Origin of the sequence: Salipaludibacillus neizhouensis (assembly GCF_002886185.1) — a bacterium.
In the GTDB taxonomy this organism is placed as follows: domain Bacteria; phylum Bacillota; class Bacilli; order Bacillales; family Salisediminibacteriaceae; genus Salipaludibacillus; species Salipaludibacillus neizhouensis.
Genome location: NZ_KZ614146.1, coordinates 7,927 through 123,269 on the forward strand (window position 1 = coordinate 7,927; position 115,343 = coordinate 123,269).

General features: G+C 35.4%; 85 protein-coding genes and 7 pseudogenes (1 of these 92 running past the window's edge). 67 read left to right on the forward strand and 25 right to left on the reverse strand.

Translation table 11 applies throughout. From position 1 onward, the window contains the following. A pseudogene (locus CEF18_RS00055) lies at positions 1-230 on the reverse strand (CGNR zinc finger domain-containing protein); the annotation flags it as partial. Positions 231-697: 467 nt separating this feature from the next. On the opposite strand from CEF18_RS00055, the gene CEF18_RS00060 reads away from it, so the two are divergent. After that, positions 698-1,135, forward strand: coding sequence for a VOC family protein (locus tag CEF18_RS00060; RefSeq protein WP_110934577.1), 438 nt, complete (start codon positions 698-700; stop codon positions 1,133-1,135). Beyond that, complete coding sequence (locus tag CEF18_RS00065) at positions 1,135-2,022, forward strand: pyridoxamine 5'-phosphate oxidase family protein (RefSeq protein ID WP_147422028.1); 888 nt, start codon at positions 1,135-1,137, stop codon at positions 2,020-2,022. The genes CEF18_RS00060 and CEF18_RS00065 overlap by 1 nt, the downstream gene beginning before the upstream one ends. A 481-nt stretch (positions 2,023-2,503) precedes the next feature. Here CEF18_RS00065 and CEF18_RS00075 read toward each other — a convergent pair. Further along, positions 2,504-2,758, reverse strand: a pseudogene (locus tag CEF18_RS00075) (recombinase family protein); the annotation flags it as partial. A 397-nt stretch (positions 2,759-3,155) separates the two neighbouring features. Here CEF18_RS00075 and CEF18_RS00080 point away from each other — a divergent pair. The 6 genes from CEF18_RS00080 to CEF18_RS00105 all read left to right on the forward strand — a co-directional run bounded on the left by CEF18_RS00080 (position 3,156) and on the right by CEF18_RS00105 (position 13,066). Beyond that, a complete protein-coding gene (locus tag CEF18_RS00080) occupies positions 3,156-5,741 on the forward strand; it encodes a hypothetical protein (RefSeq protein WP_110934580.1) in 2,586 nt (861 codons plus the stop codon). A 14-nt stretch (positions 5,742-5,755) separates the two neighbouring features. Beyond that, on the forward strand, positions 5,756-6,193 hold the full coding sequence (locus CEF18_RS00085; RefSeq protein WP_110934581.1) for a hypothetical protein: 438 nt from the start codon (positions 5,756-5,758) through the stop codon (positions 6,191-6,193). Between the two features lie 294 nt (positions 6,194-6,487). After that, positions 6,488-7,054 carry a restriction endonuclease subunit S gene (locus tag CEF18_RS00090; RefSeq protein WP_110934582.1) on the forward strand — a complete coding sequence of 189 codons (567 nt, stop codon included), beginning with the start codon at positions 6,488-6,490 and terminating at the stop codon, positions 7,052-7,054. 21 nt (positions 7,055-7,075) lie between these two features. Next, positions 7,076-8,668 (forward strand): type I restriction-modification system subunit M, encoded by a 1,593-nt coding sequence (locus CEF18_RS00095; protein WP_110934583.1) that lies wholly within the window; start codon positions 7,076-7,078, stop codon positions 8,666-8,668. Then, on the forward strand, positions 8,658-9,884 hold the full coding sequence (locus CEF18_RS00100) for a restriction endonuclease subunit S (protein ID WP_183041224.1): 1,227 nt from the start codon (positions 8,658-8,660) through the stop codon (positions 9,882-9,884). Before CEF18_RS00095 ends, CEF18_RS00100 begins: the two co-directional genes overlap by 11 nt. A 23-nt stretch (positions 9,885-9,907) precedes the next feature. Continuing rightward, positions 9,908-13,066: a type I restriction endonuclease subunit R gene (locus CEF18_RS00105; protein WP_110934585.1), complete on the forward strand. Its 3,159-nt coding sequence runs from the start codon at positions 9,908-9,910 to the stop codon at positions 13,064-13,066. Between the two features lie 289 nt (positions 13,067-13,355). Here CEF18_RS00105 and CEF18_RS00110 read toward each other — a convergent pair whose 3' ends face one another. Beyond that, positions 13,356-13,622, reverse strand: coding sequence for a hypothetical protein (locus CEF18_RS00110; RefSeq protein ID WP_110934586.1), 267 nt, complete (start codon positions 13,620-13,622; stop codon positions 13,356-13,358). 293 nt (positions 13,623-13,915) lie between these two features. After that, positions 13,916-15,445 carry a PIN domain-containing protein gene (locus tag CEF18_RS00115; protein WP_110934587.1) on the reverse strand — a complete coding sequence of 510 codons (1,530 nt, stop codon included), beginning with the start codon at positions 15,443-15,445 and terminating at the stop codon, positions 13,916-13,918. Between the two features lie 376 nt (positions 15,446-15,821). On the opposite strand from CEF18_RS00115, the gene CEF18_RS00120 reads away from it, so the two are divergent. Next, complete coding sequence (locus CEF18_RS00120) at positions 15,822-16,409, forward strand: recombinase family protein (RefSeq protein ID WP_110934588.1); 588 nt, start codon at positions 15,822-15,824, stop codon at positions 16,407-16,409. A 52-nt stretch (positions 16,410-16,461) separates the two neighbouring features. On the opposite strand, the gene CEF18_RS00125 is transcribed toward CEF18_RS00120, so the two are convergent. The 3 genes from CEF18_RS00125 to CEF18_RS00135 are packed head-to-tail and all read right to left on the reverse strand — an operon-like array spanning position 16,462 to position 18,897. Continuing rightward, a complete protein-coding gene (locus tag CEF18_RS00125; RefSeq protein WP_110934589.1) occupies positions 16,462-17,154 on the reverse strand; it encodes a metal-dependent hydrolase in 693 nt (230 codons plus the stop codon). A gap of 13 nt (positions 17,155-17,167) precedes the next feature. Continuing rightward, positions 17,168-18,442: an ABC transporter substrate-binding protein gene (locus CEF18_RS00130; protein WP_110934590.1), complete on the reverse strand. Its 1,275-nt coding sequence runs from the start codon at positions 18,440-18,442 to the stop codon at positions 17,168-17,170. A 59-nt stretch (positions 18,443-18,501) separates the two neighbouring features. Further along, positions 18,502-18,897 (reverse strand): hypothetical protein, encoded by a 396-nt coding sequence (locus CEF18_RS00135; RefSeq protein ID WP_110934591.1) that lies wholly within the window; start codon positions 18,895-18,897, stop codon positions 18,502-18,504. A 260-nt stretch (positions 18,898-19,157) separates the two neighbouring features. On the opposite strand from CEF18_RS00135, the pseudogene CEF18_RS27085 reads away from it, so the two are divergent. Continuing rightward, a pseudogene (locus CEF18_RS27085) lies at positions 19,158-19,244 on the forward strand (recombinase family protein); the annotation flags it as partial. Between the two features lie 5 nt (positions 19,245-19,249). Here CEF18_RS27085 and istA read toward each other — a convergent pair. Beyond that, positions 19,250-20,505, reverse strand: a pseudogene (istA, locus tag CEF18_RS26275) (IS21 family transposase); the annotation flags it as partial. A gap of 128 nt (positions 20,506-20,633) precedes the next feature. Between istA and CEF18_RS00150 the strand changes: the two are divergent. From CEF18_RS00150 to CEF18_RS00205, 12 genes and pseudogenes are all read left to right on the forward strand, one after another. Next, on the forward strand, positions 20,634-20,861 hold the full coding sequence (locus CEF18_RS00150) for a hypothetical protein (RefSeq protein ID WP_110934594.1): 228 nt from the start codon (positions 20,634-20,636) through the stop codon (positions 20,859-20,861). Positions 20,862-22,072: 1,211 nt separating this feature from the next. After that, a complete protein-coding gene (locus CEF18_RS00155; protein ID WP_110934595.1) occupies positions 22,073-23,383 on the forward strand; it encodes an ABC transporter substrate-binding protein in 1,311 nt (436 codons plus the stop codon). A gap of 134 nt (positions 23,384-23,517) precedes the next feature. Then, complete coding sequence (locus CEF18_RS00160) at positions 23,518-24,474, forward strand: carbohydrate ABC transporter permease (RefSeq protein ID WP_110934596.1); 957 nt, start codon at positions 23,518-23,520, stop codon at positions 24,472-24,474. A gap of 2 nt (positions 24,475-24,476) precedes the next feature. Then, positions 24,477-25,316 (forward strand): carbohydrate ABC transporter permease, encoded by an 840-nt coding sequence (locus CEF18_RS00165; protein WP_110934597.1) that lies wholly within the window; start codon positions 24,477-24,479, stop codon positions 25,314-25,316. A 64-nt stretch (positions 25,317-25,380) separates the two neighbouring features. Beyond that, positions 25,381-26,004: a YesL family protein gene (locus CEF18_RS00170; protein WP_110934598.1), complete on the forward strand. Its 624-nt coding sequence runs from the start codon at positions 25,381-25,383 to the stop codon at positions 26,002-26,004. A 129-nt stretch (positions 26,005-26,133) separates the two neighbouring features. Continuing rightward, entirely contained in the window at positions 26,134-27,906 is a 1,773-nt protein-coding gene (locus tag CEF18_RS00175; protein ID WP_223292192.1) for a cache domain-containing sensor histidine kinase, read from the forward strand. Next, complete coding sequence (locus tag CEF18_RS00180) at positions 27,881-28,684, forward strand: response regulator transcription factor (protein ID WP_110934599.1); 804 nt, start codon at positions 27,881-27,883, stop codon at positions 28,682-28,684. The genes CEF18_RS00175 and CEF18_RS00180 overlap by 26 nt, the downstream gene beginning before the upstream one ends. A gap of 139 nt (positions 28,685-28,823) precedes the next feature. Continuing rightward, the gene (locus CEF18_RS00185; protein WP_110934600.1) at positions 28,824-29,960 is read left to right on the forward strand and encodes a Gfo/Idh/MocA family protein; all 1,137 of its coding nucleotides are present in this window, start codon (positions 28,824-28,826) and stop codon (positions 29,958-29,960) included. A gap of 111 nt (positions 29,961-30,071) precedes the next feature. Then, positions 30,072-30,260, forward strand: a complete 189-nt coding sequence (locus CEF18_RS00190) for a Gfo/Idh/MocA family oxidoreductase (protein WP_110934601.1) — start codon at positions 30,072-30,074, stop codon at positions 30,258-30,260. 144 nt (positions 30,261-30,404) lie between these two features. Beyond that, on the forward strand, positions 30,405-31,502 hold the full coding sequence (locus CEF18_RS00195; protein WP_110934602.1) for a Gfo/Idh/MocA family protein: 1,098 nt from the start codon (positions 30,405-30,407) through the stop codon (positions 31,500-31,502). Positions 31,503-32,446: 944 nt separating this feature from the next. Beyond that, on the forward strand, positions 32,447-33,085 hold the full coding sequence (locus CEF18_RS00200; RefSeq protein ID WP_110934603.1) for a DUF421 domain-containing protein: 639 nt from the start codon (positions 32,447-32,449) through the stop codon (positions 33,083-33,085). Positions 33,086-33,881: 796 nt separating this feature from the next. Further along, a pseudogene (locus CEF18_RS00205) lies at positions 33,882-34,596 on the forward strand (reverse transcriptase domain-containing protein); the annotation flags it as partial. Here the strand turns inward: CEF18_RS00205 and CEF18_RS00210 are convergent. Together CEF18_RS00210 and CEF18_RS00215 are read right to left on the reverse strand one after the other, a co-directional pair. Next, on the reverse strand, positions 34,584-35,879 hold the full coding sequence (locus CEF18_RS00210) for a spore germination protein (RefSeq protein WP_110934604.1): 1,296 nt from the start codon (positions 35,877-35,879) through the stop codon (positions 34,584-34,586). The pseudogene CEF18_RS00205 and the gene CEF18_RS00210 sit on opposite strands and share 13 nt — an antisense overlap. 282 nt (positions 35,880-36,161) lie before the next feature. Beyond that, entirely contained in the window at positions 36,162-36,365 is a 204-nt protein-coding gene (locus CEF18_RS00215; RefSeq protein ID WP_223292193.1) for a hypothetical protein, read from the reverse strand. A 375-nt stretch (positions 36,366-36,740) separates the two neighbouring features. Between CEF18_RS00215 and CEF18_RS00220 the strand changes: the two genes are divergently transcribed. Further along, positions 36,741-37,217 carry a hypothetical protein gene (locus tag CEF18_RS00220; protein WP_110934606.1) on the forward strand — a complete coding sequence of 159 codons (477 nt, stop codon included), beginning with the start codon at positions 36,741-36,743 and terminating at the stop codon, positions 37,215-37,217. A 228-nt stretch (positions 37,218-37,445) separates the two neighbouring features. Here the strand turns inward: CEF18_RS00220 and CEF18_RS00225 are convergent. Next, positions 37,446-38,657: pseudogene (locus CEF18_RS00225) on the reverse strand (IS110 family RNA-guided transposase). 246 nt (positions 38,658-38,903) lie between these two features. Between CEF18_RS00225 and CEF18_RS00230 the strand changes: the two are divergent. From CEF18_RS00230 to CEF18_RS00240, 3 genes and pseudogenes are all read left to right on the forward strand, one after another. Further along, positions 38,904-39,428, forward strand: a pseudogene (locus CEF18_RS00230) (glycoside hydrolase family 30 protein); the annotation flags it as partial. Between the two features lie 1,248 nt (positions 39,429-40,676). After that, complete coding sequence (locus tag CEF18_RS00235) at positions 40,677-41,711, forward strand: metal ABC transporter solute-binding protein, Zn/Mn family (protein WP_110934608.1); 1,035 nt, start codon at positions 40,677-40,679, stop codon at positions 41,709-41,711. 73 nt (positions 41,712-41,784) lie between these two features. Further along, positions 41,785-43,002 carry a GTP-binding protein gene (locus CEF18_RS00240; protein WP_110934609.1) on the forward strand — a complete coding sequence of 406 codons (1,218 nt, stop codon included), beginning with the start codon at positions 41,785-41,787 and terminating at the stop codon, positions 43,000-43,002. 140 nt (positions 43,003-43,142) lie between these two features. On the opposite strand, the gene CEF18_RS00245 is transcribed toward CEF18_RS00240, so the two are convergent. The 4 genes from CEF18_RS00245 to CEF18_RS00260 all read right to left on the reverse strand — a co-directional run bounded on the left by CEF18_RS00245 (position 43,143) and on the right by CEF18_RS00260 (position 44,946). Further along, entirely contained in the window at positions 43,143-43,445 is a 303-nt protein-coding gene (locus CEF18_RS00245) for a cytochrome-c oxidase (protein WP_223292194.1), read from the reverse strand. 197 nt (positions 43,446-43,642) lie between these two features. Beyond that, positions 43,643-44,107, reverse strand: a complete 465-nt coding sequence (locus tag CEF18_RS00250) for a DMT family transporter (protein WP_110934611.1) — start codon at positions 44,105-44,107, stop codon at positions 43,643-43,645. 11 nt (positions 44,108-44,118) lie between these two features. Further along, positions 44,119-44,547: a DMT family transporter gene (locus CEF18_RS00255; protein ID WP_110934612.1), complete on the reverse strand. Its 429-nt coding sequence runs from the start codon at positions 44,545-44,547 to the stop codon at positions 44,119-44,121. 84 nt (positions 44,548-44,631) lie between these two features. Beyond that, positions 44,632-44,946, reverse strand: coding sequence for an ArsR/SmtB family transcription factor (locus tag CEF18_RS00260; protein ID WP_110934613.1), 315 nt, complete (start codon positions 44,944-44,946; stop codon positions 44,632-44,634). Positions 44,947-45,399: 453 nt separating this feature from the next. Here CEF18_RS00260 and CEF18_RS00265 point away from each other — a divergent pair, with 453 nt between their 5' ends. From CEF18_RS00265 to CEF18_RS00315, 11 genes are all read left to right on the forward strand, one after another. Further along, complete coding sequence (locus CEF18_RS00265) at positions 45,400-46,458, forward strand: LacI family DNA-binding transcriptional regulator (protein ID WP_110934614.1); 1,059 nt, start codon at positions 45,400-45,402, stop codon at positions 46,456-46,458. A 335-nt stretch (positions 46,459-46,793) separates the two neighbouring features. Next, on the forward strand, positions 46,794-48,092 hold the full coding sequence (locus CEF18_RS00270; protein ID WP_110934615.1) for an ABC transporter substrate-binding protein: 1,299 nt from the start codon (positions 46,794-46,796) through the stop codon (positions 48,090-48,092). A 104-nt stretch (positions 48,093-48,196) separates the two neighbouring features. Beyond that, positions 48,197-49,111 (forward strand): carbohydrate ABC transporter permease, encoded by a 915-nt coding sequence (locus CEF18_RS00275; RefSeq protein ID WP_110934616.1) that lies wholly within the window; start codon positions 48,197-48,199, stop codon positions 49,109-49,111. Positions 49,112-49,119: 8 nt separating this feature from the next. Continuing rightward, on the forward strand, positions 49,120-49,962 hold the full coding sequence (locus CEF18_RS00280; protein WP_183041103.1) for a carbohydrate ABC transporter permease: 843 nt from the start codon (positions 49,120-49,122) through the stop codon (positions 49,960-49,962). Between the two features lie 33 nt (positions 49,963-49,995). Further along, a complete protein-coding gene (locus CEF18_RS00285) occupies positions 49,996-52,461 on the forward strand; it encodes a beta-mannosidase (RefSeq protein ID WP_110934618.1) in 2,466 nt (821 codons plus the stop codon). A gap of 127 nt (positions 52,462-52,588) precedes the next feature. Further along, positions 52,589-53,221, forward strand: a complete 633-nt coding sequence (locus CEF18_RS00290; protein WP_110934619.1) for a YesL family protein — start codon at positions 52,589-52,591, stop codon at positions 53,219-53,221. A gap of 117 nt (positions 53,222-53,338) precedes the next feature. Then, complete coding sequence (locus CEF18_RS00295) at positions 53,339-54,265, forward strand: ROK family protein (RefSeq protein WP_110934620.1); 927 nt, start codon at positions 53,339-53,341, stop codon at positions 54,263-54,265. Positions 54,266-54,423: 158 nt separating this feature from the next. Then, entirely contained in the window at positions 54,424-55,503 is a 1,080-nt protein-coding gene (locus tag CEF18_RS00300) for a Gfo/Idh/MocA family protein (RefSeq protein ID WP_110934621.1), read from the forward strand. Beyond that, entirely contained in the window at positions 55,496-56,344 is an 849-nt protein-coding gene (locus tag CEF18_RS00305; protein ID WP_110934622.1) for a sugar phosphate isomerase/epimerase family protein, read from the forward strand. Before CEF18_RS00300 ends, CEF18_RS00305 begins: the two co-directional genes overlap by 8 nt. Before the next feature lie 607 nt (positions 56,345-56,951). Beyond that, complete coding sequence (locus CEF18_RS00310; protein ID WP_110934623.1) at positions 56,952-58,052, forward strand: diguanylate cyclase; 1,101 nt, start codon at positions 56,952-56,954, stop codon at positions 58,050-58,052. A gap of 490 nt (positions 58,053-58,542) precedes the next feature. Further along, a complete protein-coding gene (locus CEF18_RS00315) occupies positions 58,543-59,640 on the forward strand; it encodes a GerAB/ArcD/ProY family transporter (RefSeq protein WP_110934624.1) in 1,098 nt (365 codons plus the stop codon). A 225-nt stretch (positions 59,641-59,865) separates the two neighbouring features. On the opposite strand, the gene CEF18_RS00320 is transcribed toward CEF18_RS00315, so the two are convergent. Further along, positions 59,866-61,035, reverse strand: coding sequence for a Ger(x)C family spore germination protein (locus CEF18_RS00320; protein WP_110934625.1), 1,170 nt, complete (start codon positions 61,033-61,035; stop codon positions 59,866-59,868). An 18-nt stretch (positions 61,036-61,053) separates the two neighbouring features. Then, on the reverse strand, positions 61,054-62,640 hold the full coding sequence (locus tag CEF18_RS00325; RefSeq protein ID WP_110934626.1) for a spore germination protein: 1,587 nt from the start codon (positions 62,638-62,640) through the stop codon (positions 61,054-61,056). 375 nt (positions 62,641-63,015) lie between these two features. Here CEF18_RS00325 and CEF18_RS00330 point away from each other — a divergent pair, with 375 nt between their 5' ends. Then, positions 63,016-64,404 (forward strand): cobyrinate a,c-diamide synthase, encoded by a 1,389-nt coding sequence (locus tag CEF18_RS00330; RefSeq protein ID WP_110934627.1) that lies wholly within the window; start codon positions 63,016-63,018, stop codon positions 64,402-64,404. An 18-nt stretch (positions 64,405-64,422) separates the two neighbouring features. On the opposite strand, the gene murQ is transcribed toward CEF18_RS00330, so the two are convergent. The 3 genes from murQ to nagB are packed head-to-tail and all read right to left on the reverse strand — an operon-like array spanning position 64,423 to position 66,886. Further along, the gene (gene murQ / locus CEF18_RS00335) at positions 64,423-65,331 is read right to left on the reverse strand and encodes an N-acetylmuramic acid 6-phosphate etherase (RefSeq protein ID WP_110934628.1); all 909 of its coding nucleotides are present in this window, start codon (positions 65,329-65,331) and stop codon (positions 64,423-64,425) included. A 25-nt stretch (positions 65,332-65,356) separates the two neighbouring features. Beyond that, the gene (locus tag CEF18_RS00340; RefSeq protein WP_110934629.1) at positions 65,357-66,082 is read right to left on the reverse strand and encodes a GntR family transcriptional regulator; all 726 of its coding nucleotides are present in this window, start codon (positions 66,080-66,082) and stop codon (positions 65,357-65,359) included. A 54-nt stretch (positions 66,083-66,136) separates the two neighbouring features. Beyond that, complete coding sequence (gene nagB, locus CEF18_RS00345) at positions 66,137-66,886, reverse strand: glucosamine-6-phosphate deaminase (protein ID WP_110934630.1); 750 nt, start codon at positions 66,884-66,886, stop codon at positions 66,137-66,139. Positions 66,887-67,322: 436 nt separating this feature from the next. On the opposite strand from nagB, the gene nagE reads away from it, so the two are divergent. The 3 genes from nagE to CEF18_RS00360 all read left to right on the forward strand — a co-directional run bounded on the left by nagE (position 67,323) and on the right by CEF18_RS00360 (position 70,587). Beyond that, positions 67,323-68,723, forward strand: a complete 1,401-nt coding sequence (nagE, locus tag CEF18_RS00350; protein ID WP_110934631.1) for an N-acetylglucosamine-specific PTS transporter subunit IIBC — start codon at positions 67,323-67,325, stop codon at positions 68,721-68,723. A 631-nt stretch (positions 68,724-69,354) separates the two neighbouring features. Continuing rightward, positions 69,355-69,507, forward strand: coding sequence for a YjcZ family sporulation protein (locus tag CEF18_RS27090; RefSeq protein WP_223292195.1), 153 nt, complete (start codon positions 69,355-69,357; stop codon positions 69,505-69,507). 243 nt (positions 69,508-69,750) lie between these two features. Further along, complete coding sequence (locus CEF18_RS00360) at positions 69,751-70,587, forward strand: manganese catalase (protein ID WP_110934632.1); 837 nt, start codon at positions 69,751-69,753, stop codon at positions 70,585-70,587. 97 nt (positions 70,588-70,684) lie between these two features. Here CEF18_RS00360 and CEF18_RS00365 read toward each other — a convergent pair whose 3' ends face one another. Then, a complete protein-coding gene (locus CEF18_RS00365) occupies positions 70,685-71,215 on the reverse strand; it encodes a DUF6241 domain-containing protein (RefSeq protein WP_110934633.1) in 531 nt (176 codons plus the stop codon). Between the two features lie 146 nt (positions 71,216-71,361). After that, positions 71,362-72,024 (reverse strand): LytR/AlgR family response regulator transcription factor, encoded by a 663-nt coding sequence (locus CEF18_RS00370; RefSeq protein WP_110934634.1) that lies wholly within the window; start codon positions 72,022-72,024, stop codon positions 71,362-71,364. A 409-nt stretch (positions 72,025-72,433) separates the two neighbouring features. On the opposite strand from CEF18_RS00370, the gene acsA reads away from it, so the two are divergent. The 3 genes from acsA (at position 72,434) to CEF18_RS00385 (ending at position 76,160) form a co-directional block, all read left to right on the forward strand. Next, positions 72,434-74,149: an acetate--CoA ligase gene (gene acsA / locus CEF18_RS00375; protein ID WP_110934635.1), complete on the forward strand. Its 1,716-nt coding sequence runs from the start codon at positions 72,434-72,436 to the stop codon at positions 74,147-74,149. A 233-nt stretch (positions 74,150-74,382) separates the two neighbouring features. After that, entirely contained in the window at positions 74,383-75,645 is a 1,263-nt protein-coding gene (locus tag CEF18_RS00380; protein ID WP_110934636.1) for an L-lactate MFS transporter, read from the forward strand. A 263-nt stretch (positions 75,646-75,908) separates the two neighbouring features. Then, the gene (locus CEF18_RS00385) at positions 75,909-76,160 is read left to right on the forward strand and encodes a hypothetical protein (protein WP_110934637.1); all 252 of its coding nucleotides are present in this window, start codon (positions 75,909-75,911) and stop codon (positions 76,158-76,160) included. Between the two features lie 244 nt (positions 76,161-76,404). Here the strand turns inward: CEF18_RS00385 and CEF18_RS00390 are convergent, their stop codons facing one another. Beyond that, positions 76,405-78,018, reverse strand: a complete 1,614-nt coding sequence (locus tag CEF18_RS00390) for a glycoside hydrolase (RefSeq protein ID WP_223292196.1) — start codon at positions 78,016-78,018, stop codon at positions 76,405-76,407. 1,431 nt (positions 78,019-79,449) lie between these two features. On the opposite strand from CEF18_RS00390, the gene CEF18_RS00400 reads away from it, so the two are divergent. The 14 genes from CEF18_RS00400 (at position 79,450) to CEF18_RS00465 (ending at position 98,556) form a co-directional block, all read left to right on the forward strand. Further along, complete coding sequence (locus CEF18_RS00400) at positions 79,450-80,487, forward strand: LacI family DNA-binding transcriptional regulator (protein ID WP_110934639.1); 1,038 nt, start codon at positions 79,450-79,452, stop codon at positions 80,485-80,487. A gap of 853 nt (positions 80,488-81,340) precedes the next feature. Beyond that, positions 81,341-82,699: an ABC transporter substrate-binding protein gene (locus CEF18_RS00405; RefSeq protein WP_183041102.1), complete on the forward strand. Its 1,359-nt coding sequence runs from the start codon at positions 81,341-81,343 to the stop codon at positions 82,697-82,699. Positions 82,700-82,778: 79 nt separating this feature from the next. Next, complete coding sequence (locus CEF18_RS00410; RefSeq protein ID WP_110934641.1) at positions 82,779-83,660, forward strand: carbohydrate ABC transporter permease; 882 nt, start codon at positions 82,779-82,781, stop codon at positions 83,658-83,660. After that, entirely contained in the window at positions 83,647-84,531 is an 885-nt protein-coding gene (locus CEF18_RS00415; protein WP_110934642.1) for a carbohydrate ABC transporter permease, read from the forward strand. Before CEF18_RS00410 ends, CEF18_RS00415 begins: the two co-directional genes overlap by 14 nt. A 78-nt stretch (positions 84,532-84,609) precedes the next feature. Next, positions 84,610-87,369 (forward strand): beta-galactosidase, encoded by a 2,760-nt coding sequence (locus CEF18_RS00420; protein ID WP_110934643.1) that lies wholly within the window; start codon positions 84,610-84,612, stop codon positions 87,367-87,369. A gap of 84 nt (positions 87,370-87,453) precedes the next feature. After that, positions 87,454-88,122, forward strand: coding sequence for a YesL family protein (locus CEF18_RS00425; protein WP_110934644.1), 669 nt, complete (start codon positions 87,454-87,456; stop codon positions 88,120-88,122). 182 nt (positions 88,123-88,304) lie between these two features. Continuing rightward, a complete protein-coding gene (locus CEF18_RS25655; RefSeq protein WP_120689055.1) occupies positions 88,305-91,259 on the forward strand; it encodes a glycoside hydrolase family 43 protein in 2,955 nt (984 codons plus the stop codon). A gap of 734 nt (positions 91,260-91,993) precedes the next feature. Then, positions 91,994-92,116 carry a hypothetical protein gene (locus tag CEF18_RS26285; RefSeq protein WP_259457921.1) on the forward strand — a complete coding sequence of 41 codons (123 nt, stop codon included), beginning with the start codon at positions 91,994-91,996 and terminating at the stop codon, positions 92,114-92,116. Between the two features lie 419 nt (positions 92,117-92,535). Then, complete coding sequence (locus CEF18_RS00440; RefSeq protein ID WP_110934645.1) at positions 92,536-93,552, forward strand: potassium channel family protein; 1,017 nt, start codon at positions 92,536-92,538, stop codon at positions 93,550-93,552. Positions 93,553-93,681: 129 nt separating this feature from the next. Continuing rightward, entirely contained in the window at positions 93,682-94,188 is a 507-nt protein-coding gene (locus CEF18_RS00445) for a DUF4178 domain-containing protein (protein ID WP_110934646.1), read from the forward strand. Between the two features lie 22 nt (positions 94,189-94,210). Then, positions 94,211-94,879: a PspA/IM30 family protein gene (locus CEF18_RS00450; protein ID WP_110934647.1), complete on the forward strand. Its 669-nt coding sequence runs from the start codon at positions 94,211-94,213 to the stop codon at positions 94,877-94,879. A 791-nt stretch (positions 94,880-95,670) separates the two neighbouring features. After that, positions 95,671-96,273: a DUF4247 domain-containing protein gene (locus tag CEF18_RS00455; RefSeq protein WP_183041101.1), complete on the forward strand. Its 603-nt coding sequence runs from the start codon at positions 95,671-95,673 to the stop codon at positions 96,271-96,273. Positions 96,274-96,294: 21 nt separating this feature from the next. Beyond that, complete coding sequence (locus CEF18_RS00460) at positions 96,295-96,687, forward strand: DUF350 domain-containing protein (RefSeq protein WP_110934649.1); 393 nt, start codon at positions 96,295-96,297, stop codon at positions 96,685-96,687. A 318-nt stretch (positions 96,688-97,005) separates the two neighbouring features. Beyond that, positions 97,006-98,556 carry a polyamine aminopropyltransferase gene (locus tag CEF18_RS00465; RefSeq protein WP_110934650.1) on the forward strand — a complete coding sequence of 517 codons (1,551 nt, stop codon included), beginning with the start codon at positions 97,006-97,008 and terminating at the stop codon, positions 98,554-98,556. Between the two features lie 242 nt (positions 98,557-98,798). Here CEF18_RS00465 and CEF18_RS00470 read toward each other — a convergent pair whose 3' ends face one another. Further along, on the reverse strand, positions 98,799-100,091 hold the full coding sequence (locus CEF18_RS00470) for an APC family permease (protein WP_110934651.1): 1,293 nt from the start codon (positions 100,089-100,091) through the stop codon (positions 98,799-98,801). A 375-nt stretch (positions 100,092-100,466) separates the two neighbouring features. Between CEF18_RS00470 and CEF18_RS00475 the strand changes: the two genes are divergently transcribed. From CEF18_RS00475 to CEF18_RS00510, 8 genes are all read left to right on the forward strand, one after another. Continuing rightward, on the forward strand, positions 100,467-102,278 hold the full coding sequence (locus tag CEF18_RS00475; protein WP_110934652.1) for a cache domain-containing sensor histidine kinase: 1,812 nt from the start codon (positions 100,467-100,469) through the stop codon (positions 102,276-102,278). After that, positions 102,279-103,778, forward strand: coding sequence for a response regulator transcription factor (locus CEF18_RS00480; RefSeq protein ID WP_110934653.1), 1,500 nt, complete (start codon positions 102,279-102,281; stop codon positions 103,776-103,778). 186 nt (positions 103,779-103,964) lie between these two features. Then, complete coding sequence (locus CEF18_RS00485; protein WP_110934654.1) at positions 103,965-105,314, forward strand: ABC transporter substrate-binding protein; 1,350 nt, start codon at positions 103,965-103,967, stop codon at positions 105,312-105,314. A gap of 108 nt (positions 105,315-105,422) precedes the next feature. Next, complete coding sequence (locus CEF18_RS00490; protein ID WP_110934655.1) at positions 105,423-106,286, forward strand: carbohydrate ABC transporter permease; 864 nt, start codon at positions 105,423-105,425, stop codon at positions 106,284-106,286. Further along, positions 106,286-107,185 (forward strand): carbohydrate ABC transporter permease, encoded by a 900-nt coding sequence (locus CEF18_RS00495; protein WP_223292197.1) that lies wholly within the window; start codon positions 106,286-106,288, stop codon positions 107,183-107,185. The genes CEF18_RS00490 and CEF18_RS00495 overlap by 1 nt, the downstream gene beginning before the upstream one ends. Positions 107,186-107,212: 27 nt before the next feature. Then, complete coding sequence (locus CEF18_RS00500) at positions 107,213-109,873, forward strand: alpha-L-rhamnosidase (protein WP_110934656.1); 2,661 nt, start codon at positions 107,213-107,215, stop codon at positions 109,871-109,873. Position 109,874: 1 nt separating this feature from the next. After that, positions 109,875-111,458 (forward strand): alpha-L-rhamnosidase-related protein, encoded by a 1,584-nt coding sequence (locus CEF18_RS00505; RefSeq protein ID WP_110934657.1) that lies wholly within the window; start codon positions 109,875-109,877, stop codon positions 111,456-111,458. Positions 111,459-111,483: 25 nt separating this feature from the next. Continuing rightward, positions 111,484-113,526, forward strand: a complete 2,043-nt coding sequence (locus tag CEF18_RS00510; RefSeq protein WP_110934658.1) for an alpha-L-rhamnosidase-related protein — start codon at positions 111,484-111,486, stop codon at positions 113,524-113,526. A 322-nt stretch (positions 113,527-113,848) separates the two neighbouring features. Here CEF18_RS00510 and CEF18_RS00515 read toward each other — a convergent pair whose 3' ends face one another. Next, on the reverse strand, positions 113,849-114,685 hold the full coding sequence (locus CEF18_RS00515; RefSeq protein WP_223292198.1) for an AraC family transcriptional regulator: 837 nt from the start codon (positions 114,683-114,685) through the stop codon (positions 113,849-113,851). Between the two features lie 166 nt (positions 114,686-114,851). Here CEF18_RS00515 and CEF18_RS00520 point away from each other — a divergent pair, with 166 nt between their 5' ends. Beyond that, positions 114,852-115,343, forward strand: the 5' portion of a protein-coding gene (locus CEF18_RS00520; protein ID WP_110937542.1) for a family 4 glycosyl hydrolase. It continues 906 nt past the right edge of the window; 492 of the gene's 1,398 nt are visible here — the first part of the coding sequence; it begins with the start codon at positions 114,852-114,854; the stop codon falls past the right edge of the window.

Sequence of the window (115,343 nt, forward strand, 5' to 3'; positions counted from 1 at the left end):
AAAAACGTTCGCAGATCCCTCAAAGTAGATAACCCATTGGATAATAAACTTTTCTCATCAAACTGATTAGAGAACAAGATACCTGATTCTTTCTTTATTTTGATCCAATTAGCCAAATCTTTCTCGGAAACAAGTAAGTCATGACGAATACCACGTTTCACAATTTCCGTATTCACGAGGTCCAAGGATAAATGTCCGGAGACTAATGGAAAAAATTTATTCGTTAACATCATAATTCCTCCAAATTTTTTTATTCATAAACTAACCCCATAATAACCTATTGACAAGTTAAATTAAAGTCTCTATTATACTAACCATAACAATTTATTTAAACGGTTAGTTTAGGCGAAGAGGTGAATGTTATGTAAAAAGTTATCAAACCGCCCTACACGTAAGAAATTAATCTAAAAAGGTAGAGGCAGAGGCAGAGGAAAATATGCGTAGTCCCAAAACTTTAGTCCAATTCTACACAATTGATTCAAAAATGGAGAAATCGAACTGAGTATTTTCAGGAAGAGAAGCTAACAAAGAATTTTTGAGGCATAAATAAGAAAATGATTTTAACTATAGAAATCGAAGGATGATTTTTATAGTTGCTGAGACAGGAAATTGGATGCCATGCTATGGAAATGATTATCCAATAGATGAAATGAATCTTCGTTATAAAATAAAATATATTTAGATGGAGGTCAGTTAAATGAAAACAGGTCATGTAGGACTTAATGTAAAAAACCTTAAAAAATCACTTTTGTTTTATACAGATGTTTTTGGACTTGAAACGATTCGTGAATCAAATGAGAATGGAAAGATATTTGCCTTCTTAGGACATAACGGAAATATAACAATAACATTATGGGAACAAAGCCAAACTGAATTCTCAAAAAATCATTCAGGGCTTCATCATTTGGCTTTTGAAGCAGATTCCATTGAGGTTGTTAAGAGCATGGAGAAAAAGGTAGTTAGTATGGGTGCAAAGATGATTTATCATGGGATTACTTCACATGAAGAGGGATCTGAATCCGGAGGAATATTTTTTTTAGATCCTGATGGTATTCGATTAGAAATTTACACTCCTTCAGGCATTCAATCCCATGTTGATAATAATTCAGAAGGCCCTGCTTGTGGTTTTTTCTAATGATAGGATATCATCAAGGAGAAATTGAAGTTCAAGAAAAATCTTGTTTAAGAGAAGAAGCTTCACGTATAAGCAAGATTATTCGCAATGACATTCCGGATGTCGCTGCGAGGTTCATTGAAAGACAGGTCATGTTAATTATTGGTTTAAAGGATGAAAAAGGCTTTGTATGGGCTTCTCTGGTGTATGGGGAACCGGGGTTTGTGAAGGCAGTGGACCAGCAAACAATATCAGTGTTATCTCTTCCCTTTAAGTCTGATCCCTTATTTGTCGGAATGAAGGCAGGCAATAATTTAGGAATTCTAGCAATCGAATTTGCAACTAGAAAACGCATGCGATTAAATGGACTAATTACGCAGGTTCACGACACTGGATTTAATGTGAAAACACGAGAGGTATATTCGAACTGCCCGAAGTTCATACACTCACGTAAATTTTCAGGTTTCGAAACAATGAAAAGTATAGAAACTAAAAAATCTACACAACTGGATAAAGGTCAGATTGAAAAGATTCGTCTTGCAGATACGTTTTTTATTGCGACTCACCACCTAGAAAGTGGTGCAGATGTTTCTCATCGCGGAGGCTTACCGGGATTTGTTCATATTGTTGATCCGTGCACCCTAGTAATTAAAGACTATACAGGAAACGCTATGTTCAATACTCTAGGAAATTTAGTAGAAAATCCACAAATGGGGTTGTTGTTTCTTGATTTTGAGGCAGGGGATCTCCTGCAAGTCAATGGAGAAGCGACTGTACAATGGGAAGGAACCGAGAAGTCAATTTATTTTAATGTTAGACAAATAAGAAGTGTTATCGGAGGGTTCCCTCTCAGATGGGAGTTTGGAAGCTACTCTCCATTTAATCCACCTATATTGGACCAAAACTGATACTATAAAATCATATGCAACTCAGTTTAACTTCAATCAATCAAAATGGCTTAACATCTATGGTTTTTAAAACCAAGAAAAAGCCGATCATCTCCCAATTATTGCAAGATGATCGGCTTTTTTCAATTGATGATCCCTCTAAAAATCAAAATTCGCAAGATTTTCAGTGGCCTCTGTTACAGCCCTTATGAGTGTGATGAACTCCATTTTTAAAAGCACGCTTTGAGTGGTTTTTCTCATAGCGTAAACGAAGCCAATTCCAACAATGTAGTTCATCCAAAATATTAGTTAACAGATGTTTAAGAAACGGGCGTATGACCGGATAAGAAGTGCGTCTGTTTTGCGTATAAAGGCCCGTGGAACTGACCTACTAATTGGCACCTTCAACTACCTCGATTTAACGGCTCTTGGAAGGCAGTAGGACTGGGAACAGCCACCTGGGCGAAGTGACGGCAACGGCAAGATATGGCTTCGTCGTCATACGTGTAATGTATTTCCACTCTGCAATGACTTCATCATAGGATCTACCGAGTCGGTCTAAGGCGTCAATATAAATGAGGTCCCCCTCACGAATTCGCTCACGTAAAGCCTGATACTGAATTCGATCAAAATTAGCCCCACTTGCCTTTTCCATAAAAATGTCTCGTTCATCGATTCATTTTTCAATCATCTTTATTACCTGGCGAGATTCATTTTGATCTTTACTTGAAACTCTTATGTATCCGAAAACTTTCATGTTAGACATAACGTTCACCTCTTGTGCCTTCTTCTTAATTATACACTTTTCAACTGAAAAGGTGGTGGTTATTTTATAAACGTTTATAAAGTATTTTATATACCTTTTAAAACGTAAAACGGTATCGATTATAAGTGGTTTTTAAAGTATACCTTTATAAACAAATAAGGGGAATTTTCCGGAAATAAAAGGATTTTAACATATTTTGGCGAAATAGAGTGTAAAGGACTTTAAATGAGATTTAAAATAAGGGATATTTAAACACTAGCAAGAAGGGTGGTTTCTTTAATAATTAAGATAAGATTAAGAGATGGCAAAGTGGGAACGCATACATAATAGTAAGAATTTTATTTACTAATACAGAAAAGTGTAATAATAACTGAAGAAGGTGATCATCGTGACATTATTAAGTTACCAATCCCATTCAGATATTGATACAAATTATTGGAGGGAACTGGGAATAGCGATCGATTCAATTAGTGATATAACAAAACCTGAAGCAATGCTAGATAAGCAAGTAGAAGCGATTTTAAACAGGTTAAATATTGAACAATTGAAAGAGATTGCTACACTTTATGAAGTAGAATTTAAAACGGACACTTTAAAGGATACTTTATTAAAACGATTTAATATTCTAGATAAAAATATAAAAAAAGAAATATTAATATTGCAAGGTTTTTTAAACCGAAAGAAGAGGGCTGTTGATGAGATATACTCAGTAAAGATAGGTGATAATGATGTATCATTCTTTAATTCACTTGCTCGTGTGAAACAACTATTTGCAAAGTCACCAATATTTTTAATAGAAATATACACTTATTTTTTATGGAGTGAAAAAGGATCAGGAAATATTTATACTCTTAATGCCAGTATACCTTATCACAAATTAGTGAAGTTAAAAACAGAGTATAAAACCACATTCCCGGACCGCCTTTATAAATTGTCGAACAAAAATAATAGATACAAAATACACTCATCTTATTCAGTAGATAAAACGGAACTCATTTTACATCTTTATAAATTGGTTAATGATGTGCCGCGCCCAGACTTTGATCAAGCTATCCGTAACAAGGAAATTTCTTCGATTTTGTTACGAATAAATATAGAACAACAGTTGGTAGAAATAAAAGGAGCAAATAAAGGAGATGAAGCCAATATTATCTCCTATTTAGAAGATACATTTATTATTAAGGTATCCGAGATTGAATCAAAGGTATTTCGGGGTTATGACGTTAACGCGATCCGTAATGCATTTTTAACAGGTGAAAATGTTAATGAAACAAAAGTGAGTGACTTACTAGTAACAAAGATGGCCTTTCGTGACAGCTTAATAAAAAGAAGTCCCAAAGTAACTTTAGAACTGGATAACGAATCTATATGGACATCAATAATTGATGCTAAAAATAAGGGAATTGTCAGCCTTCGTAGTATTAAAGATATTGAGCACCTCACTGGACAGGTACAAAATAAAAAACGAATAATACGAAGTGTGATTCTTTCAAATGGAAATCTCCTTTTTACATTCGATGATAGTCGTATGGAGACTCAAATTAAAGAAGATTTTAAGAATGAGTTTTTTAATTTATTTGGACTTCCACTCTTTCAAGAAATATCGAATTATGAGTTTCCAGCAGGAAAGGCAGATAAGATCGATTATTTGATGGGATTATCTTCGCCTGGAAATTTGTCAACAGACGAAAAATCTCTATATGAGAAGTTAATTATAGATGGGCTCATTAATGAGCATCTTAAGTTGATTCTTACATGTAAAGAATGTGGGGATGTGGACGAACTCGAGGACATAAACTATGATAACAATTCGTTTTTATGTGGGTGTGGAAGTACAAATTGTTTCCAACGAAAAATAACTAATGTGGAAGTTGATATAAATCGGATAATTCTGTTTACCAAAAAGAAATTTGCTGAAATATTAGAGTCACATGGCTACTTAGCTTCAAAAAAGCCATCGACTATTCACATAGACGAGAGTAAATATAAATTTATTATTTATAGAAATGATGAGACGAATGAAACAATTCAGTTATTTATTACAAGTGATCATATACGTCCATCTTTTATAAAGCGTCTTTCCACAATGATGATTCCTACGTTGATTATTACGGTTGGAATGGTCGACGAAACGGTCCAATCTTTAAGAGACAAAGGTGTCTTTCCAATTAATTTTGGTGAAATATACTTATCTGATATGCAAAGGCTTGAAGGCTTATATGCTGACACAATTGAGACAGTTAAATTACAGTTAAAGTCAAGTATTGCAAAAGCAGCTGACAATGCTTTTGAATCATTAAAAAGAACACTAGGAAATCCGAGTAATAATGATACTTCTTATACAGATAAAGTTTTTGAAGATGATGTATTTGCTATCTTAAAAGATCTGATCCCGAACGGGGAGAAATGGGGAAAAGAAAAAAGTGGTAAGGCTTATCCTGAAGGAATTTTTGCAATTTCTACTAAGAATAAGAGACATGAAGATCTTAGAAGGGTATTTTCCTATGATTGCAAATACACGAAAAAAGATGATGGATATGATTTAAAAAAAGAGGAACAAAGGAAAGCAATTGATTATGTTGAAAAATTGAATGATAGTGACTATATCTTAAACTATAGTGACAAAAATGAATTAACTGCACATATTTTTATCTCGAATCGTTTCAGGAATGTTCAGAAAGAAGGGATGAAAACGTATTTTAACGAAAAGTTAGGTGATGATTATAACACTAGGCCTATTTTTTTGGATATTGAATCCCTCCTTTATCTCCACGAGTTGTATAGACAGAATATCGAACATATATATGCAAATCGGAACCTTTTTTATGAAAAGTTAGTTATGTTAATGACTCGTGAAAACATTGATAAAAGTGAAGTCAATAAATTATTTAGTAGAGCATTAGATAAAGATCTAGAAGAAAATCAACTCTTAGATACCAAAAAAGTAACGAATTCGTTAGAGGGAGATATATAAAAAGGAGGTGCATAATGCTTCAATTAGAAATTGATCAAAAGGCTATTCAAAATTTTAATGCTCACTTTGGTTACTTTATTGAAGAACATATTGTGTCCTACTATAATCCTGATTTCGTCCTAGTTTTTTCTCCATTTTCATATAGCATGTCATTCTTAAAAAACGAAATTATTGTCTCCAAAATAGAGGACAATCGAATAGTAGATGTAATACAATTAAGTTACAGAAACTTGATTCCGGATTCATTCCTTACTCATATCCTATCCCTCGATTCAATACCCTCACGGATATTCCGATATCGAGATATTGGGCTAAATCGATTACGTGCGGAAATAATTGATGAATTACGCTTAGGAGCAATAACAGCAGCTGATAAAATAGCAATATGGGATGATTACCATATAATAATAAAAATTTCCTACAAACTTCAAATGGAAAACATTTTGAGATAAATCTTGTAGTTATTACGTCAACAAAGAAGATCCCAATAGAGTACACTCTATTGGGATCTTTTACGTTTATTGATTTGCTTTGGCCGATAATTTGCGCTTATTGTTACTGCTAAGTAATAATGACCTGGACTTGCAGGATTATCTTGTTCGAAAGTGGACATTGCTTCCAACAATTTTAGTGTAATTCTTACGAATTACACTAAAATTGTTGACTGAGTATTTTCAGAGTGATAGGATTAAATTAACACTATGACATAGTAATTTTTAAAAAATACTTTCCATAGAGGGTGGGATATGAAACTTGAAGATATTATCACAGTTAAAATTGGAAGAAACCTCTCGAGAGGAAAGGGAAAAAATGATTTAACTTTAGTTGTTTATTCTTACGAGGATTTAATGAACGATTTAGATGGCTCATTTCTAGACTCAAAAGCTAGTTCTTATAGTGGAAATTCAAATCATAGAGACGGCTATTTGAGCAGATCCGGAGATGTTATTTTTAGCTTTGTAAGTTCTAAAGCTGGTATAGTAAGTGACTTAAACCAAGGGAAGATCATAAACCAAAACTTTGCCAAACTCACTATTGAACATGATCATTTGGATAGAAACTATTTATGTTATACATTGAATGAATCATACTCAATCAAAAAGCAAATGGCTATTTCCATGCAAGGAAGTATAGTACCTAAATTAACACCAGCAATCTTAAAGAAGTTAGAAATTAATTTACCAAGTATTGAGAAACAACGGACGATTGGAAAAGCATATTTGTCTTTGAGAAAGCGCCAAGCTTTGGCAAAGAAAGAAGCTCAACTTGAAGAGAAACTTTATTTAGAAATATTGAAGCAATTAGATCAGTAGTAGAAAGGTAAGGGAAGCAACATGACAAATTTAAACACAAAATTATTTGGTGCTGCAGACAGCTTGCGAAGCAAAATGGATGCATCAGAATACAAAAACTATTTATTAGGATTGGTTTTTTACAAGTACTTATCGGATAAGGTATTAGAAAAAGTAGTTGAAATAGCAGATGAATCGGCCGAAGAGTACAACACACAAGAAAAACAAGCTCAATTGTATAGGAGTTTATTAACTGATGAAGAGATAAAAGATGACTTGATTGAAACCTTAGTAGATACATTAGGCTATGATATTGAACCAGAGTATTTATTCAATGTATTAGCTAATCAAGCTAAACAAAACACGTTTCAGCTGAATGACTTGAATAAAGCCTTTATCGATTTGTCTACGAAATATGATCAATTCAATGGATTGTTTGATGATTTGGATTTGAAATCTAGAAAATTGGGATCAGATGATCAGCAACGTAACATTACAATTACAGATGTCTTGAAGAAACTACATGACATCGATGTGATAGGACATGATGGGGATGTCATTGGGGATGCCTATGAGTTCCTAATTGGTCAATTTGCCTCAGAAGCTGGCAAGAAAGCTGGAGAATTTTACACACCTCATCAAGTATCTGTCATGATGGCTCGTATTGCTGCAATGGGTCAAGAAGACAAAAAATTATTTAGCGTGTATGACCCAACCATGGGATCCGGTTCCTTGATGTTGAATATTCGAAACTATATCAACTTCCCAGATAGTGTGAAGTACCATGGACAAGAACTAAATACAACAACCTATAATCTAGCGAAGATGAACTTGATCTTGCATGGTGTTGAAAAAGAAGATATTCGCTTACGCAATGGGGATACATTGAACCAAGATTGGCCGACAGATGAACCTTATACCTTTGATTCTGTACTTATGAATCCACCTTACTCTGCAAAATGGTCTTCTGATGCGACGTTCTTAGATGATTCTCGTTTCAATCGTTACGGAAAATTAGCACCAAAATCAAAAGCGGACTTTGCTTTTCTTTTACATGGGATTTATCATTTGAAAGATTCGGGAACAATGGCCATCGTTTTACCACACGGGGTCTTGTTTCGAGGAGCTGCTGAAGGCGTGATTCGTAAGAAGTTATTAGAAGATGGCAGTATTGATGCTGTAATTGGAATGCCAGCAAACTTATTCTTTGGGACATCCATTCCAACAACCGTCATCATCTTGAAGAAAGATCGTACGACTCGTGATGTGTTATTTATTGATGCAAGTAATGAGTTTATAAAAGGAAAGAACCAAAATAAATTTTCCGAAGAAAACATTGATAAGATTGTCGAAACGTATAAAAAGCGAGAAGGTGTGGAGAAATATTCCCACGTCGCTACTTTTGATGAAATCAAAGGGAATGATTTTAATTTGAACATCCCTCGATACGTAGATACCTTTGAGGAAGTAGCATCTGTTGATATGGCTTCAATTGGTTCAACAATTAAAGGCATTCGAAAAGAAAAAGCAGAACTTGAATCTAGCTTATATGATATGATTTCTTCATTAGAATTTGATGAAGAAAACGCAGAATGGATTAAGGGTGCATTAGAGGTGTTTAATCGTGGAAAATAAATATACACCTGAAATTCGGTTTTCAGGATTTACTGGAGATTGGGAACAGAGTAAGCTGGGGGATTGTGTAAACTATATAAAGGGATATGCGTTTAAATCAGAAGATTATAGAAGTGAAGGTATCAGAATAGTTAGAGTTTCTGATTTATCTTCTAACGAGATAAAAATGAGTAATGGAAAATTTTATTTAGATGAAAAATATGAAAAAGAGTTTAAAAAATATAAATTGAACATAGGAGACATTATTATTACAACAGTAGGATCAAAAGCTGAAATGAAGGACTCCGCTGTTGGGAGACCAATAATTGTTAGTAAAGAAGATGAAGGTTTGTTAAACCAAAATTTGGTTAAAGTTCATCAGATAAATGGATATAATAGTTACTTTATTTATGTGAATTTATTAAGAGAAAACTATACGAACTATATAGCAACCATAGAAAGAGGAAATGCAAATCAAGCTAATATAGCTATAAATGATTTATGGGAATATACAATATATTTGGCTTCTAATGAGGAACAACAAAAAATAGGTGATTTTTTCAAACAACTTGATGACACTATCTCTAGTCATCAGCAAGAACTAACCACCCTCAAACAAACAAAGCAAGGATTCTTGCAAAAAATGTTTCCTAAAGAGGGTGAATCGGTTTCGGAAGTTCGTTTCCCAGGTTTTACTGGAGATTGGGAACAGCGCAAGTTGGGAGAAGTTGCTAAGTTTATAAACGGTAGAGCATACAAACAACATGAGTTATTAAATTCCGGGAAATATAAAGTGTTACGAGTTGGAAACTTTTATACAAATAATTCTTGGTACTATTCAGATTTAGAACTTGGTGAAAAGTATTATGCAGAAAAGGGAGACTTACTATACACTTGGTCTGCCACATTTGGTCCACATATATGGTATGGAGATAAGGTCATTTATCATTACCATATTTGGAAAGTGGACTTATCGGATAATCTTGATAAACAATTCACTATTCAGTTATTAGAATATGATAAAGCAAAAATTCTAAGTGATAAAAATGGTTCCACGATGGTTCACGTTACGAAAAACGGAATGGAAGAAAAAAAAGTTTTGTTACCATCAATTGCAGAACAATTTAAAATCGGCAACTTTTTTAAACATTTAGACGACACGATTGATCTTCACCAACGCGAATTGGATTCCTTGAAAGAAACGAAAAAAGCATTCCTACAAAAGATGTTTGCTTAAGTAAATAGAAGGGAGGGAGAAACATGACAAAGATACCGCATAATGATGAAGTTGAGGTGGAGCGTCGCCTGATTGAAGTATTAGGGGAAGGGTATAACCAGTGGAATTATCGTCCAGATTTAAAATCAGAAGAAGATCTATGGAAGAACTTACGTAAAATAATCACACAAAATAACTTATCAGAAATTGAGGAACATCCCATATCTGATAAAGAATTTGACACGATTAAAACAGAATTATTATCGAAAACGAAGACACCCTTTGAAGCTGCTAGATGGCTTAAAGGGGAGAATGGAATCTCACGTATTACGATTGAACGTGAAGATGTTTCACAGGGTTCAATGTCGTTGGTGTTGTACTCCAATCAAGACATTGGTGGCGGAATTTCTACATACGAAGTTGTTCATCAGATTGCGAAACAAAAGGCAAACGTTGATGATCGTGATCGGCGTTTTGACGTGACACTCTTAATCAATGGGTTGCCAATTGTTCAAATTGAATTGAAACAGGTTAGTGCCAAAGACGGAGTATTCCAAGCCTATAATCAAATTAGAAAATACGCAGAAGAGGGGACGTTTAGAAATAATATCTTTTCTACCCTTCAGTTATTTGTCATTTCCAATGAACAAACGACTCGCTATTTTGCCAATGCAATGCCAAAAGACATGCATAAGAAATTTGTTTTTAGCTGGCGAACAAAAGACAATCGAAAAGTAGAAAATCTTTATGAATTTGTGAAACAAGTCTTAAATATTCCAGATGCACATCGCTTGCTTGCCAATTATACGATTGTGAGTGAAGAGCAAGACAATAAAGTCCTAATGGTGTTACACCCTTATCAAATACATGCGATTGAAGCCTTGTTTACATCTGCCATGAAACATGAATCAGGATATGTTTGGCACGCGACTGGTTCAGGAAAAACGTTGACAAGTTTTGTTTCTACGAAGTTATTAGCTCGCAAACCAGGTGTAGATCGTACGATTATGCTCATTGACCGGAAAGACTTGGATAATCAAACTACCAATGAATTCACTAAATTTGCTTCAGAGTTTAATACGGGAATTTCTTCTGGTAATGCCAAGTCGAATAGTTTGATTGTTGGAACCGGAAGTGCAAGGGAGTTAAGTGATACGCTACTATCTGATTCTAATTCTAATACAGTGATTATTACTACGCGTCAAAAATTAGAATCTGCTTTGCGCTATGCCCAAAGGGTAGAAGAACAAAAAGGCACTCAGCGCTTTAAGAAACTAATGGGACAACATATTGTTTTTATCGTGGATGAATGCCATCGAGCATTAAGTTCAGAAGGGATGGAAGAGATTAAGGGTTTCTTTCCAACTTCGACGTGGTTTGGGTTCACAGGTACGCCGATATTTGATGTAAATAAGAAACAAGCTAAAGGGCGATTAGCTCGCACCACTCCTGATCAATATGGAAAAGATTTGCACACCTATACCATTAAGAATGCGTTAGAAGATGGGGCTGTTTTAGGGTTTCAAGTAGAGCATGAAGATACGATTGAACCAACCTCATTAAATAATTATATTTTTACTCAACTAAGTCAAAATGAAAAATACGTCAATGTTAGTGCCGATGAAATTAACAACATGATCGATCAAATGGATGGTATGGAAAAGGAAGCCTATCTTGACCCATCTTCATACGAAAGTGATGAACATATCCAAAAAGTCATTCATAAGGTTTTTCGACCGGATAATGCCTATACTAAATTTGATTTCCAAAATGGGCGCCCACAAAAGTCTGCCATTTTAACAACAAGTTCAATTGATATGGCGAAACGCTACTATCAGGCAATCAAGGAAATGACGAAAGACCCAGAATGGTTGACGAAAGAATTTGCTGGACATCCGATTCGAAAGGGGCGCACGATTGAAGATCCAGATTTCCCACGGGTTGCCATCACTTATTCAGTACAAGAAAACGAAGAAAATTCCAAACATATTCACGATGAAATGAAAGAAATTATCAAGGATTATAACAATTATTATGACACTGCTTGGTCGATAGAAGATATTGAACGATATAATGGCGATATCAACAATCGTTTAGCTCGTAAAAAAGCAGAATTTAAAGAACCTGGGAAACAAATAGATCTTGTCATTGTCGTAGAACGCTTATTGACTGGATTTGATGCGCCAATGATTCAAACGTTATTTGTGGATCGAAATTTGAGTTACGCCAATTTAATCCAAGCCTTTTCTCGAACCAATCGTACTTATCCAGGAAAGACAAAGGGATTGATTGTGACATTCCGAAAACCTTCGACAATGGAACATAATGTAAAGGATGCGACGAAGTTATATTCTGAAGAACAAGAGGAATCTAAGATTGTTTATCCAACTTATGATAAATCGAAGAAACGCTTCAAAAAGGCTCACAAAACATTGCAAACAGTGGTGCCAATCCCAACCGATATGAACGAGCACTCTCCGCTTGAAACTCGAATTGAATTTGTGAAGGCTTTTCAAGAGCTAAATAATGCTTATGAAGCTTTAGTTACGTATGATGACTACAACAATGATATGGAGAAATCAAAAGTACTTCAAGAACAGGTGAAGACGTTAGAAGAATATATTGGCGTATACAACACGGTGAAGGGTTCGCTAGTCGGTGAAGGGGTCCAAGGTGGAACGGAACCAGGGTTCTCAGACATTGAATTCTATGGAGAAAATGAAATTAAGATCTATGATATTGACTCAACCTATATTGACCGCCTATTAGAAACGTACTTAGCCAATAATCAGAATATCCGTGACGAGATCGAAAAAGCACTTCAAAAGCTTAATAAATCAGACATTGTTAAAGACGTATACCGTACGATGTTAAACGCTATTGATACCGAAGAAATAGATCCAGACCAAGATATTCTTGCAGTGAAACGACGCTTCTTCAATGAATCCTATAATAAAGCGATTGAAGAATTTGCGAATACTTGGTTTGTGGAGGAAAGGGAGCTATATTCATCTGCAATTCAATATGTGATAGGAACAGAGCCTATTCCGAATATCGGAGGAATTATTAACAGCAAGCAATTTGATAAGTATAAAGCCGTTCACCCAGATGCAATACCGTTGAAATACGGACCAGAAATGAAGCGTCAGTGGAGAAAGACATTAAATGAAGTCATTGTACCACTACATGACGAGTTAAGATAAAATCGTTTTGAAATTAATGTTATTCTTTAGAAGGAGTTAGAGTTCGTAAACATATTAAGTTTCCTTAAGAACTAAGACTGAAGCACCTACAGTACTTCTTGGAATCGTGCCGTCAAAACGTACTTATTATATGTTATCAAGACCTAAATTGTAAAAGGGCATAAAAAATAAAGGGTGATGCATATTAGTCATGTATAATATGTATCGCCCTTTTACTTCTTGTTCAACAAACGCGTCCCTTTAGTTGAGGATTGTGAAAAGTACCTCATCGTGAGAGGCCTTTGCTCAATTATAGATAACCTTTAGATTTTAACTCGTGAAATTTCGAGTCATTAATTAAAATATCCTTATTAAGTACAGCATTAGGAACCTTAGGTATCGATACCAGCTCATTATACAGAAAAATATCGAGTCCATTTAGGAAATCCTGTTCATCAAATCCTGCCATTATAGCTTCATTTATAATTTCATTTTTAATACCAATGCGTTCCTCGAATAGCTTTTTACAAATGAACACTTTTAAATCGGCATCCATATCCTTTAATTGCTCTATCATTAACTTCCCTCCTTCCCACTATACCTATAATATAGCAGTTAGTCAGGATAAATTATTGAATTATCGGAATTTTCATTAAAAAATGTTATTTAACAAGCAGACACTTATAGTTGAACAAAGAAAAGCATCTACGCTATTGCAGAAACGCACCAATAAGTGAGATAATGTTTGTACTAAAAAGGCGATTAAAGGATTGCGTCCGTTTTATTTATTACAAATAGAAGATAAAATAAAGACCTTAAAAACTGCACCCTTTGTTAAACTAATATTTACTACCTAACGAATCTAAAGGTTTACTCCTCTAAAACAATACCTAGAGTTTCCATTATCCTTTTTAAAACCTTCTTGTTCTCAACAATTTTACTTATAATTCCATTTTTAATGCATTCGATTTCTTTAATGACGTCTTCAATATATACATCTATATTTTCTTCTAACCCATCACCAACATTACCATTTTCATCAAATTCTAGAAACCCATAATTTAACGTGATTGTGCCCTCTTCGATTTTTTGATTATCCCTGTATACTGGTAAGAATATCGAGTCTGATTCACCATTACGAGGGATCAAATCACCATTTAAATCGATTCTATATTGAGTTCCATTAAAATCTTTAATCTCAGCTAAAGTAGTATTCATCTCAAAATAGTCTTGGTATTTAATCATACCATCTATTCCTATTTCATCATTGTTAAAACAGAGTTCGTGAACAAGCGAAAAAATTTCATTTACAAGATCAGCTATATCTTTGCATCCTTCTATATCAAGTTCTAATAATGGTTTTTGGTCGTTAAAATTAGATATTAACTCCAAAACTTCTTCAAAATCTCTACTACCTAATTCATCATCTAGTAAGGAATAGAGTTCCGAATAATTCTCATACTCAACTGCAAACTCTACCTGGAACTGTTCAAGTTTACCTATCAAATTCTGGATTTCATCTAATTCAGCTATTGTCTCATCATAATCTGCTGATAATGAAGATAAACCTCCTGCTTCTCTTCTCATTTCAATTTCATAATCTTTGCTCTCTTGGATTTGAATTTCTTTTTCCCATTTTTCTTCTGCCTTTAATTCTTCAATAAGTCCAACGTGCTCCGTTTCATCTTTAAAATCCTCTAATAATGCTTTCGTAAATAGTAATTTATAATGAATCTGATTACTAATTTCTTTTAATTCTAAGCTTAACTTAATATCCTTATGTAATAAGCTTCTATCCTCTTTTTCAGAAAAATCGCTGGTATTTCTTGATATAAAATATATTGCGTCATCAGTATTAAAAGTCATTAAATCCTGAATGTTAATCAATGTTTCAACAATAATTGAGTCAGCCATTGAGTCCTTATCTTTTCCATAATGAAAAGGGCGTAACTTATGAATTTTACGTTGAGTAGCTTTAAATACTATTTCTTCTGTCTCATCAATAATAATTGTATTAACATGGTTGAAAAGTTCATTAAACAAATTTTTTGAGTTTTCCTTATATTTATTTTTGTTATTTTTAAACTCATCGTTTAAATCATTTATACCCTTCTTTACGGGTTTAAGTTTTTCATTGAATTGTTCTATCTCCTCATTATTGTTTACCCAATAAAGATTATTGATAGTACCCTTAACCCCCTTGATTGCTTGTCCTATTTTATCAATTTCATTATCAAGGTGTCTAAATACTTCTGTTATTACAATCTTAGGAGCAATAACTCTGATTTCTCCATAATCCAATAGTTTTATCAAGTGATTGTATGACTCAGGATTATGGTCTTGGTTTCTAGCTACAACCATATCAATATAAATATTTGTATCAATCATTAAATACTTCATATGTAGTCCTCCAATATTATAGATACTAATAGTATACTAGTTAAATTAATATTAGTCCTCTAAATAATGGAAACTGGAAACATCCACATTAGATATTCTACAATCAGAGAGTTATATATAGTATCCGTTCCGAAACATTGATATGGTGTATCCTTTATATTGTTTCCATGTAACCAAAGATAAGCGGTTAAGAACTTGATTTGGAGACTCTGTGGGCATGAGCTATTTAACGGAATAACGTGACTGGGGTTTTATATTATTATGATGAAACAAGTGACTCATTAGAGTAAACCCTATTGATACAAAAAAGAGTCATTGATATAATTGGTTTATAAACGTGTCATATACATGATTCAAAAAGGTGAGTGAGTTTATTATGAAATATGGTTATGCAAGAGTCTCTTCTATCGGCCAAAACTTAACAACGCAAATCAATACACTTAAACAGCAAGGGTGCGAGAAAATATTTCAGGAGAAAGTGAGTGGCAAGAATAAAAATGATCGGCAATCATTTAATGAGCTCCTGGAGACGGTAAAAGAAAATGATTCCATTGTTGTGACAAAATTAGATAGGTTTGCCAGAAGTACAAAAGATGCACTAACCACTATTGATACTTTGAATGATCGAGGGGTAGGATTAGTGATATTAAATATGGGTGGAGATAAAGTTGATACGAATACCGGTATCGGAAAACTTATGATAACGGTATTAAGTGGAATAGCTGAGTTTGAGGTGGATATGATAAAAGAGCGACAACTTGAAGGGATACAATTAGCGAAGCAAAGAGGAGTATATAAAGGGAGACCAAAAAAGTATACAGAAAATAATGAGGGATTGCAGCACGCTCTTAATTTATTCAACGATCGTGATAAAAACGGTATGACTGTTAAAAAAATAGAAAAGATTACGAATATAAGTAAAGCGACTATTTATCGAGCAGTAAGAGGGGGGGGAATACAATAACACTTTTTATCCCTATGTTTCAAAGACATTCTCACAATAAAAAAAGAGAGAATTAATTCTCTCTTTTTGTCTGGACTTGTATATTGGTAGTATTAATAGATGATTCTCCTGTAATTATTGTTTTTTCTGTTCTAACTTGGAATCCCCAACCAAAGTTGTCATTAGGATACGTTATAACCATATTAATACCTTCACTTTTATACTCTTCATTTAAACTATGTTCTAAGTGTATCTTTGAAACGGTTAAAATACTAAAAAGTAAAAGTAATACCGATAATGAAGCGATTCCTATGCTTTTACTTTTTTTATTAAAAAAGACAAAGACTAAAGAAAGCACAAGAAACAGTATAATAAAAAAGTTAAGTTTCATTATTAAAGAAAATTCAAATTCCTCTCTTACAAATGGATAAAATAGACGAACACCATTTCCAATATAATCAATAAATATGTGACCAAATAATATAACTAATGTAAATACGAACCAAGACTTCGTGATTTTAATATTTTTATTTTTTATAGAGTAAAGTAATGCAAAAGTTAATCCTAATATAGGAGCTAACCATAAAGAGTGACCAAAAAGAATACCCATTATTTTTAATATGTCCGGTGAAATAACTACAAAACATGTAAATACAACAAGAAATAATTTTTCTTTAAAGGAATCATTACTATTCACTAATATTAATAAGGCGATAATAGCCCCTATTAGAAGATGTGGGAATGAAGCAAATAAATGTAGTAGCATTATATTTATACCTCTATCTAGAATTTTTTCTTAATATCTCTTGAAATTGTATATAAGATTCTTCCGGAGATAACTTCCCTCTGATACTATCATACATTAATGTTACACTCGGAAAACTTATAGCATCCACATAATTCGTATAAGAAAACTTAAGCTTATCCGGATAAAGTGTGTCTAAATTATAATATTTATTATTAATAGTATCTTTAAATTTAGGAGTGATATGGATCGGGAGTTGAGAACTATCATTACTGTATGAACTATTTACAAAATGATCTCTATAAAATAAAGTGATTAATCTATCTGATATTTTAAAATCAGGAGTGTTTTGAGGAATAGTTACTACGCTATCAACCTTTCCGTACAAGGTATCACTTCCAAAGTTGGGGGAGGACACCACTTTATAACGAAAGGATTTAGCCCCTAACAAATTCCCTTGTTCTATCTGTTCAATAACATCGTATAATAAACTAGTGTCTGACCACACCATAGCAATGTTTCCCCTAACAAATTCCCCCCCGTCGTAAACGTTCATGGAATAATCCCTATAATTATTAATAAATGATACCCAAAGATCTTTTAGATTTTCTAAAGAAGAATCATTTAGATAAATTTCCAAAGGAGCTATATATTCTAAAAATTCATTAAAAGCTAAAGGAGGGAAATTACTTCCATAAGTCAATGGTGTCACTGATCCATTAGATTCTTTATTTATCTTTTCGCTTAAATTATATATGTTACTCCAACTTTCATTTTTGGAAGGTTCATTTATATTTAAACGCTCAAAAATATCTTTATTGTAGATTAAGGAATACCCACGAAAATCTATCGGTAAGAAATAAGCCTCTTTTGAACTATTTCCAGGGACACTTTCCGAATAAGTGCCAAGTATATCGTAACTCTCTATTAACGGCTTTATAGAGGAGTGGATGTTTCTCAATAACCCTTCTTTACTTAATGAATATGCTAATCCTTCATTAACACCAACCAATATATGATAGGTGTTATCCTCTAATTTATTTTCTATTCTGTTTATTAATTCTGCCTCATTACGTATTTCATCATTAGTATTGAGTACCACATCAACATTAACTTTGAATCCAGGATATATATCTTCAATATTTTTTCTGTATATTGATTCTCCTTCATTACCCAATTCACGAATCGAAAGGATATTTATTATATTCTCATTATTTGCATTCTTATCAAATCCTGGCTTAAAGAACAAAACCCCTACAAACAGAAACAGGAATAGAAATAAAATTATATATATTAATTTTTTCTTCATAGTCTGTCTCCTTCATGATACTAAAAAAGAGGGAATACAAGAATGTATCTTATCAGATTTTAATAATTGTAAGTTCCGCTAGATGTAATAGCTTCCTTTCCAAACCAACCTGAATCATTCAAGTTATCCATTCTTAGATACGCGTAGGAATCAAAACTTCTAAATGTTCTGTTAAAATCACCTGTGCCAGTTTCTGTGAAGTATGAAATGACGGTATCATTTGCTGGTTCACTACCTTTAGAAACCATAGAATACCTAGCCTTAGTATCTGCGGCATCATCTGAATTTTGATATCCGTCAATACTAGAGTAACCATCAACATTAAAATTGGAATTACTATAAATTAGGTTACTATAAGTACCTTGAAAGTTGTACGATTCAGCAAAAGCGGGTGCTGCATAAATACCTACTAGTAATAAAGATAATGTAGCTACTTTAACAATAAATTTTTTCATATAAATAACCTCCATTTTCAGAATATTCTTGTATTCCCTCGACACAACAATAACAAATAATGACAAAAAGTAAACCTTATTTTTCCTTTTAAGCATTTTAGTACCATTTTTATTGATATTAAATGATTCCAATTGCTCATTTAAAGATTTAAATACTTTCTGATTATTGAACAAAAATAAATACCACTGTTCAACTATCCTGCGGTGTTGTATATTGCTTCACAAATTGCCATATATCATGGGAGTGGCTGTGTACCCCAGAAACTGTAAAAGAAAATGATTCCATTGTTGTGACCAAATTAGATAGGTTTGCCAGAAGTACAAAAGATGCTCTAGCAACTATTGATACTCCTTTCTCTTTTCCTATATAATAATCAGTGTATAATTTTTTAACTTTTGATGGTGCTTGTCTCAAACATTCACTTTGAGCTATGGCACCCTTTTTCTTTTTGAACGTATCTAAATAATGGTAGATATTCATTTCCCATTGATGTATGCCCCAATTACGTCGGTGTTTAGCTACTAGGTCCCCCTTAATAAATAACTTAATCGTTTCCGCGCCTACTTTTGTTTTTATATACGTTCCTACATACCCTTCGGGCACAGAATAATGATTTTGGTTAATCACTACTGTGCTGTATTTATCTATTCGGCATTCAATTAATTCTGCTGAGTCAAAGGGCATCATAGTCACTTGTTTTGCTTTACGCTTCTCTAATTTCAAGAGATCTATATGCTTTTCTTTATGTTCATGATGGTGTCGTTCATTTAACTTTATTAATGTATGGAGAAGATGGGTTTGAGCTTCTTCTAAGCTGCTGAAAGAATGCTGCGATGAAAATGCCTTTCTCCTGATAAACTCAACACTTCGTTCTACGTGACCTTTTTCATTTCCTTTTCTGGCCTCGCATAACCGTATGTTGAATTGATAGTAGTTTGATAGATTTAGCATACTATCTGTGATCGTTTTCTCTGTTCCGATGAATGACTTGACGACGGTTCTCATATTGTCATAGGTGAATACCGAAGGTATAAAATCCACATGCTCTATAAACTTTGTATGGACATCTAACACACAAATCTGTGACTCCGATGGATAGATTCTGGCGAATCGGTAGTTACTATGAGGTAAAGTAAAAACAGCGAGCGAATAAGGCTTTGTTTGCTATTAATCTCAAGTTTCACCTCACCCCAATCAAACTCCACCTCGTGCGCAGGCTCGCAATATCTACGAATATACACTTCCTTTGTTTTAGAAACTTCTTGGTTTATAAAATTCCGAACAGTTGTATAACTAATTGAATATCCAGCATCAAGTAATTTCTCATGCATGTCTATTATTTTCATCTGTTGTTTTTTCATATAGTGATTTCTTTTCCACTCATTGTCTTTTATATATTGACGTAAGATGTTTTTGATCGGTTCAGTCAATACTTTCTTTTTACCGATTCTTTTTTTATACATGGGTGGTTTAATAATACTTTCAGGAATAGGTAGCTCACGCACATCATCTTCCTTACTTTTCTCAAATTCTCTAATATATTTGCCGACTGTGTTTCTAGACTTTTTCGTTAATTTAGCAATACTTCGCTGACTTTTCCCTTCCATTTAATTACCATGTTATAAAATATGAGCTATTTTCGGAGAGGATTATCGAAAACGAGGAACGATTTGATGTCTATATTGAGAATTTTGAACGATTAAGATTAATCCATACAAATTTAGATATTATATTATTGAAATATGTAACAGATTCAAATCAAGACAATAGAAAAGGGGGAGTAACAAATATTGATGAAACAGAAGTAGGTTATTTTAGTGGGTATGAAAAATCTTTAGAAAAAATATCTTCTCAAAAGCTAGCAGATCTTACTGACCAACTTAATGAAGAAACAGAGGAGGTTAGCTTTACCCACTTTGGACTTGCTTTTATGTCGTCATGCAAAGACGTAAGTAACGGTTAACTAACATAGTAGTGTAAACGCATTATATAAAGACCAGTAGCTCAAATTGATTAATAACTGCTTTAATACATGAAAAGAATGCAGAAAACCCTTATCAATTATGGGCGGCATGATGTAGGCATTTATTGTAAAAATTTTTAAAACGCTTATCACTTATGTAATTATAGTAATGAAGCATTCACACTTAACGATGTAACAACTTTATTTGACCACACACTTACTCTCACTTGTGCACATTTTTGTGCACAGACTTATTTTTCTAAGTTAAACTTATTTAACTCATTTGTTTTTAGAACGCTCAATAACGTTGATTTGCCAGACTTCCTTTAACGTATTTAATTTGGTTGAACGCCGTTTATTTCACCGATTCCATCTGGCAGACAAGGGGTCAGGGGTTCGAGCCCCCTTGGCTCCACCATACATATGTTATTAACGACTTTATTTCTCGTCTAACCGAGGAGTATAGTCGTTTTTTTGCGTGTTTATATTTTTCACTCATACGAAGATAGCACATTACTAACTTTTTTGAGTTGAAAATTTACAGCGATGTAGGAATTGATTATACAGCTCTAGTTCCATTTAATTTATTTAAGAGCAAGAGATAAGCACAGATAATCGGTTGCTTCTTGTTATTATTTTTAGATTATTTACTTAAATTGTATGCAGGAGGTTAATTATGAAGGTACAAAAGATAACAATTGAATTTTAATATAAAATTAACTTGCCACGTCTTCAAATGATCTACAATGGACAATTAAAAGGTCTTTGTCATCCTCATACTAAGAATTGGATGGTTACTTAAATCGATACAATGAGTCTCTTCTTACGATTTTGAACTGTCTTAATCACAATGGGATAACCCTATTAACGTTCCATCTTAGCAAAAATGAAATTTCTATTGTAGTAATCATCACTTAATCGTCCTATTACTTGATTCTGAACTTTTGTGATCTTCTAAAGCTTGAATTACATCTTCATTTACAACAATTTTTCAACTTGATTTTCCAAAAGATAGAAGAGAAATAGAAGTGAGAAAAGATTTATATACGGATAAATCAGACTTCATAATACAAAATTTTAGGTGAAATCCTATAATCGAAATGTAAACCCTAATTTTTGAACAGTATCTACTTGTTTCTATCTTCTTTGCTATGTAAATGTATGTTATTCTTCAAATGTAAGCGATATCATAAAATATGGGAGGGAACAAAATGAACAGAATAAGCATTATATTTTTAGGATTTATCATGGTTTTATTTTTGGCAGCGTGTAACAGCAATAATACTTCTACAGGTAGTTCCGACGATGGATTATCTGTAAACGAAACAAATGGAGATAATGGTGAGGAACAGATTACGTTAAGAATGGCTTGGTGGGGTGAACAAACAAGACATGAATATACTAACAAAGTCATTGAAATGTATGAAGAACAGCATCCGAACATTAATATTGAACCAGAATATGCAAGTTGGGATGATTACTGGAAGAAACTTGCACCACAAGCAGCAGCTAACGAGTTACCAGATATAATTCAAATGGATTTAATTTACTTAACTCAATATGCAAAAAATAAACAACTAACGGATTTAACACCTTATATTGGAAATGAACTTAATGTAGATAACATAGCTGATAATGTTGTGTCAGGTGGAGAATTGAACGATAGTTTATATGGTTTTAACTTAGGGACAGTTGCAATGAGTTGGGATTATGATCCAGCAATATTAGAAGAAATTGGTGTTAATTCTATCCCTGAGAATTGGACGTGGGACGATTATATGGATATTGCTAAAAAAGCAAAGGATGCTGGATATTATATAGACGGTGGCTTGTGGGAAGATCCATTTAGATATTATCTTCGTTCAAAAGGAGAGAGGCTTTTTGCGGAAGATGGTAAGGGCTTAGGTTACAGTGATGATCAATTATTTGTTGATTATTGGACGATGGCTAAAGAATTAGTAGATATGGGAGCTGTACAATCACCTGATGAATTAGCTCAACAGTCAGGTCCGGAAGATAGTGCTCAGGCTAAAGGGGAAGCAGCAGGTGTTTTTGAATGGGCCACTATGTTTATTGGTACTCAAAAGGTGGTCGATAGGCCGATGGAACTGAGTCCTCCACCAGGACCAAATGTTGATAAAGGGTTATATCTAAAACCGAGTATGTTTTTTTCAGTATCTGAAAATTCAGAACACAAGAAAGCAGCTGCAGAATTTATTGATTTCTTTGTGAACGATATTGAAGCTAACAAATTAATTCTTGGTGATCGAGGAGTGCCAGCTTCTTCTAAAGTGAAAGAAGCTCTGATGGATCATGTGTCTGAATCTCAAGGTAAAGTTTTTGAATATATGAGTTGGGTTGAACAAAATAGCTCTACTTTAGGGGCTCCTGACCCTGAGAAATCAGGACAAGTTATTGAGTCATTAGTTAATATAGCAGATCAGATTAAGTATGGAGAAATTACTCCAACTGAGGGAGCTGAAACTTTCAGGAATCAAGCAGAAAGCATTTTGAAAAATTAAGAAATTCTTAATTTTATCCTTGTTCCTTTAGGGAAGAGAACTTCCTCTACTTCATTACTCCATGTTCTACTTTAGTAGGAGGTTCCTTCCAACTTACTTTTTTATTAGCGACTTCATTGAAAGGGGAGTGAGTTATGAGTTCAAATATAAATAATGAGGTTGTAACACCCTTGAATCTAGGAAAAAGAAAAAATATAAATAATAAGATAAGAGATAATTTATGGGGTTACTTCTTTATAGGTCCTTTTATTATTGGTTTTTTATCTTTCACGATTATTCCAATAATTGCTTCCTTATATTTTTCGTTCACATCGTATGATTTATTTTCGGAACCTAGATGGATTGGATTAGAAAATTACAAGAAAATGTTCACAGATGACCCGAGATATATTCACTCACTAAAAATTACATTTATTTATGTTTTTGGGGGAGTTCCATTACGATTAGCATTTGCCCTTATTGTTGCAATGTTATTAAATGTAGCTTCTAGAGCTGTAGGACTATACCGAACATTATACTATTTACCTTCGTTAATTGGGGGAAGTGTTGCCGTTGCAATTATGTGGAGAAACATTTTTGGTGATATTGGGATAATTAACTTGGCAATAACTGGACTTGGATTAGATGCAGTACGTTGGTTTGGTGATCCAACTGCAGCCCTTTGGATGCTAATCTTTTTATCTGTATGGCAATTTGGTTCTTCTATGCTAATATTCCTTGCAGGGCTGAAATCAATACCGAAAAGTTTATATGAAGCTGCAAGTGTTGATGGGGCTAATTTCGTTCAAAAATTTATTAAAATTACATTACCAATGTTAAGTCCAATAATTTTATTTAATACTATAATGCAAGTGATTTCTGCATTTATGACATTTGTACCTGCATTTATTATTTCTAAAGGGACTGGTGGTCCTTTAGATGGAACATTGTTGTATTCTCTTTACTTGTTCAAACAGGCTTTTGAATTCTTTAGTATGGGTTATGCATCGGCTATGGCATGGGTAATGCTAATAATAATTGCTATATTAACATCAATTATCTTTTTAACAGCTAAATACTGGGTTCATTATGAGTCGGAAGGTGGTAGGTAACAATGCTTAAATCAAAATTGAGATATTTTTTATTTCACTTAATCGTTGGAGGTTTTGGAATTCTGTTACTTTACCCGGTTATTTGGCTTTTAATAAGTTCATTTAAGGTAAGTGAAGATATATTTGTTACAGTTGGATCGTTAATCCCAAGTCCGTTTACTTTCGATAATTATACACAGGGATGGGAAGGATTTGGCGGTAATTCATTTGGGGTTTTTATTAAAAACACTTTAATTTTTGTGATATTTATGTTGATAGGGCATCTAATTTCATGTTCATTGATTGCATTTGGTTTTGCTAGGTTGAAATTTTTTGGTAGAGGATTTTGGTTTGCAATAATGATTGCGTCACTTATGTTGCCCTATGAGGTTGTAATGATACCTCAATATGTTATATTTTCAAAACTTGGATGGCTAAATTCATTAGCGCCACTTGTTGTTCCGGCTTATTTTGGACACCCGTTTTTTATCTTCCTATTAGTTCAGTTTATCCGTACAATCCCACGTGAATTGGATGAAGCAGCAATAATTGATGGATGCAGCACTTTTGGTGTTTATAGAAGAATAATTTTGCCATTAATTACACCGGCATTAGCGACAACAGCAATTTTTACATTTTATTGGACATGGGATAACCTGCTGGGACCTGTTTTATATTTAAATAGCCCAAACAAATATACTGTTTCCATGGCTTTAAATATGTTTTTAAGTAATGACTCAGTTTCAAACTGGGGAGCTATGTTTGCAATGTCAATTGTCACATTGATTCCAGTGTTTGGTATTTTCTTTCTATTCCAGAGATATGTGGTAGAGGGAATAAGCACAAGTGGTATAAAGGGTTAAATTTAGTAAAGGGAGTTTCACATTTTTAATTTAGGATGTGAAGATGTAGGGGGAGATAACTAACATGTCTGCATTAAATAAATTTCTAGAATGGGTAACAAAATTGGCATACCTAAATGTTTTATGGCTCTTATTTTCAATTCTGGGATTGCTTATAATAGGATTATTTCCGTCAACTACAGCAACATTTGTCGTTGCTCGTGAATGGGTGACAGGTAAAACTGATATTCCGGTATTTAAAACGTTTTGGGATGCATATAGAAAAGAAATGATTAAGAGTAACATATTAGGCTATCTTCTTATAATAGTCTCTTACATTTTGTATCTTGATTTTTTCTTTATAACAGAATCAATGAATGATTACGTTGTTTTGTTAACTATTCCATATCTAATAGTTTCATTCATAGTTGTTTTAAGTATGCTTTATGTGTTTCCAACCTATGTTTATTACCAAATGAGAATAAGGCAGGTGATAAAGAATTCCTTTTTTATTATGATTATGAATCCGATGCCAACTCTGGTCATGGTTCTTGGCTGTTTTGCTGTGTGTCTTGTTTTATGGAAATTTCAAGGTTTATTTTTGTTTTTTAGTGCTAGCATCTTTGCTGTAATAACAATGTTGCCGGCACATCGTGCATTTACAAATATTAGTAATAAAAAAGTCAAATTCGAGGGCTTTAGGGGGTAATTAAGTAAGCGCTTTCTCTTACTATTATTCGGTACTATATAATGGGTTAATAATTATGATATTATTAGATTCTAACTAAACCATCGTTATAGGTACTTGAATTAGGTGGTATATAAGGGGGAGCTGTTATTGAATAAGCTCAGTTCTTTTTATTCAAAATTAAGAATTAAACATAAAATGTTTCTACTTATTTCATTCATCTTAATGGTGTTTAGCGTCGGCGGGCTCACTATTCTTCAAAATGCTTTTCATGTATATAACCAAGAGATATATCGTCATTCATCACAGTCTTTACGTATTTCTTCAAAGTCAATAGAAAACGAACTAAAAAAAATGGAAATGATATCTTATCAGGTGGTAGCAGATATTTCTATCCAGAAATATTTAGGTGACTTAAAAAGTAATTCTAGTAAGTATCAACAGTTTTTAATGGGAGTGGATATACGGAAGAGATTACTAGATATTGGTGCCCTTGATCAATATGTAGACTCTATACAAGCATACGATCTGGATAATGAAGAATTCGCTTCGGGTAATAAAACAGTAATGGTTAGTAGAGAGCGACTAGATGATATGGCTATGAAAACAGCTACGAAACTCGGAGGGGTAGAATGGTTTGTCCCTTCAAATGAAGATAACTCTCTTATTGTAGGTAGGCAAATTCGTTCCTACTTGAATTTTACATTAAAACCTATAGGTTTGGTATTTGTACGAATTGATATTGAGGATATAATAGAGGATTTCTATGATAATTTAACTCAAAAAGAAACGCAATTAGCTATCTTTGATGAGAATGGCAGACAAGTATATCCGGTAGATACTGAATTACCTTCTTATTTTTTAACTAAGATAGAAGACTCGAAGGGTTATAACATAATAAAAGAAGATGGAAAAGATTACTTTATTACTTATCGACCAGCGCAACATACAAAATGGACTTATATGATTGTTACTCCATATAGTAATCTTTTTGAAACTATCCATTGGGTGAAAATGGGAGTAATTGGACTCTATTTAGTTATGTTTATTGTTTTAGTGTTGATTGGAATGCGTGTTGTTACTGGAATAACCAGACCTATTGAGAGCCTAAATAAAAAGATGTTACGTGTGAAAACTGGAGGTTTTAGATACAGCGATTGCGATAATGATACCTTTTTTATGGATGAAAGTGGTGAAATGCACAGTAATTTTAAAAAGATGATGGATCAGATCAATTTTTTAATTGAAGAAAATTATAGGAAGCAGTTAGTCATAAAGGATACCGAATTTAGAGCTTTACAGGCTCAAATTAACCCCCATTTTTTATATAATACACTTGAAGCAATTAACTGGTCAGCTAAAGCATCTGGGCATGATAGAATTTCAAAAATGGCTGATTCACTCGGTAAAATTTTACAAGCGGCAGTGAATACGAAGGAACCAATGATAGTATTAGAAGAAGAATTATCGATTGTTAATAACTATATAACAATACAAAAGTATCGTTTTCAAGAAAGATTATCCGTCCAAGTAGATATTGACTCTTCTATTAAGAATAATATGGTTCCTAAATTTTCTTTGCAACCAATAGTAGAAAATTCTATAAAGTATGGCCTTCAGAAAAACATAGGAGTATGCAATATAGCTATAGTAGGTCGTAGATTAAAGGATAAAATTGTCATTACTGTAGATGATGATGGACCTGGTATGGATGACGTGTTCCTTAGAAACTTGGAAGAAGGTAATTATAAACCAAAGGGCTCGGGCATAGGTCTTAAAAATATAGATGAACGCATTCGGTTACTATTTGGTGAAGAGTATGGATTAAAGGTACGAAGCAAATTAAATGAGGGGACAAAAGTTATTATCTCATTACCTTATAAAGGTGGGGAAGATCATGTACAAAGTACTACTAGTGGATGATGAAAGAATGATACTTGAAGGAATATCAGCTACAATGGATTGGCCAGAAATGGGGACAGAGTTATTTGGAACTGCAGAAAATGGTGTAGATGCCCTAACTCTTATAGAGGAAGCGAGGCCTGACATCGTTATTACTGATATTACTATGCCTGGATTGGATGGAATACAACTGTTGGAACAGGCCAGCAGACGGTTTCCTAATAAGATGAAGTGGATTCTTCTTTCAGGATATAATGAATTTGACTACGCTCAAAAGTCAATGAGTTTTGGGGTTAAGCATTACCTATTGAAACCATGTAATGAAGACACGCTCTCTAACGCAATTAGTGATATTGTAAAGGAATTAAATGAACAAAAAAATCAAAATTTACTATTACAATCTTTAAAAATACAGGTTGAACAATCTCCTTACAAACATGTAAACTTCCAAAGACATAAAATGCAAGGTAAAAAATACAGTTCAGTAGTAAACCAAATGCATATAATTATCCAAGATAATATAGAAAATCCGTTATTATCATTACAGTGGGTTGCTCAAAATAAACTTTATATGAGGTCTGATTATTTAGGGAAGCTGTTTAAAAAAGAGGAAGGACAAAAATTTTCAACATATGTGACTAAAGCTCGTATAGATAAAGCCATTGAGCTAATTGAACGACAGGAAGATATAAAAGTGTTTGAATTGGCGGAAAGATTAGGGTTTGGAACGAACACGCAATACTTTAGTCAAATTTTTAAAAGAGTTACAGGTTATACCCCTTCGGAACTTATTAATTAAGTATGGAAGGTTTTATAATATATCCGCTTTGTTAATCCATCCATTAAGAGAGATTGCTAATAACACGCACATTCCGATTGCCCAGGTGAGCGATTGGTTACGGTTTAACAATAATTTATTTGAAAAGGGGAAGTAGAATATGTTGAAAATCGCAATTATTGGCGTTGGTGCCATTTCAGCGGCTCACGTAAAAAGCTACTTAGAGTTTTCTAAAAGATGTCAAATCGTCGCAATATGTGATGTTTTCCCGGAAAAGGCAGAAAAGTTAAAGACACAATTTAATCTAACAGTAGACATCTACGATAACCACAAAGATATTTTAGACAGAAAAGATATTGATCTTGTTTCAGTTTGTACCCCACCATACACCCATGCGGAAATATCCATAGACTTTTTAACTGCAGGTTCCCACGTGTTAGTAGAAAAGCCAATGGCTTCATCACTAGCAGAAAGTGACGCTATGAATGAGGCAGCTAAGAAGAATAATCGAATTCTTTCTGTCGTTGCTCAAAACCGCTTTACAACGCCAATGATGAAATTAAAGAAAGTATTAGATACAAAATTAATAGGTCCAATTGTTCATACACAAGTAGATTCCTATTGGTGGCGTGGTCATAGCTACTATGATTTATGGTGGCGCGGTACATGGGAAAAAGAAGGCGGTGGATGTACGTTAAACCACGCAGTCCATCACATTGATATTTTCCAATGGATGAATGGTATGCCTTCTGAGATTACAGCTGTAACCAGCAATACATTACATGACAATGCAGAAGTAGAAGATATTTCGATTGCAATTGCTAAATATGACAACGGAAGTCTGGCACAAATTACCAGCTCTGTTGTTCATCATGGGGAAGAACAACAATTGATTTTCCAAGGTAAGAATGCACGTGTTTCAGCACCTTGGAAGTTGAAAGCATCACAGTCACAAGAAAATGGTTTTCCAATAGAAGATAAAGATTTAGAAGATAAACTACAACATTATTATGATCAGTTGGAGGATTTAAAGTACCAAGGACACATTGGCCAAATTAATAATGTTCTTACAGCAATTGAAGGAAATGGTGAGGTATTAATTGATGGAATTCAAGGTCGTCAAACACTGGAATTAATTACAGCAATCTATGAATCTTCTAGTCTCGGAAAAAAAGTAAAACTTCCATTGACGGAGGATAGCCCCTTTTATATCCGAGAAGGTGTAATAAAAAATGCTACCTATTTCTATGAAAAGACAAAATCAATCGATAACTTTGGAAGTAATAAAATAACATAAATAACTTGAAAGGATGTACGTAAATGGTTAATAAAAATGATGGGCATGAATTATGCTCCCAAGGCAAGCCAATTTTCTTTAATAATAAATTAGAAAGGATGAGATAAATCAATGGAACAAGTGCGAATTGGAATTATTGGTGTTGGCAACATGGGGATTGCACATGCAAGTTATTTGGACCAAGGAGAGATAAATGGAGCAGTTTTAACCGCAATATTGGATCATAATAAAGAGCAAGCAGACTCTTTTGTGGAGAAGTTAAATAAAGATCTGCAAGTGTTTACAGACATGGTTGGATGATTGGGTGGAGTTCCCAATTGACGAAGAGTTGTATTATCAGCATTTGCAAGAAAAAGTCGCTAATTCTACTGTTAAAAAAGAAGTGAAGAGTGTCACGTTAAATGTAGAAGATACGCATTAATTACTAGAAAGGAGTTATATAGGATGAGTAGACAAGATGGTATGAACTATGCCCCAAAAGGCAAGATCAATAAGGTGGTCGCAGAGGGAGAATTTTCATTTGCTGCGGTCGCACTTGATCACGGACATATTTATGGTATGTGCAATGGTTTACTTGAAGCTGGCGCAGATCTAAAGTGGGTGTACGATCCAGATCCAAAAAAAGTGGAAGCTTTTAAGGGGAAATTTCCACAAGTCCAGATAGCGTCATCGGAACAAGAGGTATTAAATGATGAAGAGGTAAAATTAGTTGCAGGAGCTGCTGTTCCCTCCAAACGTTGCGAATTAGGGATTCGGGTAATGGATCACGGCAAAGACTACTTTACTGATAAAGCACCTTTTACAACCCTAGAGCAACTAAATCAAGCGAAACAAAAAGTGAAAGAAACAGGAAAAAAATATATGGTCTATTACAGTGAACGACTTCATGTAGAAAGTGCAGTCTTTGGTGGACAGCTCATTGATGAAGGGGCTATCGGTCGAGTGATTCAGGTAACTGGTTTTGGTCCACACCGACTGAATGCACAATCAAGGCCAGATTGGTTCTTTAAAAGGGAATACTATGGTGGTATTTTATGCGATATCGGAAGTCACCAAATCGAACAGTTCTTGTACTATACGAAAAACACGAATGCAAGGGTAATGGCTAGTAAAATAGCAAATTATAATAATCCTGATTATCCTGAGTTGGAGGATTATGGAGATGCAACCCTTGTCGGTGAGAATGGTGCAAATCAATACTTTAGAGTTGATTGGTTTACTCCTGATGGTTTAGGTACATGGGGAGATGGAAGAACTTTTATTCTCGGGACCGAAGGATATATAGAGATAAGAAAATATATCGATGTAGCTAGAGAGAACAGTGGAGACCATTTATATCTCGTTAATCATGAAGGTGAAAAACACTTTGAATTAAGTGGAAAAGTTGGGTTTCCATTCTTTGGTGAACTTATCTTAGACTGTATTAACCGGACAGAAAATGCGATGACCCAAGTGCATGCATTTAAAGCAGCGGAATTATGTTTAATTGCTCAGGAGAAAGCGATTAGATTGGAAGATTATTCGGATCCACAAATTACGTGAGTTTGGGGCAGTGTAACTAACCATGACGGGAGAGCGTTTGTCTGGCAGACAAGAGGTCAGGGGTTCGAGCCCCTTGGCTCCACCATACATATGTTATCAACGACGCTATTCTTCGTCTTTTCGAGGAATGGTGTCGTTTTTTTGGTTGAACAATTCTAAGAGATGTAATATTTTCAGGAGTTTAATCTTTCATAAAACATATTGAAGACAAGAGTATTTGTATTGTTATTAAATGTTTTTGAAGGAGGGATAAACGTGCAAAGGAAAAAGGTGTTTATCGATCTGATGAATATTGCAGACAGAATGAGCCACTAGTGCATACTTTTGAGCCACCTAATGCGGATGAAAGAGCCATCATTTGCGAAACAGAGAGAGCAACTAATAGAACTATTCTTTTATGGAATAGAGCAAAAGCCATAGCGAAAATGCTTTCTGTTGACTGCAAGTTAAGTCAATGGTGGTGGCGGACTACTGAAATTTCACTGTCTTAGGCAAAGTAGAGTAGCCCTTTTACTGTGTGGCAAATTGTTTGTCAAAGTTTCTTATTATGTATTTTACTGATAGTTAATTGCAGCCAATGAATGACAGAATGTTTACCACTTCATACCTTCTGGATAGTCAAAGATATAAAAGCATAGTTTTTGGATCGAAAATATTATAGTTATTATACATATTTGATTGACTTTCAATAAGATCAGTCCTCCACAAACGGGCCATATAATTGAACAACACTAAAAGAAAATTAGATATCTATGTTAAAGTTTAGAAGAGATTGTGAAGGTTTCTACTTAAAGTAACGTGGCAGGTTAGTTGAACGAGGATGTTTGTTCAACCTCGATTATTGCAGTCTAAAAATATTTCAGTAAAGCTCTCTTTAAACCAAAATGAATAAAAAATAATCTTTAATAAAAGAATAAGCCTTATCAACTATAAGGAGTTAAAAAATGATTGAAAATTATTTGTCTCAATTGCCGTCTTTGCCCTTCCCTTTAAAAGCACTTTTAATCTTAACGTCAGGAGTAATTCTTATCAGGTTAACAGGTAAAAGATCTATTACTCAAATGACGGTTCCTGAAGTTATATTTCTTATTGCACTGGGTACCATTTTAATCGCCCCATTACATTTTCAGAGAGAGTATCAAGCTGTTTATGGCGGAACCCTGTTAGCCATTGGTTTAATTTTAATTAACAAAATTCAGATTTGGTTTCCGACGACGAGAAAATACCTATTCGGTATCCCTTCTATTATAATAAAAGATGGGAAAATGATGACTAAAGAGATAAGACGCGGAAGACTCACAACGGATGAGGTCGAAATGAGATTGAGACTAAGTAAAGTAGGTAATATTAAAGACATTGTCCTGGCTGTACTTGAACCAAACGGGCAACTTTCAATAACGCTTAAATCGGACAAAGTTCCTGCGACTAAAGGAGACATTGAAAATATTCAAAAAGACTTGCAAAAAGTGTTAGGTTTACTTTCAAGCCAGAAAATCAATATATCAACTGAAAATTCGAAGAGTGTTCCACCACTATTCAGCGAAGCTTATAAAGAAGCAAAAGAGAAAGATTATAAACAGTGACTCCTGAATATCCGAGAAGCCTAGAGAGTGAGTAAATTACTCTACAAATATTTGGGTTGTGAAGGAAGTACTTAAGCTAACGGGTGCCGCTCGACAAGTTCTGTTATAAGCGTGTAAAACGTGAAGAACAGAAGATTATATAAGATTAATCTTAACTTTACAATCGAGGATGGGAATGATAGATCCATGTTTCTTGAAACCATCCCGTCAATACTCCTGCATGCGTCTTAACTGACAGGTTAAGGGGTTTGAAGTACAGGTAGATTCGGCAGAACGAAAGCTGAAGCCATTCCTACGGAAAAGGTATGCCAACGGATATGCCGCACGGCTGAAAAACTAGATAAGGTGAGAATCGTTCTACTACAAAAGAACTGACGAATAACCGAATGTAAGGGTCTAAAGTTTGAACATACGGAAACGTATGTCCCATCTTACGATGGGGTGAGTGGTGTAGAGTAAAAATGCACCCTATGAAATACGCTATACCGAACAATTGGCGGTATCTAGCAGGCCTACAGGTTACACCTACGTCCAGAATAGATAGCTAGGTTGTAAGGGACTTGGAAAACAAGGAACGTTGTAACAAGGGACTGTCATCCTAAACGGTTGCTATAAGGTAAAACGAAATGCATTTATCCTTGTGAGGGTAGGGGCATGACTGATGAACCTCTTGTAATGAGAGTGGAAGAATAGCCCCGAGTCTAAGGACATAGAACAATTATTTTCCAAAAGTGTATTGCACCGATCGGGTAGGAACGTGGGAACATCATCTCCTAAAGGAGTGATGCCACAGTGCAAGCTTTACGATATTATAACATCAAGAGAAAACATCTTACTGTCCTATCGGACAATAAAGTCTAATAAAGGTTCCAACACTCCTGGCACAGATAGAAAAACCATAAAAGATATTCAAAAGCTATCTGAGGATGAACTGGTAGAAGAAATTAGAAGCAAGTTGAAGCATTATCATCCCAAGAAAGTAAGAAGGAAGCTTATTGAAAAAGAAAATGGTAAATCGAGACCACTTGGAATTCCTTGCATTATAGATAGAATTATACAACAATGTTTTAGGCAAATTCTCGAACCTATTGCAGATGCGAAGTTTTATAAGCATAGCTACGGCTTCAGACCACTTAGGTCTACACACCATGCAATGGCAAGAGTACAATTTCTTATAAATAAATCATCTCTACATTATGTAGTTGATATTGATGTAAAAGGCTTTTTCGATAACATAAATCACACTCTGTTAATCAAACAACTATGGAATATTGGAGTCCATGACCGTAAGGTTTTGGCTTGTATTTCTAAAATGTTAAAAGCTGAAATTGATGGTGAAGGTATTCCTACCAAGGGTGTACCGCAAGGTGGATTGTTATCGACATTACTTTCTAATATTGTACTTAACTTCCTAGACCATTGGGTAGCTGAACAGTGGGAATTCTTCCCTCTTCACAAACCTTCTTTGTCGTGATTGGAAGACTGCCCAAAAATGGTTTCATGCTGTAAGAGGCAGTAAGTACGGTTTTGTAATTGAATAAATTGAGTTCAAATGGATGATTAAAAAGCCAAAACCGATAATAACTCCATAGATTCCAAATTGAAATGATAATACAAGAAATAGTAACCGTATAATTTTGGATGAAACACCCATTAAAAAATTGGGAGAAACAAATGAAGAGACTGCCGTTAACCCAATTAATACAATAAGTACATTACTTGCAATTCCTGCCTGGATTGCAGCATCCCCAATGATGATGCCTCCCACCACTCCAAGTGTATTTCCTGTCTTGGTAGGCATCCTTTTACTTGCCTCTTTTAAAATCTCTAAAGTTAGAAGCATGAGTATCGATTCCCAAAAAGGAGTAAAGGGGACATCGGATCTGCTTTCAATAATGATAAACAATAGCTCAAGCGGAAGGGCTTCATAATCATGAGTGGTAATTGCAACATATAATAGCACTAGCATGATAGAGAATAAATAGCCAATCAACCTAAGGATTCGAATTAGAAATGCAGTTCGAATATTATATATATAGTCTTCCGTCGATTCAAAAAAATCTAAAAATGAAACAGGACCAATAAGAGCAAACGGGTTTTGATCAATGATTAACACAATTTTTCCTGAAGAAAGGGCAAAACTGACTAAATCTGGTCTGTCCGAAATTTGGTATTGCGGAAAACTGCTACTAGGCGAGTTTTCTAATCTGCGCCCCAAAAATGCGGAATTGATTATGAATTTTTCATCTACGTTCTTAATTTTCTCTTTAATAAACTCTATCTCATCTTTATTAGCCAATCTTTCTATTTGCAGTAAGGCTATTTGACTTTTAGATATCTTACCCAGTTCAAATATCTCTGATTTTAAGTCTGCTGTGGGAAGAAACCTTCTAATAAGAGTAAGATTAAGTTCAAGTTGTTCTGTAAAGCTTTCTAAAGATGTATAAAGGGTAAACTCTTGGTCAGACGATTCAATGCTTCTCCCTGCGTCAGACGGAAGGATAATCGATAAAAAGAATGGTTCGTTTTTTTTACTAACAATAATATTTCCTCTTAAAATTTTATTCTCTGCATTTTCTATTGAGGAATCTTTTTCGATGTTTGTTACAGGAAACTTAACAACTTTATTTGAATTATTTTCAAGCAGGTACTCTATCACATATTTATTTAAGTCTTCTTTTTTAACCAATGATGAAATAAAAAATATTTTATACGCATTCAATTCAAGAAAGGAAAAATCACTTAATCCCTTAAACTTGTCCTTTAAAGAAATCTCTAGTTTGTCTTGGAACATGGATGTTTTTCTTACTCCCCGCCTCTAGAATTCACCAAATTTCAGATAAAAATGATAATGTGTGCCGAATAATTATTATGGACGATCCAAAAATATTTATTCGGTATATTAAATTCATATACAAAACCATTGTTAATACAATTTGATTTCTGAGAACAATCGGTTTCTTTTCTATAGAAAGGTCGTCTTTATTAGTTTCACCGAGATCTTTTAAAAAATCAGATTGTTATTGCTTATCTGATATATTTAATAAATAAACTATTTTTCAAAAAAAAGGTGAATTCAGCTTTTAATCTCAGAAACTTCACCTAAAGTAATAACCAATAAAATTAATAAAATTCGTATTAGACGGTCTTTTGTAACTGTTTTTAATAAAGCAACAAGGACAATTCCAATAATAGGATCGTCTTCAATCTGAATAATTATCAATATGTCTAATAAAGAGATAACGGTATCAATAGTGTGATTTTCATGTTCATCAACCATCAAATGGATTCTCCTTTCTTAATTTGTATTAGCATATTTCATTTAATGTATTAGTGTAGTGTATGTATTCGTAATTTAAGGGTTTTAATGAAATAAATTTCACAATATTGTTGCGGAGAACAAGAAGAATATGCAGTAGTTTATTCAAGAAACAGGCGCAAATCTTTAATAAGAATTGTGCCCTTTTTTTGTGTATAGGGCCAGAATGTTGAACAAGTAGGTTCTTTAAAATTTGAAATTGAATTGGTGAAATTATGTTAATATGATGATAGAATACCTAATAGTTTGTGAGTTTTTTCACTTAAACAAATGGAGAAGAGTTGAACAAGTAAGTAACAAAATTGTAAAAGAAAAAATTAGAATAAGGGGAATAAAATGAAAAAGACTATTTTAATTTTTATATGTGGCTTATTCTTAATAGGTTGTTCAAATGAGAACCGAAAAACAACGGAAGAAAGTTGGGAAGAGAGTCCAACACTTATTAAAGAAGTGATAATTACAGATGATGGACAAACAGATGATTTCATCTTCCGTATTGGAGACAATGGGAAACTTGGGTTTGGAGAGTATGGTCCTTTCGTAGAAGGCGAATCTGAGAAATATATGTGGCATTTTTGGGGTAAACAAGAAATACTAACACAACCATTTAAGGTTATTGGAATAAGTAAAGAAACAGACGAAAATATAACTGTTTTTGAGTACACATCCAATAATTCGATTGAACCTAACACTGGGGCAGACCATCACATTCCTTCCATGATGATGCTACCAAATGCAGGAGTATGGAAGTTGGAGGCATATTTTGGTGAAGAATTATTTGGGAGTGTTATTGTGAATGTAGAAGAAAATTAAATAAAAATTTTTCTTATTGAGCTAACGGGTTTTAGTTAGTACAACAAGCAAGCTGCCTTTTAGTACCTAATTCCTATCGATTCTATCTTCAACAAAACCAGCCAATAGTTGTCAACACTTTTCAATAAAAATATTAAAAATATCATGTTATACTGAATTTGTGCATGCCAAATACCCTTCCAAATATTACGATTGGAAAGTTTTGGTTCACTTGGTTAAATTGTTAAATCAAGTTAAATCTCGGAAAGAGGTTTTGTTTTTTAAAAGTGCATAAATCCAATGTAATAGTTTGTTTGCACAAGCTATCACAGCTACTCTAAAAGGTTTTCCTTCTTCCCGTTTCTTATCATAAAACGCTCGTAATCTCTTATTACGAGGAAGGATTTCATCCGTTGTTTTCTGTTTGCGGCAGTCACGAATAGCACATTTAACAGCCATATACAAAGCTTGCCGTAGTCTGCTAGATCCTCTTTTGGTAATTCGATTGTAAGTACCTTTGAATGTGCCAGATTCAAAGACACTTGGATCAAGACCGGCAAATGCCACTAGTTTCTTAGGGTGATTAAACCTTTCAATTTCCCCAGTTTCAGAAATAATCGTTGCTGCGATTTTTTCACCGATACCGGGAATTGATCGGATAATCTTAGATTCTTCAATACTATTTGCTAAAGCATCTATCTCATTTTCAAGCATGGATAGATGTTTTTTGTGTTCAAAGAGCATATTAATATAGGGCAAGACTAGAGTATAAAGTTTTCTGAAAAGGGTTTTGAGATGCGGCAGTAATTAGCTTTTCAGCCTGTTTGTTTGCCCATTGTAGTGAACGAGTGTTACAGAATTCTTTTATTTTAGTTGCTAATATTTCAGTATCAGCTTTCAAGGCATCTTCTGAAGTAGGAAATACTTGTAATGTTTTTAAAGAAACATCTGAATATAAGTCTCCAAAAACCTTACTATACTCAGGAAATACTTGATCCAAAACTGCCTGAAATTGTAGTTTGGTTTGTACAAACATGCCTGTAATATTATCGTGCTGTCTCGTAAGATGACGTAAGTTCATAAGTTGGATACCACGCTTTTTATAAGGCTTTAAATCCTCTTTATAATACAGCTCGCAGAGGTGATTGGCATCAATGATATCTGTTTTTACCTTCCGCAAACTAGAACTTTTTGCTTTATAAGAGATGAGTGGATTTACGATAATGATTAAATAGCCTTTGTCCTCAAAATATTGAACAACAGGTGTGTGATAATGACCCGTTGATTCCATTACAAGAGGGGGACGTTCTCCTAAAATTCTTTTATAAAATCTAATAAACTAGCTAACCCATCAAGATCATGTTTTACTTTGAAACTTTTCTTGTAGGGCTTCTTTCTTTCCAAGTATGCTTGAACCTGACTTTCACCTTTTGCTACATCCAGACCAACGACTGGATTCATTAAAATTCCTCCTTCAAAAATATAATCGCCGGTAACCCCTGAATCCTCCTCATAGTGTCATAGCTTTGCTTGTTATACGAGATCATTGTCCCAACCAGCCTCAAACATGTTTCTACAAGTAGGGGGCGAACTGTTTTGCGGACGGGGTCATAGCCCCACAGGCGCGAACGTTCTACCACGGCTACCGTTATCATATATCGATATAAAAAATGGTCAACCAGAAATATTTTCTGGCTGACCTAATAATACGGTCGAGACGTGATTGTCGAACGTGCAAAAGCAGTATTTGATGATCCCGAGGCATCAAAATATGTATGGGGAACAGGCTTTCATTGGTATGTAAGTGAAGAATTTGAAAATGTAGGTAAAGTTCATGAACTTTATCCTGACAAACACCTACTTTTTACTGAAGGGTGTCAAGAGGGGGGAGTTAAATTAGGTGAATGGTTTACATGTGAAAGATATGGAAGAAATATGATAGGGGATTTAAATAATTGGACTGAGGGATACCTCGATTGGAACATAGTACTAAATGAAGAAGGTGGGCCAAATCATGTAAATAATTTGTGCGATGCTCCAATCATAGCTGATACAAAAACAAACACAATTCATTATAACAGCTCTTATTATTATATCGGTCATTTTAGCAAGTATATACGTCCCGGAGCTAAGCGAATAGCTTTAGAAGTAAATAATGATAATTTACAAGCTACCTCATTTTTGAATACGGATGACACGATAGCTATTATTGTAATGAATGAAAGTGATCAAAAGGAATCATGATACAACAACAATACAGTTAATGTAGAATTAGCAATGCACTCCATCGGGACATATGTATTTTATAAATAAGAGGTTAAGGAAGAATATGGTTGAATAAGAAATGTAGTTCGAAATGTTCTGTGAAAAAAGAATTTGATAAACTAGGTACATTAGTTTGTCTAGCTGATTAATGAAGTGAAGTAATTTAAATTGTAAAGAGACTGCCGATTTTGTGCCGACTCAGCTTGAAAAAATGTGGTCAGGTTTGAAAACGAATTACTTAAATCTCTCTAATAGTAAGGATTTTGGAACGATACTGAATGGTGCGAAATGACTCATTAATCAAGTTCGAAATGGAAGGCTTGATCGATACATTAATTTAGTGAAGCGAAGTGATATGAACGCACCTTTTCCGATTTGTTATTGGTTTTTAAACAAAGAATATAGTCAGACCAAACCACCGAAAAACCACCGGGAAGTTTTAAGACTACTCATTTTCATTTTTAAGTTAGATAATTAAATGTTGACGTAGTAGTGTTTATTGTATCTATTTCACAGTATTGAACGGGATACTAGATGGGCGGCATGATGTAAGTATTTATTGTTAGACAGTTTTTAAAACGCCTATCAATTATGTAATATAGTAATGAAGCAGTCACACTTAATGATGTAACAATTTTGTTTGACCACACACCTACTCCCACCTGTGCACAAATTTGTGCACAGACTTATTTTTCTAAGGTATACTTATTTAACTCATTTGTTTTATAAACTCTCAAAAACGTTGATATACTAGACTTCCTTTAACGTATTTTATTTGATTGAACTTCGTTTATTTCAACGATTCCATCTGGCAGCGTTGAGGTCAGGGGTTCGAGCCCCCTTGGCTCCACCATACATATGTTATCAACGACGCTATTCTTCGTCTTTACGAGGAATGGTGTCGTTTTTTTGGTTATTTTGGTCATTAGATTAGGTCGCTTAAGTATTCACAATGTTAATATTCGAATGTTATGTAACCTTAGATTGAATCTATAAAGCTTAGAAAACCATTTTATTAAAGGATTGTGACGGAAAGTGAAGCCACAAGTATTCATCAATTTTTAATCTTAATACTTCAGGTAATCGTTTCATCCATATTCCATTTACAAAAGTCTCCTAAACCACAGTAGTTATTATTTACAAAACGTAATGATTACGATATACTTCTTTTTACGAAGGGTAAATCGTAATCATTACGAAAAGAGGAGAATGGGAATGAAAAAAGTATCTGTTTTAATTTCTACTTTAGTTGTTACCAGTGCGGTTCTATCGGCATGTGGTGAAAATGAAGTGGATACAAACTTATCAAACAACGAGGAAGCAGAAAATGATTCAATTGAAACCATTGAAATTATGACAACGCTATTCCCGTTAGAGGATTTTGCAAATCGAATTGGTGGTGAGTATGTTGAAGTGGAGAACATAGTTCCGGTTGGATCAGATGTACATACGTTTGAACCCACAGCTAATCAAATGATTGGGTTAGCAGAAGCAGATTTATTTATTTACAACGGAGCAGACTATGAAGGATTTTCGGATAGTATTATCGACGCAGTGGATTCTCATGACGTGAAAATACTTACGGCTTCAGATGGAATAGATCTTATCGAATATGATCATAACAAACAAGACTATGGTGAGAATAACGATCACGAGGATGAAAATAATGATCATGAACATGAAAACAACAATAACGACCATGACCACGATCACGATCATGAACATGGAGAAAATGATCCCCATGTTTGGTTAGACCCGATCCGAGCAATTGAACTTGCAGAGAATATTAAAGATGCTTTAGTCGAAGTTCGTCCAGCTGCTGAAGAAGAATTTAACCTAAATTTTGAGGAACTAAAAACGGATTTAGAAGAGTTAGATGACAATTTTCAAGGCATGGTTGATGAAATGACACAAGACACAATGATAGTCTCTCACGCCGCTTACGGATATTGGAAAGATCGTTATGACATCAATCAAATAGCGATTTCAGGTCTTTCATCTACAAATGAGCCAACTATTCAACAAATTCAAGAAGTAATAAGTTTTATGGAAAGCAATGATATTTCTTACGTCATGTTCGAACAAAATATTCCGACAAATATCGCAGAAACAGTTCGTGAACAAGTGGGGGCTGAGGAGTTGTGGCTGCATAATCTGTCTGCACTAATAAATGAGAATATTGAAAATGAGGATGATTACTTTAGCTTAATGGAGAAAAATATTGAAACTTTAAGAAAGGCTTTACAATAAAGTCAAAGAGAGTGTACAGAAAAAACAAGATCAAAATCATAGAGTTGAATTTCATTAGGAAGGGAGTCTACCTATGAATAAAAAAATACCGGTTACCGTATTAAGTGGATATTTAGGGGCAGGAAAAACAACCTTGTTAAATCATATTTTACAAAATAAAGATGACATGAAGATTGCTGTCATTGTCAACGATATGAGTGAAGTAAACATTGATGCATCGATGATTAAACAAGGCGTTTTTTTACGTACAGAAGAAAAATTAGTAGAATTACAGAATGGCTGTATTTGTTGTACATTGCGTGAAGATCTCATTATTGAAGTAGAAAAGTTAGTTCGTTCAGGCAACATTGATTATATTTTCATAGAATCTACCGGAATTTCTGAACCAATTCCTGTTGCCCAATCCTTTACTTATATCGATGAAGAATTAGGTATCAATCTATCAGAGCTATGTAGAATAGATACGATGGTAACAGTCGTTGATGCGAATCGTTTTTGGAGCGACTACGCGTCTGGTGACAGCTTATTAGATCGTAAACAAACGGATGATGAGAATGATGAGAGAGAAGTGGCGGATTTACTGATTGATCAAATTGAGTTTGCAAATGTCATTGTACTTAATAAAGTTGATTTAGTTCAAGAAGTTGATGTTCAGAAATTGAAAGCTGTGTTAAGAAAGCTAAATCTTGATGCTTCAATTATTGATAGTGTCCATTCCAACGTTTCATTAAATAGCCTCATGAACACATATTTGTTTGATTTTACAAAAGCAAGTCAAAGTGCAGGGTGGATCAAGGAACTGAATGAGGAACATATCCCTGAAACAGATGAGTATGGAATTAGTTCGTTTGTTTATAAAAGAAGGCGCCCATTTCACCCGGAAAGATGGATGGATTGGTTAGAGGACTGGCCAAAAGATATTGTTCGAGCAAAAGGTTTCTTTTGGCTTTCTTCAAGGAATAATACATCAGGATTACTCTCGCAAGCAGGATCTTCCTTATCCATTCAAGGCGCGGGTGAGTGGGTTGCTGCATATTCCGAAGCAGAAAAGGATCAGTTTTTAAAAGAAGAAGGTCCAGAACTATTAGAAAGATGGGATCCGCAGTTCGGAGATAGGATGACAGAGCTAGTATTTATCGGACTGCAAATAAATCAAAAAGAAGTAGAGAGTACACTAGATAAATGTTTATTGACGGATGAAGAAATGGAATTAGATTGGAGTACATTTATAGATCCTCTTCCAGAATTCATTTCAGGGGCTAAGGATGAGCATGGTTTATTAGTGAAATAATAAATTTATAAACACTGGCGTTCATCAGTAAAAACAGAAGGCTGGACAGAGAAAAAGGCTGTTAAGAAAGGTCTCTCAACAGCCTGACTTTCATTCTGCTACATAGAAGCGTCTTGATTTTTTTTGAAAACTTGGTTTAATCATTCTTCTTTAACATTTAAAAAGACGTTAATAACAAACAGGATAACGCTTAATACAAGGATAATAGGGAAAATTTGCAAAAGAATCATTAACGACTCATTTCCAACTAGAACAAAAGCTAATCCTAACATAAATAATGGCAAAGAAATATTGAAAAGCCAGAAATGAAGTTTTGCTAAAAGAGTTTCACCAGCTCTCGGGAATAATACATATACTACTCCGAATAACCCCATTGATGCCCAACCAACTAAGTTTATGTGGGCGTGTGCTCCCGCTAAACTGTGATCTTGGATAATTTCCATAACAAGCCCCATAACTATCCCCACTAAGAAATATAATGTAGCAATTTTTAGAAAAAGAAACCCTAATTTCATTTTTCATTTTCATCTATTATAGAAGTAAGGTGTATAAAAAACTTAGTAGCGAGGATTATGTTAATACTAAAAAACGCTGCAATCTTATTTTTATTAATTACAGCGTTTTGAATTGTTAAACTATATTACGCAGAGATTTCTTCGATAGAGCGTTTATTCCCTTTATAAATAAAATAAAGAGCAATCATCATGAATAGTAATGAAAAATAACGTTTCATATCTAAATTTATTACTAAACTATTGAACCAGCCGAAATGGTCAATCACAATGCCGATTACAAGCTGACCAATGATAACGGTAATATTGGTTGCAATGACTCCAATTTTAGGAACAGCGGCGATAATAAAAAGTAAAAACAACACGCCTAAAAATACTGCACTTAATTGCCATTTAGGTACTTCCAGGATGGCAAGGACATTTCCTTGACCAAAGAAAAGAACTAAAATGGCTAGAAACAATGTTCCACTTAGAAAAGTTAACAGTGTAGTTTCGATTGTTCCTGCTTTTCGACTGAATGTACCATTTATAGCTGATTGTGCGCTTAATGTGATACCACCTAAAAAGGTAAATAGAATCATTAATATACTCATTTTTAGACCTCCTAGTAAACTAAAATAAGTGCTATAATCATTGAAATAACAGCTAATACTTTTTCTTTATTGATTCTAAATTTCTTACTTCCAAGCCAACCATAATGTTCAATTACCATACTCATTATTAATTGACCAATAATGACGGCAACCATAGTTATTCCGACACCAACGAATGGAACACTGATCACAATAGATGTTAAATAAACAACTCCCAAGACACCACCAAGTAGTGTCCACTTAGGTGCTTTAACAGCATAGGAAAGTTTACCTTTTCCAAAGAATAGCCAAAGTAATCCGAGAATTATTGAACCCACAAAAAAGTTATAAAAACTAGTCTCCAACTTTCCTATCGTTTTCCCTAATTCACCATAAATAGCTCCTTCAAAACTAAGAACTGCCCCTGCTAATAACGCTAATATATATGAGATGTAACGCATTAAATGAATCCCCCTGAGTTCTTTATTTTCAAATATCTAGAATAATCGATATATTGTTTTATAAAAAAACAGAAATCAACCAACTCAGATTTCTGTTCTAAGATATTCGGCAACCTGACGAATGAATTCTTCGTTTCTTCGATAGTACGTCCACTGGCCATAACGGACAGATTCAAGAAGACCAGCTTTCTGCATCATATTTAAGTAGTGAGATACCGTAGATTGAGAAGCTTGGGATTTTTCTTGAATGTCTCCTACACATACTCCCCCTTTATAACTTACCTCCTTTGGAAGGTGAGCTCCTTGTTTAGGAAAATGCTTCTCTGGATCTTTCAGCCACTGTAAAATGTTAAGTCGAGTTTTGTTTGATAACGCCTTGAATACATCGATTAGATCCATAGTTCATATTATATATCGTTATTTTTCGATATGTCAATTAACAGGAATTAAGAGCATAACCCCTGTTGACTTATAACTAGTAAAAAAAGTTTTATTAGGATTGGTTATTTGCAATTCATTTAAATAAGCAGTACGTAAATAAACTTTTCCAGTTTAGACAAAAAAAACGGATTCATAATTATAGAGAACAAAAGATTTAAGGGCATCGTATATCTGGAAAGCGTGTCGTCATATCTTTTTTGAGAGACTATCGTTATTAAATCGATATCACCGACAAACGATGATGATAGAACAGGAAGTATTGGGCTTGTGTACAGACAATTGACAGAAAGCCTTCTCCTTTTTATTAGCGACACTCTGTTCCTTAGCCTTGAAATAAATGCTATAATAAAATTAATGATAACAAAAATAACAAAAAAGTTTAAAACGCTAAGGTGAAATGGATGTGGTGGCATGAAGAATAGAAAAGTTACAATGCAATTAATAGCTGATAGAGTAGGCTATTCAAAATATGTAGTTTCCAAAACATTAAACGGAAAACCAGGGGTAAACGAGGCTACCCGTAAAAAAATTTTATTTGTAGCAAAACAATTAGGTTATTTAAAAACAGATGTTGAAGAAGAAATCGATAAAGTAAGTTTAAATACATCAAGTGATTCATTTGTTTTAGTTGTCATGCCCAATCATAGATCCCAAAATACAGACTCCGATTATTGGAGTGTTATATTTAATGGTGTACTTGGAAATTTAGAGAATCATGGGATAGGAGCAGTCGCTATATCAAACAAAAATAAACTTTCCGATAATGTAAAAACTTCTAATTTATTGGGGATTATCACTGTGGGCTTAATAAATACAGAACTACTGTTAGAGTTAAACAAGCATCAAGTCCCATTAATAATGGTGGATCACGAAGATTCTCTCATTACAGCAGATTCTATCTTTATGAATAATATAGATGGGTTATCTAAATTGACTTCTCATCTCATAGGTCTTGGACATAAATCATTAAAGTTTGTGGGTGATTTAAATTACTCTAGAAGTTTTTATGACCGATCGATAGGGTTTCGTACTGCAATGGAACAGAATGATCTTATATCACAATCTGAAACAGGAATAATGAATATTGAATATGATGAGGAATTCGAATCGAATTTTATATCAGAGTTAGTGGATTTCGAAAAAGAAAATCGATTCCCAACAGGTTTTATCTGCGCAAACGATGCCATAGCAAAAATGGTAATGGATGTTTTAATAAATCGAGGGTATTCTATTCCTGGTGATTTTTCAGTTACAGGGTTTGATAATTTAAATATGTCTTCAAAATTAAATCCTCCACTAACGTCTGTACAGGTTTTAAAAGAGGTCATTGGTAAAAGAGCAGTGAGCAAATTGTTATGGCGGATTAAAAATATTGATTTTCCTAGTGAGAAAATATTTATCGCTAGTGAAATTATAATAAGACCTTCCGTTGATGTTCCGAGAAAGGAATCTATTATTAATAATAGATAATTACCAAAAGTATTTTAAATTTATGAAGAAATTAATAGAGAATGCTACTTCCGAACTTTTGTTTGGAAGTAGCATTTTTTAATTCTGATTTTAGTAAAATTGTCTAAATCTCATCTAAATGACAAATATTAAAATAACAAAAATAACTTCAATGAGATACCTAAAGAAACGAAATCCTTATATTTTAAAGTGTTTTAAGTTAAATAAAGTAATTTCAATAAAAAAATTAATGAAGAAAAACTAAATAAAGCGTTTACATTTTAGTATTAAGTTGGTAAGATATGTCTTAGGCAATAACATATAGATAACAAAAATAACAAAAGGGAGGGAACGTAATGAAAAGAAAAATCACTAAAAAAATAGGGGTAACATTTGGAAGTATGGGCTTAGCAGTTAGCATGATCGCATGTGCAGATGGTGGATCAAACGACGCATCGAGTAATGCATCAAATGGTGGAGATTCAGAGGAAATTGAACTTACTGTCTGGTTATGGCCAGGTTTCGGTGTGACAGATTTATTAGCTCAGTATGAAGAGGAAAACCCTCATATATCAATTAATTTGCAAGAAGCAGAGTATGGTGATGTGCATCAGAACTTAATTACTGCTCTAGCAGCAGGTTCAGGGGCCCCTGATATCTCTGGGATTGATGAAGGATATCTTGACAGAATGATGGAGAACCCAGAGCATTTTCATAATTTAATGGATTATGGTGGGGCAGATTTAAAAGATACTTACTTAGATTTTAAATGGGAACAAGGGACAAACCATGAAGAAGATTTTCTCATTGGTGTTCCTACAGATGTAGGACCTATGGTTATGGCCTATCGCATGGATTTATTTGAAGAAGCAGGACTTCCTACTGATCCAAATGAAGTGGCTGAACAAATGAGTACTTGGGAAGATTATATCGAAGCAGGAAAGCAGTTAAACGACGTAACTGATGGATATATGTTTAATAATTTGTCAGATTTATATACTGCTATTCTTGAACAAGGGTCACCACAACACTTTGATGAGGACAATAATTTCATATCAGAAGAAAGTGAAAGAAACCTATATGCTTGGGACCTTGCTACTTCCGCTGAAGGTATAAGTGCCAACATAGAAAGACATACGACTGAGTGGGGTGCAGGTGTAGCTGCAGGCGAATTTGCAACAGTATTTCTTCCACCTTGGATGCTAGGAAATATTAAAGAGGATGCTCCAGATACGGATGGTTTATGGAATGTAACAAATATGCCAGAAGGTTCAGGTAACTTTGGTGGATCTTTCCTCTCATTACCGGCTGAGGGGGATCACCCAGAGGAAGCATACGATTTAGCTACATGGTTGATGGCACCTGAACAACAATTAACTATCTTTGAAAATAGTGGTCCATTTCCATCAACCCCAGAACTATACGATGAGCCTGCTATCCAGGAACTTGAGGACACATTCTTTACAAGAACTGATCTAGGTGCGCTTTATGCAGAAGCAGCAGAAGATATTGTCTATGGCTATAAAGGGCCCAACCATGATCTAGTGAATGAACTTTTTCAAGAGGCGTTAGGTAGTGTTGAAGATGGCAACAATACTCCTGAAGAAGCATGGAGAAATGCAATTGATGAAGCTGAAAGACAAATTGGCAGATAATTAAATGATAAGTGAAGAATAAAATAGAGACTGGTTTGGTCAGTCTCTATTTCCATTTATGAACCACGAAGGGATCTAAATGCTTTTGACAGGAGGATTTTGAAATGAGTGAAAATAATCGTTTGTTGATTAAAGGAAATAAATATAATCAGAAAATTACGGAAAGAAGAACAGGTATATTATTTATTTCCCCTTTCTTTATCTTATTTGGAATATTTGGTATATGGCCACTCCTTTTCACAGCTTATCTATCTTTTCATAGATGGGATATATTAGGGACGAGTGAGTTTGTTGGGCTGTCTAATTATATTAATCTATTTACGAATGATCCTTTATTTTGGAGAGCTTTAGGTAATACATTTAGTATTTGGATTATGTCAACAGTACCACAATTAATCTTAGCGCTTTTAATAGCTTTCTTTTTGAATCAACAATTTTTAAAAGGAAAAACATTTTTTAGATTAGGGATATTTGTACCTAATGTCACTTCTGTTGTAGCGGTTGGGATTGTTTTTTCAGCGATGTTTGGAACACAATATGGTGTCGTTAACTATTTAATTAGTGCACTAGGTTTTGACATAATAAATTGGAGAGGATCTTATTTTGGTACGCATGTAGCGATCTCCGCAATGGTTTTATGGCGGTGGGTTGGTTATAATACCATCATTTATTTAGCAGGTTTACAATCCATCGGGAAGGATATTTACGAAGCCGCCACCATAGATGGTGCTTCCAAATTACAACAGTTGCTATATATTACAATACCAATGCTACGACCGATAATCATTTTCACGGTAATTCAATCAACGATAGGAGGTATGCAATTATTCGCAGAACCCTTGATCTTTGGTGTCGGAAGTAACTATCAAGGATTAACGATGACTTTGTATTTATATCAGGAGGCATTTAATAGATTCTCGTTTGGATATGCAGCAGCAATTGCATGGATGTTATTTTTCATAGTTATTATTGTTTCTTTGATCAACTTATTCTTTTCTCAAAAAATTAAGTCAGCTTAAAGGAGTGAATGTATATGAATGAAATAGGATCAAACAAGTTTGGTAACCTTCTTGTGTATTTATTTTTCATTGTAGTTACTTTGTTGTCTGTATTTCCATTTTACTGGATGTACGTAGTAGGTTCTAATACTACTAGTGCAGTAAATCAATTTCCTCCGGCAGTGTTACCAGGGACAAATTTCATGGAAAATGCAAGGAATGTTTTTGAAAGAATAGATTTCTTGGGAGTAATGATGAACTCCTTGATCATATCAGGCGCCGTAACGTTATCTGTTCTGTTTTTCTGTTCCTTAGCTGGGTATGCTTTTACGAAACTGACTTTTAAAGGAAGAGATGCAGCATTTATTTTCGTTATTGCAACGATGATGATCCCACCACAGCTGGGGCTCATTCCTAACTTTATGTTAATAAGTGAGTTAGGGTGGATTGATAACCTTCGAGCAGTCATTGTTCCAGCAATGGTTAATGCATTCGGTGTTTTTTGGATGAGGCAATATATTAGTTCAGCGATGCCATATGAATTGGTCGAGGCAGCAAGAGTTGATGGGTGTTCTCATTTCAGAATTTATTGGAACATAGTATTACCTATTGTGAAGCCTGCTTTAGCAACACTTGGAATATTTACATTTATGATGACATGGAATGATTTTCTATGGCCATTAGTCGTACTGAAAGACAGTAGTGTTCATACGATACAAATAGCCTTAAGAACTTTGAATGATGTTTATTCAACGGATTATTCGATGATTTTAGCAGGGACATTTATGGCAACATTACCGATTTTAATCGTATTCTTAATCTTCAATAAACAGTTTGTTTCAGGAATTACAGAGGGCGCGGTAAAAAACTAAAACTTATTTCACTTAATTTTGGAGGGATTTCACATGGCACAGCTTTCGTTAAATGGAAATTGGAAATTTAAGAGGAAGGGTGACACAGAATGGCTAAATGCCCTTGTACCTGGTTCTGTATATGCAGATTTACTTGAAAACAAAAAAATGGTAGACCCTTTTTATCGGGATAACGAAGAAGAAGTAAAAGAACTGTCAAATTATAATTATATTTATGAAAAACAATTTGACCTTGACCAATCAATTTTCGACAATGATTCAGTAAAGTTAGTTTTTGAAGGCATCGATACAATATCAGAAATTTATATAAATGGAACATTGATCTCCAAAACAAATAACATGCATCGTACATATGCATTTGATGTAAGTAAAGATGTACACATCGGAAGAAATATTCTTAAAGTAGTCCTATTCTCCCCATTACAGTATGTAGCAAAGAAGCATGCTGAGAATCCTATTTGGGGCGTTGAGGATGCTGTCCCTGGTTTTTCACACATTAGAAAAGCACATAGTATGTTTGGATGGGACTGGGGACCACAGCTTCCAGACTTAGGTATATGGAAAAATGTATCTATTAAAGGAGAATCTGAAGCGGTTATTAGCGATGTATATATTTCACAAGATCATCAAGAAGATGAAGTGAACCTTAACGTATCTGTTCAAACGAAACAGTGGCAAGACATCGCTCTAACTGCCGAAGTATCCGTTGAGGATCCAGACGGGGAAATCGTAGTATCAGAAAAACAAAAACTGAACGAAAGCTCAACAAATCTAAAATTAACGGTTCACAATCCAAAGAAATGGTATCCGGCACAATATGGAGACCAATCACTTTATAAAGTGACAATTGAATTAAGAACGAACGGAAAGCTTATCGATGAAAACGTCTATAACATAGGATTAAGGACGATAGAAGTAGTCAGAGAATCAGATCAATGGGGAAAATCCTTTTACTTCAAAATAAACGGGTTACCTATATTTTCCAAAGGGGCTAATTATATCCCTGAAGATAGTATTTTATCCCGTGCAAATGCAAGAACAACAGAAGAGCTAATAACGAATTGTGTGAAAGCTAATTTCAATATGATACGTGTTTGGGGCGGGGGACATTATCCCACAGATGAATTTTATAATTTGTGTGATAAGTATGGACTCATTGTATGGCAGGATTTTATGTTCGCATGTGCTGTATATGATTTGAACGAAGAATTTGAAGAGACAGTGCGAGAAGAAGTAAGAGATAATATAAAACGCCTCCGACATCATGCTTCTTTAGGATTATGGTGTGGAAATAATGAAATGGAGCATGCTTGGAACTCTTGGGATTTTCCAAAAACGGAAAAACATAAAAATGATTATTTAACATTATTTGAAAAAATCATCCCTACTATCGTTGAAGATACCGATCCAGAAACATTTTATTGGCCGTCCTCCCCTTCTTCTGGAGGGAATTTTTTGAAAACAAGTGATGAGAATGAAGGAGATGTTCACTATTGGGATGTTTGGCACGGACTCAAGCCTTTTACAGAGTATCGTAAATTCAAGTTTAGATTTGTATCTGAATTCGGGTTTCAGTCATTCCCCTCCACGAAGACGATAGAAACATTTACAAAGCCCGAAGACCGAAATATTTTTAGTTATGTGATGGAAAAGCATCAGAAAAATGGGGATGCAAACGGAAAGATTCTTTATTACTTAGCTGAAAACTTCAAGTATCCTAAAGATTTTGAATCACTGGTTTATACTTCGCAATTACTGCAAGGAGAAGCAATTAAATATGGTGTTGAACACTGGCGGAGAAATATGGGGCGTAGTATGGGGGCTATTTACTGGCAGTTAAACGATTGTTGGCCAGTAGCATCATGGGCAAGTATTGATTATTATGGAAGATGGAAAGCCCTACATTATTTTGCGAAACGTTTTTTTGCAATGACTCTTCTTTCTGCTGAAGAAAGTAAGACTGGCGCTAATTTAGTTGTAACGAACGATCATATAGATCCATTCAAGGGTACGATTAAATGGGTATTAAGAACAGCTATTTCGGAGGTATTATTAGAAGGAGAAGAAAATGTAACTGTGAGCTCAGCTGCTGCGAAAAATGGTGTTAGTCTTGATTTTACAGATCTCCTATCAACTTATAATAAGAGAAGAGAATGCTTTCTTGAATTTACTCTAGAGGATGAGTCAGGTGCGATCATCAGTAACGGAACTTCTTTGTTTGTCCCAGCAAAACATTTTAAGTTTAAAAATCCTGAATTGTATTTTACAGTAGAAGAAAAAGAAGCAGTTTTTGAAGTGGTTGTTAGAGGAATGTCGCTTGCTAAATATGTTGAACTTTCCCACCAAGAAGATGTGGTTTTTTCTGACAATTATTTTGATGTAGTAGGAAAGGGTAAAAGCGTTAAAGTTGAAGTGGATAAAAAAGATTCACCAATGTCCCTAATTGAGTTAAAAGAAGGTCTTGCTATAAAAAGTTTATACGACTCTTATGTAGATTAATAGTGGGTTTATTTTTTTGCTTCCTCCAGTTACTAAGAGCTGGAGGAGGTAATGTTATATAGTACCTCACTGAAAAAAGAATAAGATTTTCTCAAGACCTAAAATGTAATAAAGGGGTAGGTAAGAGATGAATCGGATAATTACTATGGCAGAGTGGCTTTATGAGCTCTTAGTTTTGCAGGCACTATGGATTATTTATATCTTTAGAGGCATCTTAATTATGGGTTTTTTTCCTGCGACAGCAGCGGTTTATGCCATAACTCGAAATTGGATCAGGAAAAGTGAAAAATTAGATACAATAAAAACGTTCAAAGAATATTATCATGAATATTTTAGAAATTCTAATATATTAGGTTGGTCATTCTTACTCATCTCAGGGATAGTAATGATGAATTTTTTGTACATTCCGTATTATAGCGAAAATGCGCTAAGAATTGGGATGTATGGCCTCCTTATTTTTCTAGGATTAATTTTGCTTAGTTTATGGTCATTTCTTTTCCCAGTTTTGGTGCACTTTGATATCAAACGTACAAGAGACTATGCATTAGCTATGGTAAAAACCGCATTATACTCACCGTTAGGGTTAATCCTTCAGTTGTTATTAATTGGTATTTATTCGATGTGCATCTATCTATTACCCCCTTTAATTATTGTTTTTGGTGTCATTCCTTTAGCGTTAATCCAATTGGGTGTCACACTGAATATCTTTCGCGAAAGTGGAAATAAAACAATAAAGAGTATGAATTCTATGAGTAATTAGTGAATCGATCACTGTTAAAAAAGACGAAACAAAGATGTTAACCAGACGAGTGGTACGAAAAGAGATAGCAGAGGAAACAGAGACATATAGTATTGCCTGATTATGAAGGAGGTTAACATGAGTAACGATTACGCAGTAGGTATTGATATTGGAGGAACAAAAATCGCGATTGGTATCGTTGATAGTGAAGGGGAAATATGTAGCAGTGACAAAATTGACATGGATAAAGAAGCAACCCCTGATTATATGGTCGAAAATATTTCAGCTAACATCAAATCGTTACTCAGACATAAAGATGTAAAAGTAAGTGATTTACGAGGTATCGGCATAGGTGCACCAGGTCCATTAAATACTACAAGGGGAATGATTACCTCTCCCCAAAACTTACCTGGATGGTGGGATTATCCTATTGTCGAAAGGGTGCAACAGCATTTCCATGCGGAAACGAACATCGTTTTAGAAAATGATGCAAATGCAGCCGCAGTTGCAGAAAAATGGAAAGGTGCTGGTACGACGAATGAGAACTTCGTGTATGTGACCATAAGTACAGGAATTGGCGGCGGTCTATTTTCAAACTCCAAACTACTTCAAGGTGTGTCTGGAAATGCAGGTGAAATTGGTCATATTGTTATTGATCCTTCGCTTGGGACCTGTCCATGTGGACAAAAGGGTTGCTGGGAATTCATAGCATCAGGCACTGCTATTTCTAGAAGAGGTTCAGAACTTAAGGGGTACAAGCTTCCTACGAAAAAAGTGATTGAATTAGCAAACCAGGGAGATGTGCAAATGAAACAAATAAGAGATCAATCTTTTGAATATATAGGGATGGGCTGTGTCACTCTTATTAATATGTTGGATCCAGAAAAAATCATTATAGGTGGAGGGGTATCTCAGATAGGAGATCCACTGTTTTTGTCAGTTAGAGATTACGTGTCAAAGTTTGCACTAAACCCTACAGGGCGAACGACAGAAATTGTACCTGCAGGACTCCAACAAAGTTCGGGACTTATTGGAGCAGCTTCTTTAATTCATGGCAATTACTAGAACACATTCTCCAGTAATTGTTTCATAGAAACGAATTTCTATATAGTAGTAGGTTTGTCTAACATACTACATGGAGCACCGTGTCTTCATTCAAAGTGAGACTTGTTCGTAAAGCAAATTACTGAATTATTAATCAATAAGATACATAGGAGGAAATTATGAATAAAATTAAAATGGGTGTCATTGGAGCAGGAAATATAGGAAACGTTCATCTATCTATTTTTAGTGAAGTAGCAGAAGTAGAGATAATAGCAATCACTGATGTCTATTTACCACTAGCGAAGGCACGAGCAGAAGCCTATGGAATTCCTAAAGTCTATCATAATACTGATGATTTAATTAATGATGAGGAAATGGATGCTGTCATTGTAGCTGTTCCAAATAATTACCATGCTTCTCTAGCTATTCAAGCATTGAAGGCCGGAAAGCACGTTTTGCTAGAAAAACCAATGGCAATAAATGAAACCGATGCCAAAGACATTCTACTCACTCAACAGGAAACTGGAAAAATTGTCATGATTCCTCATCAGATGCGGTGGGAATCCATTCCAATGCAAGTAAAAGAGCAAGTAATAAGTGGAGAACTTGGTGAGATTTATCATGCGAAAGCGGGCTGGTTTCGGCGTAAAGGAATTCCTGGTTGGGGGACTTGGTTCACGAATAAAGAAGAATCAGGTGGAGGGCCATTAATTGATATTGGCGTCCATTTAATAGACCTCTCATTACATTTAATGGGAAATCCCAAACCTGTCTCTGTGTTCGGATCAACTTACTCAGCATTCGGTCCAAAGAAAAAAGGGATAGGTACTTGGGGGAAACCTAATTGGGAAGGTAAATTTGATGTAGAAGATATTGCTACAGCTCTTATTAGGATGGAGGATGGCAGTACACTATCACTAGATGTCAGTTGGGCTGTGCATATGGATACCGATAACGAACCGTTTGTTCACCTTTTTGGCACTGAAGGTGGTGCATCTATCCGCGGAAATAAAGGGAAACTATTATCGGAAAGGTTTAATCAACCGATCGAAGTAGCTTTACAACCGCAGGATGAAGGTGAGAGATTGAGACTTAGCAATCATTTTGTAGAATGTATTCTTGAAGACAAACAACCAATCAGCTCGGCAATCACCGGTTATACAAATAACTTAATTTTAGACGCAATCTATGAATCTTCTAGAACTGGACGGGAAGTAGTACTTAACTGGGATTACAGAGGGGGAAAAATGAATGATTAAAGGATTATCTAAAGCGGGAATTGGTGATGTTGGTGAAATCAAGCAATACATTCATCTCGCCTCAAAATACAATTTTAAAGCGATTGATATAGATGGACATTCCTTAACTGAATTCATCAAGACGGAAGGATTAATTAATGCAAAGAAGTTTTTAGAGGACCATAAAGTTGCGATTGGTTCCATTGGTCTTGATGTGGAGTGGAGAAAATCTGAAGAAGATTTTAAGAAAGGACTTACACAGTTATTGTCTGATGCCAAAGCAGCTTCTAGCTTAGGATGTAGATCATGTATCACGTATATCTTTCCTTCGACTGACATGAATGCAGCACAATTTATGAGTGTAGCTACTCGTCGTTTGCGACTTTGCTCTCAAATTTTAGGTGGTTTTGGAATGAGGTTCGGACTTGAGTTTGTCGGCCCGCACCATTTGCGGACAAGTTTAGCGAACCCATTTATCTGGAATTTGGAACAAACATTAGATTTTGTGGATGCAATTGGAGAACCAAATGTCGGTTTATTACTAGATTCTTATCACTGTTATACTACGGAATTTAGGAATGAAGAGGTATCAAAATTAGATAGTAACCAAATTATCCATGTTCATATTAACGATGCGAGACCCCTTCCTGTAAAAGAATTACTAGACAACGATCGTCTTTATCCCGGAGAAGGAGTCATCGACCTTCCTAGTTTTTTACAAGCGCTGAAGCAAGCAGGATATAGGGGACCGGTAACTCAAGAAGTATTAACACCAAATGCTTTGAAAGAACCCGCTGAGGTACTGATAAAAAAATCTTCTATAGCATACAGTAATCTTTTTAAAAAGGCAGGACTAGATTAATATTGAAAAATAACGATGATACTCGTATTTAGTCCTTAAGACACCATAATCGGGAATTTTATCTTCCTTTTCACAGAATATCCTGCGATACCGATTTTTAAACACATTCATATGCATGGGCCTAATTTCCCGAAAAATTATGGTCTTCCATATTAAACTATTTACATAGTCATCGGTTATGGTCAAATAACAGATAACTTCAGAGGGCACTGGTAATAAAATTATGAAATAAATAAAAAGGGACAGTTGAGTATATACTGTTCCTTTTATTATGGAGAATTACAGAATTAGCCTCTAAAATAGTGAGTGAAAAAGCTGATGTTAGCAAGCGTGGCTAATCAAAATTATTTCAAATAATTCTTCCTCTGGTAGATAAGTTATCTATCTTGAAAAGAAGTCTACAGTGATAACCTAATTGAAGATAGAAGAGAAAAATAGATAAAGTAGGCATAAAAAAGAAATCGGTTAATTTTATGCTAAAATAAGATAATGATACTATAGAGTTTGTGAGAAAAATTTAAGCAATATTTTCAGTGATTTCACCAATGACTTTGCACCTAAATTTGCTAAAATATAATATCGGACACTAATACTAGGGGTTTTGTATATGTATTCACACCCAATATTTTTTTTCTTTCTAGAAAATATGGCATTAATAATTGCTTTAATGTTTCTAGGGTTAAAATTAAAAGAATTCATTCTATTAAAAATCGATAATCCTCTTCGTTACATGTGGTTAAGTGCACTTTTTATAGGATTTTTATCGTTTTCGATTATGTTTCATCCATTATTACTTGAGGGAATGCGACTGGATTTAAGGGAAGTACCTTTATTTTTTATTTCCTATATAGGGGGTTGGAAATTAGGGATTTTATCTGCTATCTTACCTGGTATTTTTCGTTTTTCCCTTGGAGGACCTACTTTAACAGAAGGAATTATCCAAGGTATTTTACTTCCAGTTTTGATAGGAGCTTTATTTCATAATAAAAAGGTGTTAAATCATCCATATACTATTATTAACATCAAACATATGATTATAGGCTTTATTGTATTTGAAGTAATTAAAACTGGATTAATGCTTTGGACAACACCAATAACTTTTTCGATATCCATTGCAATGTTCTTCTTTGCAACTGTCGCTATACTAGGAATTGGACTAATGTTAAATGATTTTAACCGAAACGCAATGTCAAGAAAAGAACTAGAGTTTTTGTCAAATTATGATTCAATGACCCATTTGCCGAATATACGATACTTCAAAAATGAAGTACATAAGCTTATTTCTCATAAAATACCCGTTTCTATTTGTATGTTTGATGTCGATTATTTCAAGCACTATAACGACACGAATGGACATCCAGCAGGTGATGAAGTACTGAGAATCATTGGACGATTACTAAAGGAAAGTGTTAAAGAAGGAGACATGATCGCTCGGTACGGAGGAGAAGAATTTATTATTTGTTATTCCAATGTGACTTCTTCAGAAGATGTTACGGTTACTGCGGAGACTTTTAGGAAGAAAGTTGAAGAATACATTTTTAAAAATGAAGAAACTCAACCAAATGTGGATGTAACCATTTCAATTGGAGTTACCATTCCTTCACAAAATAAAACATTAGATGAGCTTATCGGAGAAGCTGACAAGGCATTATATCAATCAAAACAAAATGGCAGAAACCAAGTTACCATTTTTAAATCCTCAATGTAATATCTGGTACTGGCGTAACGAATAGTGGATTTAATAACAGCGGTGAGGTCAGAGAATTGCCTCTCCTTATTTTTACCACATATATGTTATCAACGACATATTTTTGCTTTAGCAAAAGAATATGTCGTTTTTTATTTGTCATGTATCCTACTATTTTTTGAAATTCATATAAAAATTAATGGGGCTATTAATGTTCAATAAAGTATAGCTTGGCCCCCCAATTATCAACGACTCAGTTACTTGTTCTATCGAGCAGAGTGTCATAGTTGGTTTATGAACTTGAAGTATCTTTTCTAGCATAAAATTTCAATTTTCTTTGCTTCCGTTGTTATATTTTATTCTTATTCTCATTTTAGTTATACACATTTACATTTAGGGCTAAAATGTTATAAGGTGAAACATTTTATACTTAATAATTATGTTCAAATAACGGATTGATAGTTGAAATACTTGTTTGTGTTCCTTTACCAATTCTAAGGAGTTATTTCTAATGAAGCGTATCTCAAACATTCAGTTATTTTCACTTATTGTGGTGTTTCAAGTTGGTAGTACAACCCTGTTTGCCCTAGGGATAGGAGCGAAACAGGATGCATGGATTGTTATCTTAATGGCTTTCGTTATAGGTCTATCTCTACTATTGGTTTACACTCAATTTCCTAAGTACTGTCCTAATCAAAACTTTTCAGAGATCTTAAATAATACTATAGGGACAAAACTTGCCAAACCCTTGCTGCTTCTTTTCGGTTTATATTTCTTAAGTCAGGCAACACACAACTTTTATGAATTTGGTATGCTTATTAATATGACTGCATTACCAAGAACGCCACTTTTAGTAATTTTGTATATATTTATCATTGTCATCATTTACATTCTTAATTTAGGTTTTGAAGTCTTGGTGCGAACAGTGGAAATATTACTCCCTTATTTAATACTTTTTTTGATAATTACCTTGATTGTGAATATAGAGCCATTTGAAATTGATAGCCTACGACCCGTTTTAGGGGATGGGCTGAAACCTGTGTTAGGAGAATTACCTACAGTTATTGCTTTCCCATTTGGTGAAATGGTTGTATTTCTAATGTTTTGGCACTATGTAAAAGATCAAAAATCCATACGTAAAATGACTTTTTTAGCTGTAAGTTTGTCAACATTATTGCTAATCTCATCTCTGATTGTAATGATTGGTGTTTTAGGTCCGGAGCTAACTGCAAATACAGAAATCCCTCTATTAGAAACATTGATATCAATAAATATTGCTGATATTATTACAAACTTAGATAGTATTGCTGTATTTATTATGTTTATCGGAGGGATTTATAAAACAGCTTTACATTTTTTGGGTTTCATTTTAGCGATGACCTGGTTGGTTAACGGCAGTAACCCAAAGTGGTCCATCTCCATTTTCGGGCTTCTTTTACCGCTATTTACTGTATATCGTTTCTCTGGATTAGAAGATCAAAGATGGAAGGGGATGGAAAACGGGATTTATAGTATTTTATTATTTGCATTTCTTCCTGTTTTATTATTAATAATCATGTTTATAAAAAGAAAATCTTCCTCTCGAAAGGTGATTAATGATGCCAATTGATTTAGCAATATTTAAAGCAGATCCATTATTCACACTCATTATAATTGGAGGAAGCTTTTATACCCTAGTTCTATTATTGATGATCATCTACCACGCATTAGCGTTACTATTTAAAAGTTAAGATATATATCATTACTCAGTATTCAATCTAAATAACCAAACAATAAGACAATTTAAATTCTAAAGTCCACTACTAAAGAAACTAGCAGTGGACAATGTTCTTCCTTATTCCTGGGGTTTAAACGGAGCTTGTGATAATCCGGGACTTTTTATATTTAAATGAACATTTACTGTATATGGCACTTCAGCAAATGTTTCAGCCCAATTGTCTTTTTCTTTATTCCATACTTTTGAGTTTTCTATATTTAAAGCCTCTCCAAAGCCAAAAATATCTGATTGGAAATCTTGTGCTTTATCTACTGCCTTCTTTATTTCGTTTTCAATTTCTTTTTCGCCTTCCGCTCCAATTTGACTTAGATATTGAGAAATTTGTTTTCGGCTTTCCAGTTCAACAGTAGCTTCTTGTCCAATCAAGCTTGCATTTTGGTCAACCTCAATTGTGAAGGAAATTTGATCTCCATTTTCAACCTTTGGTATGATTTTAGAATGGACTTCTTTCAATAAAATTGTCACAAATTTATCCTCTTGTAATAAAGAAGGAAGATTTATGGCACCTCTATTACTAGTTGGCCCTTCCTCTGTTACCCAGTTATACCCTCTTGTTTCGCTTTCATCTAGAAATCCAACTAACTTATCTTCTTTAAAAACAGCACTTCCTGAGAGTTTTACAAGTTCAAAAGGGTCTATGTCTGTCTCTTCACGAGTTAGAACGCCTATTACCGGATTTATTCCTGCGCCCAATACTTTTTTATAATAAGTAAGAAGATTACTGGCAGTTGCATTATGCTCTGTATTATCAAAAAGAGCGTTTAAAAAATTAGCTGGTATACGTGCGATATTATTTGCTTTTATTTCAAGGAGTTCTTTGGCACCTATATCTTTTGCAATTGATAACCAAACATACCCTCGAACTTCTTTACCTCGTTGAAACGAGTCACTGATTTCAATCAATCCTTCTCTTGCAACATCTTCGCTAATAATAATTACTTTGTTATGAGCAAAAAAACTTCTACGATCTATTGTTTGATTTGCTTTTCGCATAACTTCAGGAATTGTTTTTCCAGTAGTCGAAACCATTAAATATGGTGGATCGGGGGTAGGAGTTTGTGTACTTTCCGCTGCTGGTCTTAGATACTGTGACGTTAATATAAAATCTCCTGTATCGGGATCCTTATCGATAGCCATCCCCACAACAATTCCAACGTCAACTAATTCATTTCTATCCCAGCATCCTGTTAACAATAAAAAAGAAATAATGACTAACAAAATTTTCAACGTTGTTTCTCTCCTTCCTTATGTTTTAGGATGTTTGGGTTTATTTTGAGAACCTTGCCTTACGGATTTTTTCCAATTAATCGACTGAGGTCTTGATTGAAGAAGCCATAATGGCATACGGATAATGGAATCTTTCAATTCGCTTAAGAAAATCGGGCCCATTGGTGATAAATAAGGTGTACCAAAAGATCGCAGGGAACATAAGTGTGCTACCAAAATAACCGTCCCTGTTAACATTCCATAAAACCCTAGACCTGCGGACAGAAATAGAAGAAAAAACCTAGATAAAATGATGGAGTCATTTAAAGAGGGTACAACGAAACCTGTGATTGCAGTAAGGGCGACTACAATTACCATAGGTGCACTTACTAATCCAGCAGCAACTGCAGCCTCTCCAATGACTAACGCACCTACAATACTAATAGCAGAACCAATTGGACGTGGCATTCGAACACCTGCTTCGCTGAGTAATTGGAAAGTAATAATCATTATCAAAGCTTCTAAAAATGTAGGAAAGGGAACTTTTTCTGCTGATGCTACCATTGTTGTAAGAAGTTGCGCAGGGACCATTTCATGGTGGAATGTTGCAATTGAAACATAAATTGCTGGTGTATAAACCGTTAAAAAAAGAGCTAATAATCTTAATAACCTCAAAACTGAGGCTAAATAGGGTCGTGAATAATAGTCTTCTGGAACTTGAAACGTTTCAATTAATACTTGTGGTACCGTTAATACAAACGGGGTCCCATCACAAAAAATAGCAATCCTGCCCTCTAATATTTTTGCTGAAACTTTATCAGGCTTTTCACTATTTCCAATAGTTGGGAATGGCGAAAAAGGATGATCTTCAATAAATTGTTCAATATATCCCGATTCCAATATTGTATCTGTGTCGATTCGTTTTAACCGGTTCTTTACTTCTTCTACAACTTCTGAATTCGCTATTCCTTCTATGTAACTAATGCGAATGTTTGTTTTAGTCTGTTTTCCAATTTTTATATCCTCGAAAGCTAAATTTGAATTTTTAATTTTTCTACGGATTAGGGTCGTATTTACTTTCAATACTTCATTAAATCCTTCTCGTGGACCTCTTACATTTGCTTCCGTTTGAGGTTCTTCTACACTTCTTGACTCAAACCCTTGCGTACTTACAAGAAAAGCTGACTTATAGCCATCGATAAAAATGACAGTTTCCCCTGATAAGACACCATCGATTACATCATCAATTGTATTAACTTCTTTCATGTTTGAGGTGCTTAAGATCTTATTTTTTACATTTGTAAAAAAGTCGGTTGATATCATCTTTTCCGTCTCTTTGAAAAAACCAGGTTCCATTAATGGTTTCATAATATGTAAATTAATATATTCTTCATTAACTAATCCATTGATAAAACTGATAAATACTTTGACTGGGGTTTTATCGTAAACCTCTAAATTCCTATATTTTACATCCACACTTTTTTTAAAAACTCGGTGCAGTTCACGTGAATTTATTTCTATTTTTTTTTCGATCAACCGAGCATTATTCTGCTCTTTTTGGTTCTCTTTTTTAGATGAAGATTTTAAAGATTGAATTCTTTTTGCAACTTGAAATATATTCCTCATTTTAGGTACCTCCTATTCTTTTATATTGTTTGTTAAAGTTAGAAAAAAATGCAAAGAATGTTCATGTGAGATGGGGAGAAGTTACATAAAGAAGGCTGCATAATCAGAGGCTGAAGGAGCTACAGGGGGCTTTATATATCGGAAGATTACTTCCTATATGCATAAGAAGACGTATAATGTTCAAGGTTGCAAACTGAATACGAGATAGACGATGGCTAAGTTTACCTGTAATATATGAACTGAACTTTATGTGCAGAGTATTCATTAGCTTAAGAGAGAAATACGATGATATGTCATGATTAATGGGATAAGGTTTGGTCTAACTTTTCGCCAGTGAGCGAGGTACGAAAGAATTTCAGAAAGGTGGAGATTTCATTGCCAGAACGACGAATCGTGATTGCAGGTACGGGAAGTGGAGTAGGCAAAACAACCATGACAATTGGTTTAATGTCAGCATTAAAAAAACGAGGTCTAACGGTACAAGGATTTAAGTGCGGACCGGATTTTATTGATCCGTCTTACCATACAGCTGTCACCAACCGATCGTCCCGTAATTTAGATAGTTGGATGTTTTCGAAAGATACGCTTTTAGATATTTTCACCCACGGTGCAGAAGGTGCAGATATATCGATTATGGAAGGCGTGATGGGTTTCTTTGATGGAAAGAATCCTGAAACAAACGAAGGAAGTACGGCTGATATTAGCATGGTAACGAAAAGTCCTGTTTTACTCGTTGTAAATTGCTCAAGCATGGCTAGAAGTGCAGCTGCTATTGTGAAAGGGTTTCAAGTATTTGCAGAGGGGCCACATATAGTGGGCGTTATTGCAAATAAAGTGGGTAGCGAAGGACACTTTCAGCTAGTAAAAAAAGCAATCGAACAGGAATGTGATATTCCTGTAATCGGCTATTTAAAACGTGAATTGGATATTGAAATTCCTGAGCGGCACCTAGGGTTGATACCATCTATTGAACGAGGTGATCTGGATTCCTTTTTTGATAGGTTAGGAGAGTTGATTCTTGAAACGATAGACATAGATAAACTTCTTGAGCTATCTGTTGTTGAACCAATTAAGGTGAAAAATAAGTCTTCCCTTTTTGGAAGGGAAAAAGAGAAATTAGTCAAAATTGCCGTAGCAAAAGACGCTGCATTTAATTTTTATTATCCTGAAAATATAGAAATCCTCGAAGCTAAAGGTGCGGAAATTGTTTATTTTTCTCCTTTAGCGGATGATATAGTACCAGAGGGAGTGGACGGGCTCTACATTGGTGGCGGCTTTCCTGAAGAATTCGCAGGCAAGCTTGCTAGTAATATGAAAGTAAAACGTTCTTTAAAGGATGCGATTGAAAACGGATTACCTACACTGGCCGAGTGCGGGGGATTTATGTATTTAACAAATTCTATTGAAACCTCCGGGGAGACAAAACATCAAATGGTTGGCGTAATCCCGGGTAATATCCAAATGCAATCAAAATTAGCGGCATTAGGTTACAGAGAGGTCACTGGACAGAATAACAATTTTATACTTGGAGACGAAACCGCGAGAGGGCATGAATTTCATTATTCTTCCTTTCATACAGATGAGGAATCTCTTCCATATGCTTTTGAAACAAAAGGGATGCGAGGACTAAATAAAGAAGGCTATGTCACATACAATTTAATAGCCGGGTATACTCATATCCATTTTGCATCTTGTCCAGCCATTGTCGATAATTGGATTGAAAAGTGTTTGGAGAGTAAGGGAAGTAAAGATCTCCAAAGTTAAACTCTTGGAGACAAACTTCTAACTATTTTCTTTAAAGTAACTAGAAATTGCATTTTTTAAATGTCCCTTTTCTCTCTCTAGATAGTTCTTAGCTAATGGGAGTTCTGTTTGGGTAATATTTATAAAAATAGCGGCCTTTAGATCATGATTGCTTTTAGTCATTAAATCTTTTGCTTCATTTTCTGATATGTTAACTAAATCCATTAGAGTTTGTTCTGCTCGCTTTACTAGTTTCTTGTTTATTAGTTGCATATCGACCATTTGGTTTTGGTAGACCTTACCTAGCTGAATCATCGTTGCAGTTGATATCATGTTCAAAATAATTTTCTGTGCCGTTCCTGCTTTTAATCGAGTAGAACCTCTGATGACTTCGGGTCCGGCAATAACTTCAATCCCGCAATCACTTAATTGTGAAGAAATAGTATTATGATTACAGCTTATTGAGACTGCTTTGGCCCCTAGTTTTTTAGCATACTTGATAGCTGTAACGGAATAAGGTGTTGAACCACTTGCACTTACCCCAATAACAACATCTTTTTTATTTAAAGAATGGTTTCTCAGTTCATTTTCTATAATCGCTATTTCGTCCTCGTGTTGTTCAAGTGGACTCCACATCGCTTCTTTACCACCAGCAATTAAGCCAATCCATCGATTATCTTCAATGGAAAAGGTTGGACCTAATTCGACTGCATCAAGTACACCTAGCCTTCCACTTGTACCAGCCCCTACTACAAATACTCGTCCACCAAGTTTCCACTGTTCAACAATCAAATCCACAACCTTAGCGACATTCGGTAAAGCTTGTTTGATGCCTTGATGAATGGCTCGGTCTTCCTCTAACATAAGAGTAACGATATTCATTGATCCCATTTCATCAATTGTTAAGCTATTTACATTCACTGATTCTGTTACATTAAGATCATTCATTCTTCACACACTCCAATCTCAAGGGCTAAAATCTTTTTAGATCAATCATGAATTTGTATCTGTCCGCACGATAAGATGATTTGACAACCTCAAATATGGTTTGATCATCTAGCTTCGAACTTCGCTCCATAAGCATGATAGGTGACTTGTCAGAAATGTCAAGATACTTAACTTCTTGTTCATTTGCAATGGCAGCTTCAATTATTTGTGTTCCACTAGCAATCTTCATATGAAGGGTATCCTCAATATATTTATACAATGAATTCTGAACAATTTCTTCAGTTAATCCTTGCACTAAATTAGCAGAGATATAGGTTCGCTCTAAAGCCATGGGAATTTCTTCTGCTAAACGAATCCTTACTATCTCATAGACTGGATCATGTTCTTGGATATCTAATGATTTAGCAAGTTTAAGGTGAGCTGGAATAATTTTAAATTTAATTAATTTACTACTTGCCTTCATTCCTCTAGCTTTCATATCTTCAGTAAAGCTAGTTAAACCTTGTAAATCTTGTTCGAATTTTTTTTCCATAACGAAAGTTCCTTTGCCTTTAACACGATAAAGGTATCGTTCGTTTACAAGGTTTATTATTGCTTGTCTAATAGTCATTCTGCTAATTCCATATTTGTCGGAATATTCTCGTTCAGAAGGAAGAATATCACCAGGGACTAGTTGCCCACTGTCAATCAACTGTTTGATATATTCTTCCAGTTGATGATATATAGGTATAGGGGAATTTTTATTGATCACATCAGGTCACCCTTCCGGTAATTGAAAACCAATTTTTGGTCTTTCCTAGTAATTTTATAGCAGAATTGATGAAGGTACAACAGTATTCTGTAGTGCATCATAATCTGAAATAATTGTAACTTGGGAATGTTGATTAAGAACAGATGCAGGAAAAGTTGGATCAATTTGACCATGAAGTAATCTTGCCAAAGCTTTACTTTTATTTTCTCCAGATACTAAAAGAAGTATTTCTTTACTCTTCATTATCGTGTCGATGCCCATTGTGATTGCTTTTTTGGGCACTATTTCCATATTGTCGAAAAATCTAGCATTTGCTTGACGAGTATCATTAGTTAAATTGACAACATGTGTTGCGGTTTTAAAAGAGGTGCCAGGTTCATTGAACCCAATATGTCCATTACTCCCTAAACCTAGTAGTTGTAAATCAATTCCATCATGATTTGCAATTTGTTGTTCGTAATCTTCACACTCTTTTTCAACATCTATTGCTTCTCCATTAGGAATATGAGTTTTCTGTTCGGGGATGTTAATGTAATTAAAAAAATTAGACTTCATATAGTAATGATAGCTGTTTTGATTGAGGGGGTCTAAACCGATGTATTCGTCTAAATTAAACGTCGATACCTCTTGATAAGAAGTTTGATTTTGCTTGTGATCTTCAATGAGACACTTATAGGTTTCAATCGGGGTACTACCAGTTGCTAATCCAAGTACTAGTTGTGGATGTTTATGAATATGTTCAACAATAATATCAGCGGCAGTTTTACTCATATCGGTATAATTCTTAACGGTTATTAATTTCAATTTTCATAGCTCCTTTACGAAATGAAAGACTTCAGCATGTATTTGTATTTACCATCATTGACTAAAGTACACCTCTATTAAATATACTTCCTCATAAAAAGCAAAACTCCATCAAAAAGTGAATAGAAAAAAATAGTACTCAGATACTAATTTTAAAAATGTTTTACACACTTGCCATCATTTGATATTACACTAATAAGACTTTTATAATATCACCTATAAATATAGTTGTCTATACATATATGATAATCGGGAGGAGATTATCAAAATGAAAAGGCTTAATAATGTATGTATACTATATTATTAAGAATAAATAGTTAAAGGTATAGACAACTATAACATACCGTGCTAAGATTTATATTAGTTATATTGTTAGTTTATTTATTTATATTTAGTAGTAATTATTTCATTATTAATTTAAAGGAGTGGAAAAGTGATGATGAGTTTTTTACAGAAAATTGGTAAATCTTTAATGTTACCAATTGCAGTTTTACCTGCAGCGGCTCTACTGTTGCGTTTGGGACAACCGGATATGTTTGATATCCCATTTATCGCAAATTCAGGGGATGCAATTTTTGCGAACTTAGCATTATTATTTGCTATTGGTGTTGCGATCGGAATTTCGAAGGATGGTAATGGAGCAGCTGGTTTAGCAGGTGCAATTGGTTACTTGGTATTAACAAATGGTATTGAAGCAATTAATGAAAGTATTGATATGGGTGTGTTAGGTGGTATTATAACCGGTGTTATTGCTGGTCTTTTATACAACCGCTTTCATAATATTAAATTACCAGAGTGGTTAGGTTTTTTTGGGGGACGTCGGTTCGTTCCTATTATAACCGCTACTACAATGGTTCTACTTGCTGGAATTTTTGGTTTCGTATGGCCTCCTATTCAGGAAGGTATTCATGCAATTGGTCAGTGGATGATCAGTGCAGGAGCAGTTGGAGTGGGTGCATTTGGTTTCTTAAATCGTTTGTTAATCCCTCTTGGACTTCACCATGTATTAAACACACTCGTTTGGTTTGAGTTTGGGGAGTTTACTAATGCGGCAGGAGATGTTGTAAGGGGGGATCTATCCCGTTTCTTTGCGAAAGACCCTTCTGCAGGGATATTCATGGCAGGTTTCTTTCCAGTAATGATGTTCGGTCTCCCGGCTGCTGGTTTAGCGATGATTGTTACAGCGAAAAAGCATCGTCGAAAAGCTGTGACTGGACTTATTGGTGGTGTTGCGTTTACTGCATTTTTAACAGGTATTACGGAACCAATTGAATTTATGTTCATGTTTTTATCACCTTTACTATATGTTATTCACGCAGTACTCACAGGAAGTTCGTTTGTTGTTGCATACCTATTGGATATTCATCATGGGTTTGGTTTTTCAGCAGGGGCAATTGACTTTTTCTTGAATTTAGGTATTGCACAGCGTCCATGGTTATTATTTGGGATAGGAATTCTATACGGTTTAATTTACTTCTTTGTATTTGTCGGCTTAATCAAAGTCCTAAATCTTAAAACTCCTGGTCGTGAAGATGAAGAGGAAGAAGAATACGAAGAAACTACTGAGTCAATTAGGGGCACAGGGGATAAATACGAAGATATGGCAAATCAGTTTATCCGCGCCTTAGGTGGAAAAGAAAATATTTCTCACATTGACAACTGTGCTACTCGCCTTCGTTTAACAGTTGAAGATACAGGGAAAATTAATGAAAAATCTCTGAAAGCAAATGGTGCTAAAGGTACGATGAAGATTAGTGAAAAGAATTATCAAGTGATCGTTGGAACAAACGTGGAATTTGTTGCGGATGCTATGAAAAGAAATGTTAAATCTGACTGATGCACACGGAGAGTTAATGAATAAATAATAGATTTATACTGCAAACGAACCTACGAATTTAGGAGTAAAAAACAACACTGGTATATACGGCATCCTGAGAAATTTTCACCGACAATAGATACAGATTGGCAGCAAAGAGAATTAGAAAAAGAAAAAGCAGAAGAAGCGCAATCAAAAGGCGGAAATGACTGAGTTCCTGATGGTTGTGTGATTCCCGGAACAACAAACAAAGAGTAAAAACTAACCAGTAAAAGGTAAGCTTTAATGATATCCCTCACTTTCTGATGCGAGGGGTATCATTTATTGCTTACCTTTTTTCAATTATAAAGTCTGATAGCTAAACAATGAACAGTCTCAACTTCAGTAGAATTTTTTCATCGCAATGAATGAATCAGGGTTTTTAAAGAGCACAAAAACACTGAAACGTATTAATAGTCGATACAAATTTAAGTTGACAACATAAGCTAATATCAAGTGAGGGAAATGGGTGCAGTGGGAGGCTAAATCCGCTTTTTACATTTGCCGATGTATTGATCTAGTTAATAATAGTCGGATCTTCTCACTTCATAACTCCACTTATAAAAATTCAAGAGTTGTGACTTGATTCTTATTATAGGAAGGGGGAATTACAATGGGATTTGGTGGATACGGTTATGGCGGCGCACCTTGGTGCCCAACTCCAGCAGTGGCTCCAGCGGTAGCGCCTGCTCGCGGTAATGGATTTGCACTAATTGTAGTGCTGTTCATTTTATTAATTATCGTTGGTGCAGCAGCTTGCAAATAAATTAAATTAGTTTGTGAATATAGAAAGATCAAGTCCTTGGTGGACTTGATCTTTTTTTATGAATCGCCGACTTCCCTACTTTGAGTTTTTCTAAAGTCTAAGGGTAAGAAAGCATTTTAAACAGAAGACACTACGCGTTTTTCTAATATATATGGTGGTTCTACAGTAAATGAATAGAACTATGAGAGTAGATTAACCTAACTTTTGAATAAATAATACATAAGAAATAGGAAGGTGAAGCAATTGTTCTCTCATGTAAAAGAACTTCAGTATAATGCAAAACCGGAACGTCCTGATCCTGTATATGCGAAGAAGCTCCAAGAAATATTGGGTGGTCAGTATGGTGAAATGACAGTAATGATGCAATACCTTTTTCAAGGATGGAATTGCAAGGCAGAAGGAAAATATAAAGACATGATTTTGGATATTGGTACGGAAGAAATCGCCCACGTCGAAATGATTGCGACGATGATTGCACAACTTTTGGATGGGGCGCCGGCTCATGATCAAGAGCAAGGAGCAAAAGATCCAGCGGTTGAAGCAGTTCTTGGTGGGATGAATCCTCAGCACGTAATTGTAAATGGACTTGGTGCACAGCCGAATGATGCTTCCGGGTATCCGTGGAATGCACGTTACACCATTGCGAGTGGAAATTTATTAGCAGATTTCAGGGCGAATCTGAATGCAGAGTCACAAGGGCGGCTCCAAGTAGTTCGTCTCTATGAAATGACGACAGATCCGGGAGTAAGGGATATGCTTTCCTTCTTAATTGCACGGGATAAGATGCATCAAAACCAGTGGATGGCAGCAATAGAAGAGCTGGTAAAATCACAAGGCGCAGTTGTTCCCAGTACCTTTAATCCTGAATTTGAAAAGCAAGAAGTTGCTTATTCTTTCATGAATTTTTCGGAAGGCGAAGAAAGCAGTACTGGGCGCTGGGTAAATGGTAAAGCGCTAGATGGAGTTGGAACGTTTAACTATGTACAAAATCCAGGCGCTGGGCAGGTACCTTTCCTTAAAGTACCTCCAAACTATACTCATGGGACACCACCTACCAACGGCGTTAATCCAATGCAGTAATAACGTTTGTGTTAAAAGCGAAGGTTCATTTTCACGAAAAACGTCCAAGAGACTAAAGTCTCTTGGACGTTTTAACTGAATATTAAGGGCTTATAGATTACTCAAAATGCTTTTTTATATACCTGTTTTCTTCTTCCTGAGTCATTAAACCTGTTGCACGGCCGATTGTTCCGCCTTGTAATTTCCAGATTGTGTTGTGGTCTTCGTCAGCACGGGAAAAGTCACCACTTTCCCACCTTTCAAGAATACTAAGATAAATAGTTTTATTCTCATACTCATTTGCTTCAACTACATCTATTAATCGCTTAATACGTCCTTCTGTAATGAATATCTTTCCCCATTTTCGGTCTGCAGTTATCTTTTGATGGCTCATATGATGCATAGCTTTTTTTACTTTATTCTCTGGCATATCGTCTGCAAACTCTTCTGCTACCTCTTCAGAAGATGGAATATTTCCGACAATAACTTCAACATCCTCAGCAATTTCATCGTTATCATTATTCATGGTTTCTGCTTCATCAGGAGACGCCACAATTTTTTCTATAACTTTTTCTGTATTTAGAAAAACGTATGTAAGGATTCCGGCAGCAACTGCAATAACAGTAAGTGTGATATAAACTAATTTCACTTTCTTTCAGGCTCCTTCCATTTAAATAACGTATTGAGGTGATTGCATCATATTCATTCAATGGATAAAGTTGCTTAAAAACCCATCATTTTACTATGACATGATGGGCTTTCAAAATCAATGAGTTATTTCTCTAAATTCGATAATTAAAAACCTAAAATCCCCCTCACACTTTGAACATAACTTTGGCTAATCGGAAGACTAGCACCTCTTGGTTCTTTTAACGCAACCTCTAAATTAGACGCTATATCACGAGAAAATTGTTTGATATAAGCAATGTTTACAATATAGGATCGATGAATACGAATAAAAGAGTCTGATAATCTTAATTCTAATGTTTTAAGAGGGTATTTTGAAGTGAAGCAATCATCGTTTGTATAGATGATTGTTTTCTTTTGGTTACTTTCTATATAAATAATCTGTTCCACAGCTATTGGGATCCAAAGCTCGTCACTTTTACCAACGATAAAAGAAAGCGGTTTTTGAACGGCAATAGAATATTCTGGTGGCAAAATGACGGTTAAAGCGCCACTTAAACCGGAATCTGCATCTTCAAGTGGATAACCAACTCCATAATAAGAGGTACCAAACACTGACTTATCAACCAAAGATTCTACTCTGCTTTTTTGCATATAAACACGTTCAGTAATACTTCCAGAAGGAATCAGTTGTCCTTGACTAATATGAATATCATGCCTTCCAGGAATGTAAGTGATGTACTTATCTCCACTCGCAATTGCAATAGAGGCTTCTTCAGGAACCCAATCTTCAATGAACGAAGAAAATTGTTGAACCACATTACTCTGCAAAATTTTCACTCCTCCTTCTTTGATTTATTTTTCCGAATCTTTCGATTAATCATGATTATTTTCATTCTATCCAGAAATATTATGTTCTGTCAATTTACGACGTAAAAAGAACTCTTCTATTATACAATAAACAATATATTCCACTTGTAAACAGTGTAAAGGAAAGGAATCACTGTTTCTTCATAGTAACAAATTTTTTTATAACCTAAAATGAAAGCGCTTTAATCTAGAGCCTGTTAAAAAAACTTGTTAAATCAATAGTGAATAGAGTCTTTGAAAAAAGATTCAATAGGTGGAAACAGCAGGTTCTGAAACAAGATGTAAGATTAACAGAGTTTAATTTTATTAAAAAGGAAGTCCAACTACAATAGTAGTAATAAGGGACAATTTATCAAGGAGGCTATTAAACATGTTATCACAAACAATCTCTTCACAAAATGCCAATCACAATTTAAAAAATTATGATGAGGAAGCCAATTCCCATGAATGGTCGCAAGTGGAAAAAGACTTTTCTTGGTATAAAACCGGTCTTGTTAATATGGCTCACGAAGCAATAGACCGTCACGCAAATTCTGATAAGGGCAATAAAATAGCATTATATTATTCTGACCAAAATAGAGAAGACAATTATACATTTAAAGAGATGAGAGATTCTTCTAATAAAGCAGGCAATATCTTGAAAAACGTTGGTGTAACAAAGGGAGACCGTGTATTCATTTTTATGCCCCGATCTCCTGAACTGTATTTCATCTTATTAGGAACGATTAAACTAGGTGCGATTGCCGGACCATTATTTGAAGCTTTTATGGAGGGGGCTGTAAAGGATCGTTTGGAAGATAGTGGTGCAAAAGTTCTTGTCACAACTCCTGAATTGATTGGACGTGTTCCCGTTGATGAACTTTCTGAACTTGAGAAGATCGTTCTCGTAGGAAATGACGTTAAAGAAGATGAACAAACGATTGATTATTATCGTCGTTTTGAACAAGCGAGTAGCTCGTTGAAGATGGAATGGGTTGATCGCGAAGACGGAATGATTTTACATTATACATCTGGTTCTACTGGAAAGCCTAAAGGAGTTTTACACGTTCACAATGCCATGATCCAACAATATCAAACTGCAAAATGGGTGCTTGACCTAAAAGATGATGATATCTACTGGTGTACTGCAGATCCGGGATGGGTGACGGGAACATCTTATGGCATATTTGCGCCATGGTTAGTCGGAGTTTCCAATGTGATACGTGGAGGACGATTTAGTCCCGATGACTGGTATCAAACTTTGGAAAAATATCAAGTCACGGTATGGTACAGTGCCCCGACAGCTTTTCGTATGTTAATGGGTGCTGGAGAAGAAATTATTGAGAAGCACAATCTTTCTTCTTTAAGGCATGTGTTAAGTGTCGGAGAGCCATTAAACCCAGAAGTGATTAGATGGGGAATGCAAGTGATGAACTTGAGAATCCACGATACATGGTGGATGACAGAAACGGGAGCTCAACTTATCTGTAATTATCCGTCGATGGATATTAAACCCGGATCAATGGGAAAACCAATTCCAGGGGTAGAAGCGGCGATAGTCGATGACGAAGGGAATGTGCTTCCTCCAAACAGCATGGGAAATCTAGCGATCAAAAAAGGGTGGCCATCGATGATGAAAACCATTTGGAATCGCCAGGAAAAATTTGACTCGTATTTTCTTGCTGGTGATTGGTATGTATCCGGAGACTCGGCTTACATGGATGAAGAAGGATACTTTTGGTTCCAAGGGCGGGTTGATGATGTCATCATGACGGCTGGAGAACGTGTCGGTCCATTTGAGGTAGAAAGTAAACTACTTGAACACCCTGCTGTAGCAGAGGCTGGTGTAATCGGTAAACCGGATCCTGTTCGTGGGGAAATTATTAAAGCCTTTATTTCATTAAGAGATGGATATGAACTTAGTGATGAACTTCAAGAAGAGATTCGTAACTTCGTTAAAAAAGGCTTGTCTGCACATGTGGCGCCAAGAGAATTTGAATTTAGAGATTCCTTACCGAAAACCAGAAGTGGAAAAATCATGAGAAGAGTGTTAAAGGCATGGGACCTCGACCTTCCAACAGGTGATTTATCTACAATGGAATCTTAATTAACTTCGTTTTGACTGTTTCAGCATATTTTGTTGTTTAGGAAAGAAGATTAAAGTAACGAAAGGCAGCGGTTCCAGCGGAAAAAAACATTTTCCGCGGAAAGATCCGCCCTGAAATAACTACCTTCTTATAAAGAGTGATTAGTGGGTTGGGAATTCACCGTTAATTGAACAAGGTGATCTGTACTTAAAAAAGGATGCCAAAGCTCGATAGAATCGAAGGAGGAATAGATATGAAAACAACAAAAAACAGGTGGCTCATTGCCTTATCTGCAATTGCTATTCACCTTTCCATTGGGGCAGCATATGCCTACAGTGTTTATACAAATCCAATCAACGATGCGATGGGCTGGTCGACAACGGAAATTACGTATGCGTTTACAATCATGATGGCACTCGGTGGATTGTCAGCTGCTTTCTTTGGCAGTTTTGTTGAAAAAAACGGTCCTAGAAAATCTGCTATACTGGCCGCAATTCTGTTTGGTCTGGGACAGGCAGGAGCTGGTTTAGCCACTCAGATTGATTCGCTTCTTCTTTTTCTCTTAACATACGGTTTAGCAAGTGGACTAGGGCTCGGGATAGGCTATATCGCGCCGGTTTCCACTCTCGTTAAATGGTTTCCTGACCGAAGAGGGTTAGCTACAGGAATGGCAGTCATGGGTTTTGGTGCAGGAGCACTTATCACTGCACCAGTGGCAGCTAGCCTGATGGGTTCTGTGGGAATTACAAACACATTTTATATTTTAGGTGCGAGTTATTTTGTTCTTATTTTATTAGGAGCCTCCTATATTGCTCCACCTCCTAAGGATTGGATGCCGGACGGGATGAAAAAAGACATTGCTTCTGGTAAAAAAGTTGTTAAGAAAGACTTGTCAGAATTAACTGCAAAACAAGCAGTGAAAACAAGACGTTTTTGGATGCTGTGGACAATGATGCTCATTAACACGACTGCAGGAATTATGATGATTTCAGTCGCTTCTCCTATGGCACAGGAAGTTGTTGGATTAACTGCGGCAGCTGCTGCAACCTTAGTAGGAATTATGGGAATTTTTAATGGTGGCGGCAGACTTGCGTGGGCTGCTATTTCAGATTACATTGGAAGACCAACTGTATTCATCATTTTCTTTATCCTCCAACTAATCACATTCATCATGCTTCCAAACATAACAAGCGTATTAGTGTTTCAAGCATTAATATTAGTAGTTGTCAGCTGTTACGGAGGTGGGTTCTCAAACCTTCCAGCTTTCATTGGTGATTTATTTGGAACAAAACAACTGGGTGCCATTCATGGTTTTCTCTTAACGACTTGGTCTTTAGGAGGAATTTTAGGACCTGTCTTAGTCTCACAAATTAGAGAGAGAACGGATAGTTATATTCCGGTATTTTATGTTTTTACAGGGTTAATAATAGTTGCCTTTGTAGTTGCTATCTCCCTTCAATTAGAAATTAAAAGTGTAGAAAAGAAAAAACAAGAAAAACAACAACAAACTGCTTAATCAATAAGTAGTGGGGACAGGGGGAGAAACAGCTTAAACAACTTTTATAGAAAAGGTTGCACGTAAAATTGTAAAATATTGAACGTTTATATTAGGGGATGCTGAATAATTATAAGTGCCATGAGTCACAAGGGATCGCCTTTTTCAATTCGCAGAGAAGGTGCAAGGAAATGGCTGCATTTATGTCAAAACCTGTGCACCTGAGTTAAGTAAATCGACAAAAGATAAAACATACTGATGTAAAAACCAGGGATGCCTCTGAAATGGCGAAGACTCCTGCGGAAGATGGAGCCGAGCAAGACCCCGATCTTTGTTTCAAGAAGGCATTCAGATCTGGACTGAACTTAAAACGTGGGGAAGTGGAACCAGATCGCTTTATTGATGAAGTAGAGTGGGGGATGTCCACAGGAAATAAATCCTCCTATGAAGTAGAAACCATGAACATTATAGTTTACAAAAGTAAAAGTGATTCAAAAAAGGGTACAAGCCGAGTGGATTGTACCCTTTTTACATAATCGTATGGAGGTTCTACATTTTCTACTTCAAACGTTTCCTAGTATACGTGCAGATCACTTTTACAAAGCCGTATACGATAGAGACTAAATCCCCCGATTAATTCTTTTTTCTATTAAACTTTTTATTTGTTCACAGTCTCATCGAATGCGGGGGTTAATTTTAAAAGTCTTTGCGAACCTGCTCAGACTCCTTCAAGCTATAGTGAGAGTATAATTAGTTAATATACCAGGTGAAGCAATCATTTTATTGAGCGACTAATGTTACTACAGATTTAGGAGGTACATTAAAAGTCTTATGTGCAGGAAATAAATTTTTTTGTTCCAAGTCATAATCTTCAGAAGTAACGTATGGTTTAAATTGAATTGCTTGTTTTTTGACTGGTAGTTCATCTACATTAATTTTTACCGGTTTTGTCTCCTCACTATAATTTACAAGCACAACAGAAAGTTGGTCATCATCTTCTTTGTAATATGCTGAACCCATAAGATCGTCCTTGTCGTTAGCTCCTTGTAATTCAACTCTCTCTGCTCCTGGCCTAACAAAACGGCTGTAATTTCCTAATGCCCACAATAATTTAGATTCGATGATATTTTCTTCATCACCTGGCTCGAGGTAATCAGTATATATCAACCCATCTTTGTAGTCATATGGAGAAAAAGCTAGCCACCATTGCCATGCTGAGGCTTGGGTTTCCACCATGTCAAAATGAATGAGTCGAGCAACATCAAGCGCCGTCTCCATCGATAGATCTCGTTCATGACCGTTATCTCCTAAAATGCAGTACTCTGACATCCAAATTTTAGCATCCGGATCATATTGATTCAGGTTTTCCCGTACAGATTCTCTTAACGGAATAAGACGATCCTCTCCAGAATAATGATCAGACCAATAGGCATGGGCACTGATTTTATTTCCGATCATCTCTTTTATTTCTGAGTCTCCTAAAAATTCCTTGATATATTCTCGATATTTGCCAGGATAATCACCATTCGCATTTCCACTGCTGTAATGGCTATCATTACCAGTAAACTCAGCATACATCTCGTCATCAAGCAATGACGTATATTCAACTGCTTCAGGGCTATCGATTTCAGTGTCAAGGTCCCTTTCTTTTAGTTCTTCATGTAAGGAAATAATTACTTTTTTCATATCCTCTATATTGTACCGATTTGCTTCCTGATTTGCATAATTCCAATCCCAGGTTGGTTCATTGATCGGACTAATATATTGGAACGGGAGCTCTTCTTGTTCGAAATGTTCTAACACATCTGCTAAAAATATAGCAAAATCATCAATAGATTCTTCTTTTAAATTTGTGCTGCCGACAGAAGGATCAGGCTGTCCATGCCCATTTTTTGTCATCCAAACAGGGGGACTGTTTACAAATGCAATAAATTCTTCGACATCACGTTCCTTAGCCGCTTGGAGAAACCACTGCTGACCAGCTTGTTTAGACCAATCATAAGGCTCATCTTCGTCTCCTTTAAAACTTTCTGCTCTTCTCCACGGGTCATTTATAATTTCTTCATCTGTCTCATCACTACCGGCGCCAATATTAAACCGCCACATAGATAAGCCAATACCTTCTTCCTGTGAAAAAAGTAGATCAGCCACTTTATTCTTATTTTCTTCTGACCAGTCCTCACCTATTTGATCGAGAGACCAGGCCCCAGAAGCTCCAAATCCATCAATTTCCTGATACTTATTATCTACATTAATATTGATTTCTTGAGCATCTTTATTATTCGGAACGGAAAAATTGTTATCTTTTGCAGACACCGCCATTGTCCATAATAATATTAAAAAACATAACGAAAGTGCGAGAGTAATAGAAATCTTGGTTTTTTTAGTGATCATTGTTTCTCCTTTCTTTTTTCACAAAATGAAAAATGGAATATTCAATTGATTATTTTCTATACACCTCCTTAAAAAAATTAGGTGTATAGAAGCTGATAATATACCTAGAAAAGGACGATAGTCTTAGTCAGGTAAATAAATACAAATCCAATCTTGGTCTAGACGCCATTTTCTTAAAGTGAAAGAGAATACCGTACATTCCTCCTTTAGTAAATTTTACTAATACAAAATGAAATGGGTTTCAATAAATATAAAGTCAATCTAAAATTACTAAACTTATTACTACCACCTTCAGATAGAAACATGAACTAATACTACCAGTTAGTTTGAACTTAATTATGAAACCCTTTTCATAAAATAAGTATACTAGCAATAAATCTTTGCTAATACCACCTATTATCCTAACTTTTCTGAATACTCTGATGAATCATTATTGTTTTAGACAAATTACGACATAATATATGAATACACTAGGCCAAAAATAATAAACCTATGTTTTGAAAACACGTCTACCAAACAATCGTTCTTCAAAACGATAATTCAGATTAAAAGGGAAGTGGGTAGGGAGAGCGAATGGTAAAAATAATTGAATAAACTCAAAAATAACATTATAATCAAAGCAGTTTCATGTGATAAGTATGAGGAGAGAAAATATTACTATATACGATATAGTGAAAGAAGCAAATGTTTCTACATCGATAGCTTGCAGACTCTTTTAGAAAAACAAGTAGATGGTACATATATTTTGGTGGAAGCATCTGCACAATTGTTAAATCTAAAAGACAAACCTACAGCAGTTGTTTGTGTTAATGATTTTTTCGCTATGGGAGCAATAAATATGTTCACTAAGATTGGTCTCAGAGTAACTGATGATATTTATTTATAGAAGTATTTCCCACCCGGAATAACTACAGTGACACAAAACTACAATCTGTTAGGACAATCAGCAGTAAATGTCTTAGTAGATTTAATAGAGGGAAATGATGCACCCCAAGGAAACTATTATCCCAACTTCTCTTGTACTTAGAAATTCATGTATTATGAATCAAGGAAAATAAGATACCAATGGCAGTTATCTACGCCAGTTTTAATAAAGTAAAGTGGTCTCAAAAAGTTTTAGCAACACACGAGTCCAGATAAATGCGAGTATCACTTGAAAGGAAGGTTATGGTTACAGTTAAAGACCCTAGTCAATCGAATCAAGCATAAGAATTAGTGGTGTGTTTAAAGAGAATATTTTGGCATCCGTTTTTAGCTGTTTACTATTCCATCTATCCTAGTATGGAGTATATTTCGACATAATGAGACAAAAGTCAAAAAATGATAAAACTAAATTATGTAAAAATAAAACCTTTAACTATTATTGAAAATAACATTACACTGAAATCCATACACCACAGAGAAAGAGAATAAATATGAGGAGCGAAAGTTATGAAGAAAGAAAATATTACAATCTATGATATAGCGAAAAAAGCAAAAGTTTCTCCATCGACTGTGTCCAGAGTTTTAACTGGTAATGCACGAGTACGCCCAGAAACGACGAAAAAAATAAAGGAAATTATTGATAAAAATAATTTCAAACCAAATGGCTTGGCTAGAAGTCTGTTGTATAAAAAAACGAAAATGATTGGTTTTGTTATACCTGATATAAACCATTCATTCTTCTCTACACTTGTATTAAAAAGTGAAGCCCATGCGTTGAAGATGGGGTATACATCGTTTCTTTGTAATTCCATGAATAATAGTGAGATGGAGTCTAACTACTTGCAGACTCTTTTAGAAAAGCAAGTAGATGGAATCATATTTTTAGGTGGAAGAATAAATGAAATAGAAACTGACCCTGTGTACGCTGAAGAAATGAAACGACTTATGGAACGTATTCCAGTCGTATTTATTAATGGTAAAATGACCGGAGTAGATGCTCACGTTGTTCGTACTGATGAAGCGTATGGTATTTGGAAACTTGTTGAATTAATAGCAAACCACGGACACACGAAAATTGGATTTCTGGGGGGATTAAAAGGGATTAGTTCCACCGAGAATAAAAAAAACTCTTTTAAACTAGCATTAAACCATCAGTCAATTCCAGTAAGTGAAGAGTGGATTTTAGGGTCTGATTTTTCAATTGAATCAGGGGAAGAAGCAGCAGCACAATTGTTAAATCTAAAAGATAAACCTACAGCAGTTGTTTGTGTTAATGATTTTGTCGCTATGGGAGCAATAAATATGTTTACTAAATTTGGTCTCAGAGTACCTGATGATATTTCCGTTTTAGGGTTTGATGATATTTATTTAGCGAAGTATTACCCACCCGGAATAACTACAGTGACACAAAACTACGATATGTTAGGGCAAACAGCAGTAAATGTCTTAGTTGAGTTAATAGAGGGAAAAGAAGCCCCCAAAGAAACTATTATCCCAACTTCTCTCGTACTTAGAAATTCATGTAAAGTATATCGGGGAAAATAAACTATTGACATATTATTTACTATTACTATAAGCTATTCGTAAGTAATGAAAGGGTTTTCATTTTTTTATTAATACTGAATTATTGAAGCGTAGTATAGATATAATTGATATTGAAAGCTAATAAGATAGTACTTTCAGTGTTTTTATATGTGGAATTTTCTGAATTATGAAATTTTTTATAACAAAGTGAGAGTGTAAAGTTTTTTTGAAATATATGAAATCCATTTCATAAAAGTGATAGTTTTTTCGTGCTATGTAACCGCTTTCGTTATAATTAGTTAAATTGTCTATTTCAACAGGATTTTAGCATTAAACGGGGTGAATGGAAGGGTAGCACAATTGTTAAATCTAAAAGATAAACCTACAGCAGTAAATGTCTTAGTTGATTTAATAGAGGGGTAAGAAGCACCCAAAGAAACTGTTATCCCAACTTCTTTTGTACTTAGAAATTCATGTAAAGTATATCGGGGCAAATAAACTATTGACATAATATTGACTAGTAATTTTAGCTATTCGTAAGTAACGAAAGGGATTTTAATTTTGTTATAATTCTGAATTTGTAAAGCGCAGTATAAAGATAATTGATATTAAAAGCTAGATTTTTCTGAATTATGAAATATAAAATTCTTTATAACAAAGTGAGAGTGTAAAATTTTTTTGTAATATATGAAACCCATTTCATGAAAGTAAGAGTTTTTTTCTTTCTATGTAACTGTTTTCGTTATAGTTAGTTAAATTTTCTATTTCAACAGGATTTTAGCATTAAAGGGGGGGAAAGGAAGTTAGTTGTAAATGAAAAATCCACAAGTTTAGATTGATTAATTTTACAATGAAAAATATGGAGGGGTTAAATTTGAAAAAGATATTATTTTACGTAGTTATTTGTGTATTCCTTGTTATGTTAGCTGCTTGTAATGGATCTAATGATGCGAGTTCGTCTGACAATGAAGATGTTACGGATGAATCTAATGATTCAGGATCGTCTGGTGACGAAGATGTCACTATTAGTTTCAGTTTCTGGGGTGGAGATTTTGATATACAAAGAATGGAAGCCATTCGAGAAGAATTCTATAAAGTGAATGACAATATAGAAGTTGAACTTGTTAACTTACCTGGTCATCCAGATTACGCTCAAGCGCAAATGACTAGAATGGCCTCAGGCGATCCATATGATGTTATTCAAATGGCAGAAGAATCTTACTCTTTTGCTGCACGCGGTGTTCTTGAAGATTTGGGACCTTATATTGAAGGTGACGATGATTTTTCCTTAGATCCATACTATGAAGTTGGTATAGATTCCTATACTCATAACGGGACTACTTATGGAATTCCAATGCGTTTAGGATCGGTCATGATGTTTTATAATAAAGATTTATTTGACCAACATGGATTGGATTATCCGGATGAAAACACAACTTGGGATGAAGTAATCGAAGCAGGCGAGCAAATTACAAATCACGATGAGGGTGTTTTCGGGGTATCGCCTCTAGGCGGATGGTGGGCAAGTATTAGTCAGTTCCTCCATTCTAATGGCGCAAGCATGTTAAGTGAAGACTACTCTGAATTTACAATGGATTCGCCCGAAGGTATTGAAGCAATCAAATTAATGCAAGAGATAGTTAACGAGAGAGATATTTCACCTAATGAAAATCAAATTCCTGAGGGAATGGACTTGTGGACTAGTGGAAATATAGGAATGTTGATTGATGGACCTTGGCACGTATTAAGTAGTCAAGCTAATATTGATAGTTTTGATTGGGATATGACTTTGGCTCCTCAAGGAGCTCAACCGGCATCTCCTACATTTTCAAATGCTTTCCATATGGCGAAAGGTTCTGAGCATAAAGAAGCCGCTTGGGAAGTAATCAAGTTTTGGACAGGAGCAGAAGCACAAGAAATTTTGGCTGCCGAGCATGGAGATACTCCTACGTTGCAGGATGTTGCAGCATCTGATGTATATCTTGATCTTGGGGATCTGCCACCTGAGAATTTTGAAGTTATGCTTGAATCTCTTGATTCTGCTTATGGACCAGAAGCATCATTAATGTGGAGTGAAATTAATGAAGTTGTCCAAGATGCAATGTCGCAAATAATTAATATGAATGAGCCAGTTGAGGATATAATGCCTGGTTTACGCAATGAGGTTGAAGAATTATTAGAGGAAGCAGAACGATTGCAAGAAATTTATGATGGTGATATGGAAGACAAGTAAGGTTTCACATAAAAGTGAAGTATGTTGAAGGAAGGGGTATTTCGAGAGAGATACCCCTTCCTATAAAGGAGGATAGGATATGGGAAGCGAAAAACGTAAGTTTTGGCTATACATATCACCATTTATCTTTGGTTTTACTGTATTTATTGGTGGTCCAATGATTGCTTCTATGTATCTAAGTTTTACAAGGTATGATGTGCTAACTCCAGCTGAATGGATTGGCTTTGACAATTATATTCGTTTATTTTCAAATGAACGGTTTTGGGATGTTTTAAGCAATACTTTCTTTTATGTATTTGTTGGGGTTCCTTTACATGTGATTTTAGGTCTTGCAATTTCCGTTCTTTTATTACGCGCTATTCCAGGTATATCATTCTTTCGGACTGCATTTTACCTACCATCAATTTTTGGTGGAGTAGCTATTTTGCTATTGTGGAATTATATGCTAGCTCCAGGTTTTGGTGGACAAAATGTTGGTTTGATAAATGGTTTACTAAGTATGATTGGTATAGAGGGGCCAGGTTGGTCTAGTGACTCGAATTGGGCAAAGCCAGCAGTTATTCTCGTGAAACTATGGGGAGTGGGTGGAAGTATATTAATCTTATTACCTGCTTTAGCAGGCGTATCAAAAGACCTTTTGGAAGCTGCTGATATTGATGGAGCATCTTCATTCAGGAAATTCTTTTCTGTCACTTTTCCAACGATCAGTCCTGCAGTATTCTTTATAACAACAATGGAAATTATTAATACATTTAAAATGTTTATCGAGCCAATGATTATACCAGGACTCGATAAATCTTGGACAGACACATTGATGGTCCATTTATACAACAACGCATTTGAGTATTTCCGTATGGGTTATGCATCTGCCCTAGCCTGGGTGATGTTTTTTGTCATCATGGTCTTTACATTAATAAATCTCTACTTTGCGAAAAAGTGGGTGTACTATGAATCAAAATAAACCTATCAAATCACTAAAAGAGTTAAAAACGTTAAAAGGGAAAGATAAATATTTAATTATAATAAAGTATATCTTGCTAATAAGTGCAACGGTTATTTTTATGATACCGCTTGCTTGGACAATATCGGGATCTTTAAAGGCATCAGGTGAGATTTTTACGGTTCCGATCACATGGATTCCTAGTGTTTTTAAATGGGAAAACTATGTAAATATGTTTACTTCGTTTCCAATGGTCAGATATGCTTTTAATAGTACAATTATTGTGTTTTTTAACATGGTATTTGTAACGATTTCTTCTTTTATTGTTGCTTATGGTTTTGCTAGATTTCGTCATCCATTAAATCAAACGTTATTTTTTGCGGTACTTGCTACCATGATGATTCCAGAGCAAGTTACACTTGTTCCGCAATTTTTAATGTTTTCATGGTTAGGCTGGGTGAATACTTATCTACCATTAATTGTTCCTAGTATGTTTGGCGCAGCCTTTAATATCTTTCTTATGAGGCAATTCATTATGACGATACCTAGAGAGTTGGATGAGTCTGCTTACATTGATGGTTGTAATTCATTTCAGATTTTGACTAAGATCATTGCTCCGCTATGTGTACCGATTATTATTACGGTTGGTATTTTTACTTTTAACTTTCATTGGAATGATTTTTTAGGACCTTTAATTTACTTAAGTGATCCAAACAAGTTCCCTCTTCAACTAGGATTGTACTCATTGGATGGGGAGCGACAAGGTATTACAGACTATGGTATGTTGTTCGCTGCATCAATTACGGCTTTAATTCCACCGTTAGCATTATTTGCCTTTTTACAGCAGTACATTATGGCAGGTATTAAGTTAGGAGGTTCGGTGAAAGGTTGATTAATAAAAAATGAGCTTTAAAGGAGGTTGACATGAACTCATCACAGAAGACTCAAACTAAAGTCAAGATGAATAAAGATGGAATCTATATTGATAATAAACCGGTTATTATGTAGCTCGCTATTTTATTTCCGCATTCCAAACGGATTGTGGCAGGACCGCCTGCGAAAGGTGAAGGATGCTGGTTACAATTGTATAGACGTATATTTCCCTTGGAATTTCCATGAAATGAGCGAAGGGGATTGGGATTTTAATGGTGATAAAGATATAAAAACATTTCTAAAAATGGCGGCTGACGAAGGGTTGTGGGTAGTTGCTCGACCTGGACCATATATATGTTCCGAATGGGATGGGGGTGGGCTGCCTTCTTACTTGTATACAGACCGAAACATGGTGGTTAGGGATAATGATTCTCGTTATCTTGACCACGTCTCACGTTGGTTTGATCAAGTAATACCTGTTTTAAAGAAGTTCGAACAAGGTCATAATGGGTCAATTATTGCTATTCAATTGGAAAATGAAATGGACTTCTATCATACTAAAGACAGAGAGGGGTATATATCTGCTCTACGTGATATGGCAGAAAAACATCATATTTCTGTACCGCTTTTTGCCTGTGCAGGTCAAGGTGATTTATACGGGGCAACTGGATTTACTGAACGAGTAATGCCAGCCTGTAATTTTTATCCGAACGATAAGGATCCTAATTTTGAATCAATAGCTTACGACTATTACGAAGAGCTACAGCAGCAAAACTACCCGTTGTGTGTAACAGAAACGAATCGAACACATTTCTTTTTAAGACGCTTGCTTTCAGTAGGAACAAAATTATTAGGGCCATATAATCAGGTTTCTGGTACAGATTTTGGTTTTACGAACAGTATAAATAATTGGGGAGATCCAGTAGCCTTTCTGACTTCCGATTATGATTTTGGAGGAATGGTTTCTCCAGAGGGTTTACTAAGAAAAGAACATAGTGAAGGTCGTCTACTGGGGCAATTTATTAATGCTTTTGGGTCTTCACTTGCTGAAGCGAAATCTCAACCGGATGAGGGTATTTTTTTTGAACCAACGATGTTAGATGGACATTCACCGTACTCTCTTCAACTTGTAGAAGGCGGTAAAGCGTTGTTTTTACCAAATACGGGAGATGTCGATCAGTATATTCTTATTCGAAAAGGTACAGTTTCTTTTCCGGTACAAACGGTTTTTAAAGTTCCAGTATGTCGTTGTCAGATTGTGTTATATGATGTGCCGTTAGCTACGTGGGCTTGTCCTGGTACATTGAAGTACTCGACGGCTGAGCTTGGATTGGTTAAAACAGAGAAAAAACAAAGAATTATGATATTTCATACGGAAGATAGAGCGGAGATTTCGTTGAAGCTTCCGAAAAATACGAAAGTAGATGTAGAGGACATGGAAGTGGCTCAGGATGATGATACTTGGATTTTTAGTTTTTCAGCTATGAGTGATGGAGTGGAAGGTGCGATTAAAAGATTATCAATTGGGTTTGAGGACGGAACGTCTTTGGTGATTTTTGGAATGTCACGGGCGAATGCTGCTATGGTAAGTGAGATTACTTCTAGTGGTGGAGTAAAATACATGAATCGTTTGAGTGAAACAGAAGGAAAGATGAACTCAAAAAAATTTCATGCGGACTGGACGTATATTGATATCAATGAAAGAGAGTGGTTGATGAAGTCGAAACAAGTGAGTCAGCCGCTAGCATTAGAGGATGCAGGCTACTTTCGAGGGTATGGTTGGTATTCGAGCCTTTACCTTAATGACCAGTCTCAACATGTGGAAGGAGTATTACTTCATAAGGCAAGTGATGTTGTGTCTCTTTATTGCAATTCGGTTTATGAGGGCACATCCACACCTGGCGGTGGTTTTGTATATTATCCATTAAAGAATACTAAGGAAGAACTCGATTTTATAATTCGCACAGAAATTTGGGGACATACTAATTTTCATTCTCCGTTATTGCCTGCCCTCTCAATAAATGCATTGAAAGGGATCGATGGATTAACAGTCGTTCATAAGAAGGCGGAGCTTGGTAAAGGATGGAGTTATTTGCCTTTGAATGAGGAGTTATCAGAGGTTCCAGTTTTGGATATGGAAGATGCGGCATGGAAGAAAACGAACTATGATGTATTTTTGACTAGTGCCCAACCTAAAAAAGGTTATTACCATAAGAAAATCGTTGTTGAAACAGACTTTTCGGATCATATTTTGCATTTTGAAGGGATTGAATCATTAGCCAAGCTGTTTATTGATGGAGAGTTTGTGGAATATGTGAACCCTTTGCAACCATATGTGAGTATTTCGGAGTATTTAGATGGTAAACAGTCGTGCACTGTAGTTGTTTATTTGGAGCAATATTACGGAGAATCAGGTGGAATAGTATCACTACTGTCTGGGAACGTGGCTCATCATTGGTCGATGTATGGGATGGAAGAACAGGAGTTGGTGAAGGCATCAAAACTACAGTCTGCGGAGGGGAAAGTGGAAGTATCATTTCCCTTTAAAACGGTGTCCGGTCAGATGGGATGGCTTTCTAGTTCATTGAAATTTAGTGATTCTTCCGGAAGCATAATGATGTTTCCAAAAGGTAAAAATGTTAAACTTTCTATTTTTTTCAATGATAGATTGGTAGGAAGAGTGTGGTTACCTTCTAAGTCTCGTCCGGAGTTTAGGGGGGGAGGTCAATATCGAGTGTATTTGCCAAGCACCTTAGCGAATAACAGCGGAAATCAACTTCATATATTAACAGAAGCGATTGAAGCTGCAGAAGGCGCGGTGCTAGAAGGAATAGAATTTAGAGAGGTTATAGAATGAAGTACGTATTAAATGTGGGAAAGTTATGTTGCTACTTTCTTTATAACATTATTCATTTGGAGTATAACGTAACTGGAGGTATGTATGAAGCCAGGAACTTTTATGGGAAGCCTATATCAATTATGTGTCTGGGTGATGCGTTTGGCATATTTAAATATATTGTGGGTCCTATTTAGTATTGCAGGCTTACTTATATTTGGCATTGGCCCATCGACGGCCGCTATGTTTGCAGTAACAAGGAAATGGGTTATGGGCGAGAAAGATATCCCTATTTTCGCTACATTCTGGGAAGCGTCTCGTACGGAATTTATAAAATCAAATGTACTCTTGGGCATATTTATTATCATAGGTTTCGTCCTTTATTTTGATTTAAGATTTTTACTTAATTATGATGGATGGCTATTTACAATATTGACCGTAGGATTGATTAGTTTAATTGTACTCTATTTATTCGTTTTCCTTTTTGTTTATCCAGTATTTGTTCATTATAACTTTAATACGTTCCAATATGTAAAATACTCTTTGCTAATTGTAATATGTAATCCATTGAAGTTGGTTTTATTGACAATTAGTATGGGATTAGCCTTTATTGGTTTCCTTATTATGCCAGGATTAATTTTATTCTTTTCCGGGAGTTTAGTAAGTTTACTGACAATGTATTTTGCTTCTACTATTTTTGTGAAGATTGATGGTAACAACGGGATTAAAGGAGACAAAGATATGGAAACAAAACACCTTACCTATTCCTCTTAGACGATGTTGAAAAGTAGTACTAGTTTTACAAGAACGAGGAAGGATGTAATTACAGCTTTAGAGTATGGATTGACGTCTAATAATTAAAGGGGGTGATAATGTTAGGAAATAAAATTGTCGCAGCATCCACCAAGAATTATTATACATAGGGGACACAATATTCTAAGGAGGACATGTTGAATATGCATAAACGCAAAGGTATGTTGATGGGCATTAGCGCATTATTAGTAACTTCCATGTTTCAGTTACCTGGACTTTCTTTAGCAGATAGTTCCGGCGATTTTTCAGAGCAAGAGTTAAAAGAGAATGATCATATTCTTTACTTTGTTAATGCAGGAGACCCAAATCCTGAAACAGTTGAGGGAAAAGATAAGATGGGTCTATACTCTAGTGAAACGGACCAGGTTTATAGGGAGGATGCAGTTACAGGTAAAACTTGGGGATTAACAACAGAAACCACTTCTGCATCTGTTAATGACGAGTTAACTAAAAATGGTTCTCTTAGGTACTATAATGGTGACCAAACCCGTGATAAGGCAATAGAATATTTGTTTGAATTGCCAGATGGAGAGTATGATGTCACTTTTGGATTTAAAAATCCATGGAATGATAGAAGTGTGAATCTTATTCTTGAGGATGAGAATGTTTCCGATGGTGATTTTAGCATTGGAGATGGTCAAGAAATCGAAGAAACGTTTAGGGAGGTCTCCGTAAACGATGGAGAGTTAGATGTTAGAGTTCAAGGGCCGACCGAAGCTGACCTATCTAACCATAACGACCCATTAATTAATTACATCATTGTTCAAGAAAGTGTCATTATTCCTATTTCTGACTTAGAAGAGGTATTGGAAGCGGCGGAGAGTGAAGCCGTGAAAACGGACTTGTATTCACCATCTAGTTTGGAAAATCTACATTCTGTGATTGAACAAGCTAATGAAGTGGTCGACAGTGTGAATGATGGGGCTGATGTCGAATCCATCCAAGAAGAAATTCGTACAGCGATCCGTAATTTAGAAACTGCATTAGACGATCTTTTGAAAATAGTTACCTACGACTCCTTTAGACCAGGGGAGCAATGGAGAGATACGAACGGAGAAATTATTCAGGCACATGGTGGCGGCATCATGTATGACGAAAATGAGGAAAAATACTATTGGTATGGGGAAGACAAAACACATGGGTATCTCCCTACTAGAGGGGTAAGAGTGTATTCATCTACGGATCTTTACAATTGGACAGATGAGGGTCTAGCTTTAACTGCCATTGAATCAAAGGAGCAGTTTGAAAACGATCCACTTATATCTGGACTTTATGAAGGTAGAGATGATAAGGAAGAAATTATTGATGGAATTGGAACACAGAGAGTCATTGAAAGACCGAAAGTGATTTACAATGAGAAGAATGATAATTATGTCATGTGGTTTCACGCTGATGGACCTACTTCGTGGAGCGATGCTATGTACGCCAAAGCTGAAGCTGGACATGCCATAAGTGATTCTCCTACAGGTCCTTTTGAATTTCAAGAAAGTAATCGGTTGGATAGAACTCCGGAGGATGCTGACTTCAATGGACAGCCAGATCAACCAGGAATGGCACGGGACATGAATCTTTTCGTGGACGATGATGGTACCGGATACATTATTTATGCAAGTGAAGAAAACTATACCATGTTTATTTCAAAGCTTAATGAAGACTACACAGATGTAGTTGGGTGGTATAAGGATGGTGGTAGTGAGCGTGATGAAACGTACCAAGGTGTAATTGGAGAAGATTATGTAAGGGTGTTTATTGGTGCACACCGAGAAGCACCGGCAATTTTTAAATATGACGGATTGTACTATTTAACCACCTCTGGCTCCTCAGGATGGGATCCCAACCGAGCACAATATGCTGTTACGGATGATCTTTTTGGTAAATGGTCAGATATGAGTGACCCATCAGTTGGTGAAGGTGCATCAACGACCTTTGATACACAATCAACTTACATCATCCCAGTCGATCAAGAGAATGGAAAGTTTATTTACATGGGGGACAGATGGAATCAAGGTAATTTAACTGATTCAAGGTATGTATGGTTACCGATGGAGTTCGGTCAAGATAATGAAATTATCTTGCAATGGTATGACGAGTGGGAACTAGATTTATTAGATAGCATGTTCCGAGTAAATATAAATACTGAATTACCTGAAAGGGTGTCAGTAGGTGAAACTCCAGACTTACCGGATGTCATAAATGTTACGACCGTCGATGAGCAACTGGACTCGGAAGTAACTTGGTCGATTAATCCTGATGACTTCGCTTTGCCTGGAACAGTAGAAGTTACTGGGGTACTAACTGATTTGTCTAATAAAGTTATACGAACAGACATTATGGTTGTTCCTGATAACGTAAAATATTTTGTCAATGCAGGAGGCACAGAATCGAACAATTATCTTAAATGGTCCTCCTACATGGAAGATACACGGATCAATAAAAATGTGATGGATCAAGCGTATGACCCTGACAATGCACCAACATGGGGGCACATTGGTAATAATACAAATGGATCTGTACACGGATCAGAAGATATCTTCTCTACTCTTAGATACCTCACTGATGGAGATGATATTACGTATAACTTCGATTTAGATGATGGAGATTATTCGGTTTATGTTGGTTTTTATGATCCATGGCGTAGTTCTGGTGGGGATAGAAGTGTTGATGTCCTCATTAATGATGAATTAAAAACAGAAGGTTATTCTTTCACATTTGAATATGATGTATTTGGCTATGAAGATGTGGAAATCACGGATGGATTCCTTGATGTGACAGTTGCGAGAGCTTCAAGCCAAGATCCACAAGTAAGCTGGATTATCGTAGCGGAAAATGTACCTGAGGAAGAGGTAACGTATGAAAACATTGCTGAACTGACTAAAGAGTATGCGTCAGAAACGGATGGACCAGGGCACAAAGGCATTTCAACGGCGCTGGAAAATCATTTAAGCAATGCGAAGAAAGCAGAGGAAAATAAAGATACTGACAAGAAGGAAGAAAGACTAGACCACTATAAAAAGCAAGTTTCCCAACATGAAGGTCGAATTTTTACTGACGAACAGGTAAGATCTTTAATGGAAGAAGTGGAATTTCTTTATAATTAACTAGGCAATAGAAGAGGGGAGTCAAATGGTCTTCAAGACCTGTTGAGCACCTTTTTTCATAATTTAGTCATTTCAATAAGTGTTCTATTTGAAGGGAACTACATTATTACAATAAGAGGGCGCTTCGGAGGTCGTTGAATGGTGACTTTATCCGGAGCGTCCTCTTTGTAATATTCAGAATGTATTCTTATGATGATATTGTTGAAGACACGACATCGTCATGAAGACTTTGTAATACTAAAAGTGAGAATTTCAGAAGTAATATTAAAGCATGAGAAGAAGTAGACATATAGCAAAGCAGGACAGGGTAATTCAACACGCAGTAAATAATTAAGAAGGTATATAGGAAGTTGTGGGTATAAGGTGAAGAATAGTAATCTATCTGTTAAGAAATTAACGTTGTTTGCAATTACTTGGCCAATATATATACAGGTGTTTTTTCAAGCATTTATTAATTTTATGGATGTTTTTATCTGAGTTTTGTATCCAATGAAGCTGTAGCTGCAATTGGTGTTGTAAATCAAATTATGGGCTTTACATTCGTATTATTTAATTTTACTGTGATGGGAGCAGGTATCGGCGTTGCACAATTTGGGAGCAAAAAAGCCTAAAGATGTGAGCATTACAATTGCGAATGCGATTGTAATGCTCACATTATTTGGAATTATCATTAGTGCAATTATAGTTTTTTTCGGCATCATTTTTTATCCATTTTTAATTTAGCTCAGGAGCTAGTGCCGTATGCAAGTATATATATGATTATCGTTGGGAGTACGTTGTTTACACAGGCACTGGTGTTAACGATTTTTTCCGTTTTACAGGCGAAGGGTTTAACAAAGGATGTCATGTTTGTTTAGTTAGGTATGAATATTTTAAATATAGTCGGTAACTACATTTTTTTTTGGTGCATTAGGTGTCCCTCAAATGGGTGTTACCGGAGTAGCAATCTTAACAGCAGTCGCAAGAACCTTAGCGATGTTAGTGTTGTTTCGGATGATGGCTCGTGAGTCGAAGTAAAAATAAATTGGCTAGACTATTGGTATTTAAAATTTGAATATGTTAACGGTTTTTTATGAAAGATTTTCTGAAGTTGATAACTTAAGAAATATCATTGAAAGGACCGTTGGTATGATTCTACATTTATACGTTCCTCGAACATTGTAATATCATTAAGATAGGTTTTAGTGTAGAGATGACATCGACCATTTTTCCTATGTTACAATGTTATAGTTAATATTATTATACATCCGACATTCTAAGTGAAGGAGACAAATAGATGCACTTTTTTTTCAAGTTTGGACTTAACCTCATAAAAATGAGGAACTCTACGATCATTCTTTTCACTTTAATTTTTGTTGCACTATGCTCTCTTATTGTTTATTGGCTAGAACCTGATAATTTCGAAAGTATTGCAAACTCCTTTTATTTTGTCATGACAACGTTTTCCACTGTTGGATACGGTGATTACTCTCCGGTTTCATTAGCTGGAAAAATGTTTGCTGTCTTGATGTATTTGTTAGGTATAGGTTTGTTAGGTGTCGTTATTGGTAAAATTGTTGATGCATTTTCGATATTCAGGAGAAAAAAGGAGGAAGGTAAATTGAATTATGTGAATGAAAATCACATTATTATCATCGGTTGGGGAAAGAAAACAGAATCTGCAGTGACCGAGCTATTAGAATCAAGTGTAGATGGTGAAGTTGTTGTTATCGATGTTTTACCAAAGTCTCCTTTTGATATAACTGAAAACAGGCTTCATTATATTCAAGGTGAGGCCACAGAGGAAGATACATTACTAAAAGCCAATATTACAAAAGCAAAATCAGTGATTGTTTTTTCAGATGATAAAATTCAAGGCTACTCCCTGCAGGATGCTAAAACATTATCAATAGCTATAACAGTAGAACGAGTTGCTCCAAATGTTCATACCACCGTAGAAATTATGGTTGAGAAAAATGCTTCTAACTTTGCGCACGTGAAAGTAGATGAAGTTATTTTATCGCAGAATACCACGTCTACCTTAGCCGTACGTTCAGCAATGTATAAAGGGGTTAGTAAAATTTATTCTCAGCTTATGAGTAGACAACATGGTGATGATCTTTATAAAGTGGAAGTAAATGAAAAATGGCTGACATATCGTGATGCTTTTCAAGATTTGCTACAGCAAGGAGCAACGTTAATTGCTGATCGTGATCATTTAGATATAAACAGACGGTTGGACGAAAAAATACCAATAGAAGCGGTTCTTTATGTTATATGTGATACGGAAACATACGAACTTTTATCAAAATAATTGGCTGTTGCCGTAATCTTTGATGATTTTGAAAAAAAACGCTAAAAAAAAGATTAAATGTGAAACTTTTATTAATACCCTACGTAATAGTAAGAGTGGCTATTTAACGTCAGTAAAGGATGTGACTGGATGGGATTCTTTCAAAAACTTTTTGGTGGCAAAGAAGAAAACACCGCAAAGGTGAAGGAACGAACTGTGATGAACATACAGATTGATGATATTGTAAATTATGATCTCGAAGACTATCAAGTTGTTAGCAAACTAACGTATAATGATGATGGGTATGAATGGACTGCCTATCAGCTTCTTGGTGAGAAGACATTGTGGTTAAGTGTTGAAATGGATGATGAACTAGAAGTAGGAATGTACGAATCGATACCAAAGAAGCTATCTGAACCTTTACCTGAAAAAATAGAGCATGATGATGTTACTTATTATTTAGATGAAAAGGGTACAGCCCGAGTGAGTGGTGAAGGAAGAGGAGCAAACGTAAACAATAAGGATTGTCGTTACTTTGATTACTGTGACGACGAGGAAGAACATTTCCTGTCAGTTGAAATTTGGGGCAGTGAGATTGAAGTAAGTTACGGGTTTTCGATTGAAGAATATGAAATAAAAATCATAGCGGGCAATTAATTTTATAGAGGAGGAAATATAAATGTTTAAATTTTTCAAACGTGTTTCGACAGTAGTGGGTTCCGAGCTAAATTCAATGCTTGATAAGGCGGAGGATCCTGTAAAAATGCTAGATCAATTTATGCGTGAGATGGCGGAGGATATTCGTGAATCTGAAGCTTCTGTAGCGAAAATGATTTCTAATGAGAAATTGCTAAAAAAGAAATTTGAAGAAGCAGATAAAATGGTTCAAAAGCGAGAAGAACAGGCTCTTAAAGCGTTAGAATCAGGAAATGAAGACTTAGCCAGAAGAGCATTGGAAGATAAAAAAACTCACTCGGCTCAAGCAGAATCGTTCAAGGAATCCTACACGCGTGCAAAAGCAGATGCTGACATGTTAAGAGCAAAGCTGGATGAAATGAAACAGGAATACAATGAAATGAAGATAAAGAAAGATACGTTAAAAGCTAGAGCAGAATCTGCGAAGACAAGAAAAAATATTAACCGTTCCATGTCATCTATCGGTGACGATCAGTCTAGACAAGGATTTGACCGAATGGAAGAAAAGGTCATGCAACTTGAGGCAGAAGCTGAAACTAGCGATGATTTAAGCTCTTCCAGTCGTAGCTTAGACGATGAACTTGACTCGCTTGGCAGCAACGATGTTGATGATGAACTCGCAGCGTTAAAGAAGAAAATATCAAAAGACTAATATAAAAGTCTCTCTCTTCTTGTAAATTTTAGAGGGGAGAGACCTTTAAGTTGTTTCCAATTTTTTCGATCGTGAGAAATTGGAATGAACTACCTTCCTGTCGCATATTTTAATTTGCGCTACTCAGTGAGGGGAATTTAATAAAAGACGCTATGCGTTTTTCTTACAAGATAAGAATTTATAAAATTCTTGGTTTTATAGATGTTGTTGTATGCTTTTGAACAGAGGGCTCGAATCCGCTCTAGGCGGACGCTTTCCGCGGGCAACGACTTCAGCCTCCTCGGGAAAGTTCGCCCTTCGGGGTCTTCAGCAGTTGCTTTCCCGCAGGAGTCGCCGCCTTCGCTACTTCGATTTATTTTGTTCGCAGATAAGAAAGATGACAGCTACCTTTACGCCACAAGGAAACACACCCTTGATACTTAAATGATGGTGACGAAAGCTCACGCTGTATTTAATAAAAGACGCTATGCGTTTTTCTTGAAAAAAGAAAGTCAATGTAGAAATCCTTTTTTCTAAATAGGTGGTGTTTATTTGCTCTTTCAAGCCTCTTATCAGAACAATAACAGTTATGTAAACTGCCTTTATAAAAATTGTTGTTTGGAAAAATCCGCGAGACTCCTGTGGAAGAATGATCCAAGCGAGACCCCGCAGAGCGTCAGTTTGCTCGAGGAGGCTCGCGGATCATCCACGGAAAGGGAGCGGTAATTTTTCCGAACAACCTTCCATGATAACCAAGCAACAAAATAAATACAAAAGACGCTTTGCGTTTTTCTTAGAAGAGGGTGGGAGTGGTGAAAAATCTTTTATTTGTAACTTTTATTGTGACAGTGTTTTTACTATTAAGTGCCTGCTCATCACAAAGTTCAGATTACGAAACAATATACAAAGAAGAACCAGCAAATTTTGTTCAAGAAAATTATCCATTGTTTGACGTTGTAGGAAGTGCTGTTGACTCATCTAATTACTCGGAGGTTTACGTGGCAGAAGGGAAAAAAATAGATGACGTTGCTCTTGAGCTAGAAGGAGCTAAACAGCCAGAAAAAATCAGTGAAAAAAATGACAACAAACAAGTGCTTGTCTATGATAAATTTTTTGTCATGTTAACGGAAGATGAAGAAAACAGTTCAAACACGTTAATTGAATTAGCAAATAAAGAATTTGTGAAGGACAATTACAATCCAAGTTTTTTCCAGGGAATGTTGGTAATGTCGGTTCTTAATTCTGCGCTGAATACGAACGACTGGGGTAGTAATCGCAGGTCTCAATGTGGGAGTAATCCCAGTCAATGCTATGGTGGCTATAGTTCTTCAGGCGGGAATTATAAAGGATACGAAAATAGTCCCACCGTTCGTGGCGGTACAGTTCGAGGTGGCGGCCCAGGATCGGGTAAATAAATAGAGAGAGGAAGTAATAAAATGGAACCATTTTTATTAACACTTATGTATTTCGTACTTGCTATCATTATTGTTATCATCGGCTTAGTGATATTTGAAAGTTTAACTAAATACAAGGATTGGGATGAGGTATTAAATGGCAATAATGCCGTAGCTTTATCCATTTCAGGAAAAATCATTGGTATATGTATTATCTTAGCGTTTGCAGTATATAGCAGCAGCGAGTTAGTTGAAACGTTAATTTGGGGACTCGTGGGTGTAGCATTACAAATGATTGCTTATTTTATTTTTGAATTAGTGACTCGATCCTTTTCTGTTGAGGAACAATTAAAGAAAGGCAATGTTTCTGTAGGGATGATTAGTTTAGCTGTTTCTATTGGTCTTGCTTTAGTGATTGGGGCATCCATCACGTAATTTATTGACATCGTTCGATGAGTATTAAATATAGTGAGAAGCCATGGTGTTAACATACCCACTTTCATAATGGATGGGTACGAACACCATGGTGTTTTTTATAACAAGGCAAGAATTTGAAAGATTTCAGTTTTTTTGAAGATAAAAAAGTAGATGAAAGCTATCTTTACGCCACACGCATCACGGGAGGGGCGTTCTTGATGCTTAAATGATGGTGGCGAAAGCTCACGCTGTATTTAACAAAAGACGCTTTGCGTTTTAATCTCTTTGAGAATAGAGTTAGGTACTCTTTTTATACAAAATAAAGGAGAATATAAAGTGGTTAATGAAGAATTAAACAAAACAAAAGCAATTTACTGGGCTTCGGGAATTGTATCTATATGTGGTATTATTTTCGAAGTCCTTTTTGGGGCAGTAGGTTCCTATCTTTTAGGAGACGGAGTAAAACAATACACATTAGTTATCTCTTTGTTTTTGACAGGAATGGGAATTGGTGCAACGATCAGTGAAAAAGTAACGAAAAACTTAATATTATCCTTTGTTTGGATTGAATACTTAATTGGTTTAGTTGGAGGATTATCCACATTCCTCCTTTTTGGTATTACGGCATATTTAAGCAGTGGTACCGATGCTTTCTTCCTTTATACGGTTACCTTGATTGTTGGAACATTAACCGGGGTAGAGCTGCCAATCTTAATTCGAAAAGCGAATGATATTGGTGAAACCCTTAATCGAAGTGCTGCACGCGTTCTTTTCTCAGACTATGCTGGCGGCTTAATTGGCGGACTGCTTTTCGTTTTCCTGCTTCGACCTGAGTTAGGGCTTGTAAAAACGGCGTTTGTTGTAGCTATTATTAACGTGATCATTGCACTGTGGCTTTTATTTTATTTTCGAAAAGAAATTCCAACGTACCGAAAACACGGTGTTGCTGGAGTTGCTATTCTAATTCTTCTTACTGCAGGGGTTTTGTGGGGAGAAGAGATGGCATTTTCCTTCGAACAAAAGATGTATAAAGATCCAATTATATATAACTCGAATAGTGAGTACCAAAAAATTATCTTAACGAAAGAACAAGGAGATTTAAGGTTGTTTCTTGATGGTCAACTGCAATTCAGTTCGGTTGATGAGTACCGATATCACGAAACACTTGTCCATCCTGCTATGGCAACGGCAGAAACAAAGGAAAATGTCCTTATTTTAGGTGGTGGAGACGGTCTTGCTGTGAGAGAGTTGAAAAAGTATGATGAAGTACAGTCCATCACATTAGTCGATTTAGATCCGGCTGTTATCGACTTAGCAAAAGATAATCATGATATTGTACAGCTAAATGAAGATGCATTTTCTGATCCACGACTAACTGTAATCAATGACGATGCTTTTGAGTTTATCAAGGAATCTGCTGAATTTTATGATGTAATTCTTGTTGATTTGCCTGATCCAAACAATGAATCACTGAGTAAACTTTACACCCTACAATTTTATCAACTGTTGCGAAACCACCTTTCTCCTGGTGGTTCATTAATGGTACAAGCAACAAGCCCAACTTTTGCAACAGAGGTATACTGGACGATTAATAAGACGATTGAAGCAACAGATTTATACACAGAAAATTTTCAAGTAGATATTCCTAGCTTCGGTAATTGGGGCTTTATTTTAGCCAAAAGAGAGCTGGTCGACTTATCCAACATTGAAATCAACAAAGAAACAACATTTCTAACGAGTGAATTAATGAGAGGATTAACTCTTTTCGGTAAGGATATTGATGAAGAGATTTATGATGAAAATGGAGATTTAGTTACGTTGGAAATTAATACGTTAATTCACCCAATTATTCTTGAAAAGTACAGTAAAGCTTGGTTGAATTATTAAAGTTTGTCAAACATGGACTACTTCATAGATGATCGATTGAAAAAAGGTGACTCAAATTTAACTTTGAGCCATCTTTTTTTAACAGAAAGTATAAAATGACAGCTATCTTTACGCCACACGTATCAAGGGAAACCCACATCCTTTCGAGTAGCACCTACACGTACTACGTAGGTGCTACTCGGGGGTGGCTTTAAAGATCACGCTGTATTTAATAAAAGACGCTACGCGTTTTTCTTATAGAGTTATGCGGTATTTTTAAGAAAAAATCGCTCTCCGACAAAAATAATAGCGATAAACAAAATGGATACGCCAACTACCAGCAAATCAGAAGTCGCTTTAACCCATACAAATGCTCCGAGAACAACAGCGTCGAACACAAGAGCTGACGCTACAATAAATATATTCGCCCCAACTTTTTCTCGCAGATGTTTCAGAACTCCCCAATGAACAATGATGTCCATGACTAAGTAAAGGATGGCCCCCATTGAAGCAATTCTGCTTAAATCAAAAAAGATAGTGAGTGCCATCGCAATGACAATTGTATAGACGAGAGTGTGTTTTTGAATGTTACCCGGCATCCCAAAATGCTTATGAGGTATAAGTTTCATGTCTGTCAACATGGCTAGCATTCGAGAGACTGCAAATACACTAGCTATTATTCCGGATATCGTTGCCAGAATGGCAATTGCAACCGTTAACCACAGACCATAATTACCGAAAGCGGGTTTGGCGGCCTCTGCAAGAGCATAATCCTTTGCCTCAATAATTCCCGGTAAAGATAAATTGCTTGATACAGCCCAGGCAAGCAGTAAGTATATCAAGAGACTGATCGAAATAGAAATCATGATTGCTCGGCCAACGTTTTTCTTCGGTTTCACTATTTCAGATCCGCTGTTTGTAATCGTGGTGAACCCTTTAAAAGCGAGAATGGTCAGAGCTACAGCTGCAATGTATTGAATAAATGATGGATCTGATACATCGCCACCTCCATTTGCAGGTGTGAATGAAAAGCCAGCCACCCATAAACCAGCTATTGCAAAGATCGATAAACCGGTAATTTTTAATAGAGAAGCAATCGAAGTAAACGATTGAATAAAACTGTTCCCTGAAATATTTATTAGAAAAGCTACAGTAAGCAAACCAACGCCTAATAACGGGACAAAATAACTACTTTGTTGCCCATCGAAGAGTTGAAGTGTATAAGTTCCGAATGTTCTTGCCACTAGACTTTGATTAATAACCATGGAAAATGCCATTAAAAGTGCTGCAGAAGCAGTAATTGTTCCTTTACCATAAGCCTTCACTAAAAACATTCCGATACCACCGGCGGAAGGGAACTCGTTACTTAATTTTACATAGGAGTAGGCACTGAATGCTGTTACAATCCCACCTATAATAAAAATAAGTGGAAACCATGATCCAGCAAGCTCGGCTACTTGTCCGAGTAGTGCAAAAATCCCTGCACTGATCATGACACCCGTCCCTAGCCCCACTGCTCCAATAAGTGAAATACTATTTTTTTTATAATCCTCCATATAAAGCACCTCATTCTTTTGGGGATATAGAACATATAATTACCCAATATTGATCATGTTTAATCTTTTCTAGTACTAGCATAAAAATTTGTGATTTTACAAAGAGGCTTTGTTATTTTTGAATGGTTATTTTTTAGGGTAGAAGAAGCAGTTGCACGACTCCAACAGGAAAAGCAACAATCAGCACTTGCATAACACATTCACTAAATGTACAAAAATTTAAAATATTTAACCAACTAAAGTATCATTACCTAGGATATAATGAGAATTCGAGATCAATAAATAAGATAGCATGTTACTATCAAAACATAGGTAACCAAAAGAAAAAACTTGTGACTTAGTCAAAAAGGGCACAAGGAACAGGTGGGGTTAATATTGAAGTCTTTCAGTTTAAAAATGAAATTATTTATTACAATTACAATTGTAAACGTTATTATAATCAGTATCATAGCTATTGCTATTTATATTAGCAACGTGAATGAAATGAAAAAACAAGCGGAGTCGTTATCAAATATCTTGTCTACTCAATTTAGTCGAACAATCGACTTGTATTTTCAAGATATAGAAAGACTTTCATTGGCGATATTTACTGACCCATATTTACAGGAAAGTCTTTTAGTAGAAACAAAAATTGGAACTGCTTACGAAGCGTATTTGATAAAAAATAGTGTATATAATCGGTTGTTTAATCATGTTTACCCACGTAAAGACATAGAAAGAATTACAATTTACACCAATGAAAATATCGCCTATGAATATGTCAAGCAAGGAAATGTGGATATTATCTATTTATTGGAAGAACAAAAGTGGAAAAAAGAATTGGATTCATTAAGTAAAAACGAATTTATGTTATTACCAACAACCGAAACTACATTAGCAAATGGTGAAAAAAGAAAAGTAGTGTCACTAGTCCGAAATATATACAATATTCCTCAAAGACAAAAAATAGGCTCTATGAAAATTGATATTAACATCGATGCCTTTACTAATTTGTTAGAATTTGAAGATGTGAATGAATTAGAAGAGTATATGCAACTTCTCATTATGAATGAGGACCGGAATGTTATATTTGATTATGATGAAGAGTTAACGGGGGCTAAAATTGACGGCTTTGACAGCTCCATTTTTTTAAATCAATCTGATGGAGGAGAATTGGTATGGAAGGAAGATCAATACTTGTATACATATAATAAATCACCACAAACAGGATGGGATACAATCATTCTCATTGATGATGACTTTATCATATATGAACGAAATCAAATTTTATTGTTTATTTTTAGTACGGGTCTAATCGCAATTGTACTTATCGCGTTAGTTTCCTATTTTCTTTCTTATCAGATTGCAAAACCATTAAGAGAGTTAACGTTAAAAATGGAAGGAGTAGAGCAAGGGGATTTAACAAAAAGAATGAATTTTACTGGTAATAAGGAAATGGATATTGTGACACGAGTATACAACAATATGCTTGAAAGTATTAACCGACTAATCAGAGAAGTGTATGAATCAAAAATCACCGAGAAAAACGCAAAGATATCAGCGTTACAATCACAAATCAATCCACATTTTTTATATAATACTTTGAATGTCATGAAGGCGATTAGTCGGGTAAAACAGGTGGAGGAAGTCGCGGAGATTTCAGAATCCCTTTCCGATCTATTTAAGTATACGATGAAAGATTTAGATAAGCCAGTGCCATTAAAAGAGGAATTAGACCATATCAATAATTATATTAACATCCAAAAGCACCGTTTTATGGATCGATTCATACTTGTATCTGATGTGCAAGAAGGAGCAGAAGAAACATTCCTTCCAAAGCTATCCATTCAGCCCATTATTGAAAATGCGATCAATCATGGTTTAGCCGATAAAAAAATTGGGGGAATTGTAGAATTAAATGTACTAAGAGATAAAAATACAGTATTGATACAAGTTAAAGATAACGGGAACGGAATTGAGCCAGAGAAATTGAAGCAAATTGAAAATAGACTATCGTATTCAAATCCAATTGAAACGGAAGCACCGCATATGGGAGTAGGTTTAATTAATATACAACAAAGAATACGACTAATGTACGGTCCAACCTTTGGATTAGAGATCAGAAGTGAGGTTGGTTCAGGAACAATAACAACGTTAAAAATTCCTTACAATTCCGAGAATGATTTACCTGAGGGGAGAGGACATTAAATGAATATTTTTATTGTTGAAGATGAGTATTGGTCGTTGCTAGAATTAGAAGGACTCTTAAAAAAATATGAACCAAAGCACAAAATATACCCGTTTGCTAATGGAGAAGACTTGATAAATATGCTTGAAGAAGTAACACCTCAATTAGTGATTTCAGACATTACGATGCCGGGTATGAGTGGATTAGAACTAATAGAACAAATAAAAACATTTGATGAATCGATAAAATGCGTGATATTAAGCGTCCATGACCAATTTGAGTATGCTCGTCAGGGAATAAAATTAGGGGTGATAGAGTATCTGATTAAACCGGTTAAAAGAGAAGCTTTGTATGATGTTGTAGATCGCTCGATTTCTCTTATTGAAGAAGAGCATAAAGAAATTGAAGAGAAAAGACACTGGTCGGTGAACAAAATGTTGCAGTCTGAGAAAGAACTAGACGAAATGAATGTATTTAACCAAGATGACTATTATATTATTTATATGCTTGCTGAAAATTGGAAGGCTAGTCGAGGGTGGTCTTCATCAAGAGGCACGGATGAAGATTTCAAACAAATCTTATCAGACGCTTATCTTACTAACGAGCAGATCTATTGTATAAACATAGATAATCAACGAAAGCTTTTGTTAGTCGCTGCTACAGACGAGAACCAACAATATCTTTTTGAAGCGAAAATCAATGATTTAAATAAATTTATAAATCAAGATATTCATGTTCATCTTAGTTTCATGAGAAAAAAATATGATGAGAGCTTGATGTCAATTGTACACATCTTGGAGCAAAGAATAGAAAACCACATGAATTATGGACAACCTTCTTTTATAAAAGGAGAAGAAACAGAAAGAAATATTGACTTAACAGGTGAATGGATGAACATTCGGGTAATTGAAACGGCTATTCGAAATGGGGAAATTATCAAAGCAAAAGTGTATGTTCAACATATAGTCCAAAGTCTGAAAGAAAAAGAAATAACGCTGAGGCAATTATCTTTATTTCTTAGAAATATGTATTATGCACTCATATTTAAACTAGAGCAGCAAAAAGGTTCAGATGTTCAAATAGAAACAGTTAAAAAGAGTTTTGACTATTTGCAGGAAATTTCAACCTTTGATGAATTATCTCATTCGTTAGAACAAATGATTGATCAGCTTGTTGAAGAAGATTTGGTACATGAAGTGGCTCCCAAAAATTTGATACCGCGTGTCCTGCATTGGATCCATCAACAGTATCAAACCAATTTAAAATTTCAAAGCTTTGCTGAAGAAAATCATGTCAGTTTAAGTTATTTATCCAGAGAATTTAAAGCACAAACAGGGAAGACTTTTTCGGAATATCTGATGATTTATAGAATTAACAAAGCAAAAGAGTATTTTAACAAAGGGATAAACCGTACTACTGAAGTGAGCAAACTAGTGGGGTATGAAGACGATAAATACTTTACTACGGTATTCAAAAGATTGGAAGGTTTGACGCCGGCTGAATATAAAAAGCGTCTTTAATTGGAAGTTTAATTGATTGACTTTACATGTATAAATAACCAATTTTTAAATTATAACAAGTGTGAATAGTAAAATCTCACCCCCTAAATAGTAAAAATATTCGGTTTTTAAAAGATGAAAGCGCTTATATAATAAGGGCATAGCACAAAACATAAACGTGCTTAAAATTTAAAGGGGGTCATTTAAGTGAAAAGTCAAAAGAAGTTATGGCTATTTTTAGGTGCAGCATTATTATTATCTTTGTTTCTTGCGGGATGTGGTTCAAACAATAATGAAGACACTGCAGCAAATGAGACAAGTGGTGAGTCAACTAATACGGAAGAGGAATTTCCAGAAACAGAGATATCCTTTCTTGTAGACAACCAAACAGTAACAGATGGTATTGATGCTGTTGCTGCCGAAGTCAAAGAAAGATATAACATCACTTTAAATACAGAAATCCGTCCAGGCGGTACAGAGGGTGATAATATTGTAAAAACCCGTCTCGCTACTGGTGAAATGACTGATATGATGTGGTATAACTCTGGTTCCCTTTTTAAAGCATTGAATCCTGAAGAGTACTTTTATGACCTATCAGGTGAAGAATTTGTAGAGAAAATAGATGAAACGTTTATCGAAACTGTTTCAGTAGATGGCGCTACTTATGGAATTCCAGGTGAATCAGCTTCTGCTGGAGGTTGGTTATATAATAAAAAGGTTTATGAAGAATTAGGATTAGAAGTACCGAATACTTGGGATGAACTAATGGCAAATAATGATGCAATAAAAGAAGCCGGAAAAGTCCCTGTAATTGCGTCGTATGGAGATACTTGGACATCTCAACTCGTAATTTTGGCTGACTACTATAATGTACACAGTCAAGCACCTACATTTGCAGAGGATTTTACAGCAAATGAAGCAAAATTTGCAGATACGCCAGAAGCATTAAGAGGTTTTGAAAAACTTTCAGAACTACAAGAAGCAGGACATTTTAATTCGGAAGAAACATCAACAACGTACGAAGATGCGTTAAGAATGTTGGCTGAAGGCGAAGCAGCACATTATCCAATATTAACATTTGCATTACCTGCAATAGAAGAAACCTATCCAGATCAAATCGACGACATTGGCTTTTTCGGTCAACCAGGAGAGAATGCTGAAGATCATGGTATGACGCTATGGATGCCAGGAGGTTTGTATGCAAATAAAGATTCTGAAAACGTTGAAGCAGTGACACAATTCATGGAATTTTTCCTATCAGAAGAAGGTCAGGAATTGTATATGGCTGAAATGAAGGCGCAAGGTCCATATGTTCTTAAAGGAGTCGAGTTACCAGAAGATGCTTACCCAGCAGTTAAGGAAATGGTTCCATATTTAGAGGAAGGTAGAGTTGGACCTGCACTAGAATTCTTATCTCCACTAAAAGGACCAAACCTAGAACAAATCCTTGTTGAAGTAGGTTTAGGAATGACATCTGCTCAAGAAGGTGCTGAAAGTTATGATCAAGATGTAGAACGACAAGCACAACAATTAGACCTTGAAGGATGGAATGAATAGTTAACTAACTCGATAGCTCAATATTATATGCCCTGTTATGGATTCTATAACAGGGCATTAGTTAAATAAGTCTGATTATGTATGAAGTTTAGAAGTAAGGGAGTGAGTATGTTGAAAGTAAATAAAATATATAGTTTAAAATTATTAATTCCCGCTGCCATCATCTATGGACTTTTGTTTGTATTTCCGACGGTTATGTCTTTCTTTTTTAGTTTTACCAGGTGGAATCTTCGTGAATGGACTTGGATCGGCTTTGATAACTTTAAAATGTTTTTTGATGATCCATCCTTGTTAATTGGGTTTAAAAACACGTTTATCTTTGCTTTTGTAACGACTATTTTAAAAGTGATTTTCGGATTGCTGTTTGCAGTATTTTTGACATCTAAAATAAAAACAAAAGACTTTTTACGTTCAGCAATCTTTTTTCCGGTATTAGTAAGTACTATCGCAGTAGGTATTGCTTTTAGTGTGTTAATGCATCCGTCAGAAGGATTAATCAATGAGGTGTTAGCGTTTTTTGGTATTAGTGGACCAAACTGGTTAGGAAATCCAACACTCGCTTTGTATTCTGTTGCATTAGTAGATGTCTGGAAGGGTGTCGGTATTGCGACAGTTATATTTATCGCAGGGATGATGTCTATTCCTAAAGATTACTATGAAGCGATTCAAATTGATGGTGGAAACAAATTTGATGCCTTTAAGAATATTACTTTACCACTTTCTCGTCCAGCAACGAATGCAGTTATTATTTTAGCTTTAATTGGTGGATTACGCACATTCGATTTAGTATGGGCTATGACTGGCGGAGGGCCAGGGTTTAGTTCTGATCTGATTGCCTCCATTATTTACAAGCAATATCAAGCAGGTTTCTATGGATTATCAACGGCAGGTAACGTAATTCTGTTTCTTTTAGTAGCCCTTATTGTGTTTCCGATATTTAAGATGCTCACTAGAAAAGAGGTGGATATTTGATGCAACAACCTTTGAATGATAAAAAAATGATGCCTCAACCTGAGCATGAGAAAAACAAAAATCCTAAAAAGAAAGTAAACTTTACTAAAATTGCTGTTGAGGTTATGGCAGTAATTGTTGTAATTCTAACTTTTCTTGTTCCATTTTATTTTATTTTAGTTAATTCATTTAAAACAAGTGCAGAAGCTTCTCAATTATCTATAAGTTGGCCAACAGAATTTCGAATTATTGAAAACTTTACAGAAGTTCTCCAGGCACAAAATGGGATGTTAATCCGTGCATTTTTTAACAGTTCTATTATTACAGTTAGCTCGATTTTAATATTGATGGTAGTAGCATCTATGGCAGGGTTTATTTTACAACGACGTACTGGGAAATCGATATCTGTTATTGGTGCGATATTCCTGTCAGGTTTAATGATCCCACCTGCAGTAGTTCCAACAATTTGGGTGTTGGAAAGGTTAAGTTTATTTAAAACAATGCCAGGAATTATATTAGTTATGGTTGCTATTTCAATTCCTTTCTCCATTATTTTGTATACGGGCTTTATTGCAACAATTCCTAAAGATATTGATGAAGCAGCAATTATCGATGGATGTAGCAGTTGGCAGTTGTTTTTCAAGATTATCTTCCCAATGCTAAAGCCAATTCACGCGACCGTTATCATTTTAAATTCTGTACAGATTTTCAATGACTTTGTCCATCCGCTTTATTTTTTCCCTGGTGCGGACAATGCGACGGTTCAGCTAACCTTATATAACTTTATGAGTATGTATAATACGTCTTGGAATTTATTATTTGCAAACGTGTTGCTTATAACAATACCTCCATTTATTTTATTTTTAATATTCAGCAAGAAAATTGTAGCAGGTATGACTGCAGGATCGGTCAAGGGTTAATCTATTTAATTTAGGAGGCGTTACCAAATGTTCAAAATAGAGAAAATAACGTGTGAATATAAAGAAAATCCAATGGGTATCGATGTCACTCAACCGAGGATTAGTTGGAAAACACTTTCCGATCAAAGAGGTATAAGACAAAAATCGTATCAGATCCAAATAGCAAAATCAGATGATTTTTCAGAGCTCATCTGGGACTCCGGAGAAGTAGTCACGGAGGAAAGTAATCTTGTTGAATTAAAAGAATTAACTATGGAATCACGGAAGAGATACTATTATCGGATCCGAGTGAAAAACCAGCATGATGAATCTTCTGGATGGTCAGAAACTCACTATTGGGAAATGGGTCTGCTTAATCAAAGTGATTGGGTAGCTGATTGGATTTCCCCTTCGCTCGATATCAATGGAAAACCTTGTCCAATACTGAAACGTGATTTCCAAGTAGATACACATGTTAAATCTGCTCGTATTTATGCAACTGCTTTAGGCTTGTATGAGCTTGAATTAAATGGTCAGCGCATTGGTGATGACTTTTTTACACCAGGATGGACCAGTTACGAGAATCGTTTACAATATCAAACCTACGATGTTACCGATTTATTGAAGCAAGGTGTAAATGAGATCATTGGATTACTAGGGAATGGTTGGTATAAAGGAAATCTTGGATTCGAAGAAAAAAGTAATCATTACGGAAACCGGTTAGCGTTATTAGCTCAATTAGAGATTGAACTTCACAGTGGAGAAACAATTTCAATTGTTTCAGATGATAGTTGGAAAGTTTCAAAAAGTCCGATTCTAATGTCAGAAATCTATCACGGGGAAACCTATGATGCAAGGATAAAGAAGAGTCATCAGGAGTGGAAATCAGCAGAAGTCATCACTCATTCAAAAGACATCCTTGTAGCGCAGGAAAATGTACCGGTTAAAATAATGAATGAAATAACACCAATCGATTTAATCAAGACACCAAAAGGAGAAATAGTTCTTGATTTAGGACAAAACATGGTAGGCTGGGTTCGTTTTTCTATTACAGGTAAATCAGGACAAGAAGTAGAAATCTGTCATGCGGAAGTTTTAGATCATGAGGGTAATTTTTATACAGAGAATTTACGTAAAGCAAAACAAACCGTTCGGTATATTTTAAATGGAGAGGGAAAAGAAACCTTTGAACCAACCTTTTCCTTCCAAGGTTTTCGTTATATAAAATTAGATGGGTTTGATTCTGATCAAATTCAATTAGAAAATTTTACAGGGATCGTCTTACACTCGGATTTGAAAGTGACAGGGGATTTTAAATGTTCTGATCCGATGATTAATCAACTCCAACACAATATCGTGTGGGGATTAAAAGGTAATTTCTTAGATGTTCCTACCGATTGTCCACAGCGTGATGAAAGACTTGGCTGGACAGGTGATGCGCAAATGTTTATTAGAACTGCAGCGTATTTAACAAATGTAGCTCCTTTCTTTACAAAGTGGTTGCATGACTTGAAAGCGGAGCAGGATGAAGAAGGCGGAGTACCATTCGTCGTCCCGAATGTTATTGCTGGCGATGATGAAGAGGATATTTTTGATCGGCCATTTAGTTCAGCTGCTTGGGGAGATGCTGCAGTTATTTGCCCTTGGACATTATATTTGTGTTATGGCGACCGAAGAATTTTGGAAGAGCAATATGAGAGTATGACTTCTTGGATTGAGTATATACGCAATCAAGGGGAGAACGAGTATCTTTGGAATACAGGATTTCACTTCGGTGATTGGTTAGCACTGGATTCAAAACCAGATAGCTATGTCGGAGCAACGGACCGGTCGTATATTGCAACTGCATTTTATGCATACTCGACGTCACTCGTAAAGAAAACAGCTGCGGTCCTTGAAAAAGATGCAGATGTTGCATATTACCAACGGCTCGAGACGAACATTATTAAAATGCTAACCGATGAATTTGTGACTCCGAATGGAAAGTTAGCTGTTTCGACACAAACTGGACAAATTCTTGCATTAATGTTTGATCTACTTGAAGGAAAAGCAAAGGATCGTGCTGTAGAAAAGCTAATGGAGCTACTCGAAGAAAGTGATTGGCATTTAACAACAGGATTTGTCGGTACACCTTATTTAAACCATGTATTAAGTGAAAACGATCAAAATGAAACAGCATATAAATTATTATTTCAAAAGGACTATCCATCGTGGCTTTATCAGATTACAAAGGGTGCGACTACGATTTGGGAACATTGGGATGGTATGAAAGAAAACGGTGATTTTTGGAGTGCGGATATGAACTCATTCAATCATTACGCATATGGAGCAATCGGTGACTGGCTGTATCGTAAAGTAGCTGGTATCGAATTACATGAAAACAACCCAGGTTATAAAACATTTACGATATCTCCCCGTATGGGAACAGGGTTAGAATGGGCAGAAGGTTCACTGGAATCGATGTACGGATTAATTAGAAGCTATTGGAAAATAACGGATGAGAATACCGTGACAATGGAAGTTACAGTTCCGGCAAATACCACCGCAGAAATCATTCTTCCTAATGCAAAAGCAAAACAAGTGAAAGAGAATGGTGTAAACCTGGAAGCCATTGATGGTATTCTTTCTTACGAAACTGTGAAAGAAGGACTACTTGTAAGAGTCGAATCAGGTACGTTTCATTTTGAATATATCAAGGATGGTTTATAAAATGAGTTTTCAAAGTGATCCTAATCAAAAAGTTATACGTAATCCGTTATTTGAAGAAAAGGCTGACGCACTTAAACCGAAAATCTATCAAGAAACTATTACTCCGAATCGTGTAGTGAAGACGATAACTAATGAGGATATCATTCACGGTTGGGAGGTAGTCCCTACGGAAGACTATCAGCAATTAGCAACGCAAAGTTTTGGAAAAGGAGAGTCCTTTATTTTAGATTTTGGTCAACATGTTGTTGGATATGTCTCCATGAATGTGTCGCCAGTTGGCAGCCCACCGGATGCTCCTCTTCATGTGAGGTTCACTTTCGGTGAAATGCCTGTTGAGGTATCTGAGCCTTTTTCTAGCTATGATGGATGGATTAGTAGTTCGTGGTTACAGGAAGAAACCCTTCATGTTGATGTGCTGCCAAATAAGATTAAATTGCCGCGGCGTTATAGTTTCCGTTATATGAAAGTAGAAATCCTTGATACATCCCAAAAATTTAATGTGTCTTTTAACGAGGTTCGGTGCCAAGCTGTAACCTCGGCGGATGTGTCTAATGTGAAGCAACTGAACCATGAGGATCCATTGTTAAATAAGTTAGATGAAGTAAGTATTAAAACATTGCAGGATTGTATGCAAGACGTTTTTGAAGATGGACCAAAACGTGATCGGCGACTATGGCTTGGTGACTTGCGATTGCAGGCACTAGCAAATTATGTCACGTTTAAAAACAATGATCTAGTGAAACGGAATTTGTATCAGTTTGCAACGGTACCAAATGAGAACGGACAAGTAACTGCAAATTTATTTGTGGAACCTACCCTCATCCCGGATGATACTTTCTTGTTTGATTATTCTCTCTTTTTTACAACAACACTCTTCGATTATTATCAAGTAACGAAAGACAAAGAAACGTTAGTTGAACTTTGGGGAACAGCCTATCGGCAAATTGAATTAGCATTAGAAAGAGTAAAGGACAATGGGATAGTGAAAGATGATTCTTCATGGTGGTCGTTTATCGATTGGCATCCTGATTTAAACAAGCAAGGACCTTCCCAGGCAATCTTAATTTATGCGTTAAAACGAGCAATTAATCTAGCAAATGAACTCGGAGAAACAGAAGAAGAAGCTTATTTAACGCTAAAAGTAGAAACAATGACAATGGCTGCAAAGACTCACTTATGGAATGAAAAGGCCGGATTTTTTGTAAGTGGAGAAAGCAAACAAATCTCGTGGGCTACCCAAGTTTGGATGGTATTGGCTGAGGTTCTTGATAAGGAGGCAAGTCGAAAGTTGCTTCAAAATTTGCTAGTAGAAAAACCCGAAATCGGTATGAATACACCATATATGTATCATCATTTAGCAGAAGCACTTTTCCTTACCGGTGAAACAGAGGAAGCTATTAAACTTTTAAAGCACTATTGGGGTGGAATGATTAAAGATGGAGCAGATACATTTTGGGAGCTGTATAACCCAGAAGACAAAGAATTTTCTCCGTACGGTAATCACCTGATTAATAGTTTTTGTCATGCGTGGAGTTGTACACCTACTTATTTACTTCGTACATTTCTTGATACTAGACAGAGCTAGAATCATGTAAGGAGTGAGGAAGGCATTGAAAAAGAATTTGACTAGAGAAAATAGATGTTGGATCTGGTATCCAGGAGATTGGGAGATTTATTTACATGAGCAAATTTCCGTTAGAAGGCAAATGCGTGGCGTCATTTACCCTGCCTATTGGAGACTTGATCGGCATTATAGTTCAGTTATTTTCACATATGCGTATGAACTGGAATATCCTGAGGAAATCACTATACATGCAGATGGAAAATTCGCAGTATATTTGGATGAAAAAGATAATGAGAGATATCACGATCACCGAATGAAGTTGCCAGCAGGTAAGCACGAATTGAACGTTACTGCTTATAATGACGTTGGTGTTCCAGCCTTATATATAGAAGGAGAACACATTAAGACGGACAGTAATTGGCAAGTATCCTGTTATGACAAACAGTGGCACACAGTGGGATGCTGGCAAGATGTGTTGAATTGTCCTGAAACAAAGCCCTCCAAGTTCCGATTGGAAACGAGTACGCAGCAGCCGTTAACTGTAGAGCGGAGGACGGACGGGTGGTTTGTTGACTTTGGTAAAGAGACTTTCGGATATCTCCAGTTGAATGGAATAAAAGGCCGAAGTGATCTTACCGTTTATTATGGGGAATCAAAAGAAGAGGCAGAAGATAGAGATCACTGCGTATTGTTAGACCGTGTTTCATTAGACAGCACACAGACAGATTCCATTTTTACATTTAAGGAATCACGAGCCTATCGCTATGTCCAAATCGTTCCTGTCACGGAAGATTTTCAAATAGAGTCGATCTCGATGCTTTATGAATATTTACCAGTCAACTACCGTGGCAGTTTCAAAAGCTCCAACGATCGATTAAATGAGATTTGGTCAACAGCTCTGTACACCTTTCATCTAAATACACGAGAGTTTTTCTTTGATGGAATAAAGCGAGATCGTTGGGTGTGGTCAGGAGATGCCTATCAATCCTTTCTATTAAATTATTACAGTTTCTTCGATCGTGAAGTTGTGAAGCGGACATTAATTGCCCTAAGAGGCAAGGAGCCTGTTGGTGCACATATTAATACGATCGTCGATTATAGCTTGTACTGGTTTTCGGGAATCTATGATTATTATTTATATACAGGCGACGTCTCCTTTGTAAAATCACAATACGATAAAATGATATCTCTGATGAATTTCTGTCTAGAGCGCCGTAACAATAATGGCATGATGGAAGGTATCGAAAAAGATTGGGTATTTGTTGATTGGGCTGATATTAATAACGATGGAGAAGTGAGCACAATACAGCTGTTGTTATGTCGCAGCTTGGAGACTATGGCCCTTGTGGCAAAGTTGGTCGGAGATAATGACAGATCTCACGATTATTCAAAGCAGGCAGTTGATCTCAAGTCAAAAGTGATAGATGTCTTTTGGGATCACGATCAAGGAGGTTTGGTACATAGTCGATTAGAAGGCAAACTCAACTCCAAGGTTACCAAGTATCCCAATATGTTTGCTCTTTTGTTCGGCTACTTAAATGAAAAGCAGGTCGAAACCGTCAAGCAGCATGTCCTGCTAAACCCTGAAGTCCAGGCAATTAAAACACCATACATGCGATTCTATGAACTAGCATCGTTGTGCGAGGTTGGGGAGCATCGATTTGTACTTGATGAAATGCTTAATTATTGGGGAGGTATGCTTGACTTGGGGGCGACGAGCTTTTGGGAAGAATACGATCCAAACCAAACTGGAACAGAACACTTAGAAATGTACGGAATGCCGTATGGAAAAAGTCTATGCCATGCTTGGGGGGCAAGTCCAATGTATTTAATTGGCAAGTATTTTCTCGGCGTAACACCTCTTAGTCCTGGATATGAAACCTTTGTTGTAGAACCTCATCTCGGTGGATTAGAGTGGATAGAAGGAACAGTTCCGATGCCCGAAGGAGATGTAGAAATTTATATGGATTCAAAAATAATTCGTGTTAGGGCGAGTCATGGGCGGGGAATTCTTCGATATCATAAAGAAGGAAAAACAGTGGAAACTACTATTGCTAGCGATGGTAGTTGGTTGGAAGTAGCTAAATAATATTAGCCCCTAAATGTGAATTTATTGAAATTTCATTTCTCTTCTCCAGTAAGTTAGACGAAGTCTTTATAAAAGATGTGTGATTGTAAGAAAATGATGAAATAAATGCACTGAATCAATAAGATAACTTTTGTGAGGATCATTTAAAGGTCAAATTGACTTTTGAGTGATCTTTTTTTAGAAGAGTTTACAAATTATCGGTTTTTAGAGATTGTTGTAATCGTCTCGTTGAACAGAACAGATAGGCTCGAATCCGCTCTAGGCGGACGCTTTCTGCGGGAGTCGCCGCCTCCGTTTCTTTGAGCTAATAGAACATTTAAACTCACCAAACAAACTTAGAAGGCGGCACTTTATAATATTTCTTAAACGCTTTAGAGAAACTGAAAGGATCAGGGTATCCAAGCATACTTGCAATTTGCTGGATCGAATAGCGTTTACTGTACAATAATTCTCGAGCCCGATTCATTTTCAATTGATAAACGTAGCGTCCTGGTGTTACACCAAGAGCTTGCTTAAAATAAGAGATAAAATACTTCTCTGACATACCCGCTATTGCAGCAAGCTCTCCAACTCGTAGTGTTTGATGAAGGTGTTCATGAATAAAATCAAATACAGGTTGAAGCTTATCCAAATCCTTGGTCAACTTCTGATTAGTTGGATAATGGGTAAATTCTCCTCGATATTGTTTACGACCATATTGTTCCATAATCTTCGCGATTAAAATCGTCAAACATCCTTTCAAACGAATCCCTGACATTGGGGCACTGAGTTTATATTGGTCATACGTATCCAAAAAAAGGCGAACCTCTTCTTCAACAAGCGTACCATCTATAATGCCTGACAGCTGAAAATTATCTAGTATACCAAGATGATTCCCGAGACCAAGATCGAAGTGTGTGAAAATAAATTTGCATCTGCTACTTAGGGTTGTAGCAGTATAGGCAATCTTTGGACTGAAAAGAATCAAATCACCCTCGGAGGCGAGATAAACCTCTTCCTGAATACGAATCTCAATCCGTCCTTCTTGGATGTACCATAAGTCGTAATCCTTATGATGTTTACTCTCAATCCAACTATTAGGATGCGCAATTTCGCTGCAAGAATTTATTCGAAGCATGACGAGCTCTGAAAGCTCGTTAAAAATATTTAAACTATCCATCGGCAAAACCAATCCCATACTTTTAGACATGTTCTTATTTAGTTATTATATCATAAGAGTTTTTAGGGATATTAAATATTACTATTTGACATGAAGCGCATACTCTCTTGCATTCCATTTTTGTATCCGTCTTCTATAATTAAAGATAACGAATGAATTGGAGGGGATTTCTATTACTATTCAGAAGCCTAAGGTAGTTGTGTTAGGAGCAGGGAGTTTGTTTTTCGGTCGCCAGTGTATTTGGCAAATGGTTCATTCTGAACATCTAAACAAAGGTACTTTAGCTTTAGTAGATACAAACGAAGAGCGGTTAAATAAACTAGTTGATTTAGCTCAAATGGTAGTCGATGCTAATCAAGTAGATTTGAAGATTGAGGGATCTGTTGACCGCAAGCAAGTTCTTCAAGATGCGGATTTTGTCGTACTTAGTTTTGCTAAGGATACGGTAAAGTACAGGGGAATAGATTGTGAGATTTCCGAAAAATATGGAATAAGAATGTGCTCTGGTGATACTATCGGACCAGGTGGGATTTTCCGAGCAATGCGCGAACTGCCTATCATTATGGAGTGTGCAAAGGATATTGAAGAAATTTGTCCCGAAGCTTGGGTAATAAATTACATTAACCCTTCGACGGTCAATGGAATGGCGTTAAAAAGA

Coding starts and splice junctions, on each gene's coding strand:
- CEF18_RS00060 (WP_110934577.1), top strand. CDS start 698: ATGAAAACAGGTCATGTAGGACTTAATGTAAAAAACCTTAAAAAATCA.
- CEF18_RS00065 (WP_147422028.1), top strand. CDS start 1,135: ATGATAGGATATCATCAAGGAGAAATTGAAGTTCAAGAAAAATCTTGT.
- CEF18_RS00085 (WP_110934581.1), top strand. CDS start 5,756: ATGCTTCAATTAGAAATTGATCAAAAGGCTATTCAAAATTTTAATGCT.
- CEF18_RS00090 (WP_110934582.1), top strand. CDS start 6,488: ATGAAACTTGAAGATATTATCACAGTTAAAATTGGAAGAAACCTCTCG.
- CEF18_RS00095 (WP_110934583.1), top strand. CDS start 7,076: ATGACAAATTTAAACACAAAATTATTTGGTGCTGCAGACAGCTTGCGA.
- CEF18_RS00105 (WP_110934585.1), top strand. CDS start 9,908: ATGACAAAGATACCGCATAATGATGAAGTTGAGGTGGAGCGTCGCCTG.
- CEF18_RS00110 (WP_110934586.1), bottom strand. CDS start 13,622: ATGATAGAGCAATTAAAGGATATGGATGCCGATTTAAAAGTGTTCATT.
- CEF18_RS00115 (WP_110934587.1), bottom strand. CDS start 15,445: ATGAAGTATTTAATGATTGATACAAATATTTATATTGATATGGTTGTA.
- CEF18_RS00120 (WP_110934588.1), top strand. CDS start 15,822: ATGAAATATGGTTATGCAAGAGTCTCTTCTATCGGCCAAAACTTAACA.
- CEF18_RS00125 (WP_110934589.1), bottom strand. CDS start 17,154: ATGCTACTACATTTATTTGCTTCATTCCCACATCTTCTAATAGGGGCT.
- CEF18_RS00130 (WP_110934590.1), bottom strand. CDS start 18,442: ATGAAGAAAAAATTAATATATATAATTTTATTTCTATTCCTGTTTCTG.
- CEF18_RS00135 (WP_110934591.1), bottom strand. CDS start 18,897: ATGAAAAAATTTATTGTTAAAGTAGCTACATTATCTTTATTACTAGTA.
- CEF18_RS00155 (WP_110934595.1), top strand. CDS start 22,073: ATGAACAGAATAAGCATTATATTTTTAGGATTTATCATGGTTTTATTT.
- CEF18_RS00160 (WP_110934596.1), top strand. CDS start 23,518: ATGAGTTCAAATATAAATAATGAGGTTGTAACACCCTTGAATCTAGGA.
- CEF18_RS00165 (WP_110934597.1), top strand. CDS start 24,477: ATGCTTAAATCAAAATTGAGATATTTTTTATTTCACTTAATCGTTGGA.
- CEF18_RS00170 (WP_110934598.1), top strand. CDS start 25,381: ATGTCTGCATTAAATAAATTTCTAGAATGGGTAACAAAATTGGCATAC.
- CEF18_RS00180 (WP_110934599.1), top strand. CDS start 27,881: ATGTACAAAGTACTACTAGTGGATGATGAAAGAATGATACTTGAAGGA.
- CEF18_RS00185 (WP_110934600.1), top strand. CDS start 28,824: ATGTTGAAAATCGCAATTATTGGCGTTGGTGCCATTTCAGCGGCTCAC.
- CEF18_RS00190 (WP_110934601.1), top strand. CDS start 30,072: ATGGAACAAGTGCGAATTGGAATTATTGGTGTTGGCAACATGGGGATT.
- CEF18_RS00195 (WP_110934602.1), top strand. CDS start 30,405: ATGAGTAGACAAGATGGTATGAACTATGCCCCAAAAGGCAAGATCAAT.
- CEF18_RS00200 (WP_110934603.1), top strand. CDS start 32,447: ATGATTGAAAATTATTTGTCTCAATTGCCGTCTTTGCCCTTCCCTTTA.
- CEF18_RS00210 (WP_110934604.1), bottom strand. CDS start 35,879: ATGTTCCAAGACAAACTAGAGATTTCTTTAAAGGACAAGTTTAAGGGA.
- CEF18_RS00215 (WP_223292193.1), bottom strand. CDS start 36,365: ATGGTTGATGAACATGAAAATCACACTATTGATACCGTTATCTCTTTA.
- CEF18_RS00220 (WP_110934606.1), top strand. CDS start 36,741: ATGAAAAAGACTATTTTAATTTTTATATGTGGCTTATTCTTAATAGGT.
- CEF18_RS00235 (WP_110934608.1), top strand. CDS start 40,677: ATGAAAAAAGTATCTGTTTTAATTTCTACTTTAGTTGTTACCAGTGCG.
- CEF18_RS00240 (WP_110934609.1), top strand. CDS start 41,785: ATGAATAAAAAAATACCGGTTACCGTATTAAGTGGATATTTAGGGGCA.
- CEF18_RS00245 (WP_223292194.1), bottom strand. CDS start 43,445: ATGGAAATTATCCAAGATCACAGTTTAGCGGGAGCACACGCCCACATA.
- CEF18_RS00250 (WP_110934611.1), bottom strand. CDS start 44,107: ATGAGTATATTAATGATTCTATTTACCTTTTTAGGTGGTATCACATTA.
- CEF18_RS00255 (WP_110934612.1), bottom strand. CDS start 44,547: ATGCGTTACATCTCATATATATTAGCGTTATTAGCAGGGGCAGTTCTT.
- CEF18_RS00260 (WP_110934613.1), bottom strand. CDS start 44,946: ATGGATCTAATCGATGTATTCAAGGCGTTATCAAACAAAACTCGACTT.
- CEF18_RS00265 (WP_110934614.1), top strand. CDS start 45,400: ATGAAGAATAGAAAAGTTACAATGCAATTAATAGCTGATAGAGTAGGC.
- CEF18_RS00270 (WP_110934615.1), top strand. CDS start 46,794: ATGAAAAGAAAAATCACTAAAAAAATAGGGGTAACATTTGGAAGTATG.
- CEF18_RS00275 (WP_110934616.1), top strand. CDS start 48,197: ATGAGTGAAAATAATCGTTTGTTGATTAAAGGAAATAAATATAATCAG.
- CEF18_RS00280 (WP_183041103.1), top strand. CDS start 49,120: ATGTATATGAATGAAATAGGATCAAACAAGTTTGGTAACCTTCTTGTG.
- CEF18_RS00285 (WP_110934618.1), top strand. CDS start 49,996: ATGGCACAGCTTTCGTTAAATGGAAATTGGAAATTTAAGAGGAAGGGT.
- CEF18_RS00290 (WP_110934619.1), top strand. CDS start 52,589: ATGAATCGGATAATTACTATGGCAGAGTGGCTTTATGAGCTCTTAGTT.
- CEF18_RS00295 (WP_110934620.1), top strand. CDS start 53,339: ATGAGTAACGATTACGCAGTAGGTATTGATATTGGAGGAACAAAAATC.
- CEF18_RS00300 (WP_110934621.1), top strand. CDS start 54,424: ATGAATAAAATTAAAATGGGTGTCATTGGAGCAGGAAATATAGGAAAC.
- CEF18_RS00305 (WP_110934622.1), top strand. CDS start 55,496: ATGATTAAAGGATTATCTAAAGCGGGAATTGGTGATGTTGGTGAAATC.
- CEF18_RS00310 (WP_110934623.1), top strand. CDS start 56,952: ATGTATTCACACCCAATATTTTTTTTCTTTCTAGAAAATATGGCATTA.
- CEF18_RS00315 (WP_110934624.1), top strand. CDS start 58,543: ATGAAGCGTATCTCAAACATTCAGTTATTTTCACTTATTGTGGTGTTT.
- CEF18_RS00325 (WP_110934626.1), bottom strand. CDS start 62,640: ATGAGGAATATATTTCAAGTTGCAAAAAGAATTCAATCTTTAAAATCT.
- murQ (WP_110934628.1), bottom strand. CDS start 65,331: ATGAATGATCTTAATGTAACAGAATCAGTGAATGTAAATAGCTTAACA.
- nagE (WP_110934631.1), top strand. CDS start 67,323: ATGATGAGTTTTTTACAGAAAATTGGTAAATCTTTAATGTTACCAATT.
- CEF18_RS27090 (WP_223292195.1), top strand. CDS start 69,355: ATGGGATTTGGTGGATACGGTTATGGCGGCGCACCTTGGTGCCCAACT.
- acsA (WP_110934635.1), top strand. CDS start 72,434: ATGTTATCACAAACAATCTCTTCACAAAATGCCAATCACAATTTAAAA.
- CEF18_RS00380 (WP_110934636.1), top strand. CDS start 74,383: ATGAAAACAACAAAAAACAGGTGGCTCATTGCCTTATCTGCAATTGCT.
- CEF18_RS00385 (WP_110934637.1), top strand. CDS start 75,909: ATGGCGAAGACTCCTGCGGAAGATGGAGCCGAGCAAGACCCCGATCTT.
- CEF18_RS00390 (WP_223292196.1), bottom strand. CDS start 78,018: ATGATCACTAAAAAAACCAAGATTTCTATTACTCTCGCACTTTCGTTA.
- CEF18_RS00400 (WP_110934639.1), top strand. CDS start 79,450: ATGAAGAAAGAAAATATTACAATCTATGATATAGCGAAAAAAGCAAAA.
- CEF18_RS00410 (WP_110934641.1), top strand. CDS start 82,779: ATGGGAAGCGAAAAACGTAAGTTTTGGCTATACATATCACCATTTATC.
- CEF18_RS00415 (WP_110934642.1), top strand. CDS start 83,647: ATGAATCAAAATAAACCTATCAAATCACTAAAAGAGTTAAAAACGTTA.
- CEF18_RS00420 (WP_110934643.1), top strand. CDS start 84,610: ATGGAATCTATATTGATAATAAACCGGTTATTATGTAGCTCGCTATTT.
- CEF18_RS00425 (WP_110934644.1), top strand. CDS start 87,454: ATGAAGCCAGGAACTTTTATGGGAAGCCTATATCAATTATGTGTCTGG.
- CEF18_RS25655 (WP_120689055.1), top strand. CDS start 88,305: ATGCATAAACGCAAAGGTATGTTGATGGGCATTAGCGCATTATTAGTA.
- CEF18_RS00440 (WP_110934645.1), top strand. CDS start 92,536: ATGCACTTTTTTTTCAAGTTTGGACTTAACCTCATAAAAATGAGGAAC.
- CEF18_RS00445 (WP_110934646.1), top strand. CDS start 93,682: ATGGGATTCTTTCAAAAACTTTTTGGTGGCAAAGAAGAAAACACCGCA.
- CEF18_RS00450 (WP_110934647.1), top strand. CDS start 94,211: ATGTTTAAATTTTTCAAACGTGTTTCGACAGTAGTGGGTTCCGAGCTA.
- CEF18_RS00460 (WP_110934649.1), top strand. CDS start 96,295: ATGGAACCATTTTTATTAACACTTATGTATTTCGTACTTGCTATCATT.
- CEF18_RS00470 (WP_110934651.1), bottom strand. CDS start 100,091: ATGGAGGATTATAAAAAAAATAGTATTTCACTTATTGGAGCAGTGGGG.
- CEF18_RS00480 (WP_110934653.1), top strand. CDS start 102,279: ATGAATATTTTTATTGTTGAAGATGAGTATTGGTCGTTGCTAGAATTA.
- CEF18_RS00490 (WP_110934655.1), top strand. CDS start 105,423: ATGTTGAAAGTAAATAAAATATATAGTTTAAAATTATTAATTCCCGCT.
- CEF18_RS00495 (WP_223292197.1), top strand. CDS start 106,286: ATGCAACAACCTTTGAATGATAAAAAAATGATGCCTCAACCTGAGCAT.
- CEF18_RS00500 (WP_110934656.1), top strand. CDS start 107,213: ATGTTCAAAATAGAGAAAATAACGTGTGAATATAAAGAAAATCCAATG.
- CEF18_RS00505 (WP_110934657.1), top strand. CDS start 109,875: ATGAGTTTTCAAAGTGATCCTAATCAAAAAGTTATACGTAATCCGTTA.
- CEF18_RS00515 (WP_223292198.1), bottom strand. CDS start 114,685: ATGGATAGTTTAAATATTTTTAACGAGCTTTCAGAGCTCGTCATGCTT.